The sequence below is a fragment of the Streptomyces sp. NPDC041124 genome (assembly GCF_055592385.1).
In genome coordinates, this window is the sequence record NZ_JBVIYR010000005.1 from 1 (window position 1) to 114,163 (window position 114,163).

95 protein-coding genes, 8 pseudogenes and 3 riboswitches (1 of these 106 cut by a window edge) are annotated in these 114,163 nt (G+C 71.5%); of the genes and pseudogenes, 55 read left to right on the forward strand and 48 right to left on the reverse strand.

Annotation, left to right across the window (positions count from 1 at the left end; genetic code table 11):
• Together ACZ6A9_RS14830 and ACZ6A9_RS14835 are read left to right on the forward strand one after the other, a co-directional pair.
• Positions 1-990, forward strand: a 990-nt coding sequence (locus ACZ6A9_RS14830) for a 3-hydroxyacyl-CoA dehydrogenase family protein (RefSeq protein ID WP_468984637.1), incomplete at its 5' end; no start/stop codon positions are given.
• A gap of 76 nt (positions 991-1,066) precedes the next feature.
• Positions 1,067-2,890, forward strand: a complete 1,824-nt coding sequence (locus ACZ6A9_RS14835) for an AMP-dependent synthetase/ligase (protein ID WP_468984639.1) — start codon at positions 1,067-1,069, stop codon at positions 2,888-2,890.
• Between the two features lie 67 nt (positions 2,891-2,957).
• Here ACZ6A9_RS14835 and ACZ6A9_RS14840 read toward each other — a convergent pair whose 3' ends face one another.
• Complete coding sequence (locus ACZ6A9_RS14840; RefSeq protein ID WP_468984642.1) at positions 2,958-4,097, reverse strand: acyl-CoA dehydrogenase family protein; 1,140 nt, start codon at positions 4,095-4,097, stop codon at positions 2,958-2,960.
• Positions 4,098-4,185: 88 nt separating this feature from the next.
• Here ACZ6A9_RS14840 and ACZ6A9_RS14845 point away from each other — a divergent pair, with 88 nt between their 5' ends.
• Entirely contained in the window at positions 4,186-4,812 is a 627-nt protein-coding gene (locus ACZ6A9_RS14845) for a TetR/AcrR family transcriptional regulator (RefSeq protein ID WP_468984644.1), read from the forward strand.
• Between the two features lie 56 nt (positions 4,813-4,868).
• On the opposite strand, the gene ACZ6A9_RS14850 is transcribed toward ACZ6A9_RS14845, so the two are convergent.
• Together ACZ6A9_RS14850 and ACZ6A9_RS14855 are read right to left on the reverse strand one after the other, a co-directional pair.
• Positions 4,869-6,365 (reverse strand): aldehyde dehydrogenase family protein, encoded by a 1,497-nt coding sequence (locus tag ACZ6A9_RS14850; RefSeq protein WP_468984647.1) that lies wholly within the window; start codon positions 6,363-6,365, stop codon positions 4,869-4,871.
• The gene (locus ACZ6A9_RS14855; RefSeq protein ID WP_468984649.1) at positions 6,362-7,255 is read right to left on the reverse strand and encodes an oxygenase MpaB family protein; all 894 of its coding nucleotides are present in this window, start codon (positions 7,253-7,255) and stop codon (positions 6,362-6,364) included. Before ACZ6A9_RS14855 ends, ACZ6A9_RS14850 begins: the two co-directional genes overlap by 4 nt.
• A gap of 211 nt (positions 7,256-7,466) precedes the next feature.
• Here ACZ6A9_RS14855 and ACZ6A9_RS14860 point away from each other — a divergent pair, with 211 nt between their 5' ends.
• Entirely contained in the window at positions 7,467-8,348 is an 882-nt protein-coding gene (locus tag ACZ6A9_RS14860) for an oxygenase MpaB family protein (RefSeq protein WP_468984652.1), read from the forward strand.
• Positions 8,349-8,430: 82 nt separating this feature from the next.
• Here ACZ6A9_RS14860 and ACZ6A9_RS14865 read toward each other — a convergent pair whose 3' ends face one another.
• From ACZ6A9_RS14865 to ACZ6A9_RS14875, 3 genes are all read right to left on the reverse strand, one after another.
• Positions 8,431-9,306 (reverse strand): pyridoxamine 5'-phosphate oxidase family protein, encoded by an 876-nt coding sequence (locus tag ACZ6A9_RS14865; RefSeq protein WP_468984654.1) that lies wholly within the window; start codon positions 9,304-9,306, stop codon positions 8,431-8,433.
• 81 nt (positions 9,307-9,387) lie between these two features.
• Complete coding sequence (locus ACZ6A9_RS14870) at positions 9,388-9,672, reverse strand: DUF1876 domain-containing protein (protein ID WP_468984657.1); 285 nt, start codon at positions 9,670-9,672, stop codon at positions 9,388-9,390.
• Positions 9,673-9,926: 254 nt separating this feature from the next.
• Positions 9,927-10,142, reverse strand: coding sequence for a lipopolysaccharide assembly protein LapA domain-containing protein (locus tag ACZ6A9_RS14875; protein WP_468984660.1), 216 nt, complete (start codon positions 10,140-10,142; stop codon positions 9,927-9,929).
• 169 nt (positions 10,143-10,311) lie between these two features.
• Here ACZ6A9_RS14875 and ACZ6A9_RS14880 point away from each other — a divergent pair, with 169 nt between their 5' ends.
• The 4 genes from ACZ6A9_RS14880 (at position 10,312) to ACZ6A9_RS14895 (ending at position 13,651) form a co-directional block, all read left to right on the forward strand.
• Positions 10,312-11,679, forward strand: a complete 1,368-nt coding sequence (locus ACZ6A9_RS14880; RefSeq protein ID WP_468984663.1) for a rhodanese-like domain-containing protein — start codon at positions 10,312-10,314, stop codon at positions 11,677-11,679.
• 46 nt (positions 11,680-11,725) lie between these two features.
• A complete protein-coding gene (locus ACZ6A9_RS14885; RefSeq protein ID WP_468984666.1) occupies positions 11,726-12,112 on the forward strand; it encodes a rhodanese-like domain-containing protein in 387 nt (128 codons plus the stop codon).
• A complete protein-coding gene (locus ACZ6A9_RS14890; protein ID WP_468984668.1) occupies positions 12,109-12,855 on the forward strand; it encodes a sulfite exporter TauE/SafE family protein in 747 nt (248 codons plus the stop codon). Before ACZ6A9_RS14885 ends, ACZ6A9_RS14890 begins: the two co-directional genes overlap by 4 nt.
• A gap of 208 nt (positions 12,856-13,063) precedes the next feature.
• Positions 13,064-13,651 carry a rhodanese-like domain-containing protein gene (locus ACZ6A9_RS14895; RefSeq protein ID WP_468984671.1) on the forward strand — a complete coding sequence of 196 codons (588 nt, stop codon included), beginning with the start codon at positions 13,064-13,066 and terminating at the stop codon, positions 13,649-13,651.
• A 78-nt stretch (positions 13,652-13,729) separates the two neighbouring features.
• On the opposite strand, the gene ACZ6A9_RS14900 is transcribed toward ACZ6A9_RS14895, so the two are convergent.
• The gene (locus ACZ6A9_RS14900; RefSeq protein ID WP_468984674.1) at positions 13,730-14,413 is read right to left on the reverse strand and encodes a DUF4389 domain-containing protein; all 684 of its coding nucleotides are present in this window, start codon (positions 14,411-14,413) and stop codon (positions 13,730-13,732) included.
• Positions 14,414-14,857: 444 nt separating this feature from the next.
• Between ACZ6A9_RS14900 and ACZ6A9_RS14905 the strand changes: the two genes are divergently transcribed.
• Together ACZ6A9_RS14905 and ACZ6A9_RS14910 are read left to right on the forward strand one after the other, a co-directional pair.
• Positions 14,858-15,355 carry a flavodoxin domain-containing protein gene (locus ACZ6A9_RS14905; protein WP_468984676.1) on the forward strand — a complete coding sequence of 166 codons (498 nt, stop codon included), beginning with the start codon at positions 14,858-14,860 and terminating at the stop codon, positions 15,353-15,355.
• Positions 15,356-15,525: 170 nt separating this feature from the next.
• On the forward strand, positions 15,526-16,425 hold the full coding sequence (locus tag ACZ6A9_RS14910; protein WP_468984678.1) for a universal stress protein: 900 nt from the start codon (positions 15,526-15,528) through the stop codon (positions 16,423-16,425).
• A gap of 301 nt (positions 16,426-16,726) precedes the next feature.
• Here the strand turns inward: ACZ6A9_RS14910 and ACZ6A9_RS14915 are convergent, their stop codons facing one another.
• Entirely contained in the window at positions 16,727-16,909 is a 183-nt protein-coding gene (locus tag ACZ6A9_RS14915) for a hypothetical protein (RefSeq protein WP_468984681.1), read from the reverse strand.
• 368 nt (positions 16,910-17,277) lie between these two features.
• Between ACZ6A9_RS14915 and ACZ6A9_RS14920 the strand changes: the two genes are divergently transcribed.
• The gene (locus ACZ6A9_RS14920; RefSeq protein WP_468984683.1) at positions 17,278-18,477 is read left to right on the forward strand and encodes an oxygenase MpaB family protein; all 1,200 of its coding nucleotides are present in this window, start codon (positions 17,278-17,280) and stop codon (positions 18,475-18,477) included.
• Positions 18,478-18,621: 144 nt separating this feature from the next.
• On the opposite strand, the gene ACZ6A9_RS14925 is transcribed toward ACZ6A9_RS14920, so the two are convergent.
• From ACZ6A9_RS14925 to ACZ6A9_RS14935, 3 genes are all read right to left on the reverse strand, one after another.
• Positions 18,622-19,818 carry a TetR/AcrR family transcriptional regulator gene (locus ACZ6A9_RS14925; protein WP_468984685.1) on the reverse strand — a complete coding sequence of 399 codons (1,197 nt, stop codon included), beginning with the start codon at positions 19,816-19,818 and terminating at the stop codon, positions 18,622-18,624.
• Between the two features lie 361 nt (positions 19,819-20,179).
• Complete coding sequence (locus ACZ6A9_RS14930; RefSeq protein WP_468984687.1) at positions 20,180-20,752, reverse strand: DUF6328 family protein; 573 nt, start codon at positions 20,750-20,752, stop codon at positions 20,180-20,182.
• A gap of 57 nt (positions 20,753-20,809) precedes the next feature.
• The gene (locus ACZ6A9_RS14935; protein ID WP_468984689.1) at positions 20,810-21,118 is read right to left on the reverse strand and encodes a hypothetical protein; all 309 of its coding nucleotides are present in this window, start codon (positions 21,116-21,118) and stop codon (positions 20,810-20,812) included.
• Positions 21,119-21,314: 196 nt separating this feature from the next.
• On the opposite strand from ACZ6A9_RS14935, the gene ACZ6A9_RS14940 reads away from it, so the two are divergent.
• The 4 genes from ACZ6A9_RS14940 (at position 21,315) to ACZ6A9_RS14955 (ending at position 25,497) form a co-directional block, all read left to right on the forward strand.
• Complete coding sequence (locus ACZ6A9_RS14940) at positions 21,315-22,733, forward strand: DEAD/DEAH box helicase (protein ID WP_468984691.1); 1,419 nt, start codon at positions 21,315-21,317, stop codon at positions 22,731-22,733.
• A 128-nt stretch (positions 22,734-22,861) separates the two neighbouring features.
• Positions 22,862-23,104: a DUF5302 domain-containing protein gene (locus tag ACZ6A9_RS14945; protein ID WP_468984693.1), complete on the forward strand. Its 243-nt coding sequence runs from the start codon at positions 22,862-22,864 to the stop codon at positions 23,102-23,104.
• 246 nt (positions 23,105-23,350) lie between these two features.
• Positions 23,351-24,394, forward strand: coding sequence for a DUF6215 domain-containing protein (locus ACZ6A9_RS14950; protein WP_468984696.1), 1,044 nt, complete (start codon positions 23,351-23,353; stop codon positions 24,392-24,394).
• Between the two features lie 143 nt (positions 24,395-24,537).
• Complete coding sequence (locus ACZ6A9_RS14955; RefSeq protein WP_468984698.1) at positions 24,538-25,497, forward strand: DUF5996 family protein; 960 nt, start codon at positions 24,538-24,540, stop codon at positions 25,495-25,497.
• A gap of 119 nt (positions 25,498-25,616) precedes the next feature.
• Here the strand turns inward: ACZ6A9_RS14955 and ACZ6A9_RS14960 are convergent, their stop codons facing one another.
• Positions 25,617-26,813, reverse strand: coding sequence for a YncE family protein (locus ACZ6A9_RS14960; protein ID WP_468984700.1), 1,197 nt, complete (start codon positions 26,811-26,813; stop codon positions 25,617-25,619).
• 86 nt (positions 26,814-26,899) lie between these two features.
• Between ACZ6A9_RS14960 and ACZ6A9_RS14965 the strand changes: the two genes are divergently transcribed.
• From ACZ6A9_RS14965 to ACZ6A9_RS15015, 11 genes are all read left to right on the forward strand, one after another.
• Positions 26,900-27,877 carry an ABC transporter substrate-binding protein gene (locus ACZ6A9_RS14965; protein ID WP_468984702.1) on the forward strand — a complete coding sequence of 326 codons (978 nt, stop codon included), beginning with the start codon at positions 26,900-26,902 and terminating at the stop codon, positions 27,875-27,877.
• Positions 27,878-27,969: 92 nt separating this feature from the next.
• Positions 27,970-29,115, forward strand: a complete 1,146-nt coding sequence (locus ACZ6A9_RS14970; RefSeq protein ID WP_468984705.1) for a FecCD family ABC transporter permease — start codon at positions 27,970-27,972, stop codon at positions 29,113-29,115.
• Positions 29,112-30,119 (forward strand): FecCD family ABC transporter permease, encoded by a 1,008-nt coding sequence (locus ACZ6A9_RS14975; protein WP_468984708.1) that lies wholly within the window; start codon positions 29,112-29,114, stop codon positions 30,117-30,119. The genes ACZ6A9_RS14970 and ACZ6A9_RS14975 overlap by 4 nt, the downstream gene beginning before the upstream one ends.
• A 52-nt stretch (positions 30,120-30,171) precedes the next feature.
• A complete protein-coding gene (locus ACZ6A9_RS14980) occupies positions 30,172-30,996 on the forward strand; it encodes an ABC transporter ATP-binding protein (protein WP_468984711.1) in 825 nt (274 codons plus the stop codon).
• Between the two features lie 58 nt (positions 30,997-31,054).
• Positions 31,055-31,168, forward strand: coding sequence for a streptamidine family RiPP (gene amiA, locus ACZ6A9_RS14985; RefSeq protein ID WP_241270818.1), 114 nt, complete (start codon positions 31,055-31,057; stop codon positions 31,166-31,168).
• 91 nt (positions 31,169-31,259) lie between these two features.
• Positions 31,260-32,114: a hypothetical protein gene (locus ACZ6A9_RS14990; protein WP_468984713.1), complete on the forward strand. Its 855-nt coding sequence runs from the start codon at positions 31,260-31,262 to the stop codon at positions 32,112-32,114.
• On the forward strand, positions 32,111-33,592 hold the full coding sequence (locus tag ACZ6A9_RS14995) for a CocE/NonD family hydrolase (RefSeq protein WP_468984715.1): 1,482 nt from the start codon (positions 32,111-32,113) through the stop codon (positions 33,590-33,592). The genes ACZ6A9_RS14990 and ACZ6A9_RS14995 overlap by 4 nt, the downstream gene beginning before the upstream one ends.
• A complete protein-coding gene (locus tag ACZ6A9_RS15000) occupies positions 33,589-34,968 on the forward strand; it encodes a YcaO-like family protein (RefSeq protein ID WP_468984718.1) in 1,380 nt (459 codons plus the stop codon). The genes ACZ6A9_RS14995 and ACZ6A9_RS15000 overlap by 4 nt, the downstream gene beginning before the upstream one ends.
• A gap of 5 nt (positions 34,969-34,973) precedes the next feature.
• On the forward strand, positions 34,974-36,131 hold the full coding sequence (locus ACZ6A9_RS15005; protein WP_468984721.1) for a SagB/ThcOx family dehydrogenase: 1,158 nt from the start codon (positions 34,974-34,976) through the stop codon (positions 36,129-36,131).
• Positions 36,128-37,867: an ABC transporter ATP-binding protein/permease gene (locus ACZ6A9_RS15010; protein ID WP_468984725.1), complete on the forward strand. Its 1,740-nt coding sequence runs from the start codon at positions 36,128-36,130 to the stop codon at positions 37,865-37,867. The genes ACZ6A9_RS15005 and ACZ6A9_RS15010 overlap by 4 nt, the downstream gene beginning before the upstream one ends.
• Positions 37,864-39,639, forward strand: a complete 1,776-nt coding sequence (locus ACZ6A9_RS15015) for an ABC transporter ATP-binding protein (protein WP_468984727.1) — start codon at positions 37,864-37,866, stop codon at positions 39,637-39,639. The genes ACZ6A9_RS15010 and ACZ6A9_RS15015 overlap by 4 nt, the downstream gene beginning before the upstream one ends.
• Before the next feature lie 142 nt (positions 39,640-39,781).
• Here ACZ6A9_RS15015 and rpsR read toward each other — a convergent pair whose 3' ends face one another.
• From rpsR to rpmG, 4 genes are read right to left on the reverse strand one after another with little or no spacing between them, the layout of a single operon-like run.
• Positions 39,782-40,018 carry a 30S ribosomal protein S18 gene (gene rpsR, locus ACZ6A9_RS15020; protein WP_468984730.1) on the reverse strand — a complete coding sequence of 79 codons (237 nt, stop codon included), beginning with the start codon at positions 40,016-40,018 and terminating at the stop codon, positions 39,782-39,784.
• Positions 40,019-40,070: 52 nt separating this feature from the next.
• Positions 40,071-41,231 carry a CobW family GTP-binding protein gene (locus ACZ6A9_RS15025; protein WP_468984732.1) on the reverse strand — a complete coding sequence of 387 codons (1,161 nt, stop codon included), beginning with the start codon at positions 41,229-41,231 and terminating at the stop codon, positions 40,071-40,073.
• Entirely contained in the window at positions 41,231-41,485 is a 255-nt protein-coding gene (locus ACZ6A9_RS15030) for a type B 50S ribosomal protein L31 (protein ID WP_468984735.1), read from the reverse strand. The genes ACZ6A9_RS15025 and ACZ6A9_RS15030 overlap by 1 nt, the downstream gene beginning before the upstream one ends.
• Before the next feature lie 47 nt (positions 41,486-41,532).
• Positions 41,533-41,697 (reverse strand): 50S ribosomal protein L33, encoded by a 165-nt coding sequence (gene rpmG, locus ACZ6A9_RS15035; RefSeq protein ID WP_030118432.1) that lies wholly within the window; start codon positions 41,695-41,697, stop codon positions 41,533-41,535.
• Positions 41,698-41,764: 67 nt separating this feature from the next.
• On the opposite strand from rpmG, the gene rpmB reads away from it, so the two are divergent.
• Together rpmB and rpsN are read left to right on the forward strand one after the other, a co-directional pair.
• A complete protein-coding gene (rpmB, locus tag ACZ6A9_RS15040) occupies positions 41,765-42,001 on the forward strand; it encodes a 50S ribosomal protein L28 (RefSeq protein WP_468984737.1) in 237 nt (78 codons plus the stop codon).
• Positions 42,001-42,306: a 30S ribosomal protein S14 gene (gene rpsN, locus ACZ6A9_RS15045; RefSeq protein WP_468984739.1), complete on the forward strand. Its 306-nt coding sequence runs from the start codon at positions 42,001-42,003 to the stop codon at positions 42,304-42,306. Before rpmB ends, rpsN begins: the two co-directional genes overlap by 1 nt.
• 156 nt (positions 42,307-42,462) lie before the next feature.
• Here the strand turns inward: rpsN and ACZ6A9_RS15050 are convergent, their stop codons facing one another.
• The 6 genes from ACZ6A9_RS15050 to ACZ6A9_RS15075 all read right to left on the reverse strand — a co-directional run bounded on the left by ACZ6A9_RS15050 (position 42,463) and on the right by ACZ6A9_RS15075 (position 50,819).
• Positions 42,463-44,634: an alpha-galactosidase gene (locus ACZ6A9_RS15050; protein ID WP_468984742.1), complete on the reverse strand. Its 2,172-nt coding sequence runs from the start codon at positions 44,632-44,634 to the stop codon at positions 42,463-42,465.
• The gene (locus ACZ6A9_RS15055) at positions 44,631-45,476 is read right to left on the reverse strand and encodes a DeoR/GlpR family DNA-binding transcription regulator (protein WP_468984744.1); all 846 of its coding nucleotides are present in this window, start codon (positions 45,474-45,476) and stop codon (positions 44,631-44,633) included. The genes ACZ6A9_RS15050 and ACZ6A9_RS15055 overlap by 4 nt, the downstream gene beginning before the upstream one ends.
• 4 nt (positions 45,477-45,480) lie before the next feature.
• Entirely contained in the window at positions 45,481-47,523 is a 2,043-nt protein-coding gene (locus ACZ6A9_RS15060; protein ID WP_468984746.1) for a beta-galactosidase, read from the reverse strand.
• Complete coding sequence (locus ACZ6A9_RS15065) at positions 47,520-48,431, reverse strand: carbohydrate ABC transporter permease (protein ID WP_468984749.1); 912 nt, start codon at positions 48,429-48,431, stop codon at positions 47,520-47,522. Before ACZ6A9_RS15065 ends, ACZ6A9_RS15060 begins: the two co-directional genes overlap by 4 nt.
• Positions 48,428-49,375, reverse strand: a complete 948-nt coding sequence (locus ACZ6A9_RS15070; RefSeq protein ID WP_468984751.1) for a carbohydrate ABC transporter permease — start codon at positions 49,373-49,375, stop codon at positions 48,428-48,430. The genes ACZ6A9_RS15065 and ACZ6A9_RS15070 overlap by 4 nt, the downstream gene beginning before the upstream one ends.
• A 79-nt stretch (positions 49,376-49,454) precedes the next feature.
• Positions 49,455-50,819: an ABC transporter substrate-binding protein gene (locus ACZ6A9_RS15075; protein ID WP_468984753.1), complete on the reverse strand. Its 1,365-nt coding sequence runs from the start codon at positions 50,817-50,819 to the stop codon at positions 49,455-49,457.
• A 695-nt stretch (positions 50,820-51,514) separates the two neighbouring features.
• On the opposite strand from ACZ6A9_RS15075, the gene ACZ6A9_RS15080 reads away from it, so the two are divergent.
• The 3 genes from ACZ6A9_RS15080 to ACZ6A9_RS15090 all read left to right on the forward strand — a co-directional run bounded on the left by ACZ6A9_RS15080 (position 51,515) and on the right by ACZ6A9_RS15090 (position 53,995).
• Positions 51,515-52,639, forward strand: coding sequence for an ABC transporter permease (locus ACZ6A9_RS15080; RefSeq protein ID WP_468984755.1), 1,125 nt, complete (start codon positions 51,515-51,517; stop codon positions 52,637-52,639).
• Positions 52,636-53,352 carry an ABC transporter ATP-binding protein gene (locus ACZ6A9_RS15085; RefSeq protein ID WP_468984757.1) on the forward strand — a complete coding sequence of 239 codons (717 nt, stop codon included), beginning with the start codon at positions 52,636-52,638 and terminating at the stop codon, positions 53,350-53,352. The genes ACZ6A9_RS15080 and ACZ6A9_RS15085 overlap by 4 nt, the downstream gene beginning before the upstream one ends.
• 61 nt (positions 53,353-53,413) lie before the next feature.
• The gene (locus ACZ6A9_RS15090) at positions 53,414-53,995 is read left to right on the forward strand and encodes a TetR/AcrR family transcriptional regulator (RefSeq protein ID WP_468984759.1); all 582 of its coding nucleotides are present in this window, start codon (positions 53,414-53,416) and stop codon (positions 53,993-53,995) included.
• Positions 53,996-54,068: 73 nt separating this feature from the next.
• Here ACZ6A9_RS15090 and ACZ6A9_RS15095 read toward each other — a convergent pair whose 3' ends face one another.
• Entirely contained in the window at positions 54,069-55,535 is a 1,467-nt protein-coding gene (locus ACZ6A9_RS15095) for a non-reducing end alpha-L-arabinofuranosidase family hydrolase (RefSeq protein ID WP_468984761.1), read from the reverse strand.
• Positions 55,536-56,113: 578 nt separating this feature from the next.
• Here ACZ6A9_RS15095 and ACZ6A9_RS15100 point away from each other — a divergent pair.
• Both ACZ6A9_RS15100 and ACZ6A9_RS15105 read left to right on the forward strand, forming a co-directional pair.
• On the forward strand, positions 56,114-57,550 hold the full coding sequence (locus tag ACZ6A9_RS15100) for an endo-1,4-beta-xylanase (RefSeq protein WP_468984763.1): 1,437 nt from the start codon (positions 56,114-56,116) through the stop codon (positions 57,548-57,550).
• Between the two features lie 424 nt (positions 57,551-57,974).
• Positions 57,975-59,510 carry a glycoside hydrolase family 43 protein gene (locus ACZ6A9_RS15105; protein WP_468984765.1) on the forward strand — a complete coding sequence of 512 codons (1,536 nt, stop codon included), beginning with the start codon at positions 57,975-57,977 and terminating at the stop codon, positions 59,508-59,510.
• Between the two features lie 573 nt (positions 59,511-60,083).
• Here the strand turns inward: ACZ6A9_RS15105 and ACZ6A9_RS15110 are convergent.
• The 7 genes and pseudogenes from ACZ6A9_RS15110 to ACZ6A9_RS15140 all read right to left on the reverse strand — a co-directional run.
• On the reverse strand, positions 60,084-61,979 hold the full coding sequence (locus ACZ6A9_RS15110) for an ABC transporter ATP-binding protein (RefSeq protein ID WP_468984768.1): 1,896 nt from the start codon (positions 61,977-61,979) through the stop codon (positions 60,084-60,086).
• Between the two features lie 1,364 nt (positions 61,980-63,343).
• The gene (locus ACZ6A9_RS15115) at positions 63,344-63,784 is read right to left on the reverse strand and encodes a hypothetical protein (protein ID WP_468984771.1); all 441 of its coding nucleotides are present in this window, start codon (positions 63,782-63,784) and stop codon (positions 63,344-63,346) included.
• A gap of 44 nt (positions 63,785-63,828) precedes the next feature.
• Positions 63,829-64,905, reverse strand: coding sequence for a hypothetical protein (locus tag ACZ6A9_RS15120; protein ID WP_468984774.1), 1,077 nt, complete (start codon positions 64,903-64,905; stop codon positions 63,829-63,831).
• The gene (locus ACZ6A9_RS15125) at positions 64,902-66,917 is read right to left on the reverse strand and encodes a hypothetical protein (protein ID WP_468984776.1); all 2,016 of its coding nucleotides are present in this window, start codon (positions 66,915-66,917) and stop codon (positions 64,902-64,904) included. The genes ACZ6A9_RS15120 and ACZ6A9_RS15125 overlap by 4 nt, the downstream gene beginning before the upstream one ends.
• Entirely contained in the window at positions 66,914-67,672 is a 759-nt protein-coding gene (locus tag ACZ6A9_RS15130; protein ID WP_468984778.1) for a toll/interleukin-1 receptor domain-containing protein, read from the reverse strand. Before ACZ6A9_RS15130 ends, ACZ6A9_RS15125 begins: the two co-directional genes overlap by 4 nt.
• A gap of 13 nt (positions 67,673-67,685) precedes the next feature.
• The gene (locus ACZ6A9_RS15135) at positions 67,686-68,978 is read right to left on the reverse strand and encodes a helix-turn-helix domain-containing protein (RefSeq protein WP_468984780.1); all 1,293 of its coding nucleotides are present in this window, start codon (positions 68,976-68,978) and stop codon (positions 67,686-67,688) included.
• A 175-nt stretch (positions 68,979-69,153) separates the two neighbouring features.
• Positions 69,154-69,354 (reverse strand): annotated as a pseudogene (locus tag ACZ6A9_RS15140) (IS5/IS1182 family transposase); the annotation flags it as partial.
• Positions 69,355-69,403: 49 nt separating this feature from the next.
• Here ACZ6A9_RS15140 and ACZ6A9_RS15145 point away from each other — a divergent pair.
• The 4 genes and pseudogenes from ACZ6A9_RS15145 to ACZ6A9_RS15160 all read left to right on the forward strand — a co-directional run bounded on the left by ACZ6A9_RS15145 (position 69,404) and on the right by ACZ6A9_RS15160 (position 72,673).
• On the forward strand, positions 69,404-69,532 hold the full coding sequence (locus tag ACZ6A9_RS15145) for a hypothetical protein (protein WP_468984783.1): 129 nt from the start codon (positions 69,404-69,406) through the stop codon (positions 69,530-69,532).
• A gap of 154 nt (positions 69,533-69,686) precedes the next feature.
• A complete protein-coding gene (locus tag ACZ6A9_RS15150; protein WP_468984785.1) occupies positions 69,687-70,049 on the forward strand; it encodes a hypothetical protein in 363 nt (120 codons plus the stop codon).
• A pseudogene (locus tag ACZ6A9_RS15155) lies at positions 70,046-70,654 on the forward strand (nucleotidyl transferase AbiEii/AbiGii toxin family protein); the annotation flags it as partial. The gene ACZ6A9_RS15150 and the pseudogene ACZ6A9_RS15155, both read left to right, overlap by 4 nt.
• A 1,392-nt stretch (positions 70,655-72,046) precedes the next feature.
• Positions 72,047-72,673, forward strand: a complete 627-nt coding sequence (locus ACZ6A9_RS15160) for a tyrosine-type recombinase/integrase (protein ID WP_468984788.1) — start codon at positions 72,047-72,049, stop codon at positions 72,671-72,673.
• A 502-nt stretch (positions 72,674-73,175) separates the two neighbouring features.
• Here the strand turns inward: ACZ6A9_RS15160 and ACZ6A9_RS15165 are convergent.
• From ACZ6A9_RS15165 to ACZ6A9_RS15195, 7 genes and pseudogenes are all read right to left on the reverse strand, one after another.
• Complete coding sequence (locus tag ACZ6A9_RS15165; RefSeq protein WP_387029600.1) at positions 73,176-73,961, reverse strand: ABC transporter ATP-binding protein; 786 nt, start codon at positions 73,959-73,961, stop codon at positions 73,176-73,178.
• Complete coding sequence (locus ACZ6A9_RS15170; protein WP_387029598.1) at positions 73,958-75,073, reverse strand: FecCD family ABC transporter permease; 1,116 nt, start codon at positions 75,071-75,073, stop codon at positions 73,958-73,960. Before ACZ6A9_RS15170 ends, ACZ6A9_RS15165 begins: the two co-directional genes overlap by 4 nt.
• Positions 75,070-76,020: an ABC transporter substrate-binding protein gene (locus ACZ6A9_RS15175; RefSeq protein ID WP_387029595.1), complete on the reverse strand. Its 951-nt coding sequence runs from the start codon at positions 76,018-76,020 to the stop codon at positions 75,070-75,072. The genes ACZ6A9_RS15170 and ACZ6A9_RS15175 overlap by 4 nt, the downstream gene beginning before the upstream one ends.
• Before the next feature lie 103 nt (positions 76,021-76,123).
• A riboswitch (cobalamin riboswitch) is annotated at positions 76,124-76,301 on the reverse strand.
• 427 nt (positions 76,302-76,728) lie between these two features.
• Positions 76,729-77,832, reverse strand: a pseudogene (locus ACZ6A9_RS15180) (MFS transporter); the annotation flags it as partial.
• Positions 77,825-79,056, reverse strand: a pseudogene (locus tag ACZ6A9_RS15185) (ATP-grasp domain-containing protein). The pseudogenes ACZ6A9_RS15180 and ACZ6A9_RS15185, both read right to left, overlap by 8 nt.
• Complete coding sequence (locus ACZ6A9_RS15190) at positions 79,053-80,075, reverse strand: cysteine synthase family protein (RefSeq protein ID WP_468984792.1); 1,023 nt, start codon at positions 80,073-80,075, stop codon at positions 79,053-79,055. The pseudogene ACZ6A9_RS15185 and the gene ACZ6A9_RS15190 overlap by 4 nt, the downstream one beginning before the upstream one ends.
• Positions 80,072-80,944 carry a GHMP family kinase ATP-binding protein gene (locus ACZ6A9_RS15195; RefSeq protein WP_468984794.1) on the reverse strand — a complete coding sequence of 291 codons (873 nt, stop codon included), beginning with the start codon at positions 80,942-80,944 and terminating at the stop codon, positions 80,072-80,074. Before ACZ6A9_RS15195 ends, ACZ6A9_RS15190 begins: the two co-directional genes overlap by 4 nt.
• A gap of 236 nt (positions 80,945-81,180) precedes the next feature.
• Positions 81,181-81,405: riboswitch (cobalamin riboswitch) on the reverse strand.
• Positions 81,406-81,614: 209 nt separating this feature from the next.
• Here ACZ6A9_RS15195 and ACZ6A9_RS15200 point away from each other — a divergent pair.
• From ACZ6A9_RS15200 to ACZ6A9_RS15210, 3 genes are all read left to right on the forward strand, one after another.
• On the forward strand, positions 81,615-82,595 hold the full coding sequence (locus ACZ6A9_RS15200) for a ferric reductase-like transmembrane domain-containing protein (protein ID WP_468984796.1): 981 nt from the start codon (positions 81,615-81,617) through the stop codon (positions 82,593-82,595).
• Positions 82,596-82,665: 70 nt separating this feature from the next.
• Positions 82,666-82,789: riboswitch (cobalamin riboswitch) on the forward strand.
• Between the two features lie 62 nt (positions 82,790-82,851).
• Positions 82,852-83,256: a (2Fe-2S) ferredoxin domain-containing protein gene (locus tag ACZ6A9_RS15205; protein ID WP_387029581.1), complete on the forward strand. Its 405-nt coding sequence runs from the start codon at positions 82,852-82,854 to the stop codon at positions 83,254-83,256.
• 36 nt (positions 83,257-83,292) lie between these two features.
• Complete coding sequence (locus ACZ6A9_RS15210; protein WP_468984799.1) at positions 83,293-83,742, forward strand: hypothetical protein; 450 nt, start codon at positions 83,293-83,295, stop codon at positions 83,740-83,742.
• Between the two features lie 68 nt (positions 83,743-83,810).
• Here the strand turns inward: ACZ6A9_RS15210 and metE are convergent.
• Positions 83,811-85,932: pseudogene (gene metE, locus ACZ6A9_RS15215) on the reverse strand (5-methyltetrahydropteroyltriglutamate--homocysteine S-methyltransferase); the annotation flags it as partial.
• Between metE and ACZ6A9_RS15220 the strand changes: the two are divergent.
• Complete coding sequence (locus tag ACZ6A9_RS15220; RefSeq protein WP_468985780.1) at positions 85,889-86,182, forward strand: hypothetical protein; 294 nt, start codon at positions 85,889-85,891, stop codon at positions 86,180-86,182. The pseudogene metE and the gene ACZ6A9_RS15220 sit on opposite strands and share 44 nt — an antisense overlap.
• 421 nt (positions 86,183-86,603) lie before the next feature.
• On the opposite strand, the gene ACZ6A9_RS15225 is transcribed toward ACZ6A9_RS15220, so the two are convergent.
• Positions 86,604-87,200 carry a TetR/AcrR family transcriptional regulator gene (locus tag ACZ6A9_RS15225; protein ID WP_133886499.1) on the reverse strand — a complete coding sequence of 199 codons (597 nt, stop codon included), beginning with the start codon at positions 87,198-87,200 and terminating at the stop codon, positions 86,604-86,606.
• Between the two features lie 153 nt (positions 87,201-87,353).
• Here ACZ6A9_RS15225 and ACZ6A9_RS15230 point away from each other — a divergent pair, with 153 nt between their 5' ends.
• Together ACZ6A9_RS15230 and ACZ6A9_RS15235 are read left to right on the forward strand one after the other, a co-directional pair.
• Positions 87,354-89,894, forward strand: coding sequence for an MMPL family transporter (locus tag ACZ6A9_RS15230; protein WP_468984802.1), 2,541 nt, complete (start codon positions 87,354-87,356; stop codon positions 89,892-89,894).
• 118 nt (positions 89,895-90,012) lie between these two features.
• Positions 90,013-90,309: an antibiotic biosynthesis monooxygenase family protein gene (locus ACZ6A9_RS15235; RefSeq protein ID WP_468984804.1), complete on the forward strand. Its 297-nt coding sequence runs from the start codon at positions 90,013-90,015 to the stop codon at positions 90,307-90,309.
• Positions 90,310-90,672: 363 nt separating this feature from the next.
• Here the strand turns inward: ACZ6A9_RS15235 and ACZ6A9_RS15240 are convergent, their stop codons facing one another.
• Positions 90,673-91,308 carry a response regulator gene (locus tag ACZ6A9_RS15240; protein ID WP_407111633.1) on the reverse strand — a complete coding sequence of 212 codons (636 nt, stop codon included), beginning with the start codon at positions 91,306-91,308 and terminating at the stop codon, positions 90,673-90,675.
• Complete coding sequence (locus ACZ6A9_RS15245) at positions 91,305-92,528, reverse strand: sensor histidine kinase (protein ID WP_468984806.1); 1,224 nt, start codon at positions 92,526-92,528, stop codon at positions 91,305-91,307. Before ACZ6A9_RS15245 ends, ACZ6A9_RS15240 begins: the two co-directional genes overlap by 4 nt.
• A 172-nt stretch (positions 92,529-92,700) precedes the next feature.
• Here ACZ6A9_RS15245 and ACZ6A9_RS15250 point away from each other — a divergent pair, with 172 nt between their 5' ends.
• The 6 genes and pseudogenes from ACZ6A9_RS15250 (at position 92,701) to ACZ6A9_RS15275 (ending at position 96,448) form a co-directional block, all read left to right on the forward strand.
• On the forward strand, positions 92,701-93,789 hold the full coding sequence (locus ACZ6A9_RS15250) for an ABC transporter permease (protein ID WP_451779191.1): 1,089 nt from the start codon (positions 92,701-92,703) through the stop codon (positions 93,787-93,789).
• Entirely contained in the window at positions 93,786-94,466 is a 681-nt protein-coding gene (locus ACZ6A9_RS15255) for an ABC transporter ATP-binding protein (RefSeq protein WP_387029564.1), read from the forward strand. Before ACZ6A9_RS15250 ends, ACZ6A9_RS15255 begins: the two co-directional genes overlap by 4 nt.
• A 136-nt stretch (positions 94,467-94,602) precedes the next feature.
• Positions 94,603-94,860, forward strand: a pseudogene (locus ACZ6A9_RS15260) (DUF2871 family protein); the annotation flags it as partial.
• 22 nt (positions 94,861-94,882) lie between these two features.
• On the forward strand, positions 94,883-95,074 hold the full coding sequence (locus ACZ6A9_RS15265) for a hypothetical protein (protein ID WP_468985732.1): 192 nt from the start codon (positions 94,883-94,885) through the stop codon (positions 95,072-95,074).
• 83 nt (positions 95,075-95,157) lie between these two features.
• A pseudogene (locus ACZ6A9_RS15270) lies at positions 95,158-95,421 on the forward strand (transposase); the annotation flags it as partial.
• A 274-nt stretch (positions 95,422-95,695) separates the two neighbouring features.
• Positions 95,696-96,448: a transposase gene (locus ACZ6A9_RS15275; RefSeq protein ID WP_468984809.1), complete on the forward strand. Its 753-nt coding sequence runs from the start codon at positions 95,696-95,698 to the stop codon at positions 96,446-96,448.
• Here the strand turns inward: ACZ6A9_RS15275 and ACZ6A9_RS15280 are convergent.
• Positions 96,432-99,026 carry a collagenase gene (locus ACZ6A9_RS15280; RefSeq protein ID WP_468984812.1) on the reverse strand — a complete coding sequence of 865 codons (2,595 nt, stop codon included), beginning with the start codon at positions 99,024-99,026 and terminating at the stop codon, positions 96,432-96,434. The two genes, ACZ6A9_RS15275 and ACZ6A9_RS15280, sit on opposite strands and share 17 nt — an antisense overlap.
• A gap of 370 nt (positions 99,027-99,396) precedes the next feature.
• On the opposite strand from ACZ6A9_RS15280, the pseudogene ACZ6A9_RS15285 reads away from it, so the two are divergent.
• The 6 genes and pseudogenes from ACZ6A9_RS15285 to ACZ6A9_RS15310 form a co-directional block, all read left to right on the forward strand.
• Positions 99,397-99,546: pseudogene (locus tag ACZ6A9_RS15285) on the forward strand (IS21 family transposase); the annotation flags it as partial.
• A gap of 613 nt (positions 99,547-100,159) precedes the next feature.
• Positions 100,160-101,545 (forward strand): aminopeptidase P family protein, encoded by a 1,386-nt coding sequence (locus tag ACZ6A9_RS15290; RefSeq protein ID WP_451776871.1) that lies wholly within the window; start codon positions 100,160-100,162, stop codon positions 101,543-101,545.
• Positions 101,546-101,821: 276 nt separating this feature from the next.
• On the forward strand, positions 101,822-103,006 hold the full coding sequence (locus ACZ6A9_RS15295) for a S1 family peptidase (RefSeq protein WP_468984814.1): 1,185 nt from the start codon (positions 101,822-101,824) through the stop codon (positions 103,004-103,006).
• A gap of 555 nt (positions 103,007-103,561) precedes the next feature.
• Complete coding sequence (locus ACZ6A9_RS15300) at positions 103,562-105,844, forward strand: collagenase (protein WP_407111639.1); 2,283 nt, start codon at positions 103,562-103,564, stop codon at positions 105,842-105,844.
• Positions 105,845-106,100: 256 nt separating this feature from the next.
• Complete coding sequence (locus tag ACZ6A9_RS15305; protein WP_468984817.1) at positions 106,101-107,546, forward strand: aldehyde dehydrogenase family protein; 1,446 nt, start codon at positions 106,101-106,103, stop codon at positions 107,544-107,546.
• 100 nt (positions 107,547-107,646) lie between these two features.
• Positions 107,647-108,363, forward strand: coding sequence for a GntR family transcriptional regulator (locus tag ACZ6A9_RS15310; RefSeq protein WP_387030271.1), 717 nt, complete (start codon positions 107,647-107,649; stop codon positions 108,361-108,363).
• A gap of 238 nt (positions 108,364-108,601) precedes the next feature.
• On the opposite strand, the gene ACZ6A9_RS15315 is transcribed toward ACZ6A9_RS15310, so the two are convergent.
• The 6 genes in view from ACZ6A9_RS15315 to ACZ6A9_RS15340 are tightly spaced (at most 5 nt apart) and all read right to left on the reverse strand, a layout consistent with a single transcriptional unit that may run on beyond the window.
• Entirely contained in the window at positions 108,602-109,531 is a 930-nt protein-coding gene (locus tag ACZ6A9_RS15315) for an ornithine cyclodeaminase family protein (RefSeq protein WP_387030268.1), read from the reverse strand.
• Positions 109,528-110,574 (reverse strand): proline racemase family protein, encoded by a 1,047-nt coding sequence (locus ACZ6A9_RS15320; RefSeq protein WP_407111641.1) that lies wholly within the window; start codon positions 110,572-110,574, stop codon positions 109,528-109,530. The genes ACZ6A9_RS15315 and ACZ6A9_RS15320 overlap by 4 nt, the downstream gene beginning before the upstream one ends.
• A gap of 5 nt (positions 110,575-110,579) precedes the next feature.
• Complete coding sequence (locus ACZ6A9_RS15325) at positions 110,580-111,293, reverse strand: ABC transporter ATP-binding protein (protein ID WP_387030264.1); 714 nt, start codon at positions 111,291-111,293, stop codon at positions 110,580-110,582.
• Entirely contained in the window at positions 111,290-112,129 is an 840-nt protein-coding gene (locus ACZ6A9_RS15330) for an ABC transporter ATP-binding protein (protein WP_468984821.1), read from the reverse strand. Before ACZ6A9_RS15330 ends, ACZ6A9_RS15325 begins: the two co-directional genes overlap by 4 nt.
• On the reverse strand, positions 112,126-113,229 hold the full coding sequence (locus tag ACZ6A9_RS15335) for a branched-chain amino acid ABC transporter permease (protein ID WP_376247766.1): 1,104 nt from the start codon (positions 113,227-113,229) through the stop codon (positions 112,126-112,128). The genes ACZ6A9_RS15330 and ACZ6A9_RS15335 overlap by 4 nt, the downstream gene beginning before the upstream one ends.
• On the reverse strand, positions 113,229-114,163 hold the 3' portion of the coding sequence (locus tag ACZ6A9_RS15340) for a branched-chain amino acid ABC transporter permease (RefSeq protein ID WP_468984823.1). 22 nt of this gene lie beyond the right edge of the window; 935 of the gene's 957 nt are visible here — the last part of the coding sequence; the start codon falls outside the window, past its right edge — the gene reads right to left on this strand; its stop codon occupies positions 113,229-113,231. Before ACZ6A9_RS15340 ends, ACZ6A9_RS15335 begins: the two co-directional genes overlap by 1 nt.

Consider the following 114,163-nt stretch of genomic DNA (forward strand, 5'->3'; position numbering starts at 1 on the left):
CTCGCCGGCTGCGACGCCGTCATCGAAGCCGTCTTCGAGGACACCTCCCTCAAGCACAAGGTGTTCCAGGAGATCCAGGACGTCGTCGACCCCGACGCGCTGCTGTGCTCCAACACCTCCACCCTGCCCATCACCGCCCTCGCCGAGGGCGTCGAGCGCCAGGGCGACTTCATCGGGCTGCACTTCTTCTCGCCCGTCGACAAGATGCCGCTGGTCGAGATCATCAAGGGCGAGCGCACCGGTGACGAGGCGCTGGCCCGCGCCTTCGACCTGGTCCGGCAGATCAACAAGACCCCGATCGTCGTCAACGACTCGCGCGGCTTCTTCACCTCCCGCGTCATCGGCCACTTCATCGACGAGGGCGTCGCCATGGTCGGCGAGGGCTACGACCCCGCCTCCGTCGAGCAGGCCGCCGCCCAGGCCGGCTACCCGGCCAAGGTGCTCTCCCTGATGGACGAACTCACCCTCACCCTCCCGCGCAAGATCCGCAACGAGACGAAGCGGGCCGTCGAGGAGGCCGGCGGCACCTGGACCGCCCACCCCGCCGAGGCGGTCATCGACCGGATGATCGACGAGTTCGGCCGTCCCGGGCGCAGCGGCGGCGCCGGCTTCTACGCGTACGACGAAGGCGGCCGCCGCACCCGCCTCTGGCCGGGACTGCGCGAGCACTTCGCCGACCCGGCCCTGCGGGAGGCCGACCTGATGGAACTCAAGGAGCGGATGCTCTTCGTCGAAGCCCTCGACTCCGTGCGCTGCCTGGAGGAGGGTGTCCTGGTCTCCGTGGCGGACGCCAACATCGGCTCGATCCTCGGCATCGGCTTCCCGGCCTGGACGGGCGGCGTCCTGCAGTACATCAACGGCTACGAGGACGGCCTGCCCGGATTCGTCGGCCGCGCGCGCGAACTCGCCGAACGCTACGGCGACCGCTTCACCCCGCCCCCGCTGCTGCTCCGCAAGGCCGAGCGCGGCGAGACCTTCACCGACGACTGACACACCCGCCCGGCCCCACGCCCCCACTCACGCGCCCCGCCACCCCCCGCTTCGCCCAGCCCGCCAGGAGGCCGTCATGACACCAGCCCCGCGCACCGACGGGGAACCAGCGACACCGTCCACGCTGCCGCTGCTCGTGGAACACAACGCCCGCACCCACCCGGACCTGCCGGCGCTGTCCTCGCGCACACCGGACGGCACGGGATGGACCACGCTCGACTGGGCGGGGGTCAAGGAGCACACCACCCTGCTCGCCGCCGGGTACGCGGCACTCGGCGTCGGTCGCGGCGACCACGTGCTGCTGATGATGGCCAACCGCTCCGAGCACTGGCTCTCCGACCTCGCCCTGGTCCGTCTCGGCGCCGTGCCCGTCAGCGTCTACGGCACCTCGGCACCCGAGCAGATCCGTCACATCGCCCGCAACTGCCGTGCCCCGCTCGCCGTCGTGGAGGGCGCCGCACAGGCCGAGGTGTGGGCGCCGCTGCTGGACGACGCGGACACCCCGCTGGCCCGGCTCGTCGTCGTGGAACCGGGCGAGGAAGGACCGCACCTGCCCTACGCGGCCCTGACCGGCGAGACCGTCCCGGATTCGTTCGAGAAGTCACTGGACACGGCCGGCCCCGACGACCCGCTCACCATCGTCTACACCTCGGGCACCACCGGCGAGCCCAAGGGCGTGGTCCTCACCCACCGTCAGGTGCTCGCCAACGCCGTCGCGCTCGACGCGGCCGTGGAACTGCCGCCGCACGTAGAGCACATCTGCTACCTGCCGTTCGCCCACATCGCGGAGCGCATGCTGGGCATCTACCTGCCCTGTCACCGCGCCTCGCACGTCTACCTGTGCGCGGACCCCACCACCGTCGCCCAGGCGGTGCGCGAAGTGCGGCCCCGGCAGTTCTTCGGCGTGCCGAGGATCTGGGAGAAACTGGCCGTCGCCGTGCGGGCCGGTCTCGACCTGCTGCCCGAGGAGCGGCGGCGGGGTGTGGACCAGGCCATGGAGGTGGCCCGCGAGCACGTCGGGTACCGGGAGCGGGGGGAGACCCCGCCGGCGGAACTGGCCGCGTCCTACGCCCGGTTGCGGGAGAAGGTGCTCCAGCCGGTGCTGGCCGCCGGCGGACTCGACCGGGTGACCTGGACCGCCAGCGCCTCCGCGCCCATGCCGCTCGACGTGGTGAGGTTCTGGTCCGGCCTCGGTGTCGTGATCATGGACGCGTGGGGCCTCACCGAGACGACCGGCGTGGCCACCACCAACAGCCCCCGCACCGGCTTCCGGCTCGGCTCGGTCGGCCGGCCCGTCTCCTCCGTCGAGGTCCGGATCGCCGAGGACGGCGAGATCCTGGTGCGCGGCGCCTCCGTCTTCTCCGGATACCTCCAGCAGGACGGCTCCGTACGGTCGGCGCTGGACGAGGACGGCTGGCTCGCCACGGGGGACATCGGCCGGATCGACGACGACGGCTATCTCTGGCTCACCGACCGCAAGAAGGAGATGATCATCACCTCGACCGGGAAGAACGTCTCCCCGGCGCTGGTCGAGAACACCCTCAAGGAACACCCCCTGATCGGGCAGGCGCTGGTGCACGGCGACAACCGGTCCTATCTGGTGGCCCTGCTGGTGCTCGATGCGGAGGCCGCGCCCGCCTGGGCCGCCGCCCGGGGCATCGACGCCGGGAGCGGCGACCTGGCGGCCCTGGCCGCCCACCCCGCCGTGCGCGAGGAGGTCGACCGCGCGGTCGCCGCGGCCAACACCCGGCTCAACCGGACCGAACAGGTCAAGCGCTACCGGCTGCTGGCCCGCGAGTGGGGACCGGCGACAGGTGAACTCACGCCCTCCCTGAAGATGCGCCGCCGCGTCATCCGCGACCGGCACGCCGCCGAACTGGCCGACCTGTACGCCGAGTAGCGGCACACCCCCTCGTACCGACGGCCGCACCGCGTCTCCCCGCGGGGCGGCCGTCGTCGTGCGGCTCCTACAGTCCGTAGCTGCGGCCGATGATGTCGCGCTGGATCTCGCTGGTTCCGCCGTAGACGGTGGAGACCACCGCGGACCGCAGGTGGCGCTCCATCCCGTACTCGGTGGCGTAGCCGTAACCGCCCATCATCTGCATGCACTCCAGGGCGACGCGCTTGGCCGTCTCGGTGGCCTTGAGCTTGGCCATCGACGCCTCGCGGGGGAACAGCCGTTCCGGTTCGGCGTCGCAGTCCGCGGCCACCTCGCGTACCAGCAGCCGGGTGCACTCGATCTCCGTCGCGAGGTCGGCCACCCGGTGCCGCAGCGCCTGGAAACTGCCCACGGGCCGTCCGAACTGCTCCCGTTCGCCGATGTAGGCGACCGCGTCGTCGAACGCCCTGCGCGCCAGGCCCAGCATGTTGGCGGCCAGGAACAGCCGCTCGTGGTTCAGCCCGGCCATCAACTGCCTCCAGCCCGCGTCCACTTCCCCCACCACCGCGTCGGCGGGGAGCCGGACGCCGGTGAAGAACACGTCGTTGACCTCCTTGCCGCCCATGGTCTCGATGCCGCGGATCTCGACGCCCGGGGTGTCCGCCGGCACATGGAACATGGTCAAACCCTTGTGCTTGTCGGCGCCCGTGCGGGCCACCAGCAGGATGCTGTCGGCGATGTGGGCGTTGGAGATCCAGGTCTTCTGGCCGTCGACCAGCCAGCCGCCGTCCGGCCGCCGCTCGGCGCGGCAGCGCAGCGCGCCCACGTCGGAACCGGCACCGGGCTCCGACATGGCGATGGCGAGCACGCTGCCGCGCGTCACACCGCCGAGCACCTCCCGCCGCTGCCGCTCGGAACCGAATCCCTCGTAGGCCTTGGCGGTGATGACCGTGGTGACGAAGCCGCCCGCGGGGACCATGCCGTAGGAGGTCTCCTCCAGGAACACGCACGCGTCGCCCAGGCCACCACCCGCGCCGCCGTACTCCTCCGGCAGGCACACCCCGAGCCAGCCCAGATCGGCGAGCATGCCGTAGATCTTCGGGTTGTGCGGCTCCCGGCCGTCCTGGGTCAGCGCGGCGCGCTGCTCCCGGGTCCCGCACTCGCGCCGGGCGAAGTCCCGGACGGCGGCGGCGAAGTCCGACTGTTCCGCGGTGAGGCGACTTCCCATGAGGGTCTCCGAACACGAGGGGATACAGGTGTATGGGTAATGTTTCACTGTTTCTCGGTGGAGGTGGGCCGGTACCGTGAAAGACACCATGAAGACTTCTGGAGACGAATCCCCGCTCGCCCGCGCCCTCGCGCGGCCGGAGACGGAGGAACGGCTGGCGCGGCAGATCCTCGACGCCGCCCTGGAGCAGTTCACGATCTTCGGCCTGCGCCGCTCGTCGGTGGACGACGTCGCCAAACGGGCCGGGGTGTCGCGGGTGACGGTGTACCGGCGCTTCCAGAACAAGGACGGCCTGGTCGAGGCGTGTCTGCTGCGCGAGGTCAGCCGCTTCTTCCGGGAGCTGGACGACGCCGTCGCCCCGCTGCCGACCATGCAGGACAGGGTCGTCGAGGGGTTCGTGGTCGCCCTGCGCCACACCAGGGCCCATCCGCTGTTCGGGGGCCTGCTGCGGGTGGAACCCGAGGTGGTCCTGCCGTACCTGACCGTCGGCGGCGGGCCCGCCCTCACCGTCACCACCGACTACCTGACGTCCCATCTGAGGCGGGCACGGCACAGCGAGGGCCGCCCGGACGCCGACCCGCGGCCGGTGGCGGAACTGATGGTGCGGGTCGCCGTCTCCTTCCTCCTCAACCCGGCCGGCTGCATCGAGCTCGACGACGAGGAGCAGTCCCGGGCCTTCGCCCGCCGCTACCTCGCCCCGCTGCTCGACGCCTGACCGGGACCACCGGGCCCGCACGGTGCCGCGCGGACCCGCCCGGCCGCCGGACTCGCTCAGCGCCGGGTGTGCAGCCACCGCATGAGCGCCACCGCGCGGGCCTTCGCCGCGGGCGGCGTGGTGAACGACGTCAGGTCGACCGGCGGAGCGAACCGCCGGACGGTGACCGACTGGGGCGCGGTGAACGCCCGCAGCCCCTCCGCACCGTGGATACGGCCGAACCCCGAGTCCCCCGATCCGCCGAACGGCAGGGCCGGAACGGCGGCGAAGCCCAGGACGGCGTTCACCGACACCGCTCCCGCGCGCAGCCGCGCCGCGATCGCCGCTCCGGCACGGCGGCTGCCGCAGAACACCGCGGCGCCCAGCGCGTAACGGGAGGCGTTGGCGCGGCGCACCGCCTCGTCGACGTCCGCCACGGCGTTGATCGCCACGGTCGGCCCGAAGGTCTCCTCGGTCATCGCGGGAGAGTCCTCCGGTACGTCGACCAGGACCACCGGCGCGACGAACGGTCCGTCCGGCTGTTCCACCGCACCCAGCGGGGCCCCCGCTCCGGCCGCCACGGCCGCATCGACGTGCCGGCGCACCACCTCGTCCTGGCCCGGCATCGTCATCGGGCCGTACGCGGCGTCCGGACCGCTCCCCGGCCGCAGCGCGCGGGCCCGCTCCACCACCCGCTCGACCAGCTCCGCGTGCACCGAGCGGACCGCGTAGACCCGCTCCACGCCCGCGCAGGTCTGGCCCGCGTTGCCGAGCGCGCCCCACACGATCGCGTCGGCGGCGGCGTCCAGGTCGGCGTCCGCGGTGACGAGGACGGCGTCCTTGCCGCCGCACTCGGCCAGGAACGGGGTGAGCGAGCGGGCGCATTCCTCCATCACCTTGCGCGCGGTCCCCGGCGAACCGGTGAAGGCGAGCTTGTCGACCCCGGACGCGGCCAGCGCGGCGCCCGTCTCCGCGGCACCGGTGACCACGGTGAACAGGCCCGCGAACCCGGGCACCGCCCGGTCGAAGAGCGCGGCGAGCAGCACCCCGGTACCGGGCGTGTACTCGGACGGTTTGAACACCACCGCGTTGCCTGCCGCCAGGGCGTACCCGATGGAGCCCATCGGCGTGTAGACCGGGTAGTTCCACGGGCCGATCACCCCGACCACGCCGAGCGGCCGGTGGACCACCGAAGCCGCCTGGTTCGCCGCGGGCAGCCCGGTACGCACCCGCCGCCGGCGCAGGATCCGCCCGGCGTTGCGCGCCGCCCAGGTCAAGTGCTCCAGGGTCAGCAGCAGTTCCAGCTCGGCGTCGCGCACGGGCTTGCCGGTCTCGGCCGAGACGGACCGGGCCACCTCGTCGAGCTCCTCCGCCAACGTCCGTTTCCAGGCGAGCAGATGGGCTCGCCGGCGGGCGGCCGGAAGCGCCGCCCAGCGCGCCCCGGCCGCCCGCCCCCGGGCGACCGCCTCCGTGACGTCCCGCGGTCCGTGGACCGGATGGGCGGCGATCACGCGGCCGGTGGCGGGCTCCCGGGTCGTGAACGTCGCCGTCTCCGGGTGGGTGGTGTCGGTCATCGTCCCTCCAGCGGTGAGGTCTCGTCGGCGAGCGGTTCCGTCGGCCTGCCGTACGCCCAGTGCGGGCCCAGGTCGTCCAGCGTCCAGCCGAACGGATAGCTACGGGGCCTGGGCCGGTACCCCCACCACGCGGGCCGGGCCGGCATGAGGCGCACCAGGGCGGCGCGGGCGCGCAGCGCACGGTGTGCTGCGGTGCGCACCCGGCGGGGCTGCGGGTCGAACCCCAGGGCCGCGAGCAGGGGTTCGTCGAGGAGCGCCAGCGTGAACCGTACGGCGAGCGGACGCAGCGGCCGCGGATACCAGGCGGCCATGACCCGCAACGTGGCCGCCGCCACCCGCCGGTTGGCGGGATCGTGGGCGAACATCTCCTGCTCGTAGGAGTTCAGGAGCCGTTCGAAGCCGGCGTAGTCGGCGGGCATGCCGGTGATGCCCATCATCGTGCCCATCCGCCGCCCCACCAGGGCGAGGCTCTCGGTCTCCTGCCAGGACAGGGGGCGCCAGCCGTAGCGGTCGATCCACCGCTTCGGCCCGACCACCGTGGTGGCCAGCACGTACAGGTAGTCCTCGTTCGGTATGCGGTAGCGGCCGTGGATCCGGTTCAGGTGCCGGGCAGTGGCCCGCCCGCGCGGCGAGTCCATGCCGTCGCGGACCATCTCGTGGGCGAACAGGAGGGTGTCGTCGTACCGCTTCTGTCCGGAGCGCTCGAACTCCTGGGTGCGGTCGAGCAGCCGGGAGATGCGGGGGACGCCGTAGTCGCGCAGGAACGCGGCGGAGACGCCCTGGAGGTAGTCCCAGGGGAACTCGTACCGGGTGAGCAGCGCGAAGATCTCCTCGTGGTCCTGTCGCGGATCCATGGTCCGGATGCGGCGGAGCCGGGTGTAGCGGCCCATCGGTACTGCCTCCTCATCGGGACGGGGTGCGCCGGCGGAGGTCCTGGCGGCGGACGGCGGGACCGGCTTGGCATCGCCACCGGAGCCGACGGACGATGGGGAGGGAGGGCACGCCGTTCCCCGCGGTCGTCGAGAGTCGAAGATACAAAAACTATTGACTTGTTTCACGAGGGCGTCAATAGTCCGGACGCGACGGAGAAACGGAGGCCCCATGACCGGCACGCCGCACCCGTCCGACGTCCCGGCACCCGGCCCGGGCACGGACCGTGACGAACCCGTCCCGTTCGCGCCGGGCGCCATCCTCTGGGACATCGCCGGTGACGTCCGGCTGCTGCTCTCCCTGCCCGCCGCCCTCGTCCTCCAGGTCGCCCACCCGGCGGTGGGGGCCGGCGTCGACGAGCACTCCGTGTTCCGCACCGACCCCTGGGGCCGGGCCACGCGCTCCCTGGACTCACTCCAACTCTGGGTCTACGGAGGGGAACAGGCACTGGAGGAGGGCCGCAGGCTCCGCAGGCTGCACCGGACCATCAGCGGCAGCGACACCCGGGGCCGCGCCTACCACGCGCTGACCCCGGCCCACTACGCCTGGGTGCACGCCACCGCCTACCCCGTCTTCCTGCGGGCGGCCCAGTACTTCTCCCGCCCGTTCGACGACTCCGGCGAACGCCGCCTCTACGACGAACTCCTCGTCCTCGGACGCATCCTGGGCATCCAGCGGCGCGACATGCCGGCGACGCCGGAGGAGTTCTGGCCCTACTTCGACACGATGATCCGGGACGAACTGGAGCGGACGGCGGTCGTCTCCGAACTGCTCGACCCGCGCAGGCCCGTCCCGCCGCCGGCGGGCGCGGGCCCGCTGCTGCGCCGCCTCTGGCCGGTGCTCCGCCCGCCCCTGGGCCGGCTGCACGTCTTCGTCACGACCGGACTGCTGCCACCCGCCGTCCGGGACCGCCTGGGCCTGGAGTGGACGGCACGTGACGAGCGCGGACTGCGCCGCTTCGGCGCCGTGGTCCGCACGGTGGTGCCGATGCTCCCCGAGCGTCTGCGCTACCTCCCCAGGGCGCGGGCGGCCCGCCGCGCCGCCCGCGCGTAACCACCGCTTCCGGGCCCGCGCGGCCCGCGTGCGAACCCCGCGGGCGAACCCCGCGGTCACGGCCCGCGGGAGGCATCCGCGGTCACTGCCCGGCCGGGATGATGCGACGCCCGGTGAGACGGGTGGGCAGGATCGACACCCACATGTCGCGCTCGCCCCCGGCCCACGGCGTGCTGTGGGCGCTCTCGTACAGGTGCCGTGCCTCTTCGGGCCCCGTGACGGCCCGTGCGGTGCCGACCGCCAGCACGCTCCAGCCCTGGCTCATGGCCTCGTCGAGCCGGTCGACCTCGAAGGCGACCTCCGATCCCACGGCGGCCGCCGGCACGGACCCGGGAGCGGTCCGGAAGGCGATCGAGTCGTCCACCACCTCGTAGTTGACCGGGACCACTGCGGGTCCCTCGGCCGTGGTGACCGAGACACGTCCGACACCGTGAGTGGAGAGCAGGGTGCGGCACTCGTCGGGCCCGAGGTCGCGCAGCCGCGGGTGCAGCAGCGCCATGCCCTGACCGGGCGGCAGGTCGGCACCGCCGCCCCGCAGCGCCCGGACGTTGGTGCGCAGTGCCCCGGCCAGCCGGATGAGAGTCCCCATGCTGGGGTCGGCGGGCTGCTCCTCCAGATAGGCGAGGTAGTCCGGTGCCATCCTGGCGCGCCGGGCCGTCTCCTCCCGGCTCAGGCCCTGGCGTTCACGCTCGGCCGCCAGGCGCCGTCCGATGTCACCGGGGTCGGGGGAGCCGGCGGGAGGCGGGGCGCCCGCGCCGGCCGCGGATTCGTGTCCGGGGCGCCTCAGGTGGGCATCGGGTCCGGGAAAGACGAGCGTCACGTCGTCCGTGTCCGACCAGCGCACGTCGTAGGGGGGTGTGCCGTCGTCGTGGTGCAGCCCGACGATCTCGCCGTCGCGCCGGGTGGCGCCGGTGGTCGGACTCTCGATGACGAGGTGGTCGCCGAGGTGGGCTCGCATGGTCGCCGCCTTTCTCCTTCTCTCAGCCGGTGACTGTCAGCCGGTGACCGTCAGCCGGTGATCTCGATGCGCGGTGAGCGGTCACATCGGCCATCCGACGGACCGACGGGAGCCGGGCCGCGTCGCGCCGATCCCGTCGGCGTCGCGCTCGGCGATGGCCACGAGTTGCCGGCCCAGGTCCTGCATGGCCCTGCCCGCGGCCAGTTCGTCGCCGATCTCCGGCACATCGGGGTCCGCCGGGTTGCGGTGCGCGGCTCCCCGCCCGGTCAGCACGGCGGTCCCGGTGTCGATCACCACGCGGGCCTTGGTGGTTCCCCCGTCCTCGAAGAGGTGGAGGCGAGTCTTCCATTCCAGTGTGTGCGACATGGCTGTCCTCCTCGGCTCGGGGCGGACGAGCGCCACCGACGGCGGGTCGACCGGCCCGCCGGCGGGTCCACCGGACCGGCGGCGGACCTCTCCGCGGCGCCGACGGCCGTTCCCTGCGGGCCGCCCCTCGTACTCACCATTCTGTGCGCGGAATCCGGGCACGGCGCGTCGGCCGGACCCGGACGTCCCCGCGGCCGGCGCCGAGCCGGGCCGGCCGGGGGGAGCCGAGGCGGGCGGCCGTCGCGCGGGAGGCCCTAACGGCGGGTCCGCCGGCGGGTGAGGAGCAGGCCGAGGGCCATGCCCGCGAGGAGGGTGACCGTGAGGACGCTCCACAGCGGGAGCGTGACGTCCGGGATCCACAGCCGGACGGTCACCGATTCCGTGTTGGCGGCGATGAACCAGATGGCCAGGCCGGCGAGCAGCAAGAAGCCGATGGTGCGCAGCCGGACGTCCCGCCCCTTGACCGTCACGGTCGGTGGACCGTACTCATGTGCGGTTTTCCGTGCCATAAGAGCCATCATCTGTCGTTCTCGCCGTGTGTGCGACTTGCGTAACGGTCGTGCAGATACCCCCTGGGGTAATTGTGCTACCGTCGAATATACCCCCAGGGGTAATGCTTCGACGGAAAGGAAGACACGCGTGTTCTTCATCGACACGATCGAGGTGTCGGGCCTCGGCAACCGAAGCTACCTGGCAGGCGGTGAGCGCACGGCCGTGGCGGTCGACCCGCCGCGGGACATCGACCGGGTGATCGCCGCGGCGGCCCGGCGCGGGGTGCGCGTCGCCTGCGTCGTCGAGACGCACGTCCACAACGACTACGTCACCGGCGGCCTCGAACTGGCCCGGGTCACCGGCGCGGACTACCTGGTCCCGGCCGGCGCGCGGGTCTCCTTCACGCGCGTCCCCGTGCACGACGGGGACCGCCGGGAGATCGACGGCGCCGCCGGACTCGCCCTGCGCGCGCTCGCCACACCCGGTCACACCCCGCACCACACCTCCTACGCGCTGGAGGAGAACGGCACCGCGGTCGCGGTGTTCACCGGCGGTTCGCTGCTGATCGGCACGGTGGGCCGGCCCGACCTGGTCGAACCGCGGCTGACCGAACGGCTCGCCCGCGCCCAGCACGCATCCGCGCGACGCCTGGCCGCCGAACTGCCCGACGCCGCCGCCGTGCTGCCCACGCACGGGTTCGGCAGTTTCTGCTCGTCCTCCCAGCAGGAGGGCGGCAGTACGACGATCGGCAAGGAGAAGGCGTCCAACGAGGCCCTCACGCGGGACGTGGACGCCTTCGTCGCGGACCTGCTGTCCGGCCTGGACGACGTCCCCGCCTACTACACGCACATGGCGCCGGCCAACGCCGCCGGACCCGCGCCCGTCGACCTCACCCCGCCCGCCGTCGCCGACGCCGACGAGATCGCCTCCCGGCTGGCGGCGGGGGAGTGGGTCGTGGACCTGCGCAACCGTGTCGCCTTCGCCGCGGGGCACGTGTCCGGGTCGTTCAACTTCGAGGCCGAGGGCCGGCTCGCCACCTATCTCGCCTGGCTGATCCCCTGGGGGAAGCCGGTCACCCTGCTCGCCGAGTCGCCCGGGCAGCTCGCCGACGCCCAGCGCGAACTGGTCCGCGTGGGAATCGACCGCCCGGCCGCCGCGGCCACCGGCGGGCCCGCCGACTGGCTGCGCGACGGTGAGCGTCCGGCCTCCTTCCGCCGCGCCACCTTCGCCGAACTCGCCGGCCGGTATCCGGGCGACGGCGTCGTCGTCCTCGACATCAGGCGGGACACGGAGCGCGCGGGCGGCCACGTCGACGGCTCGGTCCACATCCCGGTCCACACCCTGCACGACCGCGTCCACGAGATTCCCGACGGCCAGGTGTGGGTGCACTGCGGCAGCGGCCTGCGCGCCGCCATCGCCGCGTCCCTGCTGGACGCCGCGGGCCGCGACGTCGTCGCGGTGGACGACCCCTTCTCCGAGGCCGAGCGGGCGGGCCTCGTCGTCCGCACCCCCTGACCGGGGCGACGGAGTCACCTCGAGAAACGAGAAGCGAGAGAGCGACATGATCTTCCGACCGAGCCGGGGCGCCCCGGGGCGTGTGAACGTCCAGGAGGCCGCCGCACGCACGGGGCACGCCGCCGCGGCCACCGGGCAGACCGACGCCGTACTCCTCGACGTCCGTGAATCCTGGGAGTGGCAGGCGGGACACGCGCCGGGAGCCGTGCACCTGCCGCTGTCCGCGCTCGCCACCGGGGCGGGACTGCCCTCCGGCGCGCAGGGGCGGCCCCTGGTCGTGATCTGCCGCACGGGCAACCGCTCGCGCCGGGCCGCGGACCTCCTCGCTGCGCGCGGAGCCGAGGCTGTGGACGTGACCGGCGGCATGGAGGAGTGGGCCGCCGGCGGACTGCCGGTGGTGAACGCGCACGGCGGGAGCGGCAGCGTCGCGTGAGCGTTCTCGTCCTCGCCCTGACCGCCGGGGCCGTGACTGGCCTCGCGCTCGGTGCCCTCGGGGGCGGCGGCAGCGTCCTGGCCGTCCCCGCCCTGATCTACCTGCTCGGCTTCTCACCGGTCGACGCCACCACCGCGAGCCTGCTCGTCGTGGCCGTCACCTCACTGGCCGCGCTGTCGGCGCACGCCCGTGACGGACACGTCCGGCTGCGCACCGGGCTGCTCTTCGCGGCGGCCGGCATCGGCCCGGCCATGCTCGGTGCCGCCGTCGCGGGCCACCTGCCCGCCGCCGCCCTGACGGCGGCCTTCGCGGTACTGGCCGCGACCGCGGCATGGCGCATGCTCCGCACCCCACCGCCCGCCGGCCCCTCCGCGCCGGTACGGCCGGGCCGTGCGGCCGCCGCGGGGGCGGGGCTGGGCGGGGTCACCGGTGTCCTCGGTGTCGGCGGTGGCTTCCTCGCCGTACCGGCGCTGGTGAACGTGCTCGGTCTGCGCATGCGGGACGCGGTGGGCACCAGTCTGCTGGTCATCACCGTCAACTCGCTGGCCGCCCTGCTGCTGCGCGCCGGCACCCTCCAAGGGCTGGACTGGACCGCCGTCGGCCCCTTCGCCGGTGCGGCGATCCTCGGCGCGTGGGACGGGAAGCGGCTGGCCGCGAAGGTGTCCGGGCGCACACTCCGGCGGGCCTTCGCGGTGGCGCTGCTGGCCGTGGCCGGATTCATGCTGCTCGACGCGGTGGCGTGAGGATGCGCACCGCACCCTCGCCGCCGCCCGACGCCCCGCGGTCCCGGGCCAGGGACAGGACCAGTTTCTCCAGCCGGTTCAGCACGGACGTCAGTCCGCGCCCCCGAGCCGCAGATCCACGACCACTCCTCATGCTCTAAAATACCCCCAGGGGTACTGTGCGTCGCGATGCGGTACCCCGTCGACCACGAAGGATCACACCACCGCCATGACCAGCCCGCTCGCCCCGATCGTCCTCGACACCGGCCAGGCCGGAGACCGGCTCCACGAGTTCACCGTCATCGACGTGCGCCCGCCCGGCGAGTACGCCTCCGGGCACCTGCCCGGCGCCGTGAACATCCCGCTGGACCACGTCCGCCGGGCCCTGCCGGAGATCCGGCACGCCGCCCAGCGCGGTGACCTCCTCGTGGTCTGCGCCTCCGGCGCCCGCTCCGAGAAAGCCTGCTCGCTCCTCGCCGGTGAGGGCGTCCGCGCCGCCACGCTCGCCGGTGGCACCGGCGCGTGGGCGTCCGAGGGCCGGGACCTGCAGCGTCCCGCGGCCTGCGACACCCGGGCCGGCTGGAGCATGGAACGCCAGGTCCGCTTCACCGCCGGAACGGTGGTGCTCCTCGGTCTCGTGCTCGGTCTGCTCGTGCACCCGGCCTTCCAGCTGATCGCCGCGGGCATCGCGGCCGGCCTGGTCTTCTCCGCCGTCACCGACACCTGCGGCATGGCCGTGGTCCTCGGCAAGCTGCCCCACAACCGCCCCCGCGCGGCCACGCTCGACGCCGCGCTCGCCGCCCTGCGCGGCCGGTGAGGCGGACCGGGGGCCGGCAGTCGCCGGTCCCCGCGACCGGCAGCACACCGGGGACGGGGACCGGAGCGACGGCGGTCGTCAGGGCGACGCCTCCGGTTCCCGCCCGCCCTGGTCCAGCCGGAAGGGCGGGTACACGTCGGTGAGCAGGGCCGCGTAGGCGGCCACCCGCAGCACCCAGCGGTTCAGCCCGATCACCAGGTCGAACAGGCCGCGGGGGTAGTGGCCGGTGAACGCCAGGGCGATCCCGGCGAACAGGGCCAGCAGCCCGATGAGGCCACCCGCGAACCAGGCCTGACGGGTTCCGCCGAGGAAGAACGCCAGGATCAGGTAGTGCGGGACGGCCAGGAGCCACCACTTCACCAGCACCAGACCGCGGGACAGCTCACCGGGGTACACCAGCTCCCAGTGCGTCGGGTAGTCGGGGACGTCGGCGAGCGTGAACGGCGGATAGCGGTCGGTGCCCAGCGCACCGTACGCGTAGTAGGCCACACGCCAGTTCCACCGCAGCACACCGGTGTTGAAGTCGAACAGGGGCCGCGGGTAGCGGCCGGTGACGAGGATCGCGAAGAAGGCCACCACGCTCACTCCCGCGAACGCCACCCACAGGAAGAGCAGGACGACGTAGTGGGGGAGGGCGAGCAGCCACTTGACCAGCCACAGCCAGCGGGACAGCGGTGCGTCGAGCTCCGCGGTCAGCCGCGCGGGACGCGCAGGCGTCCCAGCGGGGGGCGGCACGGCGGTGGGCTCGGTGTACGTGCTCATGGGAACCGGTCCCTTCGGGCTCCGGTGACGATCACGAGCGGCTCAGCGGGTGGTCGTCGTGCGGTGTGCCGGCGCTACCGGCGCGGGGCCCGGACCGGCCGGACGGTGGGCGCGTCGGTCACGGTGGCCGAGTCGATTCGATGCCCTGATCCCAGTATCCGTGAAATCCCCGCTCGTGCAGGGGCGGAGCGGGCCACGGCAAGGGGCCGGTCGTCCCTGTGCCGAGCACCCCTCCCCCCGATACAGTGGTCCCGCGCCGGCCCCCGGACACCGTCCTCCCCCCGTGGGACGGTGCCGGGGGCCGGTCGCGTTCCGCCGCTGCGCGCGCGACTCACCCGGGCCGTCCGTCCCGCCGCCGCGGCGGCGGTTACAGTCGAACGAACGGGTGCCGTGCCGTGTGGCCGCCCACCGCGGCTGTGCGGGCGGTGAGAGGAGGCGGACGCCATGCCGAAGAACGTGCTGGTCGCCTACGGGACGACGAACGGTTCGACGGCGGAGATCGCCGAGACCGTCGCCGGAGTGCTGCGACGGGAGGGACTCACGGCCGAGGCGCGCGACGCCGGATCCGTCGGCGGCGCGGCGCCGTACGACGCGGTCGTGGTCGGGGGCGGACTGTACGCCGGTCACTGGCACCGGGACGCCCGCCGCTTCGTCCGCCGCCACGGCAGGGACCTGGCGGGCCGACCCCTGTGGCTGTTCAGCAGCGGACCGCTCGACCCCTCCGCGTCGGAACGGGACATCCCGCCCGTGCCCTGGGTGCGCAAGGCCGTGGCCCGGCTCGACGCCCGGGACCACGTCACCTTCGGCGGATGCCTGCGCGAGGGCGCCAGGGGCTGGGTCGCCCGGATGATCCTGCGGAACGGAAAGGGCGGCGACTTCCGTGACTTCGGCCGGATCGAGGAGTGGGCCGCGGGCATCGCCCACGAGCTGACGCGCGACTGACGGCGCACCGGCGCCGTCGAGGCGACCTGGCGGCTGCCGGTGCGCCGCCGCCGCACCGGCGGGCGGGCGCCCTGCGCGCGGAAGGCGGGAGCGGGAGCGACGATGTTCTGGGAGTCGCCGTTTTGCCGGCCGGTGACTCCGTGACCGCGCCGGTGCGTGAAGTGAGGTGGATGGCCGTGGCCCCTACTCCTCGACGGGAGCCAGTGATCACCGTCGGTCTCGACGGCTCGCCCGAGAGTCTCGCCGCCGCCCACTGGGCCGCTGCCGAGGCCGAGCGCCGCGACCTCGGGCTGCGCCTGCTGTACGCGTGGCCCGTGCTCGGGCCGGAACCCACCGAGGGCCCCTCGGACACTGACCAGGGCTACTGGGCGAAGCGCATGCTGCACAACGCCCACGCGGAGATCCGTACCCGCCATCCCGGTCTCACCGTCGTCGGCGACCTGGTCGAGGAAGAGGCCCCGCAGGCACTGCTGCACGCCGCCGCTGAGTCGGAGATCACCGTGCTCGGTTCGCAACGGACGGACCCCGTCGAGAGGTTCTTCCTGGGCGACGTCAGCATGTTCGTCGCCGCCCGGGCCGAGCGTACGGTGGTCCTGGTCCGTGCCCCCGTGGACGTGGCCGCCCCACCGGCCCCGCCGGACGAGGGTGGCGACGTGGTGGTGGCGCTCAAGCTGCACGGTCCGTGCGACGACCTGCTCGGCTTCGCGTTCGCCACGGCCGCCGCGCGCGGGGTTCCCCTGCGGGCCGTGCACGGCCGCGGCCTGCCCGTGAACGCCTATGTGCCGTGGGGCGTGGACCACGATGTCGCCGACACAACCGGGCGGAGCGCGAAGGCGGAACTGGATCAGGTGCTGCGTCCCTGGCGGGAGGCGTTTCAGGGGGTGGAGGTGGTCGACGGCATCAGCCTGGTGAGCCCGGCGAAGGCGGTCATCGGCGCCGCGCGGACGGCGGACCTGCTGATCGTCGGGCGGCGCCGGCAACGCCGGGCGCTCGCACCCCGTCTGGGCCCCGTCGCCCACGCCGCCCTCCACCACGCCCACTGCCCCGTGGCCGTGGTCCCCCACGACTGAACCGTCCGGCGGCGTCCGGGAGGACGGCGCCGCGTCGCGGGACGACGGTCACGCGGGCTCCCGCTGCCGTAGGGGGCGTACAGGTCGAGCAGGCGGACCCGCGTGGCTCGCCCTGGCTGCCGCGGGCTCGACCGCCACCTGGGCCGGATGGGCCCGGCTGCCGTTCGTCGCCCGCAACCGCCGGCTCCTCCGACCTCCTCCTCCCGCCCCGGGGACCGCCGCGACCGCGCGGTGGTCCCCGGGGCGCCGGCGCGTCCTCCGCCGGGCACCGGCCTTCCGGGCGTCCCCGGGAACCGGACGTTCACAGCCGCAGCGTGAACCACGTCGTCTTCCCCTCGCCGGTGGGGCGGAGTTCGGACACCAGGAGGCGCGCGTCGTGGGCCTTGTCGTGACAGCCCCAGGCGGCCAGGGCCTTGCTCAGGAACGCACGGCCCTCCGGCACCGAAGCGGCACGGGTGGGCAGGGTGGTCGTGGCGGAGGCCATCCGGGTGTCCGAGGGGCGCCCCCCACGAACCGCGCCCGGCCGGTGCCGCGGATCACCCGCACGTCAACCGGTTCGCGCCGCGCGGTCCGTGCGGCTGCGCAGCCGGTCCCGCGGCCGGTCGGCGAGGGCCCGGGCGCTCGCCTCACGGGCGTGTACGACGACGAGGTCGTCACCCACCTGGCCCGGCCACCCGTCGACGCTGACCCCGGCCGACCCTCCGTCACCACCATTGCCCACCGTGGGGAGCGCCGCTATGTTAATGAGAAATCACATCCGTGCGAAGGGATTCAGTGCGCGTCGGTCGCGCACATGTCGTGTCTGCGAGTGCACCTGAAAGCAACTGGCCCATCAGGGAAGCAGGTAAGTCAATGGAGAACCTCAGCAGGCGGAGGGCGCTGACGTTGGGTGTCGCGCTCGGCCTCGTAGGCGTGGCGAACCCGGGCGCGGCATCGGCGTCGACGGGATCGGGGACCAGGACCGCCGCGGGGACCGGCCCGGAGTGGATCTGGGACGACGCGGCGGACCCGCTGATGGCGTCGATGCTCGACGAGGGACACGTGCCGGCGATCAACACCGCCTGGGCGTCGTGGGTCAACAACGACGACCCGCTGCCCAGCGGCCTGCCGGCCGAATTCGCCGCGTACCTGGGACGGGTCAACCGGCTGCCCTCCTGGGCCGACCGGACCAAGCTGACCCGCGCCGCCGACTTCAACCGGCGCAGGGACACCTACCTCTTCATGCTGTACGGCCTCGGCAGCGGCATCATGAGCACCGTCATCCCGCGCGAGGCCAAGAGCGTCTACTGGTCCGCGGGCGGCGCCGACATGCAGGACCGCGCGGCCAAGACGTTCACGTTCGGCTACGACCTGTCCGAACTGGGAGCGTTCAAGCCGACGGGGCAGTTCGTCGTCACCGCGAACAAGACGCGCGTGGTGCACGCCGCGGTGCGTCACCTGCTGCCGCAGTCGCCGCACTGGAGGGCGGTCGCCGACGAGAGCGTCCCGATCAGCGCCGCCGACATCCTGGTCACCTTCCACAGCCTGGGCACCTACGTGCACCGGAAGCTGCTCGACTGGCGGATCCCGTACCCGGCCGCGGACCAGGAGGCGTTCCTGCACTCGTGGCAGGTCGCCGTCCACCTGCTCGGGGTGCCGTACGAGCACATCCCGCGGACCTGGGCGGAGGCCGAGAGGCAGTCGGCGCAGGTGCTCACCCCGATCCTCTCCCCGTCCACCGAGGGCATCCGGCTGGCCGAGGAACTGCTCGGTCTGACCGCACAGATCGACCTCGGCGTCACCCGCGGCTTCCTGAACGAGTTCGTGCGCTACGTCCTCAGCGACGAGGTCGGCGACTGGCTGGGACTGAAGCGCGACTACGCGTCGGCGGCCCTGGTGCGCACGGCATGGCCGGCGTACGTCCTGTTCCGTGAAGGGCTGTCGCCCGTCATGCCCGGCAGCTTCTACATGTTCGACCAGTTCGTGCGCGCCCTGGCCATGCTGTTCCTCAACAAGGGCTCCTCCGGCACCACCACCCCGATCACCATCCCCACCGGCAACAGGCCGTCCTGAGCCGCCTCGACCCGTGCGCGAGCCGTACCCGCCCCGCGGCAGCCGGGCCGGGGGCGGGCTTCGAGGCGGCGCACGGGATGCGGCGGAGGTCAGCGTCGGGAGCTTCAGGGGTCGGCGCGCCCGGGCGGCTGCCGGGACGGCCGTTCACAGGCCCAGCGCGCCCACGGCCAGAGCGGTCACGGCCTCACGGTGGGCGGGGCTGTCCTCCCACCGCACCCTGCGTCCCGCCTCGACCACCACGCCGAACCCCGCGTGGACAAGCACCCGGGCCTGGCGCGGGTCGAGTTCCGGACGGGCCAGCCGCAACTGCTGCTCCCAGACGGCGATGTACTCCCGCTGCGCGAGGACGACGGGACGCCGCGAGTCGGTCGGCAGACCGGCGAACTCCGCCTCGGCGACACTGTTGAGCTCGGTGTACTCGAAGCAGTAGGCCACGTGCGTCGCCGCCAGGGCGACGATGGCCTCGCGCGGTCCCGGCACCTCCCGCAGGTTCCGCTCCACCCCCTGGGTGAGCAGTCCCGCCGCCTGGAGGCACGCCGCCGCCAGGATGTCGGTCTTGCCGGGGTAGTGCCGGTACAGCGCGGACGGGGTCAGCCCCACCGCCTCCGCGATCTGTCCGTTCGTGACGTTGGCGAAGCCGTCCCGGGCGAACAGCGGGACCGAGGCCGCGAGGATCTCCGCGCGTCGCGTGCGCGGCACCGGCCGGGCGGGCAGGTCGACGGGGTGCGCCCCGGGCGGGCCCGCCGCCGGATCGGTCGCGGCGACGTCCAGCGCGGACGCCAGCAGCAGCTTCTCGGCCCGGCGCCCGGCGATGGAGGTGTGGTGCATCGTGATGGATCCGATCGCGCCGAGGGCGGCGGTGGCCCGCAGGCGCTCGCCGGGCAGGGGCCGCTCGCGCTGGACCGCCTCGTCGACCCGCTCGACGAGCCGGCCGAACTTCACCTTCAGACGCCTGCGGTCCTCACGGTCGAGGTACCGGGCCTCCCACCGGTACACGCCGCCCGACGCGCGGTGAGCGACGGTGACCCGGGTGAGGGCGGTGAGCACCTCCGCCAGGGGCGCCTCGGGCGGCACCTCGTCGAGCGCGGCGACCAGGCCGTCCACCATCACGTGGGCGCACGCGGCGAACAGGGCGTACTTGTTCGGGAAGTGCCGGTACAGAGCGGTCGCGGTGATGCCCACACCGGCGGCGACCTCCTCCATCGACGCCTTGTGGTAGCCGCGCTCGCTGAAGACCCGCCCGGCCGCGTCGAGGATGAGTTGCTTGCGGTTACGGGGCCGGGTGGCCGCGGCGCGATCGCCGGTCGCGGTCGAACGGGCGGACGGGGAGGCGGAGGCCATGCCGTCAGTCAATCACAGGCCGTCAGCACGCCGTCACGTCACCCGGCGCGGACCGCGGGGGACGTGACGGCGGGATCACCGCGTGAAGGTGAGCACCGGCTTGACGACGCCGCCGTCCCTCACGGCGGCCACGGCGGCCACGGCGGCGCCGATCTCCTCGAGAAGGGGAACGTGGTGACCAGCCCGTCCAGCGGGAGAGGCCCACGCCGGTACGGGCCGGCCGGTTCGGGGACGAAGCGGCCGGGATCGAAGTCCGCCTCGGGCACCCCGTGCACCCCGTACACGCGACGCGCGGTGGTCGTTCCGGTCGTTCGGGCGCACGACCACGGCCACCGCCCACCGACTCACCCGGCGGGGGCACTCAGGAACGCTGGGCGGCGGCGCCGCGGCGGGCGGCGCGGCGCCGAAGGCGCAGCGGCAGTACGTACCAGCACAGGCCGAACCACAGCATGACCGCGCCGACGAGTATCTCGGCGAGGACGCCGGGAATCACCACGCGCAGGATCAGCAGGAGCGTGCAGCCGATGGTCAGCGCCAGGAGGACCATGCCGCACATCATCAGGCGTCCGGCGGCTTCCACCACCTCGTCCTTCATCCGCTGGCCGGACAGGAAGCGGTGGATGGAGACCGGGGCTATGAGAGACCCTGTGGCCGACGCGCCGAGCACCACGGTGATGACGTAGACGACCCGGTCGAACGTCTCCAACTCCCGGAACAGCGGGGTGAAGGCCACGCTGAGCAGGAAGCCGAAGAGGATCTGCACGCCCGTCTGAGTGACCCGCGTCTCCTGGAGGATCTCGTTCCAGCGCCGGTTGACCCGCTCGCGCGCCGACTCGGGCGGTTCTCCACCGTGCCCCGGCCCGTGCTCGCGTTCATGCGCGCAACAGGTGGTGTCTTCCCCCGCCGCGCCCACCGACTGCTCCGTCATCGTCATGGCATCCTCCCCGGTCCAGGCAGACCGCTTGCCCCGTGAGGGCCACTTCCATGCAGGTCACGGACGTGGGTTCGTGCGGTGCCACCGTGGACGGGCGTCGCCGCCGCGGCGTCCCGCGACGGACGCGCAGCGACGGCACAGCCGCTGGACACGGTCCGCGGCGCCGCCGGATGCGGGAAGGACGTCCTGCCAGGGCACGTGGGGGAAGCGGACCAGTTGCGAGCGGCTCAGGGACAATCCGCACACCGTCTGGTTCAGGCCCGGCTCCCAGGCGTGCACCTCCCCTGACGGCAGCCGGCGGCGGCCCTCCTCCTCAGCCGTCCACTGTCCGCTCGCGGCCACTGCGTACCGCGTCGCCCGTGCCATGAGGTTCCACCTCCCGGTCGTCCGTGGTACCCGAACCGACGGGTACCACTCCGGGCGGTGACGGCGACCTCCGTGTTATCGTCATGCGTTTGCGTGGTCGTCGCGGTGGGCGATGGTGCGGTCCGGTTCCGCCTGGGTGGGGGCTGTTCACCCCTGCCGGGCCTTCCTCGGTACGTACTCCTGCGGAAGGCAGTCCATGAAGCACCCCGACCACTCCGGAACCGCTCACGGCGCTCCCGCCGAGCCCGGAGCCACGGCCCCGGCGCGGCCCCCGGCCGTCTCCTTCGCGGACCTGCGCCTGCCCGGGGAGGTCCTCCGGACACTGGGCGGACTCGGAGTCCGCGAGCCCTTCCCGATCCAGGCCGCCACAGTGCCCGATGCCCTCGGAGGGCGCGACATCCTGGGGCGCGGGCGCACCGGATCCGGGAAGACGCTCGCCTTCGGCCTGCCGCTGCTGACCCGCACGGCAGGGCGGCGCGCCGAACCGAAGCAGCCCCTCGCCCTGATCCTCGTGCCCACACGGGAACTGGCCCAGCAGGTCACCGAGGCGCTGACGCCCTACGCCGAGGCCCTGCGGCTGCGGATGGCCACGGTCGTCGGCGGTCTGTCGATGGGCCGGCAGGTCGCCGCGCTGCGCCAGGGAGCCGAGGTGGTCGTCGCCACCCCCGGACGCCTGCACGACCTGATCGAGCGCAACGCCTGCCGCCTGGGCCGGGTGCGGATCACGGTGCTCGACGAGGCCGACCAGATGTGCGACCTGGGATTCCTGCCGCAGGTCGTGGAGGTGCTCGACCGGGTGGCCCCCGACGGCCAGCGGATGCTGTTCTCGGCCACCCTGGACCGCGACGTCGACGAGTTGGTCCACCGCTACCTCCACGACCCGGTCGTCCACGCGGTCGAGGAGGCCGCGGGCACGGTCGCCGCGATGGAGCACCACGTCCTGGTCGTCCACGGCCCCGACCGCTACGCCGTCACCACGGAGATCGCCGCCCGCGACGGCCGCGTCCTGCTGTTCCTCGACACCAAGCACGCCGTCGACCAGCTCACCCGGCATCTGCGGGCCGGCGGCGTGCACGCCGCGGCCCTGCACAGCGGCAAGTCCCAGCCGCAGCGCACACGGACCCTGGCGCAGTTCAAGAACGGCCAGGTCACCGCACTGGTGGCGACCAACGTCGCCGCCCGTGGCCTGCATGTCGACGACCTCGATCTCGTGGTCAACGTCGACCCGCCCACCGACCCCAAGGACTACGTGCACCGAGCGGGCCGCACGGCCCGCGCCGGTGAGTCCGGCCGCGTGGTCACGCTCGTTCCGCCGGACCGGCGCCGCGAGACGAGCCGGATGCTGGCCGCGGCCGGCATCGAGCCGACCGTCACCAAGGTGCGCTCGGGCGAGGCAGAGCTGAGCCGGATCACCGGCGCCAGGGCTCCCTCCGGCGTGTCCCTCGACGGCGGGCCCGCCGTCCCCGGGCCCAAGAACACCAACGCCCCCTTCCGCGGCCTCGGAACGAGCAAGGGCACCCCCCGCGGCGCCGCCGGCGGCACCTCCCGCAAGGCCGGCGAAGCCCGCAAGCTCGCCGAGGCCCGCAAGGCCGCCCGCGTACGTCGCAGCGGCTGAGAAGCGTGGTGCCCCGACGCGAAATCGCGGGCGACGCGCCGCGACAGACGCGATGATGTCGGCGGTGCACCGCACCGCCCCCGGCATGACAAGCTGTGCCGGCCCACCCCCGAACCCAGGAGGTCACCATGACCGCAGAGCCCACACCCCCGGAAGGTTCGGAGCCGGCCTCCCCCGAGGCGTCCCCTCTGGCGCCGGACACCGACGGCAACTACGACCTCAAGCGCAAGTTCCGCGAAGCCCTGGCGCGCAAGCGCGGTGCGCAGGCGGAGGCGGCCGACGCCGCCGCCAACCCGAACGCCTCGAAGGTCCGTGCGGCACACGGTCCGGCCGGGCAGCAGCGGTCGTTCAGGCGCAAGAGCGGCGGCTGAGCCGCCGGTCCCGGAGAGCCGGCCGCTTGGCCGGCCCTCCGGGCGCCCGGTAGCGTCGCCCCGCAACACGCACCCCCGTTCGTACGTCGCGGGCGAGACCCGCCCGGCAGGCCATCGAGGAGTGCCACCCCCTCGGCTACTCGGTTCGAGGGCGTGACGAGCGCTCCTTTCATCACGGTTGAGTCCTGAGCCGGAACTATGGCTTCCGTCACAGCCAACGTGATCTTGTCCTGGTGTGATCGCCGAATGCTCGGTTTCCTCCTCCGTCTCCTGCCCTTCTGGGTGCGCGAGCCCCTGCTCATCGTCGTCGGGTCGGTGCTCGGCGTACGCATCATGTATCTCGCCTTCACCGAAAGGGCATGGGTGCCGGCCGCCCTCGGCCTGGCGTTCCTGGTGTTCACCGCGGTGCGTGTGCACACCGTGGTGCGGGCCCTGCGCTCCCGCCGGAACCCGGGCCCCGCGCCCTCCGCGGACGGGGCGGCGGCCGGCGCCGCTGCTCAGCCGCAACCGCAGCCCCCATCACAGCCGCAGCCGCAGGCGTCCGCGCCCGCGGTGCGGCGTCCCGCCCCTGCCGCACCGCGGAAGGAACCCAACGCCTGGGGCCAGGCCGTCGCGGCCGTGGCGGTGTTCGCGGTCATCGGAGCCGCCCTGTGGCTGGGCCCCCGGCTGCTGCCCTCCGAGGTCTCCGAGGACGCCGGCGCACCGCAGGCCGCCACGTGTTCGGGCGGGGAGGGCGAAGGACTGCCGAGCGCCTACCGCGCGACGGCCCGCGCCGTGACCGGCGACGAGCTGTGCACAGCGCTCAACAAGCCGGACCTGGCACGGCTCCTCGGAACCCCCGCGGAGACCGCGACCGCCGCGTCCGGCACCAGCAACACCGCTCCCCTGACCGGTGGGAAGGTCGCCCAGCCGGAGGCCCGGGTCCAGTTCGACACCTACACCGTGCACGTCTCGGCCACGTACAACGAGCTGTCGATCGCCCAGTACGTGAAACTGATGGAGTTCGGAGAGGAGACCGACGTCAAGACGCTCTCGGTTCTCGGCCGGCCCGCGGTCCTCTTCACGGATCACACCATGAGGATCGAGATCGACCTGGGCAGCGGCGGATCGGGCGGACCCGTCGAGCAGGGCCCCCGGGCGAGGAACCTCGCCGTGGCCCTCGACGGGCAGGACCGGGGCGGCTACTTCGACGTCACCGTGTGGAGCACCTCCGGAGCCTTCCCGGACGACAGCGTCCTCCTCGGCATCGCCGGGCGGATACTTCCGGCGATCCCCGCACGGACCGGGTGACGCCTGGGCCCAGCGTCCGCACCGCGCCGGCCCGTCGGCCCTCCGGGTACCACGGGGTGCCGTCCCGCGCCGGTGGTGTTCTGATGGTTGCCGAGGGCCCGCCCGGTCCACCAGGAGCGCTGGGCGGGAGGGGAAGGACGACCATGGAACTGTTCCCGGCGATCCCGCTGGCCGAATGGCGCGACACCAAGGAGACCCTCCACCGGTTCGCGCAGATCATCGGCAAGATCCGTCTCGCGGCCAGCGTGCAGCGCAACCACTGGTGGAACGTCCCGCTGCACCTCACGGGGCGCGGCACCACCACACGCCCCATGGGGCAGGTCGACGGCAATCCCCTCTTCGCGATCGACTTCGACTTCGTCGCCCACCGGCTGGTGATCTCGGTCCTGGACGGGCGGCAGGTCTCCTTCCCGCTCGTCGGCCAGTCCGTGGCCTCCTTCTACAGCGCGGTCATGGACTCGCTGGACGCCCTGGGAGTCCGGGTGCGGCTCGCCGTCCCCCGGCCCTTCGACCTCCCCGACTCCGCCCGGCCGTACGCCGAGGACACCGAGCACGCGGCCTACGATCCCGTACGGGCCAACCGCTACTGGCGGGTCCTCAGCCAGGTGGCGTCGGTCCTGGAGGAGTTCGCCGCGGACTACTCGGGCAAGGTCAGTCCGGTACACCACTTCTGGCACACCTTCGACATCGCCCACAGCCGGTTCTCCGTGCGCCACGTCGAACCGCCCCCGAAGGCCGACCCGGTGACCCGGGAGGCGTACTCCCGCGAGGTGATCAGTTTCGGCTTCTGGTTCGGCGACGACACCTACCCCGATCCCGCGTTCTACTCCTACACCGCCCCGGAACCGGACGGCCTGGCCGAGGAGACGCTCCGGCCCGAGGCGGCCGGCTGGCTCGACCGGGGCGGCAGCCACCTGGCGGTGCTCCCGTACGACGTGGTACGCACCGGGTCCGACCCGCGTTCCGACGTGCTCGCCTTCTACGAGAGCGCCTACCGGGCCGGCGCCCGACGCGCCGGGTGGGAGATCCAACGGATGGCGTGCCCGAGCGGAGTGACGGATCCGCACCACCGGGGCCACCTGTCCGGGGGCACGTCCGGCTGAGACCCGCGCCCACCTCCACGCGACCGCGTCGCCCGGCGGATCCGCCCGGCATCCTCGACCTCTGCACCTTCCGCCCCTCCCGCCGTGTCCGGGACGAACTCCACGACGCGTGACGAGGATCACCGCCCGACCGGATCACCGTCGGCGCCGTCGTCCCGGACCCGCAGGGCCAGGTGACCACCGTGATCCAGCGGTGTGCTCAGCCGTGGACGGGCCGCCTCGCAGCCGGTCTCCGCGTCGACGAGGTGCACCTCTCCGTGACCGCCCCGGCTGACGGCGATCCAGTCGGAGCCCGGTGAGGTGGCCACCGCCCGGCGTTGGACGCCCTCCCAAGGGGTGCCGCCGCGACGCGGAGCACCGTCCATGGCCGGCAGGGGGAGGCGGCGGACGACGTCGTCGGCGTCGAGGAGGAGCAGTTCGTCGCCGTCGGGGTGGACACGGGTGAAGGCGGTGTGGCGTCGGGCGAGGGCCAGCCGGAAGACGAGTCCGGGGCCGAGGTCCGTGAGGCGCGTGCGGCCTGTTCCCAGATCGTGGCGCCAGGCCTGGTTGGTCCACTCCGGCCAGCGCAGCGGGTCCGGGTCACCGCCGCGCAGCGTGGTCCACAGCGCCGGCCGCCGGGTGTCGAGCCGGAGGTACCAGCCCCGGGCGGGCGATCCCCAGGGAACGACCGCGCCGGCGGCGAGCGCGTCGCCCTGCCTCCGGGCCCGGTGCACCCCCTCGCTCGTGGCGGCGAACACCTGCTCCGAGCCCGGTGCCTGGGCGTCCCCGTGGCCGTCGTCCGGCAGCGGCAGGACCGCGTGAGGGGTGACCGGCGGGCAGCCGGGCGGGGCCGCGAGGAGGTCCGCGAACCGGTGGGCGGCCAGCGACCCGGGCTCCCGGTGCCGCAGGACGACCAGCGGGTCGGCGCCGCCCAGCACCGTCACCCCCGGTTCGCCGACACGCGTGCGTACCCGGGCGGCCTCACCGGTGGCCAGGTCGACGACCGTCAGCAGGTCCGACCACGGCTCGCCGTTCTTGCCGAGGCCGGTGGTGACGGCCAGCCGGCGGCCGGACGGGTCGCAGGCGAGGTGCTCGGCGGGCACGGCGACCGGGATCGCGTGTTCCACGAGTCTCCCGCCGAAGGGATCGAGCACCAGCAGTTCTCCGCGACGGTCGTCGACGCAGGCCGTCCGCCCTCCCGGCAGCGCCAGGAACCCGGCGTGCTCGGAGAGGTGACGGCCGGTGAGACGTCCGACGACGGCGCCGTCCGGCACGGTCAGTACATGGACCGTTCCGGCCACGTGGTCGGAGACGAGCAGGACGGGTGTGGCGGGCATGGGACCTCCGGAAACCGAATTGGTGAAAACGATTATCATGTATCTTCAGTGGCGTTCCCGGTACCTGAGAAGAAGCGAGGGCGTCGATGCTGCGCTCACCGTCGAGATTCGTCCGCAGTTGGATCGCCGCAGCGGCGGTGGGTTCCGTCCTGGCCGGCTGCGGCCCGGCCTCCGAAGAACCCACGAGTGACAAGGCCAGGCCCACGGCGAAGACGGAGGTGACCGTCGAACCCATCAAGGCCACGACGGAGTTGACCGACACGAACGGCGTCAAGGTCTCCCTGGAGAAGCAACCCGAGCGGATCGTCTGCCTGTTCGCCCTGTGCGACGACATCCTGACCGAACTGGGCATCGTGCCCGCGGCCACCAACAGCGCGTTGCTCGCCCACCCCGACTTCCTGGGCGAGGGGAAGGCCAAGGAGGTCGACGTCGTCCCCGGCGGATTCATCGCCCCCGAGGTGGAGGCGATCCTCTCCCACAAACCCGATCTCGTGATCGGTCTGGGGGACACCCACGGCAAGCTCGCCCCGGCGCTCAAGGGCGCTACCACGTTCTGGGCCATGCAACCCGAGACGTGGGAGGACGGCGTGGGATACCTGCGCGACGTCGCCGCGCTCACCGGCCGCACCGCCGAGGGGGAGAAGGCGGAGCGGACCTTCCGTACGAAGCTCGCCGGGGCCGAGAAGGCGCCGAGCGAGAAGACCGCGCTCATCATCTACGGCAGTGACGAGAACTTCGGCGTCGCGACGCCGGAAGGCGACGTGACCGCCAGCCTGTTCCCCAAGATCGCCGACTACCCGTGGAAGTCCCGCGGCGTGGAGGGCAGTTACAGCCTGGAGGAGATCCTCGCCCAGGACGTCGACGTGCTGTTCGTCGAGACGATGAGCTTCGGCGACGCGGACGGCAAACTGTCGGAGAAGCTGGCCGAGAACCCCCTCTGGGGCAAGATCCCGGCGGTGAGGAACGGTGACGTCCACGAGGTGGACGCGGAGGTGTGGGCCAAGGGCCGCGGCACCCGTTCGCTGGGCATCGTCCTCGACGAGGCCACGGCCGCGCTGCGGTGAGGACCTTCCCCTCGGTGCCCGCCGCGGCCGATCGGGCCGCGGCGGGCGGACGGCGTCCGGCAGGCGGTGCGCGCAGGTGGCAACCGCTCCTGGTGGTCGCGTTGCTGGCCGCCTCCGCGGTCTGCGCGCTCAGCCTCGGCACCCCCTACGTCCCTCCGCACCGGCTGGCCGCCGCCGTGATGGAGGGGGACACCACCCTCGCCGGGATCGTCGTGACCGAACTCCGCGTGCCCCGCGTGCTGCTGGCGTTCGTCGCCGGAGCCTGTCTGGGCGCGGCCGGACTGGTGCTCCAGGAGGCGCTGCGCAATCCCCTGGCCGTCCCGGAGATGCTGGGCGTGTCGTCCGGCGCCGCGCTCGGGGTGGCCGCGCCGCTGGTGCTGGCCCTCGCGCTGCCCGCCGCCGTCCAGCCCCTGCTGGCCATCGGCGGCGCCGCGCTCGGCGGCGGGCTGACGCTGCTCGTCGCGGGGCTCGGCCGCAGTCCGTCCGCCGTGCTGCTGACCGGCGCCGCGGTGGCGGCCGGGCTGCAGGCCGCGCTGCTCGTCCTGATGGTCATGGCCGACCAGCTCGACCTCCAGCTGATCTTCCGCTACCTGCTCGGTTCCCTGTCCGCCCGCACGTGGGACGACGTGACGGGGCTGTGGCCGTGGCTGCTCCTCGCGGTGCCCGCTCTCGTCCTGTGCGCGCCGGTGCTGGCGGTCATGCGGCTGGGCGACGAGGACGCGGAGGCACTGGGGGTGCGGGCCCACCGCGCCCGGCTGTCCGCGCTGGCCATCGCCGTGGTGCTGATCGCCCCGGTGACGGCGGTGTGCGGTCCCGTCGCATGGGTGGGGTTCCTCGCCCCGCACCTGAGCCGCTGGTTCGCTCCGGGAGCGGGGGCGGTGCGCTGGCTCCCGTGGTCCGCGGCCTGGGGCGCGGTCGTCGTGATGGCCGCCGACGTCCCGGCCAGGCTGGCGCTGGCGCCCGTGGAGACACCGGCCGGTGCCTGGACGGCCCTGCTGGGGGTGCCGGCCGGTGTCGCGCTGATGCGGTCCGGTGGCCGACGCCGGGCCGCCCGGCGTGCGCCCGCCACGGCGGGCGAGCCACTGCCCGGACCGCGGAGGACGGCATCCGGCGTGGCGGACGACGGGCCTCCGGCCCGGTCGCCGGACCACGCGCGTGCGGCCGGCCCCGCGCGCGGCGGGCCCGGTGGCGCACCCTCGCGCGCCGTTCGGACGACCGGAACGGAGGACGCACGATGACGCGGCGTTTCACGGCACTCGCGGCGCTGGCCGTGGTCTGCGCAGGCGCGGGACTGGTGGCCGGGCGCGGCATGTCGCCGGGCGTGGCCTGGGACGTCCTGGGCGGTGGCGGCGACGTGACGGAACGCCACATCCTGTTCCAACTGCGCCTGCCCCGGCTGCTGGTGGCCCTCTGCGCGGGCGCCTGCCTGGCCGTGGCCGGGCTGGTCCTGCAGTCCGCCCTGCGCAACCCCCTGGCCGGCCCGGAGGTGACGGGCGTGACCCCGGGTGCGGTGCTCGGCGCCGTCACCGCGACCGCCCTGGGCTTCGCCGGGTGGGACTCGCCCCTGGCCGTGGTCCTCGCCGCGTGCGCGGGCGGGTGTACCGGAGCGGCGCTGCTGTGGCTGCTCGCCGGGCGTGGGCGCGGTGATCCCGCGCAGACCGCCGTGCACGGGGTGCTGGTGTCGGCGGTGCTCGGCGGGCTCACCGCCATGGTGCTGCTGGTGGAGCCGGGGGAACTCGGCAGCGTGGTGCAGTGGCTGGTGGGCACCACGGAGGGCCGGGTGTGGGAGCACTGGCACCTGCTGTGGCCGTGGGCACTCTTCTGGGGCACTGCCGCCTGGCTGCTGGCGGGGCCGTTGACCCTGCTGCGCTGCGGGGACGACATCGCTCTCGCCGCCGGCCTCTCCGCCCGCCCGGCCCGGACCCTGGCCCTGCTGTGCGCGGTGGCGCTGACGGCGGGAGCGGTGGCCGCCGTCGGGGCGCTGGGTTTCGTCGGGCTGCTCGTGCCGCACCTGGCCGTGGCCGTCTTCGGCGCCGACCTGCGCAGGAGCCTTCCCGGCGCCGCCCTCACGGGCGCGGTGGTGGTGTGCGGGGCGGACGCGGTGGCGCAGTCGTCCTCGCGGCTGCTGGCGGCGGTGTTCGACTCGGACCGGCTCACGCTGCCGGTCGGGGCGCTCACCGCAGGTCTCGGCGCCGCGTTGCTGCTGGTCGTCGTGCGCCGCTCGCCGAACCGTGCGTTCTGACGCCGAACTGCCGAACTGCCGAACCGTCGCATTGTCGAATGGAGGACAGAGCATGACCGAGTCCGTGGGGATCCACGTCGAGGGGGTCCACTTCGGCTACCCCGGACGGCCCGTCCTGCGGGGCGTCGACCTGACCGTCCGGCCTGGCGAACTGACCGCGCTCATCGGCCTGAACGGCTGCGGCAAGTCGACCCTGCTGCGGCTGGCCGCCGGGCTGCTGCGGCCCGGCGAGGGGCGTGTGCTGCTCGGCGGGGACGACCTCGCCCGGCTCTCCAGACGCGCCACGGCACGCAGGGTGGCGCTGCTGCACCAGTCCGCGCCGGCCGTACCGGGCATGACGGTGGGTCACCTCGTCCGTCAGGGGCGGTACGCGGCGCGCGGCCCGCTGGGCATGCTGCGCGAGGGTGACGACGACCCCGTCGTGCGCCGGGCGCTGCGCGACGTCGGGGTGGAGGAGTGGGCCGGCCGTGACGTCGACGCGCTGTCCGGCGGTGAGCGGCAGCGTGTCCGGCTCGCGATGGCGCTCGCCCAGGACACCCGCGTCCTCCTGCTCGACGAGCCGACCACCTACTTGGACCTGCACCACCAGCTCGACGTGCTGCAGACCGTGGTCCGGCTGCGTGAGGAACGCGGGCTCACGGTGGTGATGGTGCTGCACGACCTGGCCCACGCCGCCCGGTTCGCTGAACGCGTCGTCGCCCTGCGCGACGGCCGGGTGGTGGCGGACGGGACGCCGGCGGAGGTCGTGACACCGCGCTTGCTGGCGGACGTGTTGAACGTGGCGGGCCGGGTCGGCCGGGACCCCGAGGGCGGCTGGCCGGTGTGTTACCCAGATCACCCCCTCCCAGCTATAGAATATGAAAACCAGATTCATTAGTGTCTGTGTCACGGCGCTCGACCGAACGCCGTATCTCCCTTCCACCGATGGAGAGTTCATGGACAACGAGCAGGTCTTCGCACCCATCGCCGACCCGGGCCAGCTGGCTCACGACTCCGCATCCCACTCCAACGCGCTCGTCGAGAACCCCTTCGAGGACACCGAGGAGTAAGCAGGGCCTCACCGCCCTCGACCGTGGGCCCGCCCGATGCCTTCCGGGCGGGCCCACACCCGTCCCAGGTCCCGTCGTCAGGAGGAACACCGTGTCCCGCAGCCGTCTCGCCCCCGGCGTCGAGGTCGTCGCCGTGCCCGGGCGGGGACTCGCCGTCCGCACCCCGGAAGGGGAGTTCTTCACCGTCAGGCCGGGGGGCGCGGACGAGGACGTCCTGCTCTCCCTGCTCACCGGCGGGAGCACGGCCCCGGTGGACGAAGAACTGGCCCGCGTGGTGCGGGCCTTCGAGGAGGCCGGCTATCTGACGGACGGCCCGCGGCACGCGCCGTGGCCCCCCGCCCGCCGGGACGTCCGCGTCCTCGGCGACCCGGTGCTGACCGCACCGCTCGCCGCGCACCTGGCCACCCTGGGCGCACGGCCGCGCACCACACCGGCGCCGACCGCGTCCGACGGATCACCCACGCGGATCGAGGACCTGCTCGACGGCAACCCCCACGCGGTCGTGTGGTGCCTGGACGGGCCGGTGCCGGACGGACGGTGGGACGCCGCCGACCGGTTGCCCGAGCACGGCGTCGCCTGGCTGCGCTGCCACCGCGAGGGCTGGCAGGCGTACGTCGAACCGCTCGCCGCCGCACCGGGAGACGTCACGTCGGCGCACGTCCGGTCCCGTCGGCTCGCCGCCACGCCCGCTCACCGCGAACTGGCCGCGTACTGGAGCGGACCGCGTACCTCCGGCGCACCGGCCGGGCTCTCCGGGCCGGCCGCCACGCTGCTCGCGGCGCTGGTCGCGGACGACCTCAGCCGGTGGGCCACCGACACCCCCGCTCCGGCCGGCCTCCCGGCGCGGCGCCGCCTGCGACGGGTGGACCTGCGCACGCTGACCGTCACCGAGCACCCCGTCCTCCCGGTGCCCCCCGTGGCACCGACGCCGAAGAGGGACGGATGACGGCGTTCAGCGCGACGGTGGGCGACCTGGCCACCGACGTCCACCTCCCGGCCGGTGACGGCCCCTTCCCCGCCGTCCTGGTGCGCACCCCCTACGACAGGACCCGGCACGGGGCCGAGGCGCGGGGCTGGGCCCGCCGCGGGTTCGCCGCCGTCGTCCAGGACGTGCGGGGCCGGTTCGCGTCGCCGGGGGAGTGGCACCCGTACGTGCACGAGGCCGCCGACGGAGCGGCGGCCGTCCGCTGGATCCGGCGGCAGACGTGGAGCGACGGCCTGCTGGTGGCCCACGGCGCCTCCTACGCGGCCCACTGCGCCCTCGTCCTCGCCCTCGACGTGCCCGAGGACGCCCGGCCCGACGCCGTCATCGCGGCCGTGCCCGCCCTCGGCCTCGCGGACACGGCGCGCGAGGCGTCCGGCGCGGAGCGGCTGCTGTCCCGGGCCGGATGGTGGGCCGCCCACGGTGACCGGCGGGACTCCGACGAGAGCGCGCTGGCGACCGCCCTCGCCGCCGACCCCCGACTCCTCACCCACCTGCCGCTCACCCGCCTCCCCGAACGGCTGGGCCGCGACCTGCCCTCCTGGACGGACCTGTGGCGGCACCGCGACCGCGGCCTCCTCGTGGCGCGGGCCGCGCGGGCCGCCGTGCCCCTGCTCGCCGTGGGCGGCCACCACGACCACTTCGCCGAGGACACGGTCGCCCTCTGGCGCGCCTGGGGCGGCCCCTCCGCCCGGCTGCTGCTGGGCCCCTGGCGGCACTCCCTCGTCACCGCACCCGGCCCCGGCGCCGGCCCCGCCCACCGGCTGGACCTCGGTCCGCTGTACGTGCGCTGGGCCCGCCGCGCCCTGACCGGTGAACTCGCCCCCGGCCGGCAGGGCGCCCAGGCTCTCGGCGGAGCCGACCTGTGGCTGCCCGCCGGCACCGAGGGCGCACCGCGCACACCCCCCGCACGACCGGTGCACGGCGCCGCCTTCACCGCCGACCCCCACCGGCCCGTCCGCTCCGACGACCTGACCGTCCCCACCGACGGTCCGCCCGACCGCTGCCTGCTGGTCACACCGCCCCTGCCGCGCCCGCTCGACGTGGTCGGCCCCGTGAGCGTGCACCTGCGGGCCACCGCCCACACCCCGGCCGCGGACTGGGCCGTCCGGCTCGCCGCACTCACGCCGGGAGGGGCCGCCGAGCGACTCGCCGTCGGCGTCGCCCGCCACGCCGGACCGGCCGGTCAGGAAACCGCGTTCACCCTCGGCCTGGGCCGGCTCGCACGCCGGCTGCCGGCCGGCACACGGCTGCGCCTGGAGATCGCCGGACACCACTTCCCGGCCCACGCCCGCAACCCCCACACCGGCGACGACCCCGTGACGGCCGGCCGGCTGCTCGCCTCCCGGCGCGAGGTGGACCCGGACAGCGTGGCGCTGACCCTGCCCGTCCTCCCCTCCCGCCCCACCCCCGTCGACCCCGCCGAGGAGATCCTGCGATGACGACGCTGCCCCTGGAAGCACTCGTCGACCCCGTCTGCGGCATCGTCCGCAAGGTCAAGCCCGTCGAACACCCCGCGGGCGCCCCGCCCCGCTACACCGCGCTCACCGCCGAGATCTCGGACGCCCGCAGGCACGGCCTGTGGCCCGCCGACCGGGTCTCCCTCGGCACGACCTTCGGCGACCCCGGGCAGGCCCGCGTCGCCGCGATAGCCGAGGGGATCGAACGGTACTGCGGCAACCGCGTCCCGCCCCCGGGCCATCCGGACGCCCCCGTCCGCGCCACCGCCGCCGAACTGGCCCGCAGGGGCCTGCGCCTGTACGGACCGGAAGACCTGCCCGCCTACGCCGACTGGCAGTACGCCCGCGAGAAGTACCCCTACCGCCCCCTCGGGCCCGACACCCCGGCCCTGTGGACACGCGGCACCGAACTGCTGCCCGACGGCACCGGCGCCGAGGTCTGGGCGCCCGTCTCCCTCACCCACCTCAACTGGCGCCAGGGCGACCTGCGGGAACTGCCCCGCACCCACCACCTCAACTACGCCGGCATCGCCACCGGGCAGGGCCTCGACGACGCCGTCGAGCGCGGCCTGCTGGAGATCGTCGAACGCGACGCCCTGGAACTGTGGTGGCACCTGGACGGCCCGGCCCGGGGCATCGACCCGGCGAGCGTGCCCGGCCTCGCCGACGACCTGGCCGGTTCCGCGCTCGACCTGCACATCGTCGAGATGCGCTCGGAGTTCGCCCCCTGCATGGCCGCCCTCGTCCACGACCCGCGCCTCGGCCTGTACGCCGCAGGGTTCGCCTGCAAGTACGACCCGGCCGAGGCCGCCCGCAAGGCCGTCCTCGAAGCCGTCCACACCTGGGTCTTCACCCAGGGCCTCACGGACGCCGACGGCTGGGTGTTCCAGGCCGTGGAGGCCGGGCTGCTGGCGCGCGGACTCTACCTCCAGCACCGGGCGGACGCCCGCTACCTCGACGTGTGCGGCGAGCGGTTCGAGCACGTGCGGGACCTGGGGGCGCACGTGCAGGTGTGGCTGGACGAACGGATGGCGGCCGAGGCCCGGCGCTTCACCGCGCCCGCCCTCGGGACCGTGTCCGTCGACGCCGTCGAGCACGGCAGCCGGGAGCGGCTGGAGACCACGCTGCGCGAGGGCGGACACCGTGTCATGACCTTCGACCTCACCACCGAGGACGTGGCCGAGACCTCACTGCGCGTCGCCCGGGTCCTCGTCTCCGGACTCCTGCCCAACGCCCCCGCCGCCTTCGGCTACTTCGGCTGCCCGCGCCTCGCCGAGGCCGCCGTGGCGCGCGGCTGGCGCACCACCCCGCCGAGCGGCCCGGAGGACTTCACACTGGCGCCTCCGCCCCACATGTGAGGGCCGTGGTGGAAGACATCCGCGCAGACCGCCCGGTGGACCTCGTCACCGCCCTCGCCCGCGCCCGCTCCCCGGAACCTCCCGGCCCCGACACGCCCGCCGGAAGCCCCGTCCGGCCCTGGCCGGGCCCGTCGCTTCCGATCCCGGAGGCCGGCCCGGCGAGCCTCGATCTGCGTTGCCTGCTCCGTCTGTCCCTGGCGGCCTCCGACCCCTCCGGACGCCTGCGGCCCACGCCCTCCGCGGGCGCGCTGCACCCCGTGGACACCGCACTGGTCGTGGGCGCCGGCTGCTCCCTGCCGCCCGGCCGCTACGGCTACGACCCGCTGCGCCACCGCGTCCACCACACCGGCCCGCCTCCCCGGGACACGCCGCCGGGCGTGACGGCCGAACTCGACGTCACCGCACGGCGCACGGTCTCCCACTACGGCCACCGGGCCTGGCCCCTTCTGCTGCTGGACACCGGGCACGCCGCGGCGGCGCTGGTCCTGGCGGCCCGCGCCCTGGGCACGGGCGAGCCCGAGGCACGGCTGGACGGACGCACCGGGACCCCGTTGGCCGTCGTGTGTGTCCCCCCGCCCGGAAGGGGGAGCCGGGTGCACCCGGCGGACAGCCCCGACGCCCCGGCCACCTCCGGGGACACACCCACCCCGGCCGAACTGCTGGAGCGCCGCAGCACCCCACCGCCGCTGCCGGGCGCACCCTCCCACGACGCCCTGCGGGCGGTCCTTGCCACCGCCGAACGGGCCGCGGCCGACGACCTGTTGCGCTGGTGCGCCGCGGTCGGCCCGCCACGGCCCGGCCTCATGGAACGGACACCGGACGGCACGGCCCTGCGGCGGTACGCGGCGGGCGAGGCCCGCCCGACCCTCGCGGCCTGGGCCGCGGGCCAGGCGTGGATCGCGAACGCGGGCGCCGTCCTGATCGCCCACGGCTGCCCCACGGACGCCGACACCACGCACGTGCGCCGCGCCCACCTGAGGGCCGGCTTCGCCGTCCACCTGGCCCACGTCACCGCCCGCCGCCACGGGCTGGCGGCCCGGCCCGTCGGCTCCTGGCAGCAGGCGGACCTGGGCGCCGCCCTCGGAGCCGCACCGGAACAGGACTGGGTCGTCCACGCACTGGCCCTCGGCACCCGCCACGCCGACGAGGAGAAACGAACGTGATCGTCCACCCCGAACTCCGCCGCGCCGCGGGGCGCGCACGACGCCCCCTGCTGGCGGCCACCCTCCTGCAGGGCGCCGTCACCCTCACCCACCTGGCCCAGGCCGCCCTGCTGGCCCTCACGCTCGCCGGCCTGGCCCGCGGCGACACCGGACGGCTCCCCTGGCTGCTGGCCGCGGTGCTCGCCGTCGTCGCCGTACGCGCCGCACTCACCGTGTGGCAGCGGCGCACCGCCACCCGCGCGGGAGCCCGGGTCAGGGTGGCCGTGCGGGACGAACTCCTGCTCCGCCTCGGCCGTCTGGGCCCCGCGCACCTCACCACCGCACGGGCCGGAGCCGTCCGCACCACACTCGTCGACGGCGTGGAGGGCGTCGACGCCTACGTCTCCCGCTACCTGCCCCAACTCCTGATCACCCTCACCGTGCCGCCCCTCGTCCTGACCGCCCTGGCCGCGGTCGCGCCCTGGGGCCTCCTCGGCCTGGTTCCCGCCCTGCTCCTCGCCCTGGCCGGGCCGCGCGCCTGGGACAGGCTCCTCGCCGCCCGCGGCAAGGAGCACTGGGACACCTACGAAGGGCTGGGCGCCGACTACCTGGAGGCCCTCCAGGGCATGCCCGCCCTGCGCGCCGCCGGCGCCGTCGGGCGCACCCGCGCACGCCTGGAGGAGCGCTCCGCGGCACTGCACCGGGCGACCGTCGCCAAACTGCGGGTGTCCCTGGTCGACACCGGCATCACCGACCTGGCCATCCAGGGCGGCACGGCCGCCGCGGCCCTCCTCGCGTGCTGGTCGGCCGTCACCGGTTCCACCACGGCGACCGGCACCTACCTGATGCTGCTGCTGGCCTCGGAGTGCTTCCGGCCGGTCCGCGACCTGGCCCGCGAGTGGCACGCCGGATACCTGGGCGCCTCGGCCGCCGACGGACTCGCGGCCCTGCGCACGGCCGAGCCGGCGGTCCCCGACTCCGGGACGGTCCCGGCGCACTGGCAGGCTCCGCCCGAACTGCGCTTCGAAGACGTCCGGTTCACCTACGACGGCGCACCGGACCCCGCCCTCGACTCAGTCTCCTTCACCGCGCCACCGGGACGGACGACCGCGATCGTCGGCCCGTCCGGCGCCGGCAAGTCCACGCTGCTGGCCCTGGTCCTGCGCCACCACGACCCGCAGCAGGGCCGGATCACCCTCGACGGGCGCCCCACGACCGAGTATGCGCTCGACTCCCTGCGACAGGGCGTCGCCGTCGTCTCCCAGGAGACGTACCTCTTCCACGCCACCATCGCCGACAACCTGCGCATGGCCCGGCCGGCCGCCACCGACGACGAGCTGACCCGGGCGGCGCGCGCCGCCGGTGTCCACGACGAGATCACCGCCCTCCCCGACGGCTACGCCACCGTCCTCGGCGAACGCGGCGCCACCCTCTCCGGCGGTCAGCGTCAGCGGCTCGCGCTCGCCCGGGCCCTGCTGGCCGATGCCCCGGTCCTCGTCCTGGACGAGGCCACCAGCTCGGTCGACGAACGCCGGGAGGCCGACATCGTCCGGGAGCTGACGAACGCCGCGAGCGGACGGACCGTCCTGGTGGTCGCCCACCGGCTCGCGGCCGTCCGGCACGCCGACCGCATCGTCGTCCTCGACCAGGGAGGGGTGGACGCCGTCGGCGAGCACCCTGACCTGGTCGAGGCCGGCGGTGTCTACACGCGGCTCGTCGAGGCCGGCCGCCACCACCGAGGAGAACGGGCCGCATGAGCACCACCACCGCTGTCACCACCACCGCGGTCACCGCCCCCGCCGACGCGGACGCACCCGCGCGAGGCGCACTGCGCGCCCTCCTCCCCGCCCTCGCCGCACACCGCGCCATGACGGCCCGCACCTGCGCCGCCGCGATCCTCGAACAGGGCTCCCTCGTCGCACTGCTGACTCTGGCCGCGCACACCGTGGGCGACGCCGTCATCGAGGGGCGCGCGCCGTCGGCCGACACCGTCACCGCGCTCGTCGCCCTCGTCCTGGTACGCGCCCTGATGACCTGGCGGGAGATGGACCTCTCGCACGACCTGGCCTACCGGGTGCTGGCCGCCCTGCGGGTACGCGTCTTCGACGGACTCGCCCGCAGCGCGCCCGCCCGGGTCGCGGGCCGCCGCAGCGGCGATCTCGCCGCCACCGCCATGGCCGACGTGGAGGCCCTGGAGTTCTTCTACGCCCACACCACCGCCCAACTGCTCGCCGCCGGTACGGTCCTCACCGGCGGTTCCGTGGTCCTCGCCACGGTCGAGCCGTGGCTGCTGGTGGCCGTGCTGCCGGTCGCGGCGCTGCTCGCCGCGGCGCCCTTCGCGGACGCACGGGCCCGCACGGCGCGCGGCGGCCGCACCCGGGCGGCCGTGGCCCGGCTGTCGGCCGACACGGTGGAGACCGTCGACGGGCTGCGCGAACTGCTCGCTTTCGGCGCCCTGACCGAACGCCGCCGCGAACTGGCGGATCGGGGGCGGCAGGTGGGAGCCGCCCAGCGCACCGAGGCGACCTGGGAGGCCGTCGCCGCGGCGGTCCGCGACGTCCTCATCGTGGCCGCGGCCCTCGGCGTGGTCGCCGCCGCCGCGCAGTCCGTGACCTCCGGACGGCTGCACGGCGCGTGGGTGCCGGCGGCGATGGCCCTGTCCCTGTCCGTCCTGGGCCCGGTCGCGGAATCGGCCCGCGCCCTCAGCCAGGCCGTGGCGCTGCGCGCCGCCGCCTCCCGCGTCGACGCGGCCGTCAAGGCCCCGGCTCTCGCCCCGCCGCCCACCGCACCACGCCCCCTGCCTCCCGGGCCGCTGGGCGTCCGCCTGCGTCAGGTGAGGTTCGACTACGGCGGCGGGACCGTGCTGGACGGCGTCGACCTCACCGTCCGCCCGGGCAGGACACTCGCCCTCGTCGGTGCCTCCGGCGCCGGCAAGTCGACCTGCGCCCACCTGATCGCGCGCTTCTGGGACCCGTCCGCCGGCGCGGTCCAGTTGCTGCCCGCCGACGGCGGACCCGTGGACGTGCGGGAGGTGGGCGACGCGGAACTGCGGCGTGCGGTGGTACTGGTGGGACAGGACACACCCCTCTTCCACGGCACCCTTGCCGAGAACCTGCGGCTCGGCGCGCCCGAGGCCGGCGACCGGGCGCTGGCCGAGGCGGCACGGCTGTGCGGCGTCGACCGGATCGCCCCGATGGACACCCTCGTCGGCGAACGGGGCGCCACGCTCTCGGGGGGCCAGCGGGCCCGCGTCGCCCTGGCCCGCGCACTGCTGGTCCGGCCGCGGGTCCTCGTCATGGACGAGTCCACCGCCCACCTGGACAACAGCGGCGACGCCGAACTCGCCACCGCGCTCCGGCAGGAGGGCCGCACGACGATCGTCATCGCACACCGTCCGGCGACGATGCGCCGAGCCGACCGCATCGCCGTTCTCGAGGCGGGCCGCATCGCGGAGGAGGGCACCTGGGAGGACCTCACGAGCCGCCCCGGCAGCGCCCTCAACCGCATCCTGGCCGCCACCTCCTTCTGAGCACGGCACGTCGCCCCAGGACCCGGACCGGCCGGTGGGGCCGGCAACCCTGCCGGAACCGGCGGCGGCACACACGGAGATGCACCCCTCCCGGGAGGGGTGCATCTCCTCGCGCCCGGCCGGGGGCGCGGCTGCGCCGGCCCTACCGGCCGGCGTACGGCAGCAGTGCCATCTCGCGGGCGTTCTTGACCGCTCTGGCGAGCTGCCGCTGCTGCTGGGCGGTGACGCGGGTGACCCGGCGGCTGCGGATCTTGCCGCGGTCGGAGACGAACTTCCTCAGCAGTTCGACGTCCTTGTAGTCGACGTAGGTGATGCCGGCCGCGTCCAGCGGGTTCGGGCGGGCCTTCAGCGGCTTGCGGGGGTCTTGGCGCGGGGCCATGGATGCTCCTTCTCCGGTGGGTGGGGTGCGGGGGTCGGGACCGGCGCGTGGCTCAGGTCCGGCCGGCGGGATCGAGCAGGGAGTCGAAGGCGGCCGGCAGACGCTTCCACGCCTCGGCTCCCGCGGCGTACTCGGCGTCGGTGAGCAGGCAGGAGTCGAGCAGCCGTGCGAGGCCGTCGCGGTCGAGTCCGGGCGAGGTGAAGACGAGGTGCTGGCAGCGGTCACCGTGCTCCGGGTGCCAGTCCAGCGCGGCCGCGGCCCGGCGTACGGGCGGGACCAGGTCCCAGGCGGCGTCGGGCAGGGAGGCCAGCCAGGGGCCGGCGCCCTCCACGCACAGGGCCCCGCCGGCGGCGTCCCAGGCGAGCAGGGTGTCGGGGCGGTCCGCGAGCCAGAACCGTCCGCGACTGCGGGCGGCCGCGCAGCAGAGGTCCTCCAGCGCCCGGTACAGGCGTTCCGGGTGGAACGGACGGTGGCGGCGCCAGACGAACGTGGTCACCCCGGCCTCGTCCGCGTCCTGGGGGAGCAGGGCACAGGCCGGGTGCTGTGCGGCGGCGGCCGCGTCCACGTCGAAGCCCGCGAAGGCCAGCCGGGCGAGTTCCGCGGAGCCGCTGTCCACCTGGCGTGCGGTGGGGTGGAGTTGGCGGAGGAGCGCGCGATCCTCGTCGTCGGCGTCCTCGCTCTCCACGACGGCGACGACGGGGGCGTACTCCAGTTGTCTGGCCCAGGTGTCGCCGACGGTGCGCTGGTCGGTCGCGGCAGCGGCGAGACCGACCTCCGCGAGGTCGTCGCCGTTGCCGAGGCAGGGCAGGACGAGGGCCGGGTCGACCGCCGTGATCACGTTGGTGAGACGGACCCTGCCCGCGCCGTGGGCCGCGACGACCTCGGCCATGGCCCTGGGCTCGACGGAGTCCCACAGCTCGACGACGGCGAGCCGGGTCAGGCCGCCGTCGGCCAGCCGCTCGAGTTCGGGCATCAGGTCCTCGCGCAGCGCACAGCAGGCGCAGTCGTTGACCAGCGGGGCGTCGCCGCGGGACAACTCGCCCGAGGCGTCGCGCACCTGGCGCAGGACGGTGCCCTCGGCAGCCGTCGACAGGTCGTGGTGGAGGACGACACTGCCGGGGACCGTCCGCAGCAGGCCGTCCACGACCGTCCGGCGGGCCTCGGAGTGCAGCCCGCCGACGATCAGCACCGGCAGAGGGGTCGCGTCCCGCATCAGACCGCTCCGCGCCGGCCGTAACGGCGTTCGAACCGCTCGACCCGCCCCGCGGTGTCCAGCACTCGGGCGGTGCCCGTGTAGAAGGGGTGGCTCACGTGCGAGATCTCGACGTCGACCACCGGGTAGGTCTCGCCGTCCTCCCAGTCGATCGTCCTGTCGCTGGTCATGGTGGAGCGGGTGAGGAAGGCGTAGTTCGCGGCCCGGTCACGGAAGACGACGGGACCGTACGCGGGGTGGATGCCAGGCTTCATGGCGGTGTTCCTTCGGATCGGGACGGGTCGGCGGCAGGGGACGGGGGTCAGCGTTCCTCCCGGAAGTCGACGTGGCGCCGGGCGACGGGGTCGAACTTGCGCAGCACCATGCGGTCGGGATCGTTGCGACGGTTCTTGCGGGTGACGTACGTGTAGCCGGTCCCCGCGGTGGAGCGGAGCTTGATGATCGGGCGTACCTCGTTGCGAGCCATGCGGCTACTATATGGGAATGATTTCCATTACCAACAACTCGACGACCGACGAAGGGTAGGTAGGACCTTGTCCGCCCACTGCCAACTGACCGGCGCCCAGCCGGGATTCGGCAACACCATCTCCCACTCGCACCGGCGCACATCGCGCCGCTTCGACCCCAACATCCAGCGCAAGCGCTACTGGCTGGCGAGCGAGGGCAGGCACGTCCGGCTGACGCTCAGCGCGAAGGCGATCAAGACCGTCGACACCATCGGCATCGAGGCCGCCGTGGCCCGCATCCGAGCACGGGGAGGGAAGGTCTGATGGCCAAGAGGAGCAAGATCGCGCAGAACGAGAAGCGCAAGGCGACCGTCGAGCGGTACGCGGCCCGGCGGGCGGAGCTGAAGGAGATCATCCGCCGGCCGTCCTCCACCGACGCCGAACGCCGGGCCGCGGTGGTGGAACTCCGGCGCCAGCCCCGCGACGCCAGTGCGACCCGGGTACGCAACCGCGACAGCGTGGACGGGCGGCCGCGGGGTCACCTGCGGAAGTTCGGTCTCTCCCGTGTCCGCCTGCGCGAGCAGGCCCACGCCGGCTTCCTCCCCGGGGTCACCAAGTCGTCCTGGTAGCCCGGCGCCGTCGCGGTGGCGGAGCTTCCGGCCGCGACGCACAGGAGTCGCGGCCGAAGCTGATGTCCTGACCACCGGTCAGGAAGACGGCCGCCGTGCTCGTGCGGGAGGGCCGGCAGGGCGTACCGGCCCTGCCGGCCCTCCCGCACGGACGCCTCAGGCCCGCGGTGCGATCCGCCGGACCTCGATCAGCGCGAGGCTCTCCGGATGGAGGGTCGGCGCCTGCACGCCGAGCACGGACAGGACACGGCCCGGCAGTTCGACGCCCTCCGGCGCCCACCAGGGAAGCGGACTGGTGACCGGCCCCCGGGTCGCGTCCCCCGGCGGCAGGGGCGTCACGGCGTAGCGCGCGTCCCGCGCCAGCCCGGGCAGGCGCACGCGGCCCGTCGGCATCTGCACGCTCGTGGCCTTCTGCACCACCGCGTACACCGCGTGGGACCGGTCCGGGGCCACGACGCCGTGCACGAGTACGGCGGGATCATGGGCGTCACCGTGGACCACGGTCCCCCCGTGCAGCAGCGGCCGGAGCCGCTTGTGCACCGCGATCCACTCGGCGAGCCTGCGGCGCTCGTCGGGCGTCGCCAGGGTGAGGTCCCACTCGATCCCCATGTGGCCGAAGAACGCGGTGCCGGCGCGGAAGTCCAGACCGTGCGTGCGGCCCGTGGTGTGCGCAGCGGGGGCGCCGACGTGCGCACCCATCAGCTCGGGCGGCAGCAACAGGCCCGTCCAGAGCTGGATCTGCTGCCGTTCCAGCGCGTCGATGCAGTCGCTCGTCCACACCCGGTCACTGCGTTCGAGGATGCCCAGGTCCACCCGGGCGCCGCCCGACGAGCAGGACTCGATCTCCAGCCCGGGGTGGCGCCGGCGCAGCTCGTCCATGAGCGCGTACACGGCGGTGGTCTGCGCGTGCACCCCGCCCACGCCGTGCCGGCCGCTGCCCGCGTCGATGAGGTCGCGGTTGTGGTCCCACTTGAGGTAGTCGACGGCGTACTCGCCGACCAGGGCGTCCAGCCGCTCGAGCACGTAGGCGTACGCCTCCGGCCTGCCCAGGTCGAGCACCTGCTGGTGCCGGGCCTGAGGCGGCATGCGCCCGGCCGCCGACAGGATCCACTCCGGGTGGGCCCGGGCCAGGTCCGAGTCGGGGTTGATCATCTCCGGCTCGACCCAGAGACCGAACTGCAGGCCGCGGGAGCGGACGTGCTCGACGAGCGGATGCAGCCCCTCCGGCCAGACCTCGGGGTCCACGTACCAGTCGCCCAGGCCCGCCCGGTCGTCGCGGCGACCGCGGAACCACCCGTCGTCCAGCACGAACCGCTCGGCTCCGACCTCCGCCGCCGCGTCCGCCAGGGCGGTCAGGGTACCGAGGTCCTGCCGGAAGTAGACGGCCTCCCAGGTGTTGAGGGTGACGGGACGCGCAGTGGCCGGGTGGTGGGGACGCTGCCGCAGGTACGTGTGGAAGCGCGCCGCCATGGCGTCCAGACCGTCACCGTACGAGCCCAGCAGCCACGGGGTCGTGTACGCGGCACCGGGCCCGAGGCGCATCTCACCCGGCAGCAGCAGCTCGCCACCGCCGAGGAGGCAGACCCCGGCGTTCGTCCGCTCGGCGAAGGTGCGGTGGTTGCCGCTCCACGCGACGTGCAGACTCCACACCTCGCCACCTCGGAAGCCGAAGCCCCGCTCACCCACCGCGTGCAGGAGGGTGGCGTCGACACCGGTACGTCCGCGCCGGTTCTCCCGCAGATGCGTGCCGAGGGTGAACTCGTGCCGCTGCGGCGATCGTTCCCGCAGGTGGCGACCGGTCAGGTCGAGCACTTCGGCCGCGTGGGCCGGCACCGGCAGGGCGAGCTGCAGCGCCTCCAGCGTGTACGGGCCTTCACCCTGGTTGGTGAGACGGGCACGCTGGCGGACCAGACCGGAGGGGGTCAGCTCCAGCTCCCACCGCAGGCCGAGCCCGGCCTGCTCGTCCGTGGCCTCGACCGTCAGCGAGCGGGGGCCCGGGAACCGCAGTTCCCGCACGGTGAAGGCGCAGGAGAAGTCGGCGCCCTCGCGGTGGCCGGACAGTCCCGGGGTGCCCAGCCAGCCGGCCGACTGCTCGGGCAGCACGCTCACGGGCACCTGGACGTCGGGAACGCTGGTGCCGAGCTCGGCGACGCTCGCCGTGGCGAGGGAGACGAGGTCGCCCCCACCGCCCGGTGTGTCCGCGTCCAGGTCTCCGAGGTCGGCTCCCCAGTGCAGTACCCGCGGGAGGCGGGGTCCCGAGCAGTCGAGGACCAGGCTCGTGCCGCCCGAACGGAAGTGGACCAGGTGGGAGGAACGGTCGGTGGTCACGTGCGGGCACCTTCGATCGGTCGGGGAGGGACGGGGGGTCGGGGGGAAGCGGCCCGCGGGGAGGAACGGGACGGCGTGACCACGGTCAGCTCACCGACACCGTGTTCCAGCACGTCACGGCCGTGTCCGTCGATGCCCGAGTCGGTGATGAGCGTGTCGGCCGCACCCAGCGGGGCGATGCTCGCCAAGCCGGTCGCGTTCCACTTGGTGTGGTCGGCCAGTACCACGGTGTGCCGGGCCGAGCGGCACATCGCCCGGTTCGTCTCCGCCTCCTGGGGGTTCGGCGTGCTGAAGCCGGTCCGCGCGTCCATGCCGTGCACCCCCATGAACAGCACGTCGACGTGGAGCGTGCGCAGAGCGGTGACCGCGACCGGCCCCACCAGCGCGTCGGAAGGAGTGCGCACCCCTCCGGTGAGCACCACCGTCTGCGTCCGCCGCCGGTGGGTGTGCAGGACCTGCGCCACCCGCACACTGTTGGTGACCACCGTGATGTCCGGGACGTCCAGGAGGAGCCGGGCGAGCGTCCACGTCGTCGTCCCGGCGGTCATGCCGATCGCCGAGCCCGGAGTGACCAGCCGGGCGGCCGCGACCGCGATGGCCTCCTTGGCCGCGACCTGACGGGACATCTTCTCCGCGAACGCCGGTTCCACGTCGCTGCCGTGGGCCGGCGCGACCGCACCGCCGTGGACCTTGTCGAGCCGGCCCCGGCGCGCGAGCGCCTCCAGGTCACGCCGGATCGTCATGTGGGACACGTCGAACCGCTCCGTCAGCGCGCTCACCCGGATCGAGCCGTGCTGCCGGACCAGCCGGGCGATGTCCTCCTGCCGTTGCCTGGCGAGCACGCCGTCACCCGTCCGCCGAGGGGGAGCCGGGCTCCCGGATCACCGCGACGTCGCCCGCGCGGACGACGACCTCGCCGTCGGCGGTGGCGCCGCTCAGCAGGTCGGTGCCCGCCGCCGGGACGGACACGTCGCGCGGGGAGTGGTTGATCAGGAACAGGTAGGTGGCGTCCGGGCCGCGCCTGCGGACCGCCTCGACGCCGGCCGGGACCTCGGCCGCGGCGGTGACCCCGGCCTCCCGGCAGACCCGGGCCAGCAGCGTGCGCAGCGCTTCCGCCTCCGGACGCGTCGCCACGTACCAGGACACACCGTCGCCGTGTCCGTGCCGCGTGACCGCCGGGTGCCCCGCCACCGGGCCGCCGGACGACGGGTCCGCCGCGAACGACAGGACCGTCTCGGCCCCGCGCGGCTCGACGAGTTCGCTCCAGACCGTCGCCCGTGAGCCGTCGGACAGCCGGACCGTCTCCGCCTCCCGGAGCGGGAAGAACTCGTCCACCCGGAGGCCGAGCATGTCCCGGTACGCCCCCGGATGACCGCCGAGGCGGACGTGGTCGTGCTCGTCCACCACACCGCTGAAGAATCCGACGGCCGCGTGCCCGCCGTCCGCGACGTACCCGCTCAGCGCCGCGGCGTCCGCGTCACTCGTCAGGCAGAGGCTGGGGACGAGGACCAGCCGGTACCCGGTCAGGTCGCTCCCGGGGTGCACCAGGTCGCAGGTCACGCCCAGCGACCACAGTGCCTCGTACCAGCCCCGGACCAGGTCGAGGTAGCGCAGGTCCTGCGAGGGGGTGGCGTCCATCTCGAGGGTCCACCAGGCGTTCCAGTCGAACAGCAGCGCCACGTCCGACACCACCCGGGTGCCACGGACCTCCGCCAGGGCCCTCAGGTCCCGGCCGAGAGCGGTGACCTCGCGCCAGGTCTTGGTGTCCGTGCCGCCGTGCGGGAGCATCGCGGAGTGCCACTTCTCGGCGCCGGCCTTCGACTGGCGCCACTGGAAGTACAGGACGCCGTCGGCGCCGCGCGCCACGTGCGCGAGGCTGTTGCGCCGCATCTGCCCCGGGGTCTTCGCGACGTTGCGCGGCTGCCAGTTGACCGCCGAGGTGGAGTGCTCCATCAGCAGCCAGGGAGCGCCGCCGCCCATGCCGCGCGCGAGGTCGGCGTCGAGGGACAGCCCGATGTGCGCCTCGGGGTCCGCGGCCGTCAGGTACTGGTCCACGGACACGAAGTCGCACGCCCCGGCGAGGGAGAACCCGTCGACCTTCTTCTCCAGGGTGACCAGGAGGTTGGTGGTCAGCGGCACACCGGGGGAGAGGCGGCGCACGATCTCCGCCTCGCGCCGGTGCAGTGCCAGCAGCGCGTCCGAGGAGAACCGCCAGTGGTCCAGCTGCTGGGTCGGGTTCGCCACGGCCGCGGTGGCGCGCGGCGGCATGACCTCCGCCCAGTCGCCGTAGCGCTGGCTCCAGAACGCCGTCCCCCACGCCTCGTTGAGGCCGTCGAGGTCGCCGTACCGCTCCCGCAGCCAGTCGCGGAAGGCCTCGGCACTGGTGTCGCAGAAGCAGTGCGCGTTGTGGTTGCCCCACTCGTTGTGCAGGTGCCACAGCACGAGCGCGGGGTGGTCGCGGTAGCGCTCCACGATCCGCTCGGTGAGGCGGCCGGCCGCCTCGGCGTACGCGGGGCTGCTCGGGCAGAACGTCTGCCGCGAGCCGTGGATCAGCCGGACGCCGTCGGCGGTCACCGGCAGCGCCTCGGGATGGCGCACCGAGAACCACGGCGGCGGGGACGCCGTGGCCGTCGCCAGGTCGACGGCGACGCCGTTCGCGTGCAGCAGGTCCATGACCTCGTCGAGCAGGCCGAACTCGTACGTCCCCGGGCGCGGTTCGAGCAGCGCCCAGGAGAAGACGCCGACGGTGACGAGGTTGACGCCGGCCTCACGCATGAGGCGGACGTCCTCCTCCCACACCTCGCGCGGCCACTGCTCCGGGTTGTAGTCCCCGCCGTAGGCGATGCCGCCGAGCCGGTCGGACAGCTGCTTGAGTGCGTTGTCGTTCACGACTTCACCGCTCCCGCCGCGAGGCCGGCCTTCCAGTAGCGCTGGAGCACCAGGAAGGTGATGACGATCGGGACGACCGAGACGAGCGACCCGGTGAGACTGAGGATCTGCAGCGACGGGTCGCGGCTGACCTGGGACTGCCAGGTGAACAGGCCCAGGGTGACCGGGTAGAGCCGGTCGTCCTGGAGCATCACCAGCGGCAGCAGGAAGTTGTTCCAGATGACCACGAACTGGAAGAGGAAGATCGTCACCATGGCGGGCGACATCAGCCTCACCGCCATGGTGAAGAAGGTCCGCAGTTCCCCGGAGCCGTCGATGCGGGCGGCCTCCAGGAGCTCGTCGGGCACGGAGGCGGCCGCGAAGATGCGCGAGAGGTAGACGCCGAACGGGCTGACGATGCTCGGCAGGAAGACCGCCCAGAAGGTGTTGGTGGCGCCCACCTTGGCGAAGAGCAGGAACAGCGGCAGCGCGAGCGCCGTCGCCGGGACCAGCACCCCGCCGAGCACGACGGAGAACAGGAACTCCCGCCCCCGGAAGCGGTACTTGGCCAGGGCGTAACCGGCCATGGCGGACAGGAGCGTGCCGACGGCCGCGCCCGCGCCCGCGTAGAGGAGGCTGTTGAGCAGCCAGGGCACGAAGACCCCATCCTGCTTGGCGAACAGTGCCCGAAGGTTGTCGATCAGGTGGAAGTCGGAGAACCACAGACCGAACGTGTCGACCAGGTCGCCCTGGCTCTTGGTGGCCGAGACGATCAGCCAGAACACCGGAAGCAGCATGTAGACGGCGATCACGGCCAGGAAGCCGGTGGCGACGGCCACCGACAGACGGCTCTCCCGTGGGCCGCGGGACGCCTTCTTCGAGGCCGGCGCGGGCGCGTGGGCACCCGCGGTGTCGGTGAGGAGGCTCATGACTCGGCCTTTCGACCCGTGAACTTGAGGAACCCGAACGACAGGACGAACGTGGCCAGGGCCAGCGTCACCGACATGGCGGCGGCCTCGCTGTAGTTGTCCGACGAGGCGAGCGAGTAGGCCGCCAGGTTCGGTGTGTAGGTGCTGGTGACGCTGGTGGAGATCGAGCGGAGCACCTGCGGTTCGGTGAACAGCTGCAGGGTCCCGATGATCGAGAAGACGCCGGTCAGCATGAGCGCCGGACGCAGGATGGGGATCTTGATGCGCCAGGCGATCTTCGCCTCGCTCGCCCCGTCCATGCGTGCCGCCTCGTAGATGTCGGCCGGGACGGCCTGCAGCGCGGCGTAGATGATCAGCATGTTGTACCCGGTGTAGGTCCAGGTCACGATGTTGCCGATGGACCAGAGCATCATCGACGAGCCGAGGAAGTCCGGTGCGGACCCGACCTCGTCCAGCAGCTCCACGACGGGCGACAGACGGGGGTCGTACAGGAACGCCCACATGAGCGCCGCGATCACACCGGGGATGCCGTACGGCACGAAGTAGGCGATGCGGAAGAAGCGCTTGAGGCGGGCCACCGTGGAGTCCAGCAGCAGCGCGAGCACCAGGGCCAGCAGCAGCATCACGGGGATCTGCACCAGGCCGAAGAGCAGCACCCGGCCGACGCTGGCGAGGAACTCGCTGTCGCCCAGCACTTCCCTGTACTGCTCGAAGCCGGCGAACACGGTCGTCTTGCGGCCGAAGGTGCCGCCGGTCCGCTCGGTCTTGAGCAGGCTCTGGTAGAAGGCGTAGCCGACCGGAACCAGGGTGAAAAGTACGAAGGGTATGAAGAACGGCAGGAGGAAGAAGGCGGGTGCCCAGTTCCGTCTGCGGCGCGGTGCGGTGGGGGCGGTGGTGGTCTTCGCTGGTGGCGCCGCTGTCGCGGCCGTCCGGTCGGCGGTCATGGCGTGGTCTCTTCCCAGGCTTCCTTGACGAGGGGGAGAGGACCGGCGGGCGTGGTGACGCGCCGCCGGTCCCCGTCACTTACTTGGCGACCTCGAGGGACTGCTTCTCCAGGGAGTCCACCGTCTTGGTGTCCGTCTGCGCGAGCGCGTCCTTGAGCGTTCCCTTGCCGCCCAGGGCGCCCGCGATGCCGTCGCCCATGAAGCGGTAGGTGTCCGTCATCGTCGGGCCGAAGGTCCAGTCCGTGGTGACGTTCTTGGAGGCGTCAGCGAAGACGTCGAAGATCTTCTGACCGCCGTAGAAGTCCACCGGCTGCTGCAGGGCCTCCAGGTCGAGCCCCTTGACGGCCGCGGGGTAGAGACCGCCCTCACGGTTGAGGATCTCCAGTGCCTTCGGGTCGGTGTTCAGCCACAGCGCGAACTTCGCGGCCTCGTAGGGGTGCTTGCTCTTGCCGAGCACCGCCGTCGTCGAGCCGCCCCAGTTGCCGGCCTTGTTCTCGCCCGCGGACCACTGCGGCATCGGCGCGACGCCCCACTTGCCGGAGGTCGACTTCGCGTTGTCGCGGATGGTGCTGTAGCCCCAGGCGGCGCTGACCCAGGTCGCGACCTCACCGTCGTTCCACGATTTGTAGAGCGCCGGGGAGAAGCCCTGCAGATCGGTCGCGACCAGCTTCTCGTCGATCATCTTCTGCCAGTAGTCCGCCACCTCGCCGGCGGCCGGGCTGTCGACGTCGACCTTCCACGCGTCGCCCTCCTGGCCGAACATGTTCGCGCCCTTCTGCCACAGCAGGCCGCTGAACCAGTTCGGGTCGGTCTGCGAGAAGTGCGTCATGTACGCCTTCGGGTCGGCCGCCTTCAGCTTCTTGGCCGCCTGGTAGTACTCCTCCCAGGTCGCCGGGACGGATATGCCGTGCTTCTCGAACAGGTCCTTGCGGTAGAAGAGGGCCATCGGTCCCGTGTCCTGGGGCACCGCCCAGACGCCGTCCTCGCCGCCGGAGCCGAAGGTCACCTGCGACCAGGTCCACTTGACGAAGTCGTCCTCGGCGTCCTTGACGCCCGCGCACGCGGCGATGTCGGTGAGGCCCTCCTGGAGGCGGAAGCTCGCCAGGGAGTCGTACTCGATCTGACCGAGGTCGGGAGCGTTGCCCGCCTTCAGGGCGTTCGACATGTTCTGGTAGGTGCCGGCGTTGCCGTTCGGGGTCGACTTGACGGAGACCTGGATGTCCGGGTTCTGGCGGTTCCACTCGGCCACCGCCTTCTCGACGCCGGGGATCCATGACCAGTACGTCAGCTTGACCTTGCCGTCGCTCTTCTCGCACGAGCCCTGACCGCCCGAGGCGCTGTCCCCGGAGTCGGAGCTTCCACATGCCGCCGTGGCGAGCAGGGGGAGAGCGGCAAGGGCCACCAGGGCCCGGCGGAGCGCGGGGCGTTGTGTCCGCAGTGACATGGCGTCTCCTCAGGTGCGTGCCGCTCTGCTACGTGTCTCGGAGCGGTCGGGTTGCGCACACATTGACTGTTAACGACTCGTAAAGTCAACACAGTCCATCGGGAGATCACGGAACCAAACATAAAACGTTATCGACGTGAGTGGGGTGGGGGGCAGTGGTCTCTACCAGCGAGGGTTGGCTTTGCCGATCACCGGACGGGATTGTCGAACGTTGTCAGAGAACGATTCAGTGAATGTGCATGCGCTAACCCGCCGGTCGCCGGATCTCCGGCGGGGATCCGGGAGGGGTGAGGGCGGGCGTCCTCGTCGCGCCCCGGCCCGGAGGCGCCGTCCGGCCGACCGGGCGGCCGAGTGCCCCTCCCGGGCGTCTCGGGACGCCGGCCGGGAGCCGTCGTTCCGCGTCAGGCCCGGCGGATGCGCTCGTGCATATCGGGGTCAGGGCGGAGTGGCCGCCCCGCGACCGCGATCGTGAACCCGGAAGCGGGCGGGGTGAACGCGTTCGGCCCGGCGCCGTGTCCTCCACGACCCGTGCGCGAGGCGGGCCGACAGGTCGGTGCGCGGCGCGCACGCCCTAGGTGCCGACAGGGGCGTCGGTAACATCCGATACGATGCCGACAGTCGTGTCGTCAAATGCGAGTAAAGGGCGCGCGCGTCCAGCCGTCGCTCCCTCGTCACCCTCACCGCTCGGAGATTCCGTGTTCCTTGCCCTACGCGATCTGCGCTTCGCCCGCGGCCGCTTCGCCCTGATGGGCGCCGTGGTAGCGCTCATCGCCGTCCTCGGCGTACTCCTCTCGGGACTCGCCTCAGGACTGGCCGACGCCGGCATATCCGGGCTGCGGGCGCTGCCCGTGACCCACATGGCCTTCGACGAGAAGGCGACCAGCGAACAGTTCTCCCGCTCCACCGTGGAGCAGGAGGACTGGCAGGCATGGGCCGCGGCCCCGGGTGTGAAGCGGGCGGAACCGTTCGGGAACACCCTGGCCAACGCCCAGGTCACCGAGGGCGCCGAGAAGGGCGAACAGGTCAACCTCGCCGTCTTCGGCATGGCGGCGGACTCACCCCTGGCCCCGAGCCCCGGCGAGGGAGAGAGCCTGACGGAGGGCGGCGGCATCGTCATCACCCGGGAGATCGCCGACCTCGGTGTGGAGATCGGGGACGTCCTGACCGCGGACAAGAGCGAGGTACGGCTGAAGGTGGTCGGCCTGGTCGACGAAACCATCTCCTACGGCCACATCGGCGTCGCCTACACCGACCTCGACACCTGGCGCCACCTGCACTACGGCCTGCCGGGTGACCTGCCCGAGGCCGCCGGCCGGCAGGCTACTGCCGTCGCCCTGACCCTGGAGGACGGTGCGGACGTCACCGCCGTCGAGAAGGCGACCGCCACCCGCGCCGACAGCAAGGAGACCACCTTCGGCGCGTCCCCCGGCTACACGGCCGAGTCGAGCACCATGGCCCTGATCAAGGGCTTCCTGTACGCCATCTCCGCCCTGGTCGTCGGTGCGTTCTTCACCGTCTGGACCGTGCAGCGCAAGCCCGAGATCGCCCTGCTGAAGGCGCTCGGCGCGCCCACCGGATACATCCTGCGCGACGCCCTCACCCAGGTCGTCGCCGTCCTCGTCGCCGCCACGGCCGTCGGTACCGCCGTCGGCCTGGCCCTGGGCAGCGCGATGATCGGCAAGGCCCCCTTCTCCCTCTCCGCCCCGGCCATCGCCACGTCCGCCGGCCTCCTCATCGGCCTCGGAACCGTGGGCGCCGTCGTCGCCGTCCGCCGCATCACCGCCGTCGACCCCCTCACCGCTCTGGGAGCCACCCGATGACCAGCACCTCCACCGATCACGGGGCCGCCTCGGACGCCGCGGGCTCCGACGGACTGCGCCTGCTCGACGTCACCCTCACCCTGGGGGACGGCGACACCGCCGTCACCGCCCTCGACCACGTCGGCCTCAGCGTCGCTCCCGGGGAGTTCGTCGCCGTCGTGGGCCCGTCCGGATCCGGCAAGTCCAGCCTCCTCGCCGTCGCCGGAGGCCTCCAGCGGCCCACCTCCGGCACGGTCCACATCGCCGGCACCGAGCTGACCGCCCTGTCGGACAAGGAACGCACCGCGGCGCGCCGCCGCCACATCGGTTTCGTCTTCCAGCAGTCGAATCTGCTGGCCTCCCTCACCGTCCGTGAACAGCTCCTGCTTCCCCTGCACATCGACGGACGCCTCGACGCGGCGGCCCGGACCCGGGCCGACGAACTCATCGAGGCGGTCGGACTCCCGCACCGCACGGCGTCCCGCCCGCACCAGCTGTCCGGAGGCGAACGCCAGCGCGCGGGCCTCGCCCGGGCCCTGATGACCTCACCCGCCGTCCTGCTGGTGGACGAGCCCACCTCGGCACTGGACCGGGTGCGTGCGGCGGAGGCGGTCCGGCTGATCGCCGAGCAGACCCACCAGCACGGTACGGCGACGGTCATGGTCACCCACGACACGGCGATAATGGACGCTGCCGACCGGGTGCACGAGATGGTCGACGGTCGACTGTCCTGACCGGGGCAGCGGGCCGGCGCCTCGCCCCCGGCCCCGTCTGCCACCCAGGAGTCCGCACCGCATGCCGAAGATCAACGCCTCCACCGTCGCCGAACATCGTGCTCAGCAGCGCGAGGCGCTGATCGGGGCGGCGATCGACATCCTGGTGAACGAGGGCGCCGCCGCCGTCACCCCGGCAGCGGTCGGCGCCCGCGCGGGTCTGGCGCGCTCCAGTGTGTACCAGTACTTCGACTCCTCGGCGGCCCTGCTGGCCACCATCACGGAGGAGGCGTTCCGGCGCTCCGACGAGGCACTCACCCGTGCCATGGCCGCCGCGAACGGCCCGGTGGAACGCGTCGAGGCGTTCTTCCGGGAAAGCCTCCGCCTCGGCGCCGAAGGGGCGCACCGGCCCGCCGCCGCCCTCATGAGCGCCGGTCTCCCCCCTGCCTGCCTGGAACGTCTGATGGAGCTCCACCTGGAGCAGGTCGAGCCGTTCCGGGCGGCCGTCCGGCAGCTCGGCGTCCCCGAGCCCGCGCTCACGGCGGATCTGATCGCCGGCATGCTGCACACGGCCCTTGCCGCCGTCGAGGGAGGTGCTCCGCTCGACACGGTCACCGAGCGCACGCTCATCCTGGTGCGCCGGTGCCTCGTTCCGCAGGGATGACGGCGGGGCGGGCCCGGCGGAACGCCGGGCCCGCCCCGCCGGCTCCCCCTCGGAGCGGGATCCCCGAGTGCCGTCAGCGCCGCAGGGTCAGCAGACCCGGACGGTAGGGCAGGAGGCCGTAGTCACCGCCGGAGTTGGGACTGCGTCCCTGGTAGAGCAACTGCAGGTTGCAGGGATCGACGGTCATGGTCTGATCGGCACTGGTGCGGATCAGTTCGCCGTGGCTGATGTCGTTGGTCCAGGTGGTTCCGCTGTTGGCCTTGCCGGCGAAGGGGTTGCTCTCGGTCGCGGCCTGGGGCGTCCAGGAGCCGTTCAGGCTCGTGGCCGTGAACGAGCGGAAGTACCGGCCCTGCGCGCCGATCGCCTCGACGATCATGAGGTAGCGGTTCTGGCCCTGCAGCTTGTAGACCTGCGGAGCTTCGAACAGGTTGTTCGTCGTGTCGCTCATGATCACTGTCGAGGTCGAGCCGAAGCTGCCCGGGAAGTTCCCGATCGGCATGGTGGCCCGGTAGATCTTGCCGTTGTCGCCGGCGAAGAACAGGTACATGTTCGTGCCGTCACCGATGAGGGTCTGGTCGATGGGTCCCGTGCCCGAGCCGGAGATGCTTCCGGAGAAGAGCACCTGCTCGGACGACCAGCCGTTGGGGTTGGTGGGGTCGGTCGACGTCCGGTAGGAGAAGGCGGTGCCGCCCCACTGGTAGGCGAGCACCCAGATGTTCTTCGGCGCGAAGTAGAAGAGCGTGGGTGCGACGGTGGAGTTGGACATCGCGTTCTGGCCGGCCGAGGCCATCTCCGACCAGTTGGTGAACAGGCCGAAGTTCATCGAACCCCACCGCGTTCCCGTGTCGTGCGTGGTGGCGTAGACGAGCTGCCTGCCGTTGTAGGGGGCGACGGTGAAGTCCTTGAGCGAGACCCACCCCTGCCTGGGCTGCGCCAGCGCGCCCGTCGACGTCCAGCGGTAGCTCGACGGAAGATCGCACGAACCCGGGGTGTCGGAGCCGACCTTGACGAGCCGCCACTGCTGGTTGGTGCCGCCCCAGTCGTCGTACTGGACGATGTTCGCGTTGTCGGCGGTGGAGGCGCCCTGCACCTCGAGGGCCTTGTCGCTGTGGCGCGAGATGAGCCGCACGTGGCCGTCCGGGCTGTCGGCGAGCCGCCACTGCTGGTTGGTGCCGTTCAGGTCGGACCACTGGACGATCGAGCCGCCGTTGGCGGTGGACCAGTTGTGGACGTCCAGTACCTTGCCCGAGTGGCGGGACTTGAGACGGTAGTAGCCGTCCCCGGAATCGACGAACTGCCACTGCTGCTGGTTCTGGTCGTTCCGCGTCCACTGGGTGATGCGGGCGCCGTCACCGGTCGCCAGGTTGTAGACGTCCAGGGCTTTGCCGCTGTTGCGGTTGACCAGCACGTACGAGGCGTTGGTGTCCACGGTCGCGGCCTCGGCGGGCTGCGCACCGAGGAACGCCGCCATCAGCAGCAGGGGCGCGAGGACGCCGAGTAAGCGTCTCGGGCTTACCGGGGAAGCGTGGCGAAGCCACATCGGGGGACCTCCTTGTAGGTGGGGGTGAGGTAGCGCCGACGGACGGTGGAGCGGCAACCGCCCCGGGGCTGGAGCGAGTTCGAATGTTTCGAAGTGATCCCGGCTCTGTGACGCCACAAGTTAAGGAGAGGGAGGCTTCCGGTCAAGGTCTGTGACCGGTCCGACCGTAACTCGGTTGCCTCACCTTGGGCTTACGGGCCCTGCGCAGGACGGGGCAGTCGCAGGTGGTGCGCGGTGCGCCGCATCGGCCGGAGTGCTCAGTCGCTGCACGGAAGGCGTCGAAACTTTCGAATGGGGAGCGGAAAGTTTTTCATCCGCGAGGGTTGACGAGTCATCGTCAACCCTCCACCATCCTGTTTGACGAACCGGCCGCGGTTCGAAATGTCGGACACGCTTGTCCCCGTGCAGACGGTGCCGCACCACAGAGCCGCACGCAGCCGCACGACGGATCCACGGACCACGGCACCTGCGTCACCCGGTGGCCGACCGGGCCGTCCAGACCGGGTGAGAGGCTGCCGGGGCCTCGAGACCGCGGTGCCCGGTGAATCCGTCATCCCCCTTACCCTGGAGGCACAGTCATGGGCTTTCATGCCCTACCCAGAGCCGCCGTCCGGCGGAAGTTCCGCGTTCTGCTGCCGACGCTCCTCGTCGGCGCCCTCGGCATGGCCGGCGCGCTGGTCGCGCCGCCGCCGTCGGCCCAGGCCGCCGAGAGCACGCTCGGGGCCGCGGCGGCGCAGAGCGGCCGCTACTTCGGCGTCGCCATCGCCGCGAACAGGCTGAGCGACTCCACGTACGCGACGATCGCGAACCGTGAGTTCAACTCGGTGACGGCCGAGAACGAGATGAAGATCGACGCCACCCAGCCGCAGCGCGGCCAGTTCAACTTCACCGCCGCCGACCGTGTCTACAACTGGGCGGTCCAGAACGGCAAGGAGGTGCGCGGTCACACCCTGGCCTGGCACTCCCAGCAGCCCGGCTGGATGCAGAGCCTCAGCGGCAGCGCGCTGCGCCAGGCGATGATCGACCACATCAACGGCGTGATGGCCCACTACAAGGGCAAGATCGCGCAGTGGGACGTCGTGAACGAGGCCTTCGCCGACGGCAGTTCCGGAGCCCGGCGCGACTCCAACCTGCAGCGCACCGGCAACGACTGGATCGAGGTCGCCTTCCGCGCCGCGCGCGCCGCCGACCCGTCCGCCAAGCTCTGCTACAACGACTACAACGTCGAGAACTGGACCTGGGCCAAGACCCAGGCCATGTACGCCATGGTGCGGGACTTCAAGCAGCGCGGCGTGCCGATCGACTGCGTCGGCTTCCAGTCGCACTTCAACAGCGGCAGCCCCTACAACGCCAACTTCCGCACCACCCTGCAGAACTTCGCCGCCCTCGGCGTCGACGTGGCCGTCACCGAGCTCGACATCCAGGGCGCGTCGTCCACGACCTACGCCAATGTGGTCAACGACTGCCTGGCCGTCTCGCGCTGCCTCGGCGTCACCGTCTGGGGTGTGCGCGACAGCGACTCCTGGCGGGCGGGGGACACACCGCTGCTGTTCAACAACGACGGCAGCAAGAAGCCCGCCTACACCGCGGTCCTCAACGCGCTCAACGGCGGCTCCACCACCCCGCCGCCCCCGGACGGTGCCACGCTCAAGGGCGTCGGTTCCGGCCGCTGCCTGGACGTCCCGAGCAGCAGCACCACCGACGGCACCCAGGTCCAGCTGTGGGACTGCCACAACGGCACCAACCAGCAGTGGACGCACACCGACGCCGGTGAACTCAGGGTCTACGGCAACAAGTGCCTGGACGCCGCCGGCACCGGCAACGGCGCCAAGGTCCAGATCTACAGCTGCTGGGGCGGCGACAACCAGAAGTGGCGCCTCAACTCCGACGGATCCATCGTCGGCGTCCAGTCCGGCCTCTGCCTCGACGCCGCCGGGAACGGCACCGCCAACGGCACGCTGATCCAGCTCTACTCCTGCTCGAACGGCAACAACCAGCGCTGGACCCGCGCCTGACCGGGCCCGCACCAGGACGACGCCGATGATCGCGAGGGTCGCCGCCGTGGCGGCGGCGGCCCTCGCGGCCCTCGCGGTCCGCGCGGCCCGGTGAGGCGTCACGAGGGTCCGGTGTCGCGATCCCCGAGTCCGACGCGTACCGCGATGCCCCGTGAAGACCGCCCGCCCTGCGGACCTGCGTGCGCGTCGACGGGTTCGAGTTCTTCGCCCGGCACCGTCTGCTGCGCCGGCTCGGCGGGCCTCGTGTCGGGGAGGTGCCCGACGCACCGTTCCGGGAGCGGTCCTGAGTTCCCCCGGGAGCCCGGCGCACCGCGCCGCCCCGGCGCCGCCCGCGCGGACGCCGGTGTGCGGTCCAACTGGCTTTTCCTCGCGTGTCCTAGACTCGCCGCACGGTGCCCGGCGGCTCGAGGGGGACGACGTTTCCGTGCAGGTGTACGACAACCCCGTGATCGGCGGGTTCCACCCCGATCCGAGCGTGTGCCGGGTCGGTGACGACTACTACCTGGTGTGCTCGAGCTTCGAGTACTTCCCCGGGCTGCCGCTCTTCCACAGCAGGGACCTCGTGCACTGGGAGCAGATCGGCAACGTGCTCGACCGGCCCGGGCAACTGCCGCTGCCCCTCCCCGGCGCCAAGGCCTCCGGAGGCCTCTACGCCCCCACGATCCGCCACCACGACGGCCGCTTCTGGGTCGTCAACACCAACATCGACGGCGGCGGCAACTTCCTCGTCTCGGCCGATCGGCCCGAGGGGCCGTGGAGCGACCCGGTGTGGATCGGCCTGTCCGGCATCGACCCCGACCTGGCGTGGGAGGACGACGGCACCTGCTGGTGCGCCTTCTCCGGCCCCGAAGGGGGCATCAACATGGCCAGGATCGACCCCGTCGAGGGCGAGGTGTTGGAGGGGCCCTTCGCCACGTGGTCGGGCAGCGGTCTCAAGTACCCCGAGGCGCCGCACCTCTACCGCATCGGCGACTGGTGGTACCTGCTGATCGCGGAAGGCGGCACGGAACGCGGCCACAGCGTGTCCGTAGCCCGCAGCCGCTCGCCGCGCGGCCCCTGGGAGGGCGCGCCCGGCAACCCCCTGCTGTCCCACAGCGGTACCGCCCGCACCATCCAGAACACCGGCCACGCCGACCTGGTGGAGGCTCCCGACGGAAGCTGGTGGATGGTGCTGCTCGGCGTCCGCCCCCGCGGCTTCACACCCGACGTGCACGTACTCGGCCGCGAGACCTTCCTGACCCCTGTGGAGTGGGACGAGGAGGGCTGGCCCGTCGTCGCCCCCGTTCCCGAGCGCCACGCGGCTCCGGGAGGAGCCTGGTGTCCCGTTCCGGCTCCGCCCGCCCGCGACGACTTCGACGGGCCCGCTCTGGCTCCGCACTGGATCTCGCCGTTCGCCCGCCCGGAGGGCTCCTGGTCGCTCACCGAGCGCCCAGGCCTACTGGTCCTCCACGCGACCGGCCCCACTCTGGACAGCCCCGGATACACCTTCGTCGGCCGCCGCCAGCAGCACCACGACTGCCGCGTCACCGCCCTGATCGACCCGGGCACGGGACGCGGCGGTCTCTGCGTGCGCCTGGACGAGGCCCACCACTACGAGGTGGAGGCCGGGGGCGGGGAGGTCGCCGTCGTCGCCCGGATCGGGCCGCTGCGCCAGACCGTGGCCCGCCGGCCGGCCCCGCCCGGGCCGCTGCCCCTCACCGTGACGATCCGGACGTCCGACCTCGTGCCCGCGTCGCCCGCACTCACCGACGGCGGGACCACGGGCCCCGACACCATCGCCTTCTGGCTCGGCGACCCCGACGCTCCGGACGCCCGGCCGCTCGCCGAACTGGACGGCCGCTACCTGTCCACCGAGGTCGCCTGCGGCTTCACCGGCCGTGTGCTCGGCATGTACGCCACCGAGGGCACGGTCGCCTTCGACTGGTTCGAGTACGTCCCGTCCCCGGCGCCGCCCGTGTGAGCCCGGAGTACGGGCGGGTGGCGGGTGCCCCGAGACGCCCCTCCACGGAGTGGGGTGCCGCGCCGGCCGCGACTTCCGTACGGACACTGGCCTTCGAGCCGCGTGACCCGGGCTTTCACCACTACCCCGACAGGTCGTGGACCCGTTCCCTACCAGCAGCTACGAGTGCCTGTCGGAGGGTCCCTACGCCCCGACGGCGGACGTCGCGGGCTGGCTCGCCGCCGCTTGAGGTAGGCAGCCGCGTCCCCGGCCTGCGGGTCAGTACCGCTAGGGCGGGCGGCCCCGGCTCGTCGTACTCCGCCCGACGGGCGGCGGTTCGCTTGACTGTCGCCCACGGCCGGCTCGCTGCGTATCTCCCTTGAACGCAACGGCGGACCGGACGGCTGTGCGGTGGCGGCCCGTCGCCCACCCGCCACGCGATCGCGCCGCGCCCACGGACGGCACCTCGGCGACGGCCCTCGCGGACCCCGGCCGACGGGCTCCGCGACCACGCCGACCGCTCAGCGCCCCGTCACGACGACATCGCACTGCTCCCCGTCCGGCCGCAGGGGCAGTGGCGCCCGGCGCAGGGGTTCACCGGCCTGCTTCCTCGGCTGTGGCAGTGCCCGGCTGGTAGCCGCTGGCCTGCAGGGTGAACATGGCGGCGTAGTCGCCGCCGCTGGCCATGAGTTCGTCGTGGGATCCGGATTCGACGATGCGGCCGCTGTCGAAGACGAGGATGCGGTCGCAGTCGACGACGCTGGCGAGCCGGTGGGAGATCAGCACCGTGATCTGGTCGGCCCGCAGCCGGCCGCGCAGAACCGCTTCGTACACGGCGTGCTCGGACGGCGGGTCCATGCTCGCCGTCGGCTCGTCCAGGAGAAGCAGCGGTGCCGCCTGGTACAGGCCCCGGGCGACGGCGATCTTCGCCCACTGCCCGCCGGAAAGCTGTTGCCCGCCCTTGAACCGCTTGGACAGCAGAGTCTCCCACTGAGCGGGAAGGGTGGCGATGACCCTGTCGGCTCCCGCAGCCTGCGTGGCGGCCATGGCTCGCTGGGGTTCGGCCTCGGTGAGCGTGCCGGTGCCGGCGGTGATGTTCGACAGAGCGCTGAAGGGGAACCGCACCGGGTTCTGCAGCACACAGGCGACCTGCCGGTGCACCGACTGGGCGTCCATCCCGCGTACGTCGATGCCGTCCCAGCTCACGCTGCCCCGCTGCGGTTCGTACAGGCCGGCCAGCACCTTGGCGCAGGTCGACTTCCCCGAACCGTTGAGGCCGACGAACGCCACCGTCTCCCCGGCGCGGAGTGTGAAGGAGACCCCGTCGAGTGCCGGCGTGTCCTTGCCGGGGTAGGTGAAGTGGACGTCCTGGACGGTGATCTCCTTCACCTGCCCCGGCGCCCGCACATCGGCCGTACGGGGCAGGAGACGGCGACTGCGCTCCTGGACGGCGAGCAGGTCGTCGACCCACAGGGCGTGCTCGTAGACGAGGTGGGCGAACTCGATGAGCTGGGTGAGGGAGGACCGTCCGGACTGGATGGCCAGGACGGCACCGGCTCCGGCGGCGAGGGGAAGCCACCCGGCGATCAGCATGGCGGCCAGCGCGGCGTACGTGACTCCGGTGCCGACCCCGCCCACTGCTCGGCCTGCGAGGTTGATCAGAGCCGAATTCACGCCGAGGCGGGTGTCCTCATCGGCGATCCTGACGGTCAGGCGGCGGTGTTCCCGGAGCAGGGCGTCCTGGGCCGTGTCGGAGCGCAGCTCCGCGGCCGCGTCCACGTCGAGCAGCAGCCAGGAGAACACGCGAACGCGGCGTTGCAGCGCGTTCCATCGCTTGAAGGAGTGGAAGCGGGCCCGAGCGCTGTGCACGGCGGCCGCCCCCACCGGCAAGACGGACAGCAACAACAGCGGCAGCAGCGCGGGGTGGAGGATGCTCAGGACGCCGGCGGTGCCGATGAGTCCGAGGGCCGCGGAGGCCAGGGAGACGACCTGCCCGACGATCATCCGGGCGTAGAAGAGCCCGCGGTCGTTGGCACGGTGCACCTCGTCGTGCCAGTCGGCGTCCTCCACGGCCTCCAGCCGTACGTGCGCTGTGAGACGCAGGAACTCGCATTCGAGCGCGATGCGGATCTTGGGCGTGACGCGCGCCTGGGCCACCGAGACGGCGGCCTCCAGCAGGGCGCGGGCGGCGAGAAAGCCGGCGACGAGGAGGATCTGTGGGATGGCGGCGCGTACGCGATCGGGCGTGGGCCCCTGGGCGAACAGGTGCTGGAGCACTCCGACCGAGGCGATCAGCCCGAAGGCCGCCATGGCGGCCGAGGCCAGCTGGCAGACGACGGCCGTGAGGGTGGACGCGCGGTCCGCCTGCCAGGCGAGCCGCCCGATCAGGGCGGTGATCCTGGGCAGACGGGCGAGGACTTGGCGCACCGTGGCACTGGCGGCGGCGCCGTCGTGGACGGACCAGTACGCCTCTTCCATCGCCTCGGTCATGTCGCCGTCCTCCGGCCCGGCGGGCACAGTCGTCGGCGGCAAGGGCAGGGGGGCGGACCGCGGCCCTGGAACGCTGGTGGGCCCCGCATCGCTGAGCTCGCTCATGCCGCCCACCTCGTGCCCGGTCGTGCCGAGCGGTGCGTACGGCGGAGGGAGGCTTGAGCGAGGGGGGCAGCGGAGTACTGCCCCGTGCACTGGACCCTCGCCGGCGGCGGAAGAGAAACTCTGCCGCCCTGGTCGAACTCGCGTGTGCCTGCTGTGCTCAACTGCGGTCCTCCAACCCTGTTCTGTGGGCCTTGTACGACGACATCGAGTTCAACGAGGTGGACCCCGATATCGAACACGCGTGTTTGAGCCGTTGCCGGAACCCCGAGGTGGAGCGCTCGACGCCGCATGTAGGACCCACGGATCCTTGCCCGGCCCGGACGCCCACCGATCGACCGGTGGCCGACACGCCGGTGTTGGGTACGCGCGTGACGCTTGGGTTTTCGGGCCCCCACGCCCAAGGCTCGTGGTGTGCATCGACGACGATCTCGACGACGTTGTGGTCCAGGACGGCACCGACGTCCTGAAGCTGCGTGTACGCGTCGGCGGGCAGGCGCTCCGCGCACTCCGCGACTCGATCGGTGCCGGTGAGGTGTTCTCCGGTGCGCACGCACTCGATGCCCAGCTCGTGGACATGCGAGCACCCTGTTTCAGGCGGAATGACGAGGTACCTCGGCCCCCCTGCCCGCCAGCCGACCCAGCCTCAAACACCGTCGCTCAGCCGCCCAGCAACCACAAGTGAAACGGCGAGGCTAACCGTTGGCCTCCGACACGGTCATGCGCCTTGGGCATGACGTAGAGGGGGAAATGACGAGGAAGCGTTCGATCGTGTGGTGGAGAAACGTGCTGGTCGGCTCTCCCGTCCCGCTCTCGCACTCGCCTGCGAGCCGTGATCCGATTACCCCCCGAGCAGGCTCAATGCTGCTGACCTGCCTGATGAGGCGTCAGGCAAGTCAGCACCCACTCAGCATCGGTCCCGAACGGTTCCTCGCGCGTGCGCCTAGTCGGTGGCTTCGCGACACCTGGCTGGCGCAGAAATGCGCATGCGGGAGACCTGGTCAACGCACGATTTTCCTGGAGGTCTTCGAGTCGAAGACATGTCGAAACAGTGAACAACGCCCTTGACCTGCACGAAGCAGGCAGGGAGCCGTCTTACAGGAGTCCTGAATGCTGCGTACTCTGTTCAGGTCCATGATGCAGCATTTGGGTGTTTTTGCAGGTCAGAGCCGTGATCGTGGCCTCCAGGTCAGCATCGGGCCGGACGGTGTCCGGCTTGCTGACCTGCACCGCGGCAGGGGGCCTGCTGCCCTGCCCTGCGACTATTCCCGGCGCGGGGACGGATCCGGCGGGAAGGCCAGGCCGGTGACGTTGCCGGCCTGGACGATCGGGCCGTGCTGGGTGCCGCCGGAGACGGTGTTGTGCACCGTTGCTGGGCGGCCCGCTGCGGCCGCCAGTCGGCGCAGCGACGCCCCGAGAGCACTCAGTTCCTCGCCGGTGAGCGCCCCGGCTTCCACCAGCCCGCAGAGACGAGTCTGCCACTCGGCCGCGATGCCGGACGCGGCGCGCCCGTCCGCCGCGGTGCCCGTGAGGAGCAGCCGCGCACGCGCGTCGTCCAGGCCGGTGATCGCGACGGTGTCCGCGCCCGCACGTGCCAGGAACCGGCCCACCAGCGCGCGGGCGTGAGTCCAGGAATCGGTGACCATGAGGGAGACCAGGGTGGTGGCCCCCGATGCCGCCATCGCGGCCAGTTCTGCGTCCATCGCGTCCTCCTGGATACGCAGGGATGAAATCTTCCGGTCGACGGTCAGACCGTGTCGGTCGGCGGCCCTGGGTCGGACGCCGGTTCCGCTCCGGTCTCGGGAGCGGGAGGTCTCGGCGGATCGAATCGGCGTAGGAGGTCCTCCGCTGTCTCGTGGCGGTTGTGCTGCTCGACGAGCTGCGAGAACTGTCGGGCCAGCATCGCCCGCCGGTCGTCGTCCTCCGCGAAGCCCATAGCTTCGAAGAACCCCGACAGGTGGTCTGCAGCCGAGGGCTCACGGGCTGGGAGATCGGCGGACTCCGTGCCGATGTCCGGCGTCCGGGGTCCTCCTGGCCGGTTCGGCAGCATCTCGAGCAGGCGCTCGGGGATGTCGGCGTCGTTGGCAGCGGAGGTCAGCTGCGCCAGCAAGGGGAGATCGGCCACGGTCTTGGCCACGTGCTCGTCGTTCCTGGTGAGCCACCACACGACGGCGCTGCCGGTGTCCTTGAGGGCGTCCTCGCCCAGATACCGGCGCTTGCTCTGCTCGTACTTGCGCTGGTGCTCCCAGACCGCCTCGTCCTTACGCACGCCGGCGAGCCGATCCAGACGCTCCTGGTCCTCGTCGGGCAACGTGAGGTTGATGTCCTCCGCCATCGCCCGGAGGTGGCCCGTGGAATCCGGGCACATACGGCTGAGGGCGCCACCGAGTTCGTGCTGAAGGAGCGAGGCGTGGCCGGGTTCCCGCTTCTCGGCAATCGCGCGGACCCGGCTGAGGACCGCGTCGACGGCGAGGCCGGCCGGGTTGACGACCGTGCCGCGCCCCGGACCGTCGGCGAAGCACCACCGTACGGTCGCTGAGAAGACGAAGTGGTAGTCGTCCCAGAGGCTGGGGAGCGCGACTTGGTTGACGCGGTACTCAGTTCGCTCCACCGGGGCAGCCGTGAGCTGCTCCTCGAAGCTGACCGGCACCGGGCCGCGGCGCTGCGAGGCCACCCGGAAGGTCACCGCGGGCAGCACGAGAAGAAGCGCGGCCAGCGCTGGCCAGGTCCAGCCGGGCCATCGCTGCACCAGGCCGACGATGGTCAGCAGCAGGCCGCACATAACAGTGAGGAACACGGTCGTCGTCTTGCGTGCGGTCGTCATGATCGCCCCCTTCTGGCCGATGCCGACGGGGCGGCAGGACCGAGGTTCTGTGCCACGCCGATTTTGTGGAGCAACAGATCGGTCGTCTCGGTGGAGTGGGCGCCGGCGCCCGGAGAAGTGAACTCCGCCTGACGTGCGGACGCGTACAACGCGGCGAACGCCGCGCCCCGGTCCTCCCCGCATCGGTCGGCGGCAGCGACCAGCAGGTCGAGGAGGACCTCCCCCCGGTCACCGGCGCCCTCTGCCGCCCAGTGCAGCCAGCTCTGTATCTCTGCCCGTGGTGCCACGCGTCGGCCTTCCGGCCGCGACACCGCGTGGGTCAGCACGGCACGCCAGCACGCGATCAGCGAGCGTCGTACCCCGTCCTCGTCGACCAGGGCGCGAGTGGTGACGGAGCGGTCCGTGAGCGGCTCCGGATCGCTGACGCGCAGAAAGATGGCCAGGTCGGTCGGTGCGAGGTCGCCGTGGGCCAGCCGGTCGAGCAGCCTTCGGCGTAGCCGTCGGCTGCCGGCCACCAGGTGGCACAGGGCCTGCAGCGCATGGGCCGTGCCGCGCTCACGCCGGGCGAGATGGTGCAGCCGGATCAGGGCGTGATCCGGATGGTCCAGCGCGAGGACGTCGGCGCAGACCTGGACCAGCACCTGGGCGAACTCACCGGTCAGTTGGCGGTACGCGCACCACTGGTAGATCCGCTCGCGGAAGTCCCTGCCATGGGCGGGGTCCGCGAGACCGCAGGTGAGCGCCTGGACCGCGGCCTCCGACCGGGCTCTGCCCGCTCCCTGTGCGCTCCACCGATCGGCGAGCGCGGCGAGCGCGTCGGGCCGCCCGGTTCGCAGATACTCACCCGCCAGCCGGGCCACCAGGCCGTCGCGGACGTCCGGCACGAGATGCGGGTCGCTCGACTCGACGACCCGCGCGGCCCACGCGCCGAGGTGCGGCCGCAGGTCGGGCATGTGGTCCCAGAAGTGGGCGCGGACGGCGGAGTCGTAGTCCAGCTCGGTGAACCGCACGCGACCGTCCGGCCCGGGGCGGGCCGAGATTTCCGACAGCCGCTGGGCGAGGTCCTTGCGCTGGAGGAGCGGAGTCTCCTCCTCGGGGGCCCCGACCGTGCTCAGCAGAAGTGCGGCCGCCCGGTGGACGACGTCGGCGTGCGCGCCGTGGAGCATGGACACGGCGACCATCAGGGCGCGTTGGGAGGCATCAGGCAAACCGGCGACGCGGTCGGCGACTTCGGCGCGGCGCCCGGCGCGCGCACGTTTCGCGGCCGCGCACCACTCGGGGAATCCCTCGCCGGGCCCGGCCGTTTCGCGGGCACGGCGTATCCGGTCGGCGAAGTCGGCGATCCCCCGCATGGGTTTGCGTTCGCTCAGGAACTCGTCGACAGTGACGTCGTTCCGGAGAAACTGCTCGCACGGCACGCCGTGGGCGCGCAGGTGTCGTCTGAGAACCTCCATGGGGAAAGCTGGCGGTCCGATCTCGACACGGAAGTGCTGCAGGTCGGGATCGAGAGCCCCTTCGTGCGGCATGACGACGACGAGATGGGCCCGCCGCTCGCGCACCGTCTGGCGCAGGGAGGGAAGGCCGCCCCGGGCCGCATGCCACAAACCGGCCTCCGCGGTGGACAGGTCGAGCAGCAGCCGGTCGCCCGGGTCGACGAAAGCCGGGTCGTACAGCGGCAGCTCGTCCCGCTCGGCGGGCAGGAGCTCGCGGAAGGCACCGCCGGGACGGTGGTGTTCGCGCAACAGTACGCGAGCCGTGGCCGAGCGACCGCTGCCGGGAGCACCGTCGAGGATGACGGTGCCCGTCTCCTCGAGCGTGTCGCGTGCCCTTCCCATGTTGACCGGAGCGACTAACACCCTTCGGATCCAGCGCAGTTGATCATGGGGAAGCTGCCGGAAGACCGGCTTTCGGGGTTCGTCGGCAGCGGAGCCGAGGTTGACGTAGACGTGGCCGTCGCCCGTGTGCGTGACGCCCCGCGTGCTCTCGACCCGGGTGGTGTTTTCTGTGCTCACCGTCGGTCGTCCTGGGGCCGCTCCGGCTCCCCGAACCGCTGGTGGACGTCCCCGTGGTGGTCGCCCTCGGTGTACGTCGTCCCGGTGCCCGAGATGTAGCGGTCGCCCGACACATGGCGTGAGTTGTTGTAGATGCTGCCGCTGCCCGTGTGGACCGTGCCGTGGGAGTTCTTCACGATCGTGCCGCCGACGTCACCGCTGAAGTCGCCCGCTTGGACGGACGTTCCACTCACGTCCCCGATCGAGTTGTGCACGCTGGTCGACGTCGGCGACGGCTCGCCGGGCTCGATCAGGTCCCGCAGCTCGGGCACCAGCTCGGCGACCAGATCGCCGATACGCCGGACGCCGGCCTCGGTGTCGTGGGTGCTGTCGAACGGTACGGACTGCAGATCGGCGAGCCGCGCCAGCTCGGGGGGCATGGCCGCTTTGTTCAGCCGGTCGGTCTTGCGGCCGTCCAGCACGGGAACGACGATGAGCCCGCACTCGAACGCGGCCTCGATCTCCTTGCGCACCCAGTCGTCGGGATCTTGCAACCGACTGCGGAAGTTCGCCCAGTCCGGTCCTATGACGGCCAGCAGCACGCAGCTGTGGCGTAACGCGGTCAGGAGAACCTCGGGGTAGGCCTCCCCTGGGGTGATGGACCTGGACGCGCGGAAGACGCGGTCCTGGCCGAAGCGACGTGACAGCTCCTGGTCGAGGAGGGCCGCGGTCCGCTCGCCGTCGCCGGTGCGGTAGTTGACGAACACGTGGGGCATGCCAGTGACTCCTTCAGATGGTGGAGGGGCGCGACAACGTGCCGAGTCGCGGTCCCAGCCGGCGTACGGAGGAATGGTTCGCGTGGCGCGCCAGGGCGCGGGCGAGCCGTCTCAGGTCGGTCGTGACCGTGGCGGAACCCACGGCCTCCACTCCGTCGAGCAGGGGCGCCGCCAGGTTGCAGGCGTGGTCGATCTCGCCGGCCGACGCGTAGGCGAGTGCGCGGCGGACGCCGTACCTGACCTGGGTGCGAACCGCGTCCTCGCCGACCAGGGCGAGTTGTCGGTCCAGTTCCTCGCTCGCCTCCCGCGGCTGTCCGAGATCGACCAGGCACCAGCCGGTGACCATGCCGACCGGATCGGGAAGGTGCATGGTGCCGATCACCGGCTGGTCGGTCTCTTCGTCCTGGAGAGAAAGAAGCGCACGTGCGCGGTCCAGCGCGTCCAGACAAGCCCGGCGGTCACCCGCCAGGGCGTGGCCCTGGGCTTCGCGCTGTGCAGCGAGCCCGCGTATCCGCGGGGGCAGGGCCCTGCTCTGCGCGCGACGGGCCAGAGCGACTGTCTGCTCGGCGTCGTCCCGGTACAGCGTGACCAGGGCCCGGCGGACCAGCGCGTAACCCGCCAGTGCCCGGTCGCCGCCGGCGGCCGCCAGATCGACCGCGCGCTGCGTCCACCACAGAGCCGCCCGCTCGTCCCCGGTCTCCTGCACCAGCCAGCCGACGTATTCGGCGTACCGGGACCCAAGGGCCAGCAGGTGGCGACGGGTGCCGCTGTCACAGTGGGCGGACAGTTCCCGCAGGGTGTGGGTCTGTGCGATCAGAACGGGTAGGAGCAGACCGGGCGCCACCGTCTGGCCGAGTCTGCGGTAGTGGGTGAACAGCGAGCGGGAGGCTTCCACCATGTCCGCGCCCGCGGCTGGCGAGGCCGGGCCCGCGCTGTCGGACCGCCACGCCATCAGCGAAGCGGCACCGGCGCCTATGGCATCCCGTCGACTTAAGGGCTGGAAGGTGTTCGGGCCGTCCGGCGACAACTGCATGATCCAGTCCTCCTCGTGGACAAAGCCCGGCGCCGGATCGACGGGCGGGTTGGTGGTCTCTGGTGCGAGCAGGGACAGCAGGGCTCCGCCGGCCCCGAGGGCGGCGTCACACAGGCGGGCGAGATCACGGCTGGGGGCCTTCAGGCCCCGCTCCACCTTGCTCAACTGCGCCTTGCTGTAGTGCACGGAGCCGGACAGGGCGGTGAGGCTGAGCCCTGCCTCCAGACGCCGCTTCCTCAACTCCTCGCCGAACCCGGTGGACGGCTGTGGCACGGAAACCTCCAACCCCTCCCGCCATCGGCCGAGTCGGCGCTGCACGTAGCGTGCGGCAGTCTGGCCGGGGCGGACAAGACGATCGATGCTGTTTCCCGTTTCCTTCTCCGACATGGGAATGCGACATGCGCGGCAGGGAGGACCGGAGAAACGGACTATCTGGAAGTCGTGCCGAAAGGGAGGCGATCGTGCGCTCGACCACCCACCGGATGACGTCCAGGCCACTGCCGTGGTCCTCGCCACGCTCGGCGATCACCGGTGTGATGCCGAGAGCCCGCACAAGACGGCGGTACTTGTCATGGCCGCAGCCGCGGTCCGCGAGCAGGGCATCAGGCCGTCGGCGCGGGCGGCCGACCGGTCCCGCTACCTGCGGGATGTCCTGACCGTCGCCCGCCGGGTGCCCTCTCGTCCACTGCGCCGGCGCCATGGGCCTCCTCGGGACCGTCGTCATTCCCGACGCCGAGAAGGAAGCCGCAGCCGACTCCACCGCGGCGGTCTTCCTCGTGACCTGCTGTGCCACGAACACCCGCGCCCGCGAGCGGGGCTGGTCCTAGGTCGGCAGGGCAGCTGGTTGCTACGCCACCTGGGGTTGTACGGGTAGGCCATGATGAGCGTCCGAGAAAGGGGCGGGCGGCGCCCGACCCGTACATACGGCAGGGGCGCTCCGTTGCCGCCCTGCCGCCGCCTCCCGGCAGCGATACTGGATGCATGGACGCGACGATCACCGCCCCCCGCGCCGCGGTGCTGCGGGACCGCTACCGCAGCCGACTGCCCGAGCGCTTGCAGAAGCTGGCCGGCCCCGTCGAGGGCGAAGTGGACCTGCCGCTCCACATCGTCTGGTCCGGGCGGACCAGCTACAGCCTGGACCGTCCGAAGTCCCGCATGACGCTCTACCGGACCGTCCTCGCCGAAGGACAGAGTGCGGACCTGGTGGCCCTCCTGCACCACCGGCTGCTCGCCGAGCAGTGGCCCGTGCTGCGGCGTTTGATCAGTCCCTACATCCGCGAGGTCTGGGAGGACGCCTTCCCCGAGCTGCTCCGCACCGCTCCGGCCGACACGACCGCCGCGTGAAGCTCCCTCCGCTCCACGAGCGTCTCCTCGCCGACATTCTCGACCTCGGCTCCCCCTACCCTCTGGTCCTCACTGGCGGGTACGCCGTGCAGGCCCACGGCCTGGTCGAACGCTTCAGCCGCGATCTCGACGTCGCCACCGAGAACCCCGCTCCGATGCAGGAGATCGTCGCCTCACTCACAGCAGGCCTCAGCGCGCGCGGATGGCGGACCACGCACGTCCAGACCGATCCGCTCAGCGGCCGGTTCCTCGTCATCGATTCGGACACCGGCGAGGAGTGCGAGGTCGACGTCCTCAAGGAGGCGTTCTGGGCTCCGCCTGCCCAGACCCCCTACGGGCCCGTTCTTTCCCTCGACGACGTGATCGGCACCAAGGTCCGTGCCCTCGCCGACCGCGGCACCGTCCGCGACCTCATCGACGTCCAGGCCGCCTCCCGCCACCGCTCCACCGCCGACCTCGAATCCCTGGGCCGCCGTCGCGCCCACGACGAGTTCAGCCTCGAAGACCTCCGGGACCGGCTCATCGGCGCGGACTGGTACGAGGACGAGGACTACACCGCGTACGGGCTCACCCCCCGGCAGATCGAGGAGCTCAAGGCGTGGGCGAGGAGATCGAGGACGAAGACTTCTGGCGGCGTATCCAGCCGCTTGTGGACATCAAGCCGCTGCTCGACAGCGGCATCACGGACACCGAGAACCTGCAACACCTCATGCGTAGCGCTGTCGGTGTCTGGAAGGCCCATGTCTGCATGGTCGTCGAAGGGCGTGGTGCGGGCGGTGGTTGGCGCTGGACGGTGGACCGAGGACGACTGGCCCTGCGAGGTCCGGATTTCGTCGCGTACATCGCCGGCAGCCGCAAGGACCTGGAGTTTCCTGAGGAGCGTGAGGTTCCGTTGCTGGCGGAGGTACGTGAGCGGGCGAACAGGCACGGCATCACGCTCACGTCGATTCGCATGATGACACCGAACCGGAGTATCGGATATGACTCGCCCGGCGAAGATGTCACCAACGACCCGCAGTTGGACGGCATCAGCGCGGCACTGGGGCAGGAGGAGGGAGTCGTGGAGGCCCTGGCCGTGACACCCGGAGGGTACGCCCTGAGGTGTAACTTCTCCACGCAGACGGCCGGCCCGCCAGGCGCTCGGGCGTTGCTCATCTACGCCGATCTCTTGGGGACGGCGCTCCGCCTCCTGCGACCTTTCGGTGAGGGGGACGGGGTCGTGCTGCGTAGCCTCCTGGGTGGGGGCCCGGTGCCACCGGTGCAGTGGTCGCAGCCGACCCTGCCGGAGGCGTGAGCAGAGGGCGGCTGCGAGACCGACTTCCGACAGTTGGTGGTCCGCCTTCCGGGGCACGCCCATGCATCGCAGGTGAGCCGTCCGTCTGCATGACGAACTGCACCGAAGTCCTCGACTGAGCCACAAGAACCCGGGCGAGGCACGCTTCCGCAGGCGTGTGCCCTTGTCGAGGAGCAGGAGTGGGGCGTAGCAGACCGCATGTCCGACCAGCGCCGTTGGCCTACCCTGAACTCTTGGGAGGGCAGGGGATTGCGGGCGATACTTCTCAGCGCTGAAGTTCCTTATCGATCTGCCTGACATGCCGTCAGAGAAGTCGGCATTCAGTCAGCATCGGTCCCCGCCCATTCCAAGGCGATCGTCTCCACAGGCGCCGATATGGCGCGAAACCCCAGGTGGGAAGCCTTCCACTCCGACTGGAGCGATGTTCCTCACAAACATCGAACGGGGGTGTCGGTGTAAGGTCGAGGTCGCCCTTGACCTGCAGAAAGCAGGCAGGGAGCCGTCTTCCAGGAGTCAGACATGCTGCGCACCATGTTCAAGTCCAAGATCTAGCATTTGGGTTTTTACGCAGGTCAGAGCTCTGATCGCCGTCTCCGGGTCAGCAAAAGGTCAGCATCGGGCCGGACGGTGTCCGGCTTGCTGACCTGCGCCTACGGCAGGGGCCTCCTGCGCCGCTCATCGCCCTGCTCGGAAGGCTTGATACGTGGCTCGACAGCTTGCTCGTGGGATGGGGTCCTTCTTCAAGGAGTGCGGTTGTTCCAGGCCGACCCGTTGCCCACACCCGTACACGATTCGGTTCCGGGACGCTCTCGGCAAGCAACGTGAAGAAGCCGGCTACGACACGCAGGACGACGCGATCGAGCGTCTCACTCAGATCTACGCGGAGAAGAAGACCACGGCACCGTCCGTCGCCGAGGTTCGCCGCGAACTCGCTCAGCAGACGATCACGGAATACGCGAAGCAGTGGCGGCCTCGGCAGCGCAAGATGACGGAGTACTCGACGGGATGGCACGTGGACAGCTCCATCAACGTGCACATCATTCCTCGTCTCGGGTCGCGGAAACTGAACTCGGTTACGCCCATCGTGGTCGAGCGCTTCCTGGACGAGTTGGAGACGGACGGGGTGGGGCGCGGAAACCAGGTGAACATCTTCCGCGTCCTCAAGGCGATCCTCCGGGACGCATATGGCAAGGGCGCTATGGCGGACGACCCTGTGAAGGGCGTCCAGGAACCGGAATACGTCCGCGAAAAGGTGGTCATCCCGCCCCTCACCTACGTGAAGAAGGCCGGACAGCCGCTGACGAAGATCTCGCGCTTGAGATCGTCATGATGGTGGGCTGCGGCTTGCGAAACGGGGAAGCCCGGGCAGTGAACATCAACAACGTTGTGGCGGACGACGTCTACCGGGTGCATGAGCAGATCCACTCCAACACCCACCGGCCGGCGAAGCTGGAGTACCGCAAGGTGGGGGAGTCGGCGTAGTTGGTGACAGGCGCGTGAGAGCGCCTGTGATAGTGGCATTCCACGAGAAGCCCCGCAGGTGCGGCCCGGCGAGGCTTTGGGAGGGTGGGTTTCTGCGTCTGTCATGGGCATCGTTGCATTCGAGTTCTCCACTTTCGAGTACCCGGAGCACCGACGCGGCGACGACACGACCTTTATGACCGGTGCGGGGTGCGCCGCGCGGAACTCTTCGCGCTCGACCAGAGCATGCCCTTGGCCCCCGCAAAGCCCAGCACCCATTTGGGAACCTCGGTGCCCTGGAGGTGTCGGCCACGCTCCCTGTTCCGTCCCAGGCGGCGCGGATGGGCATGGGGCAGGACCGGGTGGGCCTTTCAGCTGCGTAGCTCTTCGGGGAGGAACGTCACCTGCGGGGCACCTGTGCGCGGATGGACGGCGACTTCCGCCGCCACTCCGTAGACCTCGGCCAGGAGTTGGGGGGTGAGGATCTCGGCGGGCAGTCCGGAGGCGGTGACCTCACCGTCGTGCAGGACGTAGAGGCGATCGCAGTAGTAGGCGGCCAGGTTGAGGTCGTGCAGGGCGAGCAGCACGGTGGTGGGCAGGCGGCGCAGGGTGCCGAGCACGGACAATTGGTGCCGGATGTCGAGGTGGTTGGTGGGTTCGTCGAGGACGAGGAGGGTGGGCTGCTGGGCGAGTGCGCGCGCGATGAGGACGCGCTGGCGCTCGCCGCCGGAGAGCCGGTCGAAGGGGCGGTCGGCCAGGTGCACCGCGTCCACCGCCAGGAGTGCGGAGTCGATGAGTTCGGCGTCCTCGGCGGTGTCGCCGGCGAGGAGCCGTTTGTGCGGGGTGCGGCCCATGGCGACGACCTCGCGGACGGCGAGGTCGAAGTCGGCGGCCGAGTCCTGGACCACCGCCGCCACGGTGCGGGCCAGTTGCCGCACCGGCAGCGACCAGGCGTCACCTCCGTCGACCCGGACCTGGCCGGTGTCGGGGCGCAGGACCCGGTAGACGGTGCGCAGGAGGCTGGACTTGCCGCTGCCGTTGGGACCGACGAGCCCGATGGTCTCGCCCGGGCGGGCGGTCAGGGAGACGTCGCGTACCAGGTGGCGGGCTCCGGCGGTGAGCGTGACGCCGTCGACGTTCAGTTCGGTCGCGGTCATGCCACTCCTCGGTCGGTGCCACGCCGGGCGTCCCGGCGCATCAGCCACAGGAAGAACGGCCCGCCGCACAGGGCCGTGAGGACGCCGACGGGTATCTCCATCGGTGCGGCGATCGTCCGTGCGGCGATGTCGGCCCAGATGAGGAAGACCGCTCCGCCGAGTGCCGCCGTCGGCAGGACCCGGCGGTGGTCGCCGCCGACGAACAGGCGCACGATGTGGGGCATCATCAGGCCGACGAAGCCGATCGGTCCGGCCGCCGCGACCAGCACGCCCGTGACGAGGGAGAGCAGGACGAACAGCCGGGCGCGGAACCGGGCCACGTCCAGCCCCATCGTGGTCGCCGCCTCCTCGCCGGCCAGCAGCAGGTTGAGGTTGCGGGCCTGCGCCATGAGGACGCCGACACCGAGCAGCAGGGCCGTGCTCGGCAGCCACAGCGTGCCCCAGTTGACGCCGCCGAGGCCGCCGAGGGTCCAGGCGAGGACCGCGCGGGCCTCGTTGCCCCGGTCGGTGGTGAGCAGCAGCAGATCGAGGACCGCGGTGAGTACCGCGGCGATCGCGACCCCGGACAGCACGAGCCGCGATGAGGTGATGCGTCCGCCGGTGCGGGCGGTGGCGTACACGAGCAGAAGCGCGCCCAGGGCGCCCGCGAAGGCGGCCACCGACAGGGAGAGGGGCCCGAAGAGGGTGACCCCGAACACGATCACGGAGACCGCGCCGAGGGACGCACCGGAGGAGACGCCGAGCAGGTAGGGCTCGGCGAGCGGGTTGCGCACCAGGGCCTGCAGCGCGGTGCCGATCACCGCCAGGCCGGCGCCGGTGACAGCGCCGAGCAGCACCCGCGGCGCCCGCACGTCCACCACGATGGTCTCCCGGGCCCGTGACCAGTCCGGCTCCTGCCAGTCGGCGCCCAGTGCGTGCGTCACGATGCCCCACACCTGGCCGGACGGCACCTGGACGGAGCCGATCGCGAGGCCCGCCGTGGCGGAGACCATGAGCAGGGCGGTGAGCACGAGCAGTGTGACGGCCAACCGTGTACGGCCCGCCCCTGGCTTGTCGGTCTTCCGCCGTTGAGCCGTCCGCTCAGTGGACGTGTCGGTGACGGCCTGGGTCACCGAAAACTCTCGGGGTGCAGTCCGCGGGCCAGGTCCTCGACCGCGTAGGCCGAGCGGATGCCGACCAAGGTGGCGGTCAGCGGCAGGACGACGAACCGCTTGTTCCTGACGGCGGGTACGTCGGCGAGCGCGGGCTGGGAGAGCAGGAACTCCTTCTTCTCCTCCACGCTTCCGGCGCCGGCGTAGTCGTAGATGGCGATGACTTCCGGTTTGCGCTCGACGACCTGCTCCCAGGAGACGTCGCCGAAGACGTCGTCGAGGTCGGCGAAGACGTTCTTGCCGCCGGCCAGCCGGATCAGCTCGGTGCCCAGGCTCTTGCCGCCCGCGGTGAACGCGTTCTTGTCACCGCTGTCGTAGACGAAGACGGGCACCTCGGGCTCGCCCTCGACCTTGCCGGTGGCCTTGCCGACGCGGCCTTCGAGGTCCGCGACCAGCTTGTCGGCCCGGTCCGGGACACCGAAGACCTTGCCGATGGTGCGGATCTCGTCGTAGGTGTCCCTCATCGTCACCCGCTTCTTGCCGCAGTACTCGCGGTTGAGGTGGGTGTCGATGCCGGCGTCGGCGAACGCCTTGCGGGAGCGGCCCTCGTTGTCGGCGAAGGCGCTGCCGTAGCCGCCGTAGACGAAGTCGGGTTCGGCGTCCAGGACCTTCTCGAACGACGGTTCCTTCTTCGCCAGTTCGGGGATCGCCTCGTAGTCCTTCTTCAGCTCGGGCAGGACGGCTGAGTCGGGGAAGGCCGTGCCGGCCATGCGGTCCTTCAGGCCGAGGGCGAGCATGAGCTCCGCCGGGTGCTGGTGGATGGTGACCACCCGCGACGGCGGCCTTTCGTACGTCGTCTTCACGCCGCAGTTGTCGACGGTGACCGGGAAGCCCGCGGGCACGGCCGCGGTGGCCTTCGCGTCCCCGCCGCCCTCGTCGGACGAACCGCAGCCGGCGGCCAGCAACATGGACGAAAGAGCCACGGCAGCGGCCGCGGCACGAAGGAACCCGCGCGTGCGGGCAGGGGTGAGCAAAGGGGACACGTAAAGCCTCCTGGAGTCCGCGCTCCTCGGATCGGGCCCGCGACGGACCAGTGTCCTGACTCCCGGATCGACGTTCCCTCCGCCTTCCCGCGCGGTGCGCAGTGGCATGTCGAAGGGGCGCTCCCCGGTCACAGTGGCGGGACCGTGCCGGATTCGCACCGGCTTCCTGTCTCCCGTCGCGGCGATGACCAGGTGATCCTATGTTCCTCCGAGTTGACGGCAAAAGGGCGTGCGGACCCGGCCGCACGCCCCGCGCCCCCTCACGCTTCGCGGACCGCCCGGAGGACGAGCCGCTCGGCACTCTCGTCGTAGGGGCGCCCGTCGAACCCGCCGAAGACCTCCACGCGGCCGAACCCCGCCTCCTCGGCCATCCGCCGCAGCTCCACCGCGCTGTACACGAACCACGTCAAGGTGGCCCGCGTCACCCGCTCGCCCCGGACCAGCACCCACTCGCTGCGCAGCCGCGCCCACTCGTCCAGCACGGTGTCGGTCTGCACCATCAGGTCGTCGCCCCGCCGCACCACCTTGGGTGGGGTGACCCTGCGGGCCAGAAGTACCTTCCCGGCGAGATCCAGGACGAGCGTGCCGCCGGGAGCCAGGCAGGTGTGCATGGTGCGCAGCACGCGCGCGTTGGGGAAGCAGCAGACACTGGGCGGCTGCCAGCAGCCAGAACCAACCGGTGTGTCCGGCCCGTTCGCCGAGGCCGTACAACTGCCCGCCCAGCACGCCGCTCGCGCAGGCGCCCAGGCCCGCGACCAGCCGCTGCCGGCCGAAGACCACGGCGTCGGAGCGAGGGCTGCGGCGCAGTGCCTCCAGGTCGTTCTTGAGGAACAGCACGATGTCGCCCAGGGTGATCAGCGCCCCGCCCGCCAGCAGTGCCGTCCGGGTACCGGCCGCCAGCACGGCCAGGCCCGTCGCCAGGCCCGTGAAGCCGACCGCGAGGGCGAGGGCGTGCGGCATGCGCAGGATCAGGCCGGACGCGAGTGGCTGGACGACGATGACCAGCGTGAAGCAGAGCAGCAGCACCACGCTGTAGAACGCGCTGGAGGCGCGCTCGACGGCGTACACCGCCAGGAAGTGCTGGAAGTGGAAGTAGAGGTAGAACGCCAGGGCGTTGGCGACGAAGGGCAGGAGCGCCACGCCGGCTAAGAGACCCGAGGGGACCGTTTCCCTTGATCCGGCGGGGTCTTCCCCTTCTGTCCCGGGCAGCCGCGCATGTCCCACCGTGACCGTGAGAAACAGCGCCGTGACGGCCGCGAACAGCCAGCCGGGCGACGACAGGACGAACGGCCCGGCGATCAACGGGCCCACGGCCATGCCTGCGTTGAGTGCCGCGTTGCCCGCCGACAGGAACGCCGGGCGGCGCTCGTCGTCGACCCCGTGCACCAGGTACGCCTTGTTCGCGGGCAGGTAGAGCGCGGCACCGCAGCACGTCAGGAAACGGGCGGTGCGTACGACGAGTGCCCACAGCATCGTGCGGCGCAGCCCGATCCGGTCCGCGAGGGCTCCGCCGACGATGCCGCCGGAGAACTGCACGAGCGATGCCACGGCCAGGACGACGCCGACCGTGCCGAGCCCCATCCCGAGCCGTTCGTGCAGGAACACCGACATGAACGGCAGGACCATGAAGCTGCCGAGCGGAATGAGGAACGAGCTGAGCAGGAGGAACCGCAGCGGGCCGGTGAGCGGGAACAGCGAGTCCCGCAGGCCCGGTCCCCGGGTGGTGCGCTCACCCACCGGGCGCCTCCCGGCCGGCCGGGTCGGTGAGTACCCGCAGGGCGCCCGCGGCGGCCACCGCGCGGTGGGTGGCGAGTTCGGCGATCTCCGCCTCGGCGTACACGATGCCCGCGTAGCCGCGGCTGTCGTCCAGGTGCTCGATGAGGTCGCCGGTCTGCTTAACCGGGTACGAGGCGGGCGTTCCCGGCATGTTGTCGAGCCGGTCGAGCCCGGCGACCCCGGTGAACACGCCGGGTGCGGCCGGATAGCCCAGAACGAAGGCGACGGCCGGACCACCGGGCAGGTCCGCGTCCATGAGCCGGGGGCGGCGGCTGAGCGCGGCCTCGCGTACACGTTGACGCCGAGCGCCCGGCACATGCCCTCCCCGACCAGGGCGCCCCCGATCCGGGGATCGACCTCCACCACCTCCGGGCCGTCGGCGGTCAGCACGAACTCCACGTGTGCGAACCGGTCGGTGTAGCCGATGGCGGCGAGCATCCGGTCGAGCCAGCGCTCCAGCGATGTCCGCTGCGGGCCCGGGAAGGCGACGGGGAAGGCGGTGATCTCCTCCCGGAAGTGCGGCTCCGGTGACATGAGTCGACTGGAGACGCCCAGCAGCCGGGTGCGGCCGTCCCAGGTGAGCGTCTCGGCGCTGTACACCGGCCCGCTGAAATAGGGCTCGGCGAACAACCGCCCCTTCAGGTCCCGACCGGACGCCTCGGCCAGCGCCGCGTCGAGTTCGCCTTCGTCACGGACCAGCCACACGTTCTGGCTCCCGGTGCCCGCCGTGTCCTTGAGCACGAGCGGCGGTCCCATCTCCTTGAGCAGCAGCCCGCGCGCCTCGCGGTCCGGCTCGGCGTTTTCGACGGCCCGTCCGCGCGTGAGACCCACCTCGTGCAGCCGGTTGCGTACCGCGGCCTTGTCCCGGGTCAGCCGCAGGACGGCTGAATCGAGACCGGGCAGGCCGAGGCGTTCGGTGAGGGCAGCGCCGGCCAGGGTCCAGGTGTCGGTGGAACTGATCAGGCCGCGCAGTCCCAGGGTGCGCCGGAGCAGATCGGCGGTTCGTTCCACGTCGAAGGTGTCGGTCACGACGACGTCGAGGGCACCGTCGGGCAGCCGGTCCAGTTCGTAGGCGTAGTAGGCGGGGTCCCGGGTCAGCAGCAGCAGGCGCTCGCCGAGCCGGTCGGCGGCACGGACCAGACGGCCGAGGCCGAAGGTCAGTGACTCCAGGCAGGCCACGGTCATGCCGCCCGCTCCTTCCAGTGGGCCGGGCAGGGAGTGCGCTGCCACGTCATCCTCGACCAGGGCATGGTCATCTCCTCCGGACTGCGGACCTCGAGGGGTTTCAGCGCGGCCGGATCCAGGGCCTCGGCGTGCCGGGCGAACACGCGCTCCACGTAGCGGTGTCCGGTATCGGCCCCTATCACCAGGTGCAGTCGGTCGAGGTGGCGACGGGCCTCGTACGTCGCCGTCAGATAGCCGGCACCGGTGGACAGCCCGGCGAACACCGCGTGCTCGCGCAGCAGGGCGACGGCGCCGGACATGGCGTGGGTGAAGTCCAGCCAGTGCACGGTGTCGTAGAGATGGTGGCGGACGTTGTCGAAGACGATCGACGAGCCGATGCCGGCGATGATCGCCTCGGGATCGTGGTGGTCCTGGCTGCCGAAGGTGACGCTGCCGAAGGGCTGGACGCCGACCAGACGCACCGAGGGGTCGGTAACACGCAGGTGTTCCACGATGCCGCCGGTCGAGGCTCCGGAACCCACCCCGCCGACGACGGTCAGCGGCACGGCCGGGAACTCCGCCGCGATCCGGTCGGCGACCTCTTGGTAGCCGAGGTAGTGGACGTCGTCGTGGTACTGGCGCATCCAGTGGTGGCCGGGACGCCCGGCGAGTATCTCGCGCACCCGCCGCACCCTCAGTTCCTGGTCGAGCTTCAGGTTCCGCGACGGTCTGACCTGTTCCACCGTGGCGCCGAGGATCTCCAGTTGGGCGAGGGTGGTGGCGTCGACGGTGGTGGACGCGACGATGTGGCACCGCATGCCGTACCGGTGGCAGGCCAGTGCGAGGGCGTAGGCGTAGATGCCCCTGGAGCTGTCGATCAGGGTCTGGCCCGGACGGACCGTGCCTCGCTCCAGCAGATGACGGACGGCGGCCAGGGCCGAGTAGATCTTCATCGACTCGAACCGCAGCAGGACCAGGCCATCGGTGAGCCGGACGAGGTCCGGGACTTTCAGGGCGTCGGCGATGTGGGGGTGGATCACCCGTAGCCTCCTTGGGCGAAGGTGCACTGGTGGCCGAGCGAGTGGAAGAACGCGGAGAGTTCGGACTTGACCTCGGCTCGCGGGCGTGAGGCGAAGAGATAGCCGGCCAGGCAGCCGGTGTGGGCGACGAAGACGCCGTCGGCGCCGAACCGCTCACGGTGGGCGTGCAGGCTGCCGAAGGTCGCCTTGGGCAGCACCTCCTGAGACAACGCGGCGCTGGTCGTCGCGGCACGGGCGACGGCGGCCGGGTCTCCCGAGTCGAAGCCCTTCACCAGATCGGTCAGGCACCGTCGGTACTCCTCGCCGCGGCGCCTGTAGTGGTCCAGCAGCAGGGGAGTGACGGCGGCGGTGTCCACCGTGCCGGGTTCCGTGACGAAGGCGGTGTGGAAGCCGAGGCCCGGGCCCAGTCGCCGCACCACCCGGTGCCGCCCGCTGAGGTACAGGGCGAACTCGTCGAGGAAGACGCTGTCGGCGCGCTCGATGCCGGCCAGGACGCCGAGGACCACGTCCGTGTCGTACGGCAGGGAGAAGACGCGGAACAGACAGCGCAGCGTCGCCACGATGTCCGCCGTGGAACTGGCCATCCCCACGCCCACCGGCAGTTCGGAGCGGGTGTGCCAGTCGCCCGGTGGCAGGGTGAGGCCGTAGTGGTCGAGGAAGAGCCGCGCCGCTGCCACCGACTTCTCCCCGAGGGGCGGGGCATGTGGCTGAGGACCGGCCGCCGTCCTCGGTGTGAAGTACACCCAGGAGTGACGGTCCACGGGAAAGGACACCACCGCGATCTCAGGGTCGGTGCCCGCACGCAACGGGCCCTGGTACAGCTCGCCCAGAGTGCCGTGGCAGACACCGGACACCGTGCCGCCGGACACGTCAGGTTCCCGGAGGACGCCCGCGGCGGGTCCGAGTGTCGTCGGCCCCGGTCCGTCGGACGGCACGTGGACCCGGGGTCGGTACGGCCGACGCGAACCGGCTGGGTTCCGCACACCGTCCTCCTCCGTACCGGGCCTTGAACACCGAGAGGGAAGGAGGCGCGGCCATACGCACGACGTACGACCACCCATACCGCCGACCCAGTCCACGAGGTCACGTGCACAGCCCGCGCGGGACGCGGGCGCAGTGGCAGGTCTTCGGACTCGCGGGCACGTCCTCACCGTTCGAGGACACCTACCGGCCGTCTCTTCCCCGGCCCTGACGCGGGCCCAGTGACATCGACGGCTTTCGTTCCCACTTACCGCTGCGGGACAGTCCCGGATTCGCACCGGGTTCTCTCTTGCGTCGCACCACCGGACGTCCGGGCGGACGGGAGGCGCGAACCGACTGCGTGTATCAGCGCAGAGGCGCTCGTATTCCTGCGACAGTGGGGCTTCGGCGGTTGTCTTGAATGTGGAGGGGAGGCAGAAACCAGGTGTGCCCCGCGCAGTTCTCGTGGCGGCTCTGGCCGGACAACACCTCTGGGGATCACTCCCTCATCAGCCAGACTTGTTGCCTCACGCCACATGCGCACCGCTGCTGCGATGGCCCGTGCCCGGGAGGCCCCTGATGACATCGGACACGAGGCCGGACGAAGACGGGGCAGCAGTCCCGCCCGGAAGGCAACGGCTTCCCGGCGACCGCGTCGCCCTGCGCGGCGACCTGCGGGCCGCCCTGCCCGACGCCACCGCGGCGGTGGTGGTCACCGTGCTCGTGTTCGCCCTCCTGTGGGCGCGCATGGAATCGGGTGCTTCGGACACCGTCGCGGTCATGCCGTTCATGGACGACCCCGGCACCTACTGGATGTACCTGCTCAGCCAGGCGTTCGGATGGTCGGGACTGCTGTGGGCCTGGGGCACGGTCATGCTCGGTCTGCTCCTGTCGGGACCGCGCCCCGCCCGGCTGCCGGTCTCCCGGCAGGTACTGGAGCGCTGGCACCGCACCACCAGCCTGACGACCATGGCCCTGATGTTCGCGCACGCGCTGATGTTCGCGGCCGAACTCGTACGCTACGAGACGAAGGTGGACTGGGCGGAACGGCTGTGGGTGGCCTTCGCCGACAGCTTCGTTCCCGGCTGGTACGACTCCGGCACCGGCGAGATCGCCATCCCGCTCGGACAGGGGGCCCTCTACCTGGCGGTTCCGCTGGGGCTGCTGTTCTACGTCCGGCACCGCATTGGCGCGAACACCTGGCGGCGGCTGCACCGGTTCGTGATCGTCGTGTACGTGCTGAGCGTGTGGCACACGCTGCTGTACGGGACCAACGTCTGGTACGGGGAGTGGCTGCGCACCGTGCTGTGGCTGCTGCAACTGCCGGTCGCGGTGCTGCTGTTGCTTCGTCTGCTGAGACCGGCCCGGCGGGCGGAACGGCTGGGCCCCCCGAGCGGGGGCGCGGGCCGGCCGGGTTGGTGGCTGCGGGCGGCGGGACGGGTCGCCGTCGGGGCCGTCGTCGTCGGGCTCGTCGTCGTGGTGGTGTCCGGCCGTGACGGCGGACGGGACCGTCCGACCCATCCGCCCGCGACGGCCCCGCACGCCCAGGAGACGGACTGACGGCCGGCACCGGGCGGGCCGGACGGTGTACCGGGTGGGAGGATGAGCGGCGACAGGGCGACGGCGGAACGAGGAAGCCGGTGTGAATCCGGCGCGGTCCCGCCACTGTGATCGGCGAGCGAGTTCCGACAGGCCACTGCCCGGCAACGGGTGGGAAGGGCGGGACGAGCATCGACCCGAGAGCCAGGAGACTCACGCGGTCGCCTCCTCGACGGACCACCGGGGCGGATCTCCCCGGAGAGAGGGACGGCACCGCATGCCCGCAACACCGACCGGACCAACGACTGACGACGAGAGGCCCGCGACGGCCACCGGCCCCGTGCCGTGCCGCATCGTCGTGTGCCGCGACTGCTGCTGCGGCAGCCCCAAGGTGACCAGCGTCGACCACGCGGCCCAGACCGAACGCCTGCGTGCCGCAGCACCGGTACGCGTCTCCGACTGCCTCGACGTCTGCGAACACGCCAACGTCATCGTCGTACAGCCCTCCGCGGAGGGCAGGGCCGCAGGCGCCCGGCCCGTCTGGCTCGGACTGGTCAACGACCCGGACGCGACCGAGGACATCGCCGCCTGGGCCCGCGCCGGTGGACCGGGCGTCGCACCCCGTCCGGACATCCTCGACCTGTACGCCATCACGCCGCCACGACGGCGTACGGCCCCCTGACCGTACGGACGAAGAGCCGGAAGGAGGACGAGAACCGTGCACGACGCCCGTGCCTCAACCGCGTCCGTCACCGTCGCCCTGCACGACGTGGCGGGCCTCGGCGGCTTCTTCGCCCTGCAGGCCGGCGGACGGACGACTGCCGGCATCCGATCGCCCGCTCCTACAGGGCGGGTTTCACCGATCTCGCCGAAGCCGTCGCACGCCGCCACCGCACTCCGGAGCCGTGCGTCGACGTCTCCACCGCCCAGCTCGGGCACGCCGCCCGTTCTCTGGTCACCGGCCCTGGCCTGCGTCGTCCTGCACGGAATCGTCCCCGACCTGGAGGGACCGCAGCGGGCCGACGACGGGCCGGCCCTCCGGGTGCCCCGCCCGGCCGGCTGGTACGCCGACCGGCTCGACGACGGCCCCGCCCGCGCCCTGTACCAGCAGGTGACACGTCACCTGTCGGCACTGGCCGGCGGCGTACGCCGCCAAGCCCTGCGATGAGGTGCACCCGTTTCGGGCTGTGCCGCTCACCGGGTCGGAAGCCGTGCGCCCGGCCCGGTGAGCCCGGGTCAGAAGTGGGACAGCTCGTCACGGATGGTGCGGGCGGCGGCCACCAGGTGTTCGAGTGAGACCCGGGTCTCGGGCCAGGCGCGGGTCTTCAAACCGCAGTCGGGGTTGACCCAGAGCCGTTCGGCGGGGATGGCCTTGAGGCCGGTGCGCAGGAGTTCCGCGGTCTCGTCGGTGCTCGGGACGCGCGGGGAATGGATGTCGTACACGCCGGGCCCGGCCTCGCGCGGACAGCCGTGGGCGGCGAGTTCGCGGGCGACCCGCATGTGGGAGCGGGCGGCCTCGAGGCTGATGACGTCGGCGTCGAGGGCGTCGATGGCCTGGACGATGTCGCCGAACTCGGCCTAGCACATATGGGTGTGGATCTGGGTGTCCGGGCGGACGCCGGCCGTGGTGAGCCGGAAGGCTTCCGTGGCCCAGGTGAGGTATCCGGCCCGGTCGGCGGTGCGCAGTGGCAGTGTCTCGCGCAGGGCCGGCTCGTCCACCTGGATGACCGGGGTTCCTGCGGCCTCCAGGTCGCTCACCTCGTCGCGCAGGGCGAGGGCGACCTGCCGGGCGGTGTCGCCGAGCGGCTGGTCGTCGCGGACGAACGACCAGGCGAGCATGGTGACCGGACCGGTGAGCATGCCCTTGACCGGCTTCTCGGTGAGCGACTGAGCGTACGTCGTCCAGCGCACGGTCATCGGTCCGGGGCGGGAGATGTCGCCGGCCAGGATCGGCGGGCGGACGTAGCGGGTGCCGTAGGACTGGACCCAGCCGTGCCGGGTGGCCAGGCACCCCGTCAGCTGCTCGGCGAAGTACTGGACCATGTCGTTGCGTTCGGGTTCGCCGTGGACGAGGACGTCGATCCCGGTCTTCTCCTGGAAGGAGATCACCGTCTGGATCTCCGCCCGGATCCGCTCCTCGTAGCCGGCCGTGTCGAGGCGCCCGGCGTGCAGGTCGGCGCGGGCGGCGCGCAGTTCGCCGGTCTGCGGGAAGGAGCCGATGGTCGTGGTCGGCAGCAGCGGCAGCCGGAGGTGGGTGCGTTGGGCGGCGCTGCGCTCCGCGTACGGCTGGGAACGGCGCGCGTCGGCCTCGGTGACCGCGGAGGCGCGGGCGCGGACGGCCGGATCGCGGGTGACGGGGGAGTGGGCACGGGAGGCGAGGTCGGCGCGGTTCGCCGGCAGGTCGGCGGTGATGGCGTCGGCGTCCCGGGCGAGACCCCTGGCGAGGGTGAGACCTCGGCGGTCTTCTGTTGCGCGAAGGGCAGCCAGCGCAGGATCTGCGGTTCGATGTCCCGCTCGGCGGCCGTGTTCAGGGGGACATGTAGCAGGGAGCAGGAGGCGGACACGTCGACGCGGTCGGCCAGGCCCAGCAGCGTACCCAGCGTGGTCAGGGAGCCGGCGAGGTCGTTGACCCAGACGTTGCGGCCGTTGACGACACCGGCGACCAGCCGCTTGCCGGGCAGCCCGCCGACGGCGGCCAGCGCGTCCAGGTTGGCGGCCGCCGACTCGGTGAAGTCCAGGGCGAGACCGTCGACCGGTGCCTTGGCCAGCACCGGCAGCGCATCGCCGAGCCGATCGAAGTACGAGGCGACCAGCAGTTTCGGACGTCGGCGAGGGCGTCCAGGTCGCGGTAGGCACGTTCGGCGGCGTTCAGGTCGGCCGGGGTGCGGTCCTGGACCAGGGCGGGTTCGTCGAGCTGCACCCACTCGGCGCCGACGGCGCGCAGGTCGGCGAGGACCTCGGCGTCCACGGGTAGCAGCCGGTCCAGCAGGGTCGGCGGCTCGAAGCCGGCCGGCACACCTGGGCCCGGCTTGGCGAGCAGGAGATAGGTGACGGGGCCGACGAGTACCGGCCGGGCGGTGAGGCCCTGGGCGAGGGCTTCCTTCAGCTCGGCGACTTGCTTGGCGGAGTTCGCCGTGAAGACGGTGCCGGGGCCCAGTTCGGGGACCAGATAGTGATAGTTGGTGTCGAGCCACTTGGTCATCTCCAGCGGCGAGACCTCCTGGGTGCCGCGGGCCATGGCGAAGTAGCCTTCGATCGCGTCGGCGTCGACGGCGGCGCGGTGCCGCTCGGGGATCGCGCCGACCATGACGGTGGTGTCGAGGACGTGGTCGTGGTACGAGAAGTCGCCGGTCGGCACCTACGTCGCCCGCCGCACCGCCGCGGGCAAGACGAAACGGGAGATCATCCGATGCCTCAAGCGCTACGTCATCCGCGAGGTCTACCACCTGCTCCAGCCCGCCCCGCGGGCGGCCTCCGCAGCGAGTGACAACGGCGTCGGTGGCGGGGTGCCCGGCCGCCACGGCCGGCCCGGGCCCCGATCCGCTGGGGTCGGCACCCGCAGCGCCTTCTTCAGCCGGGGCACCATGGTGAAGCGGTGGGTGGGGTAGACGGAGGCGACCGCGCCGGAGCGCGAGCGGCACGGCGAGCCGGGCTGGGCGTCGTACTTCGGACAGGTGTGCTGTTCGACGTCGTTGATGTCCGACCGGTCGGTTTGGGAAGGCGGTCGAGGGTCCGTCATGGGCCCGGATTTTCGCGCAATGCAAGTCTCAGAAGGGGGTCCGTCCCGCTTTTGAGTGAGAACGGATTCTGTGAACGAATCCGGGATCGGCGAGGCTCCGGCAGCCCGTGATTGATCTTGCTCGCGCAAAGGACCGTTTGTGAGAGTGGAGTTCGTGCGTGCAGCCCATGGTTTTAGCTCGCATGTGAGCCACCAGCGGTCTGCGTCACGGTCCGGGGCGGCTCAAGATCGGGCTCGTTCTGCCGGGGCTTCGCTGTCGACGGGCCTGCGAGCCGCCTGGGCGGGGTGCGTCACGGGTGATGTGGCAAGTCGTCATCCGCGAGCAGTCGACGCGTCGCTCCGGCCGCGAAGTCGGACACGGTCGTCAGATCGTCGCCTTGGTCGATTCTGCGGATGCACGCATCGACGACTGCTTGGACCACCGCCACGGTCAGCTCTGGCTGTGGCAGCCCCAGTTCGCGCACGACCCGGGCGAGCGCCTCATGTAGCGAGATGTGCAGATTCCTCACCCGCTCCCGCGCCGACGGGGAGAGCGAGTCGCGCGAGAGCGCGGCCCGCCAGCCGTGGGTGCCGCGAGCCGCCTGTTCGAGGTTGGCCCTGACGTAGGCGGCAGCCTGGGCGGCGGGTGTGGTCTCGGCCGCGATGGCCTGCTCCACTGCGTCGATCCAGGCGGGGAATTCGCGGGTGACGACGAGTTCGAGCAGGTCGTCGATGGAGTTGAAGTAGCGGTAGATGCTGTTGCGGGCGATCCCGGCTCGCGCGGCAACCGCTCCGGCCGTGAGGGCTTCGGCACCACCCTCTTCCAGGAGCTCCTCGGCCGCGTCGATCAGCTGCGCGAGCCGCTGCGCCCGGTGCTCCCGGACGCTGCCGGCTTCAATCTTGGGCATTTTCTCCGCTTCACCTCGGACGCTGTGCCGTCTCCCGCCAACCTACCCCCACGCCCGAGAGGCCGAGGGGGCGTGTTAGCTTGACGCAACTTAGAGACACCCTGTCGCTAAGTTCTGTCCGTGCTTCCTGCTGAAGGCTGCCCGATGCAACCGATGAACTCCCCCGCTCTGCTGCGATGTCTCCTGGGATCGAAGAAGCGCGCCGCCGTGGTGGTGGCCTTCTGGGTCCTGATCGCGGGCCTCCTCGCCGGGGTCGCCCCGGCCCTGGAATCCGTCGAGGACAACGCCTCCGCCAACCTGCCGCCCGCCGCCTCGGACTCCATGAAGGCCCGTGATCTCGTCCGCGCCCAGCTTCCGGGCCAGGACGCGACGCCGGCGATCATCGTGGTCCGCGGCAAGGGCACCGACGCCGCGAAGAGCGCCACGCAATCGGTCGCCGCCATCACCTCGGCCCTTTCCGGAACCAGCCGACCCGACCATGTCGTGAGCGTGGTCTCCACGGTGACCGCTCCCGACGCCGCGGCCGAGTTGGTCTCGCAGGACCGCGGTGCTCAGCTGGTCATCGTGCCCATGGAGGGAAGCCCCTCGGACGAGTCCTTCCAGAACGCGGTCGACGAGGTGCGTGCCCTCGCGTCCGACCGGGCCGGGCCCGCCGACGTCGCGGTGACCGGCCCCGCCGGGATCGCCACCGACACCGTGAAGGTCTTCAGCGGCGGTGACAAAGTCCTGCTGCTGGCCACCGTCGTGCTCGTCCTGATCATCCTGCTGGCGATCTACCGCTCGCCCCTGATGGCGCTCGTGCCGCTTCTTGCCGTGGGCGTGGCTATGCGCGTGGCGGAGACGCTCGGCGCGATTCTCGCGGACGCCGGAGTCATCACGGTCAGCTCCCAGACCGCCTCGATCATGACCGTGCTGCTGTTCGGGGTGGGCACGGACTACGCGCTGATCATCACCGCCCGCTACCGCGAGACCCTGCTCGACGAGCCAGACCGCGCCCGCGCGATGCAGGCCGCCGTGCGCCGCACCGCCGAGTCCGTCCTCGCCAGCGCCTCGACCATCGTGCTCGCCATGTTTGCCCTGCTCGTGGCCGTCTCCCCGGCACTTCACGGCTTCGGACCGTACCTCGCTCTGGGCGTGGCCGTCATGGCGCTGGTGGCGTTCACCTTGATCCCCGCCCTGGTCCTCCTGCTGGGCAAGGGCGTGTTCTGGCCCGGGGGCGTGGACAAGGCCGCCGAACGCAGTCGCGGCGCAGGCGTCTGGCACCGCATCGCCGCCCTGGTCGCACGGGCCCCCGTCAGGGTGGCCTCGGCCGTGATCGCACTCCTGGTGGTGCTGAGCGCGGGACTGCTCGGCTACCAGGAGAGCTTCAACACCCTCAGCGGCTTCCGCGCCGCCACCGAGTCGGAGCACGGGCAGCACCTCATCCAGGAGGAATTCGGGCCCGGCGAGATCGCTCCCAGTACCGTCGTTGTTCATTCCCAGGACAACCTGCGCTCCGGCCCCGCACCCGCCGACATCGCCACCGCACTCACCGACACCGATCACGTCAGCCGTGTCGCAGACCCCCGCATGGGCAAGGACGGCAAGACCGTCTTCTACGACGTCGTCCTCGACCTCGACCCCTACAGCTCGAAGGCACTCGACGCGATCGGTCCCCTCAAGCAGGCCACACAATCCGCGGCCCAGGCCGCCGGAGTGCAGGACGCAACGGTGCTCATCGGCGGCGAGACCGCGCAGAACGCCGACATCCGCTCCGCCCTCGACCGCGACACGACCTTCATCGTGCTCCTGGTCCTGGCCATCGTCACCGCGGTCCTCGTCCTGCTGCTCCGCTCGCTCCTTGCCTCGCTCTACCTGGTCGCGACCCTGATCCTGTCGTTCCTGGCCACCCTGGGCGCCACCACCTTCTTCACCGTGACCGTCCTCGGTGACGACGGCATCGGCAACCGCGTCACCGCGTACATCTTCGTCTTCCTCGTCGCGCTCGGCGTCGACTACAACATCTTCATCATGAGCCGGTTCAAGCAGGAACTGCGCACCCAGCCCCCGGCGAAGGCGATCACCGCCGCCCTGACACGCACCGGCGGCGTCATCTCCTCCGCGGGCCTCATCCTCGCGGCGACCTTCGCCGTCCTGATGACCCAGCCGATCCGCGAACTGTTCCAGTTCGGCTTCGCCATGGCCTTCGGTATCCTGCTGGACACCTTCCTCATCCGCCCCCTCCTGGTCCCCGCCATCGTCCGCCTGCTCGGCGACCGCGCCCTGTGGCCCGCACGCCCAGGCACCCCGACGCCTTCCACGCCCACCTCCGAACCGCCTTCCGCCGACGTCCCGGCCGCACGGGCCACCGAAACCGGCTCCAGCCGTCTGCTGCGCGCGTTCACCTGGATCGCGGTCATCGAAGCGTGCACGTGGGCAGGCCTGCTGGCCGGGATGTACCTCAAGTACATCCCCGAAACCACCGAACTCGGCGTACGGATCTTCGGCACCCTCCACGGCGCCGCCTTCATCGTCTACGTAGCCCTGACCATCCTGGTCGCGATCCGGCTGAAGTGGCGACTGGGCCGGACCACGATCTTCGCCCTGCTGGCCGCCGTACCCCCGTTCATGACTGTCGCGTTCGAAATCTGGGCCCGCCGCACAGGCAGGCTCCCTCAGCCGACCGCGGCCCCGAGCCCAACTCCAGCCCAGTAACCGCACCCCACAGAGAGACTCGATCGGACACGCGGTGCACATCATCGCCATCGTCGTGCGAGCCCCGGCCGGGCGGGACAGCCACCGACATCACGCCAACAACCGAAAGAAGACAGGAATGACCACCGCCGTCACCGAGTTCACCGTCGCCGCGCCCGCCCAGGGCGCGTTCGAGGCCAACTTCACCGCCGGCATGCGCACCACCCTTAACGACGTGCCGGGGCTGCGCAACGCACGACTGCTGCGTCCCCGCAAGGGCTCACACGGCTACCTGGCCGTCCTCGACTTCGAGGACGACGCCGCGTTCACCGCCTACACCTCGGCGGAGGCGTTCCGCGCCGCGCACGCCGACCCCACCCACTCGCTCGCCGACGACAACCGCGTCACGGTCTTCGAAGCGGTCACGCAAGTCTGACATTTCCGGTCCTGCGGGGGCCGGAACAGCTCGCGCGGCCGAGCCGCGCGGGATGACGCAGACGGTGCCTCCTGACCGCGCTGCGGCAGCGGTGACCGCCGAGTCGAGCAAGGGCGGTCCCTCGGAGTCACGGGCAGTGACTCCGAGGGACCGCCCTCACCTGTACGGGGAGGCAGGCCAGGTACAGGGACCGGGCATTCTGGCCCGCAGCGGGGCCAGGCCGTGGTGGGATTCGAGCCCTGCTCGAACGGGCCGTGGAGGTTCACAGGGGTCCAGAGCAGCTGGCACCAAGCCCAACCAGCACCACAACTCCAGAGACCGCCGAAGTCGTGGAGAACGGGCACTTCGCCCACCACATACTGGTCAGCGGCGGATGAGCCCGAGGTCGGTGGCGGTGGCCACAGCGGCGGTGCGCGAGTCGGTTCCGAGTTTGGCGTAGATGCGGGCCAGGTGGGATTTGACGGTGCCTTCGGTGAGGTGGAGCCGCTGGCCGATCGTCTGGTTGGACAAGCCCTCGGCGACCAGTGAGAGGACTTCGGTCTCACGTCGGGTCAGGTTGGTGGCGGGGGCGCGGAGCCGGTTCATGAGCCGGTCGGCGACGGCGGGGGCGAGGGTGGTCCGGCCGGTGAAGGCGGTGCGGACCGCGGAGGCCAGGTCTTCGGGTGGGGCATCTTTGAGGAGGTAGCCGGTGGCGCCGGCCTCGATGGCGGGCAGGGTGTCGGCGTCGGAGTCGTAGGTGGTGACGATCAGCACGCGGGGGGCTCCCGGACGGGCGGTGATCTGTGCGGTGGCCTCGGCGCCGCCCATTCCCTTGCCGAACTGAAGATCCATCAGAACGACGTCGATGTCGCCCTGGGCGGCGCGGGCGACCGCGTCCTCGGCGGTGGCGGCCTCGGCGACGACGGTGAGACCGGGTTCCGTCTCCAGAACAGCGCGCAGCCCGGCGCGTACCACCGGGTGGTCGTCGGCCAGGAGCAGGCGGATGGGGTGGTCGGTCACCGGTGGTCCTCGATCTCTGTGTCGGCGGGGGCGGGCAGGGGGAGCTGGGCGGCCAGGGCGGTGCCGCGTCCGGGGGCGGATTCGACGGTGAGGCTGCCACCGAGAGCGTGCATGCGGGCGCGCATGGCGACCAGGCCGAAGCCGCCGCTGCCGGGGTCGGCAGCCGGTACCCGGCCGGGGTCGAAGCCGGTGCCGTCGTCGACGACGTCGAGGGCGACATGATCGCCGAGGTGGCTGAGGGTGACCTCGACACGGGTGGCGCCGGCGTGGCGGACGGTGTTGGCGAGGGCGGATTGGGCGACGCGCAGCAGGGCGACCTCGTGTGTGGTGGGCAGCGGCAGGGGGTTACCGGTGAGGTGGAAGCGTGCGGTGACGGGGTGCCGGGCGGAAGTGGTGGCGCACAAGCGCTCCAGGGCGCCCGCCAGGGTGGAGTCCTCCAGGGCGGGCGGCGTGAGTGCGGCGACGAAGCGGCGGGCTTCGGCGAGGTTGTCCACGGCGGCCTGGCGTGCCTGGTCCACGTAGCGGGCAGCGGGGCTTTCCTCGGCGCCGGGCAGGGCGCGTTCGGCGGCGCGCAGGAACAGCTGGATGCTGGACAGGCCCTGGGCGAGGGTGTCGTGGATCTCGCGGGCCAGGCGTTCGCGTTCGGCCAGTACACCGGCGGTGTGCTGGGCACGGGCCAGGTCGGCGCGGGTGGCGGTGAGTTCCACAATCAGGCGACGGCGCTGTTCGCTCTCCCGGAACAGTGCCTGGTATCCCCACACCACCGCGACGGCGACCGCGGCTCCCAGGGCCGGGCCGATCGCCATGGCGAGGCTGAAAGAGCCCTGATGGGTTGCGAAGCCGGTGATCGCCGCGAGGGTGGTCGTGGCCACGGCGGCCAGACCGGCGCGGCGCGGCAGCAGGTGGAGCTGGAGGAAGAACAGCGGGAAGGCGACCCAGACGGCGTCGGCGGACAGGGCCAGCAGCGCCAGCCAGCAGGCACCCACGGCGGCCAGCCACACTGCGGCGGCCCGCGGGGAGCGGCGGATGCGCGGCAGGGCCGGCCCGGCCGCGTACGCCGCGGCGCACACCGCGGCCCCGGCGACGGTCATCGCGGCGTGCGGCTCGCTATCGGCCACGGCCCGGCCCGCCGCCAGGACCAGGAGCGCGACGATCAGCAGGTGCAGACACCAGGCCAGTGCACGGGTGGTCGGGGTCAGGGAGGGAGCGGTGGTGTTCACAGTCCCTCCAGCCTAAGGACGCACACCCCAACGCGGCCTCCATCGAAAGTTACAACTCGCGCGCCGTCCTTCGATCCGCCAAGTGCTGTCAGGAGCCAGATGTGTGCGCGAGGGCTGACGGCAATGGTGGAGGCATACCTCGTCCGCAGCCAGAAAGAGGCAGGCCAAAGCCGTGTTCGTCGCCTGGAGAGACCTGAAGTTCGCCAAGGGGCGGTTCGCCCTGATGGGGACCGTCATCGTGCTCATCACCCTGCTGGTCGGCCTGCTGTCCGGACTGACTGCCGGGCTGGGACAGCAGAACATCTCCGCCATCACCGGCCTGCCGGCCGACAGGATCGCCTTCCAGGCGCCCAGCGGCGGCCAGGACGTGTCCTACTCCAACTCCACCGTCACCGCCAAGCAGTGGCAGCAGTGGGCCAAGACGCCCGGCGTGGAAAGTGCCGAACCGCTGGGCATCACCACCACCAAGGCCACCGCCGGCGACAGGAGCACCGGGGTATCCGCCTTCGGCATCCAGCCCGGCTCCCGCCTCGCCCCGGACAGCGACAAGATCAACGGTAAGTCAGTGGTGCTGTCCACCACGGCCGCCGACGACCTCGGACTCAAGGCGGGGGACGCCTTCACCCTGGCCGGTAACCAGCTGACCGTAGCCGCCGTCAAGGGCGACGCCTCCTTCAGCCACACCCCAGTGATCTGGACCAGCCTCGATGTCTGGCAGAAGACCGCACCCCCCACCACCGGCGGTGACGGCCCGACAGCGACCGTGATCGCCCTGAACACCACCTCTAACACCGATCTGGCAGCCACCGACCAGGCCGTCGGCACCAAGACGCTCTCCAAGGACGACTCACTCTCCGCGATCGGCTCCTACACCTCCGAGAACGGCTCCCTGCAGCTGATGCGCGGCTTCCTGTTCGCCATCTCCGCCCTCGTCATCGGCGCCTTCTTCACCGTGTGGACCATCCAGCGCAGCGGCGACGTCGCCGTCCTCAAGGCGCTGGGCGCCTCCACGGCCAACCTCCTCAAGGACGCACTCGGCCAGGCCGTCGTCCTACTCGCCGGCGGCACCCTGCTCGGCACCGGCCTCGCCGCAGGTCTCGGGGCGCTCGTCTCCGGCAGCGCCGTCCCCTTCCTCCTCACCCCCACAACCGTCCTGCTCCCGGCCGCCGTGATGATCCTCCTCGGCCTCCTCGGCGCGGGCCTGTCCATCCGCCGCATCACCTCCGTCGACCCGCTGACCGCCCTGGGGAGCGCCCGATGAGCCTCAACCTGACCGACATCACTCTCACCTATCCCGACGGCGACAGCCGACTGACCGCCCTCGACAACGTCACGCTCGACGTCCCCAAGGGCAGCCTCGCGGCCGCGATCGGCCCCTCGGGCTCCGGCAAGTCCAGCCTCCTTGCCGTCGCCGCCACCCTCATCACCCCCGACACCGGCACCGTCACCATCGACGGCCTTCCCACCACCGGTATGAGCCGCGGCGAGCTCACCGATCTGCGCCGCCACAAGATCGGCATGGTCTTCCAGCAACCCAACCTGCTGCCCTCCCTCACCGCCGCCGAACAGCTCCAGGTCATGGCCCAGCTCAACGGCCGCTCACCGGCCAAGGCCCGCACCCGCGCCCTCGACCTGCTCGACGCGGTCGGCCTGGCCGACCTTGCGGGCCGCCGCCCGCACCAGCTTTCCGGCGGCCAGCGCCAGCGTGTCAACATCGCCCGCGCCCTCATGAACAAACCCACCGTCCTCCTCGTCGACGAACCCACCAGCGCCCTCGACCACGAACGCGGCGCCGCGATCATCGACCTGATCACCCGCCTCACCCACCAGCAGGCCACCGCCACCGTCCTGGTCACCCACGACCGCACCCACCTCACCGCCGTCGACCGGATAGCCGAAGTCCACGACGGCCGCCTGCTCCACCCCGCCCAGAGCTGAAACATGCCGGGTGGCCCGGCATGCCGCCTCGCCGGCGCCACCACACACCCGGCCCTCTCTCCAACACCCGCCCGCTCCCATCCGCACCGGCTACGGACAGAACGGCCCCCCACCGCCAGAAGGAGCGCATCCCCTCATGAGGAAGCTCTACTACTCCGCCGTTCTCTGCACCGTCCTCGGCCCGGCCACCGGCCTCTACTACCGGGAGCTGACCAAGGCCAACGACTTCACCGGACCGACTCAGCTGGCCGTGGTCCACACCCACCTGCTCACCCTCGGCACGTTGGTCTTCCTGATCACCATTGCCCTGGGGAAGACCCTGCACCTGACCCGCGGCCGGTTCTTCTCCGCGTTCTTCTGGACCTACCACGCCGGACTCATCCTCACCACCGGCCTCATGACCGTCCAACGGCACCATTACCGTGCTCGGCAAGGACACCAGCCCCGCGATCTCCGGAATCGCCGACATGGGCCACATCCTCCTCACCGTCGCACTGGTCTTCTTCTTCGTCTGCCTGCACCACCGCCTGCGCCTCGACCTCACAGGCACGACACGGACCGAGACCGATGAGCAGACTGAGGTTCCCCCTGTCGACCGGACAGCTTGATACTGGGACGGATGGTCCCGGAGGGAGCAGTCACAGGTAGTGAGTGGCAAGAGCAACATGAGTAAGCGGTATACACGGCCGAGTTCAAGCGGGACGCGGTCGCCTTGGTGTTGTCCTCGGAGAAGACGGTCACCGAGGTCGCGAGGAATCTGGGCGTGAGCCCGGAAGGGCTGCGCGGGTGGGTGAAGCAGGCGAAGGTCGACCGGAGTGAGGGACCTGCCGGGGCTTTGACCACTGCGGAACGTGAGGAGCTGGTCCGGCTGCGGCGGAAGGTTCGCGAGCAGGAGGCCACGATCGAGGTTCTGGGAAAAGCGACCGTCTTCTTCGCTCAGGACAAGATGAGGTAGATACCGTGGCACGGTGTCGTTTCATCGGTGACGAGAAGGCATCGGAGGGTAATCCTGCAGGTCACAGCGTTGCGTTTTTGTGTCGTGTGCTGGGAGTGCCCCGTTCCACCTACTACGCGCACAGGGCACCACAGCTGGCCCGGACGATGCGGGAGCGAGCCGAGGAGGCGCTGGTGGGCGAGATCCGGGTGCTTCACGCCGGATCTCGCGGTGCCTACGGGGGCTCCGCGGATCCACGCCGCCCTGCGGCGTGGCCGGGCGGGTGGTGAACTCCATGAAAATCGATCGACTGATGCGCAAGCACTGGATCGTCGGGATCACCCGCCGCCGGCGGCGGGGCCTGACCTGGCAGGCGAAGCGAGCGGTGTTCGCGCTCGACCTGATCGGCCGGGACTTCACCGCGCCCCAGCCCGGGATGCGGTTCGTCGGCGACATGACTGAACTTAGCACGCTGGAAGGGAAGTTGTATCTGGCGATCTGTATCGATCTCGCGACGCGGGAGGTGGTCGGCTGGGCGATGGCCGACCACCACCGCGCCGAGCTGCCCGTAGCCGCCCTGCGGATGACGGTCGGGCGTGGCGGCCTGGAGCAGGGTTGCGTCATGCATACGGATCGCGGCAGCGAGTACACGAGTGAGCGGACCGGCTCCGCAGATCGGGCTCGCCAAGTCCTACCCGGGCTTTTCACCCATGGGTCCGGTGCTGGTGACGCCCGAAGAGTTCGCCGACCCCGACGATCTGGCGATCGACTGCTCGCCCCCGGCTCGGTCTGGCAGGTGATCGGCATCGGCAAGGCGAACATACGCGTCGCCGCGGTGGCCATGGTCATGGGCGGGAACGCGCGTACCGGACTGGAAGGCGCGCAATACACGGAATACACGGTGCTCATCCCGAGTGCGGCCGGGTACTCCAGTGCTTGCGTCGCTTCAGTCGCTGTTGCCCTGCGGGCCCGGAGCGGGGGGAGCCGCTCCGGGCCAGCAGGTGGATCGGTCGTTCTCGAGGTGCGGTCTGTCAGTAGCTGGTGGTGACTGTGACGCCGGAGAAGCCGTCCACGGCGTGCAGGCTGATGTAGTTGGCGCCGGCCTGCGGGTTGTTGACCGTCAGGGTATGGCTGTTGCCGGTGCCCGTGGCGCGTTGCGTGTAGCTGGTGGTGCCGGCCCAGCCGGTGTTGCTGTAGTACAGGTCCGCGTCACCGGTGCCGCCGGAGGTGGTGATCTTGAGCTGGGTCGTGCCGGCCGGTACGTAGAGGTACAGGTAGGCGTAGTTCCCGGTGGTGGCCGACTGGTTGCTCCGCCGGCAGTTCTGGCCCAGCTCCCGGGTGTCGGTGCCGGTACACTCGGTGATGCCACCGCCGCTGCCGACCGTGACGGCCCGGGTGGCGGTGGTAGTGGCGCCCTTGTCGTCGGTGACGGTCAGTTTCACCGTGTAGGTGCCGGCGGTGCTGTACGTCTTGCTGGGATTGGTGGCGGTGGAGGTGGTGCCGTCCCCGAAGTCCCAGGACCGCGATGCGATGGTGCCGTCGGAGTCGGTGGACTGGTCGGTGAAGGTGACCTTCAGGTCCTGTATCACGGTGGTGAACGCGGCGGTGGGAGCCTGATTGCCGGGCGGGTTGGTCCCTCCACCGCAGCCGCCGGCCGCGCAGCCGGCCAGCCAGGTGTACCAGTCGTTGTTGTAGCGGGTGCCGATCGTGCTGGTCAGGTAGGTGCGGGCGGCGTTCCAGTTGCCGGCGCGGTAGTAACCGAGCACCTTGTCCATGTCGGCGCGGTGGTTCTCGAGCATGTACCGCACGGCCAGGTAGCCCCAGCGGTAGACACGGGTGGTGTCATGGCTGTACGTGGTGTCGAACAGCGTGCTCAGGGCGTACGTACGTTTGCCGGCCTCGGTCATCGCCGCCGTGTACGGGACTCCGCGGTAGGAGTAGGAGACGTACTCGGCGAAACCCTCGATCCACCAGATGGTCGGGGTGGTGATGTTGGCGCTGAAATCGCCGTACATGTCGAAGCGACCGTCGAGGTAATGGGTGTACTCGTGGTTCAGGTTCCAGATCTGGAAGTCCGGGCGCAGCCACTCTGCCTCGTAGGCGATGAAACGCGGCTGGTTGCCAGCAGCGGTCGGGTCACCCTCCAGGTACATGCCGCCGTTGTTGGTGTCGATCCCGTACATCGCACCGGCGTACGTCTGGTAGTCGGTGCTGGAGTCGTACACCACGACTTCGATCGCGTTGTTGTTGTCGCCCGCGACCGGCCCGTTGTCCCGGGCTATGTTGTGGAAATAGGCGTCCTGGCTGCGCAAGCTGTTGCAGCTGGAGGACAGTTCGCCCGCAGTCATCTGCTGGGCCAGGATGCGGATGCTGGAACTGCAGGTGTAATTGACCCGCAGCACCTCGCTCTTCAGGCGAGCCTGAAGGTCACAGGTGTTGTAGTAGGAGCAGTTGGCCTTGTCGTAGTAGTCCGTCATCTCCGCGACGCCCACCCACAGCGGGGCGGTGCGGCCGGTGATCGCGCTCTGGTTCAGCAGACCGGCGGCCAGGGGACGAACCTTGCTACGCAGACTCGTGTGCTGCAGGAACCGGCCCAGTTCGCGTCCGGCGTTGGAGGTCAGGTACGACTGGTCGGTGCCCAGGAGCGCGATGTGACCGGAGGCGAAGTTGTGCAGGGCATCGATCACACTGGGGTCCGCCTGGACGGTACTGACGAACTCCGGCACTTGGTGGCCCCGAAAGGTCACCGTGTAGACGTTGTTGACGGCGTTCAGCATCCACCAGGAGGCATTCCAGGAGGAGTTGTAGTCCGCCAGCAGACGCTTGACGACGTACAGGTAGCGGGCGTTCTCCTCGGAGCTGTCGATCAGGGTGACTGCTTCGGCCAGGGTCTCGCCGTTGGCGTCGGTGACGTCCCGGGAGCGGGGACTGGCGAAGAACGCGTCGAGGCCGGAGCGGATGGCAGTCTTCAGCGTGCTGCCGTAGGCGCCCACCGTACTGGCGTTGTAGTAGTGGACGTAGTAGCCGGCGCGCAGGTAGAGCACGAGCTGCGGCATACCGGTGCTGGAGTTGCCCGGGTAGGACGCCGAACCGTCGCGCACGGCGTACGCGACGGTGGCCATCTGCGCTTCACGGAAGGCGTAGTAGGCGTCGTTGCCCGATAGATTGAACAGCGTGTTGACGCAGTCGGTTGTGGACGTCTTGATCTGCTGGACCAGGGCGCTGCCGGTACGGGAGGTGAAGTCGGAGACGTTGCACGCGGCGGCCGCAGCGCCGGTCTTCTTCCCGGCGGCACCCTTGGCTGCCGTGTCGATCGACTTGGAGGGGACCGGCGGCTTGCCGTGCTCCGCGTACGACTTCTTGAGTACGTCCTTGCTCGCCGCCAGCGGCGGGAGCGCGGAAACCTTCTGACGTCCCTTGGCGACGTGCTCGGTTTCCGCGGTGGTCGACTGGGACGCGGGCGGAGGATCCGTGTGCTTCCCGTTCGCGGCCGCGGCCTGTGCGACGGGCACCGGGCTTCCGCTCCGGGCGCTGGCCGGCTGCGCCAGCAGGCCGGCGCCCATGGTGATGGTCAGGGCCAGCGGCAGCGCCGCGCCCAGACTTCGCCGGACGAGTGACTTTCTCACTACGCCTCCCGTGAGGGTTTGAGCCACGCGGTGCGTGGCCTGGGGGGATGAGGAGGTACCGGATTGGACCACGCCGTCGATCACATGGGGCACGACTGATGCGCGATTGGCATGACCACAACCTGTGAGATGTACCATTGCACAGGTCACATGACGCACGGAAGGCATCCGGGTGAATCCAGGGTTGCCAATCGATCCATGGATGCCGGGACTTCATGCGCGGCAGGAGGAGGCATGCGGCCTCTGAGTAGCGGATGTTGAGAGTGCGGACGGGACTTGTGGGCGTCGGGCTGACGGGGTGCCGGGTGGTCGGCGACGCCGGTAATCCGTCGGTTTCATCGGGCCGAAGCCGCCGGAAGGGTCGGCGGGCGCGCCGACGGGCTCGATCGTGGACGTTGTCGAGCCGCGGATTCGTGAACTGCTCGAACAGTGGCCGGAGATGCCGTCGGCGGTGATCGCCGGGCGCAGCCAGTGCCCGGCGATCAGGCCGGGCCGCCGACCCGGAAGGCCGGACCCGGCGGTGATCCGCCGTGAGCAGCCCGCGACCATCACCAGCACCGGCGGCCGTCCCGCCTGGCCGAGGCCGAGCGGGAGCCGGCGGACAGAGGCGCAGGTCCCACTGGCCGCCCCGCCCGGACCCCCGGGCACGGCCGGGCCGCGGTCCGGGTCGATGCCAAACCGCGGGTGCGCGTCCGGGGCAACGAAGGAGCCGCTGGCTTCTGGAGGCCCTCAACTGACCGATGTTTGCCGGTCCGCCGGGCGGCAGGGCCCGGGCTCGACGGCGATGAGGGCGTGGGGTTCGCAGGGCGGGGCCGTGGTGATCATGGCGCGCTTGTGCATGCCGAAGAACATGGCGGGACCACCAACCGACTCGGTGCGGCGTCGACACGGCCCTCGAAATGGCCGGCGGCCACGATCGCACCTGCGGCGGTCGGCGAGAGGTAACCCGTTACATAGTAATGTGACATTTTATAAGCTCCCGTTACCGGGCTGTCTCGTGCCCGGAGCGACCAGTTCCGCGCCCTCTTGCCCCTGACCGACCACCGAAGGAGCGCTCTGTGCCCCCTTATGCCACTGCCCGCCCGCATACCGGTAGTCATGACCTGCCCGTTTCCGCAGCACTGGACTCGTTCATGAGCACCGGCTGGGCGCCCTCCCCGCTCCCCGTGGACACCCGGGTACCCGGCTGCACCACTCTGCCGGCCCGCCGAGACCGGCTCTCGGCCCGCTTCCCCGGTGAACGGCTCGTCGTGCCTTCCGGTGTCCTCAAGGTCCGTTCCAACGACACGGACCACCGTTTCCGCCCGCACAGCGCCTACGCCTGGCTGACCGGCCTGACCGGCGAGGACCAGCCCGGCCATGTTCTGGTCCTCGAACCGACGGGGCCCGAGGGCCATGAGGCGGTGCTCTATGTCCGCCCCCGCTCGCCGCGCGACAGCAGCGGCTTCTACCGCGACCGCCGCTACGGCGAGTTCTGGGTGGGCCGCCGGCCCGACCTGGACGAAACGGCGTCGCTCACCGGCCTGCGCTGCGTGCACCTGGACGAGCTGCCCGAGTTGTTCACCGGCCCGCGTCCACCGACCCGCCTGGTGACCGGCGTCGATCCGGCGCTGGATGATCTGGTGGCCCGGGAGAGCCGTTCTCCGGCCGGAGACTCCGGGCTGGAGACCGCGCTGTCGGAGCTCCGGCTCGTCAAGGATTCCTGGGAAATCGGCCAGCTCCAACTGGCCGTCCATCACACCACGGTGGGCTTCGACGATGTGGTGCGGGCCTTGCCGCGGGCCCTGCGGCACCCCCGTGGCGAACGCTGGATCGAGGGTGTGTTCAATCTGCGTGCACGGGCCGAAGGCAGCGGAACCGGGTACGAGACGATCGCCGCATCCGGCGCCCACGCCTGCGTCCTGCACTGGATCCGCAACGACGGCGCACTCGACCCCTCTCAGCTCCTGTTGCTGGACGCAGGTGTGGAGACCGACACGCTCTACACGGCCGACATCACCCGCACCCTCCCACTGTCCGGACGCTTCTCCGCCGCCCAGCGCGATGTCTACGAACTGGTCCTGGCCGCCCAGGACGCCGCCATCGCCGTCCTGCGGCCCGGCGCCCGGTTCCGCGACTTCCACCAGGAGGCGATGCGCGTCATAGCCGAGGGCCTGCACGAGTGGGGCATCCTGCGCATACCCCCTGAGAAGGCGCTCGCCGAGGACAGCGGTCTGTACCGCCGCTACACGCTCTGCAGCAGCGGGCACATGCTCGGCATCGACGTCCACGACTGCGCACAGGCACGCGCGGAGGCCTATCTGGACGGGGTACTGGAGGAGGGCCACGTCCTCACCGTCGAGCCCGGCCTCTATCTCCAGCCCGACGACGAGACGCTGCCGCTGGAACTGCGTGGCATGGGTGTCCGTATCGAGGACGACCTGCTGATCACCTCGGACGGCGCGAAACTCCTTTCGGACGCCTTGCCCCGTAACGCCACCGACGTGGAGGAGTGGATGGCCCGGCTGCTGGAGCACTGACCGGTCGCCGTAACGGAAGAGACGGCCCTCGGTGCCCCGAGGGCCGCCGACTCGCAGCTTCCTCCCCTCCGCCCGCGCTTCGCTGACCGGCCCTCCCTCAGAGGGTTGCGGTGTGACATGTCACCCGCCATATTGTTCCCTGTCATGTCCCCGACGCCGGGCGTTTCATGGCCGCGTCGAGCGAGGCGCCCCTGCCGTCCGGCGTTCGCTCCACTTACAGGGAGGTGCTCCATGCACGGTGTTCCATTACGGCTGTCAGGGCCGATAGCGGCGGCGGTGACCGCTCTGATCGCCACACTCCTTCTCGCGCCGACGGTTTCGGCCAGGGAAGACGTCCCGGCCCGGCCGGGCCCGAACGCGCAGGAGAAGGCCGCGGTGGCCCAACTGGTCGAGGACTATGGCGTCTCGGCAGCGGAAGGCGAGCGTCGCATCGCGCGACAGGACGACCAGGCCGCTCTGGCCACCGAATTGCGCGAGAGGCTGGGAGCGCGCTTCGGTGGAGCGTGGGTGGACCACGAGCGAGGGGGGAAACTGAGGGTCGCGGTGACCGAGAAGTCCTCGGCATCGGTCGTGAGCACCCTGGCATCCGGAAAGACCGCGGTCGAGGCCGTGCTGGTCGAACGCGGCATGGACGAGTTGCGGAAGATGTCGGACGCGCTGGCCAAGCGGATCACCAAGGCGAACAAGGGGGCGCGACACGGCCTGCAGTCCGCGGTGGTGACCGAGAAGAACGTACTGCGGCTGGACGTTCCGCGAGGAAGGAAGCTGACGGACGAGCAGCGGAGCGTCGTGCGCTGGGCCGAGCAGAAGTTCGGGGACGCGCTGGTCGTCGACAGCTACCGGCACGCGTCCCGGCCGGTGTACTGCGGCGGCCAGTACTCGTGCGACCCGCCGCTGCGCTCGGGACTGGCCATCTACGGCGGCAACACCCGTTGCACCAGTGCCTTCATGGCCTATGACAGCTACGGCTACTACATGATGACCGCCGGGCACTGCACCGAGGCCGCCTCCTATTGGGAGGTACCGACCTACAGCTACGGCTACCAGGGCGTGGGAAGCACGGCGGACTACCACTTCGGCTACTACGGCGACTATGCCATCGTGCGGATCAGCGACACCGCCTTCTGGCAGCCGCGAGGCTGGGTCTACACCACTCAGCCCATCCGGAGCTGGGACTACGACTATGTGGGTCAGTACGTCTGCAAGCAGGGCTCCACCACCGGCTACACCTGCGGGCAGATCACCGACGTCAACGCCACCGTCCACTACCCCGGACGCACCCTGACCGGCATGACCTGGAGCACGGCGTGCGTGGCACCAGGAGACAGCGGCAGCGGTGTCTACAACGGATCCACCGCCCACGGCATCCTCAGCGGTGGTCCCAACAGCGGATGCGGCATGATCCATGAGCCGATCAGCCGGGCCCTGTCATCCCTGGGAGTCAGCCTGCTGGCCGGCTGACCGAGAAGGCGCTGTCGCACGAGAAGCGGAACATGTGACGGCGCGCCCGGCCGAAGAGCCGGGCAGGCGTGGATGACCCTGCGTCCCGCCCACCTATCCGCGCATATGCAATGTCACCTGTCGCATTGTGTATCGCGCTGCCGGTGGCCCGGAGCAGTCCCCTCCGGGATTCCTCCGGGCCACCGGGTCCCATCCGGCCGTGTCTTCCGCACGGCCGCTCTCCTCAGGAGGCAGTGCGTGAAAAGAAGACTCCAGCGACCACGTTCCGTGAGACTGAGCGGGCTGATATTGACCCTGTGCCTCGGGACAGGGTTGCTCGCCGCTCCGGGTTACGCCGCTCCGGTTCCCGCCGTCCAGGAGGCGACCGGACAGCATGCCCGCGAGGATGTGCCGCCGCCCCAGGCGTCGCTGCAAGGAGGCTCTGGAGAAGATCCTGAGCACGTACGCGGCGAGCCACTGAAGGTCGAGGAGCGGGCGCCGCTTCCGTCGACCGCGGATGCGCTGCGGCGGGACTACGACGACCCGGCCTCCCCCGCACCCCTTCGGAGGCCGTCCATGCGAGCACTCCCGGAGGAAGCCGGGGGCAAGGGGAAGGCGCCCGCTGCCGCGGACTGCCGCCCCGAGGCCTTCACCAGCCGTTCGGGGCACGCCCTGGTCCAGCGGATCAAGGCGTCCACGACCGACTGCGTCAACACGCTGTTCGACCTCACCGGGAGCGACGCACACCGGGCCTTCCGCGAGGACCGGATGACGAGTGTCGCCTACGCACTGCGGGACGGCTCCGCGTCCTACCCGGGCGACAGCAGCACCGGCATGACCCAGCTCCTGCTCTACCTGCGCGCCGGCTACTACGCACACTGGCACGACGAGGCCACCGAGGGTGCCTACGGCCCGAAGCTGCGCACCGCCGTCCGTGCCGGTCTCGACGCGTTCTTCGCCAGTCCCCGTTCCCGGGACGTCACCGACGCCAACGGCGAGACCCTGGCCGAAGCAGTCACCCTGATCGACAGCTCCGAGGAGAACGCCCGCTACCTGTACGTCGTCAAGCGTCTGCTGGCGGACTACAACTCCTCCTGGAACTCCTCCCGGTGGATGCTGAACGCCGTCAACAACGTCTACACCGTTCTCTTCCGCGGCCATCGGACACCGGACTTCGCCGTCGCGGTGTCCTCCGACCGGAGCATCCTTCGGGCCCTGTACGACTTCGCCTCCTCGCACAGGAACCTCCTCGGCACCGACCGGAGCCATCTCGCCTCCAATGCCGGGCGCGAGCTCGCCCGGTTCCTGCAGCACGCCTCGTTGCAGAAGACGGTCCGGCCGCAGGTGGCCGCGCTCCTGGGCAAGAGCTCCCTCAAGGGCGCCACCGCTCCGCTATGGGTCGGCATCGCCGAAATGACCAACAGCTACGACAAGACCCGGTGCGGCTACTACGGCACCTGCGACCTCCAGCAGCGCCTGGCGAGCAGCGTACTGGTGATCAACCACACCTGCAGCGCCAGCCTCCGCATCCGCGCCCAGGAGATGACCTCGACGCAACTGGCGTCCACCTGCCGCAGCCTGGCCGACCAGGATGCCTACTTCCACAGCATCGCCAAGGACAACGGGCCTGTCGCAGGTGACCGCAACACCAGCCTGGAAGTGGTCGTCTACAACAGCAGCACCGACTACCAGACCTACGCCGGTGCCGACTGGGGCATCAACACCAACAACGGCGGCATGTACCTCGAGGGGAACCCCTCCGCGGCCGGCAACCAGGCCAGGTTCATCGCCTACGAGGCCGAGTGGGTACGCCCGGACTTCGAGATCTGGAACCTCAACCACGAGTACACGCACTACCTCGACGGCCGCTTCAACATGTACGGCGACTTCAATGCCAATGTATCGACTCCCACTATCTGGTGGATCGAGGGTTTCGCCGAGTACGTGTCCTACTCCTACCGCAACCTGCGCTACGACGCGGCCATCACCGAAGCCGGCAGGCGCACCTATGCGCTGAGTACGCTGTTCGACACCACCTACAGTCACGACAGCACACGCGTGTACCGGTGGGGTTACCTCGCCGTGCGCTACATGCTCCAGTCCCATCGCGCCGAGATGGACACCGTCCTGGGGTACTACCGTGCCGGTAGCTGGAACACTGCCCGCGCGTACCTCACCGGGAGCATCGGCACACGCCACGACAGCGACTGGTACAACTGGCTGGCACGGTGCGCAGCCGGCGACTGCGGGGGTTCCACCACTCCGCCGGGCAACCGGGCTCCCACTGCGGCGTTCGCGGTGTCCGTCAGTGGTCTGACGGCCAACTTCACCGACCGCTCGACGGACTCCGACGGGACCATCGCCTCCCGTTCGTGGAGCTTCGGGGACGGAACCACCTCCACCGCGGCCAACCCGGCCAAGACGTACACGGCACCGGGCACCTACACCGTGACGCTGAAGGTCACCGACGACAAGGGCGCGACCAGCACCGCGACCCAGAGCATCGCCGTCGGCGGCGCGGACGCCACTCCTGAGTGCACGGGCGGCGACACCCGGGAACTCGGCCGCAACTGCAAGCGAAGCAACCTGTCCGCGACCGCGGGGAACTACGCCTACCTCTACGTCTACATCCCCTCCGGCGTCCAGCAGTTGAAGATCACCTCGTCCGGGGGCACCGGCAACGCCGACCTCTACTACAACAGCAGCACCTGGGCGACCACCTCCGGCTACACCAGCAGGTCCACAGGCGCAGGCAACAGCGAGACACTCACCATCACCAATCCGCCCGTCGGCTGGAACTACATCAGCCTGGCTGCCGCGGCGGACTTCTCCGGAACGACGGTCAAGACCGAGTACTGAGCCCTGATCCACCGCCGACCGCCGGGGCGGGCGCGATCCTCGCGCCCGCCCCGGCTTCTCCCTTTTCTTCCTGATGGAGGATTCGAGCCTCCCCACCCAGTGAGACATGTGACATATTACTGTGGTGCTCGTGAGGTGCTTCGCGGCGGCATCGCCATCAGCCCGAGGTGTGTCGGTACGGCGCCCCCTGCACCCGCTGCGACCGATGTCGGCCCGAACAGACGGCCCCTGTGCCCGTCAAGAGGCCCCCTGCGTCATGACTTCATCCCGGAAGGCCCCTCCTGTGAACATCCACCCCGGCCCGACGGCCGACAGCGTGGTGATCTCCCGCAACCCCGCCGACCCCGGTGACGTGCTCGTCGAGCTGTACGGCTGCACCCCCGACACCGCCGCTCGAGCCGTGCAGCGGGCCGCCCGCGCCCAGGCCGCATGGCTCGCCGCCGGTGCGGCCGAGCGGTCTGTGGCCCTGCGCCGGGCCGGAGACGCTTTGGAGACCGCGTACGAAGAACTGACCGGGCTCCTGGTCCGAGAAGTCGGCAAGCCGCTCACCGAGGCCCGCGAGGAACTCACCCGCGCCGTGGCGATCTGGCGCTATTACGCCCAGCTACCTCAGGACGTTCCCGGAGCGGTGCGCGAGCCGACGTCCGGACCAGGGCTCCTGCTCACTCGCCGGCGTCCGCACGGCGTCGCCGGATTGATCACCCCATGGCAGTTCCCATTGGCCGCGCCGTCCTGGAACGCGGCTCCGGCCCTCGCGGCCGGCAATACCGTGGTCCTCAAACCCGCACCGGAGGCCACCGCGTGCGCCCTGCGCCTGGCGGAGATCCTCGGGCGAGCCCTCCCCGCGGACGTCCTGCAGCTCGCCCCCGGAGGCGTCGAAGTCGGAGCCACCCTGGCCGGCCTGGCCGATGTGGTCTCCTTCACCGGATCTCGCGCCGTCGGTACTGCGATGGTACGCGCCGCGGCGTCCCGTGGCGTGCCCGTCCAGGCGGACATGAGTGGTTACAACACGGCCGTGGTCCTCCCGGATGCCGACGTGGTACGCGCCGCCGCCGACATAGCCGTCGCGATCGCCGGCTGTGCGGGCCAGAAGCGCACCGCCACCAAGAGGGTGATCGCCGTGGACAGTGTCCTGCCGAAGCTGCGCGAGGCGTTGAGACAGGCTCTGCGGGCTCTGCCCGCCCGTGATCCGAACGCGACCGACTCGGTGTGCGGCCCCGTCATCTCCGAAATGGCCCGTGACCGTGTCGTCCACGTCACGGACAGCGCTCTCGCCTCGGGAGCGGACCTGCTGGCGGGGAATGCCCGGGGTGGCCGGAGAGAGGCGCCGGGCTGGTATGTCGACCCCGTGCTGCTCGAGAATGTGCCCGGACACCATGACCTGAACCGCCGTGAGATCCACGGCCCCGTCGCGGTGTTGTCAGGGGCGTCGGACTTCGACGAGGCGATCCGGGTCGCGGGCAGCGGCCGCCGCGGCGTGGTGTCCTCACTGCATACGAGCGATCTGGAGAAGGCGCTTTCGGCGGTGGACCGCCTGAACACGGCGATGGTGCGGGTGAACGCACCGACCACCGGCACCGAGTTTCTGCTCCCCTTCGAGCGGGAGAAGGACGCCCGCAGAGTGCGGGAGAAGGAGCGCGCCACGACGGATTTCTACACTTCCACCCGAACGGTGTCCCTACTGCCCACCGCGTCGGCCTGAGCTCGTCACAACGAGGGAGCCCGGTCGCACGGGCGGGGCGCGTGGATGCCGCACAACGTGACATTGTATAGTGGGGCAACAAATCCACGGAGGGGAATCCATGAGCGAGCTGAAGCCCCGCACACTCATCTCGGTACAGAAGCACCTGCGTGACCAGGTCGCCAACGCCCTCCGCGCGGCGCTGATCGCGGGCGACCTGAAGCCCGGGGTCATCTACTCCGCACCCACCCTCGCCGCCGAGTACGGCGTCTCCGCGACGCCCGTACGCGAGGCCATGCTTGACCTGGCGCGCGAAGGTCTGGTCGAGGCCGTACGCAACAAAGGCTTCCGCGTCACCGAACTGTCCGAGCGCGACCTGGACGAGTACACCGAGATCCGTTCCCTCATCGAGATCCCGACCGTCGGCAGGGTCACCCGGTCGGCCTCGCGGGAAGAGCTGGAGGCTCTGCGCCCCGTGGCCGAGGACATCGTGGCCGCCGCACGCGCCGGCGACCTCATCGGCTACCTGGAGTCGGACCGCCGCTTCCATCTCGGCCTACTCGGCCTCGCCGGCAACTCCCGCCTCGTCGAGACCGTGGCCGACTTGCGCAAACGCTCCCGGCTCTACGGCCTGACCGAGCTCGCGGAAGCCGGGGCGCTGGTGGCCTCCGCGCAGGAACACACCGCACTGCTCGACCTCATGCTGGCCGGGGACTCCGCGGCGGCCGAGGAACACATGCGCCATCACCTTGCGCACGTCCGGACCCTGTGGGCGGCGCGGAACCAGGAGAAGGCAGGGGAGCGCACCTCCTCGGTGCGGAAGCTGGGCACCCGCTGATCCCATCGCCACCGGCCGGCCACGGCTGACGGGGGACGGAGTGATCGGTCGGAGCATCCGTCAGGCCCTCGACCGCCCGGCACGACACGGCCTTCTCCCGAGGAGGGCCGTGCGGAGACTGCCGGTGCGAGAGCCACCGGCAGTCGGGCGGTCCTCGCCCGTTTCTTGCCCACCGGCCAGGGAGCTCGACTTCACGGCGGAACGGCCATCGGACGGGCCGCCCTCCGCCCTTCTCCGCTCAGGCCTGCTGCCTCCGCCGGTATGCCGCGACGGCGACGACCAGGTCCTCCCACGCCATGCCGCTCGTCTTCACGACCATGGGGCGATCGGCGCGGACGGCTGCTCCCGAGCCGAGCAGTTCGGCCATGGTCACCAGTGAGCCCGGAGCGAGCCTGCCCTCCCGGACCGCCAGAACGACATCGCCGGCCTCACGCAGAGCGACGTCCCGGCTCTCGACGACCACCGTCGCCCGCCCCATGAGCACGCCGTCGAGCTCGCGCGCCGACGGCTCATGGGAGCCGACGGCCAGCACGATCGCGGAGTCGCGCACGAGGTGCCCGCTGAGGACCGGAGCGCGGGCGGAGGTCGCCGCGACGACGACGTCCGCGCGGCGAACGGCTTCGGCGACTGCCGTGTCCTCCGCCACCAGACGGCGGTTCGCCCACACCGGGGACAGGCCGCCGCGACGCGTGACCACCGTCACATCGGTGACCGGCGCGTGCGCCCGGATCGTACGGACGTGTCCCTCGCCCTGCGGACCCGCGCCGAAGACCACGAGCCGCAGCCCGCCGATGGAGGAGTCCGCGAGAGCGCGCAGCCGGTCCAGACAGGCTGCGACCGAGACGGCAGGGGTGCGCAAGGTGGTCAGTGCGACCCCGTCCAGGAGGGCGCGGAGGGTCAGTGTCCCGCTGTCGTGCAGGAGATAGGTCGCGTTGATCCGTGGCAGGCCGCGTGCGGTGTTCCCAGGAGCGACCGTCGCGACCTTCACCCCGAACCAGCCGCCGGCCTCCGACGGCATGAGCAGGCCCTGGCCGTTGGACAGCGGAACGATGGCGCGGGGCACGTCGTCATCCGGATCGAACCCAGCCGTCAGTGCGTCACGGACCGCCGCGACGGCGGCGACCGGACCGAGCGCTAGGACGTCCTCGGCGTCGAGAACCGCGCTCACCGCAGCACGAACCCGGGAAGGAGCGCGTCACGGGGATCGACGGTGAACCGGCACGTGCCGATCGCGTGAGCCGTGCCCGTCACCGCCGTGACGGCCGCCGGGATTCCGTGTGCTGTCGTCTGCTTCGCGATCCGGGCGCGGAACACGGAACCCACCACGGACTCGTGCAGCAACTCGTCACCGGGGAGCAGTTCTCCGGCGTCGGCGAGGAGCGCGACCCTGGCCGATGTGCCGGATCCGCACGGGGACCGGTCGACCTCACCATCGGCGAACACCGTGATGTTGCGCTGGTGCAGTTGCCGGCTGCCGTCGGCCCGGAGCGCCGGAGGGCGGACCTCCTCGGTGAAGACCGTTCCGTAGACGCCGGACAGCCTGGCATCGCCCGGATGCTCGGCGGCGCGGGCGGCGTTGAGGGCGTTGCGGATCTCGCGTCCCACCGCGATGAGTTCCGTGGCATTCTCCGGCTGGACCCGCAGGCCGACCGCCTCCGCCGGCAGCACGGCGTACATCGCGCCGCCGAAGGCGATGTCCGCGGCGACCGTTCCGCGCGAGGTCGCCACGTCGACTCCGCGGGCGTGGACGTGGCCGGCGACGTTCGTGAACGTCACGTCCTCGACCAGGCCCCCGCTGGTGCGGACACTCGCCGTGACCCGCCCCGAGGGCACGTCGATCACGACGTCGGTGACACCGTCGTCGGGGGCCGGGACCCGGCCCGAGACCACTGCCCAGGCCCCGAGGGCCATCGTGCCGTGACCGCACGCGGTGGAGAATCCGTCCTTGTGCCAGAAGAGGACGCCCAGATGGGCTCCGGCGTCGTCCGGGGGCACCAGGAAGCCGCCGTACATGTCCGCGTGGCCGCGGGGCTCGCTGCACAGCAGTGCCCGCATCCACTGCGCTTCGTCGCTCGCCATCGCGACGACCCGGCGCTCGGCGACGGTGAGCCCGTCACCGGTCACCGCGGCGGGTCCGTCCGGCACGATCCGGAACGGTTCACCGCCGGTGTGCCAGTCGATCGTCCCGATCGGCTCCGTCGCTCTCGTCACTTCCGTCACGCTCCCAGATATGCCTCGACGACCTGCGGGTCGGCGCGGAGTTCGGCGGCCGATCCGGTCACCGACACCCGGCCGGATTCCATGACACAGCCACGGTGGGCGACCTTCAGCGCGGCCCTCGCGTTCTGCTCGATGAGCAGCACCGCGGTGCCCGCCCGGTTGATCGACACGATGGCGTCCATGACCTGGGCCACGATCAGCGGCGCCAGTCCCATCGACGGCTCGTCCAGCATGATCAGCCGGGGCCCGGCGACCATCGCCCGGCCGATCGCGAGCATCTGCTGCTCACCGCCGGACAGCGTTCCGCCCTGCTGGTCACGCCGTTCGGCCATGCGCGGGAACAGGGCGTAGACCTGGTCGATCCGCTTGTCGATCGACGTGCTGTCGCGCACGGTGTAGCCGCCGAGCTGGAGGTTCTCGTGCACCGTCAGCCGTGAGAAGATCCGTCGTCCCTCGGGGACGTGCACGATTCCGCGCTCGACGATCGACCAGGGCGTCGCCCTCGTGATGTCCTCCCCGAACGCCGTGACGGTCCCGGCCCGGGGCCGCACGAGGCCGGAGACCGCCGAGACGGACGTGGACTTCCCCGCGCCGTTGTTGCCCAGCAGAGCGACGATCTCGTTCTCGCGGACGGTGAGGTCGAGGCCCCTGAGGGCTTCCACCTTGCCGTAGGCGACTTGGAGTCCCTTGATGTCGAGGACGGTGTTCACCGTTCCACCTCCGTCGAGCCGCCCGGGCCCGTTTCGGCCGCGATGCGTTCCGCCTCCGCGTGAGCCTCCTCGTCCTCCGCTCCGAGGTAGGCCTCGATGACCGCCGGGTCCGACCGGATCTCCGCCGGCGTGCCGTCGGCGATCTCCCTGCCGTGGCTCAGTACGACGATCCGTTCGGACACCTTCATGACCAGCCCCATGTCGTGCTCGATCAGGACCACCGCGATCCCGAGGCCGGCGATGCGCCGCATGAGGTCGAGCAGGCGTGCCTTCTCTCCGTGGTTGAGCCCGGCAGCCGGCTCGTCGAGCAGCAGCATCCGGGGCTCACGCGCCAGCGCCCGCGCGATCTCGACGCGCCGCTGCTCTCCGTAGGGAAGGTTGCGGATCCGCGCGGTCCGGTCGTACCGCATGCCGACGAAGTCGAGCCACTTGTGCGCCTCGTCGGTGGCGGCGTCCTCGCCTCGCCGGTAGCGCGGGGTGTGCAGCATCGCGTCGAGGAAGTTCTGCTTGATGCGGACGTGCATGCCTGCTCGCACGTTGTCCAGCACTGTCAGGTCGCCGAAGAGCCGGAGGTTCTGGAACGTCCGCGCGATTCCGCTCGCGGCGATCCGGGCCGGCCGTTTTCCGGTGATGTCGATGCCGTGGAACGTCACGGAGCCGGCGGACGGTTTGTAGAAGCCCGTGATGCAGTTGAAAGCACTGGTCTTGCCGGCACCGTTCGGACCGATGACCGAGAGCACCTCTCCCTCATGGACGGAGAACGTCAGGCCGTCGACTGCACGCACCCCGCCGAACGAGACCGCCATGTCCTTCACGTCGAGGAGCACCTCGTTCACGACACACCTCCCTGTGCGCGGCGCCCGCGTCGCCTTCCCGGCTCGCCCGTACGGGCCGGCAGCAGCCCCTGCGGGCGGAACACCATGGCGACGATCAACAGCAGGCCGAAGATGAGATAGCGCCAGTTCTCTGCGCCGCGCAGCAGTTCGGGCAGCAGCGAGATCGCAAGAGCTCCGACGACCACACCCGGCGTGGAGCCCATACCACCGAGGACGACGGCCATCAGGATGAGCGCCGACCACAGGAAGTTGAAGCTCGGCGGAGAGATCGCCGTCTGGTGTGCCGCGAACAGTACGCCCGCGATGCCGCCGAAGACCGCGCCGGCGATGTAGGCCGCGAACTTCACCCTGTAGGTGTGGATGCCCATCGCCTCGGCGGCGTCCTCGTCCTCGCGGACGAACCGCCACGCCCTGCCGATCCGGCCGCGTCCCAGCCGGCTCGAGAACAGCACCGCGGCACACACGACGACCGTGGTGACCCAGTAGAGCGTGATGTCGGCACGCAGGCCGACATCACCGAAACCCGGGATGCCGTACAACCCGTTCGGGCCGCCGGTGAAATCGAGGTTGTTCGCCGTGATGCGGATGATCTCCCCGAACCCGAGGGTGACGATGGCCAGGTAGTCACTGCGCAGCCGGAGCGTGGGCCCGCCGATGACGAGCCCGCCGACGACCGCGGCGACCACGACCACGGGGACGGTCGCGATCATCGGCCACCCGAAGGCCGTGGCCAGCAGTCCCGAGGTGTACGCGCCGATCGCGAAGAACGCCGCGTACCCGAGGTCGAGCAGCCCGCAGAAGCCGACCACGATGTTCAGCCCGACCGCAAGCAGAACGAAGATGAGCGCGTCCACGGCGATCCGGATGACATAGGTGCCGGAGTTGAGATACGGCAGCGCCAGCGCGGCGACGGCCACGCCAAGGGCGAGCCATTTGCTCGCCAGGAAGTCCGACACCGCCTCCGCGGCCACCGCGCGGCCCGGTTTCGGGGTTCCGGCCCCCTGGCCGGCGAGCGCGACGTTCGCGGGTGCGCGCTCCTCCACGACGGCGGCATACACCGAGGCTTCCGCGTCGGCACGCGGGGTGGGTTCGTCGTTCATCACACACGCTCCGTGACACGCTCGCCGAGCAGCCCTGTCGGGCGCACGGTCAGGAAGAGGATGAGGAAGCCGAACGCGAAGACATCGCGCCATTCACTGCCGAGGTAGGCGACTCCGAACGACTCCAGCAGGCCGAGCACGATCGCGCCGAGAACGGCTCCGCGCAGGTTGCCGATACCGCCGATGACGGCCGCGGTGAACGCCTTGAGCCCGATGATGAAGCCCATCAGGAAGTCGATCTTCCCGTAGTACGCGCCGGCCATGACCCCTGCCGCACCGGCCAGGGCCGACCCGAGGAAGAACGTCCGCGAGATGACCCGGTCGACGTTGACCCCCATGAGCAGGCACGCTTTTGGATCCTGGGAGACGGCTCGCATCGCGCGGCCCGTCCGGCTCTTTCGGACCAGAGTGTCAAGAGCGATCATGAGTGTGATCGCGATCGCCGTCATCGCAAGCTGCGCCTGGGTGATCTGCGCGCCGGCGATGTTCAGCGTGCCGCCCCGGACCTCGATCTGGTACACCTCCGGGGTCGGGCCGAAGGCGACCGCGATGCCGTACTCGAGCGCGAAACTCGCGCCGACGGCGGTGATGAGAACGGACAGCCTCGGCGCGCTCCTCAACGGCCGGTAGGCCACCCGTTCCATGACCATGCCGAAGGTACCGGTCGCGATCATCGCGACGATCATGATGGCGACGAGCGCGACGAGTCCGCCGCCGAGTGCACCGGCACTGACACTGAGCATGGTGAAGCCGGCGAACGCCCCGAGCATGTACAGGTCGCCGTGGGCGAAGTTGAGCAGCTTGATGATCCCGTAGACCATCGAATAGCCGAGCGCGACCAGGGCGTAGAACGAGCCGACGAACAGGCCGCTGAGGACGAGTTGCAAGTGGTTCATACGTGTTTCCCGGTACGTGAGGGGAAGCAGCGACGCGT

Bases quoted from the DNA above. Each gene is read 5' to 3' on its own strand.
- ACZ6A9_RS14835 (WP_468984639.1), top strand. From the start codon at position 1,067: ATGACACCAGCCCCGCGCACCGACGGGGAACCAGCGACACCGTCCACG.
- ACZ6A9_RS14840 (WP_468984642.1), bottom strand. From the start codon at position 4,097: ATGGGAAGTCGCCTCACCGCGGAACAGTCGGACTTCGCCGCCGCCGTC.
- ACZ6A9_RS14845 (WP_468984644.1), top strand. From the start codon at position 4,186: ATGAAGACTTCTGGAGACGAATCCCCGCTCGCCCGCGCCCTCGCGCGG.
- ACZ6A9_RS14850 (WP_468984647.1), bottom strand. From the start codon at position 6,365: ATGACCGACACCACCCACCCGGAGACGGCGACGTTCACGACCCGGGAG.
- ACZ6A9_RS14855 (WP_468984649.1), bottom strand. From the start codon at position 7,255: ATGGGCCGCTACACCCGGCTCCGCCGCATCCGGACCATGGATCCGCGA.
- ACZ6A9_RS14860 (WP_468984652.1), top strand. From the start codon at position 7,467: ATGACCGGCACGCCGCACCCGTCCGACGTCCCGGCACCCGGCCCGGGC.
- ACZ6A9_RS14865 (WP_468984654.1), bottom strand. From the start codon at position 9,306: ATGCGAGCCCACCTCGGCGACCACCTCGTCATCGAGAGTCCGACCACC.
- ACZ6A9_RS14870 (WP_468984657.1), bottom strand. From the start codon at position 9,672: ATGTCGCACACACTGGAATGGAAGACTCGCCTCCACCTCTTCGAGGAC.
- ACZ6A9_RS14885 (WP_468984666.1), top strand. From the start codon at position 11,726: ATGATCTTCCGACCGAGCCGGGGCGCCCCGGGGCGTGTGAACGTCCAG.
- ACZ6A9_RS14895 (WP_468984671.1), top strand. From the start codon at position 13,064: ATGACCAGCCCGCTCGCCCCGATCGTCCTCGACACCGGCCAGGCCGGA.
- ACZ6A9_RS14900 (WP_468984674.1), bottom strand. From the start codon at position 14,413: ATGAGCACGTACACCGAGCCCACCGCCGTGCCGCCCCCCGCTGGGACG.
- ACZ6A9_RS14905 (WP_468984676.1), top strand. From the start codon at position 14,858: ATGCCGAAGAACGTGCTGGTCGCCTACGGGACGACGAACGGTTCGACG.
- ACZ6A9_RS14910 (WP_468984678.1), top strand. From the start codon at position 15,526: ATGGCCGTGGCCCCTACTCCTCGACGGGAGCCAGTGATCACCGTCGGT.
- ACZ6A9_RS14915 (WP_468984681.1), bottom strand. From the start codon at position 16,909: ATGGCCTCCGCCACGACCACCCTGCCCACCCGTGCCGCTTCGGTGCCG.
- ACZ6A9_RS14920 (WP_468984683.1), top strand. From the start codon at position 17,278: ATGGAGAACCTCAGCAGGCGGAGGGCGCTGACGTTGGGTGTCGCGCTC.
- ACZ6A9_RS14925 (WP_468984685.1), bottom strand. From the start codon at position 19,818: ATGGCCTCCGCCTCCCCGTCCGCCCGTTCGACCGCGACCGGCGATCGC.
- ACZ6A9_RS14930 (WP_468984687.1), bottom strand. From the start codon at position 20,752: ATGACGATGACGGAGCAGTCGGTGGGCGCGGCGGGGGAAGACACCACC.
- ACZ6A9_RS14935 (WP_468984689.1), bottom strand. From the start codon at position 21,118: ATGGCACGGGCGACGCGGTACGCAGTGGCCGCGAGCGGACAGTGGACG.
- ACZ6A9_RS14940 (WP_468984691.1), top strand. From the start codon at position 21,315: ATGAAGCACCCCGACCACTCCGGAACCGCTCACGGCGCTCCCGCCGAG.
- ACZ6A9_RS14945 (WP_468984693.1), top strand. From the start codon at position 22,862: ATGACCGCAGAGCCCACACCCCCGGAAGGTTCGGAGCCGGCCTCCCCC.
- ACZ6A9_RS14950 (WP_468984696.1), top strand. From the start codon at position 23,351: ATGCTCGGTTTCCTCCTCCGTCTCCTGCCCTTCTGGGTGCGCGAGCCC.
- ACZ6A9_RS14955 (WP_468984698.1), top strand. From the start codon at position 24,538: ATGGAACTGTTCCCGGCGATCCCGCTGGCCGAATGGCGCGACACCAAG.
- ACZ6A9_RS14960 (WP_468984700.1), bottom strand. From the start codon at position 26,813: ATGCCCGCCACACCCGTCCTGCTCGTCTCCGACCACGTGGCCGGAACG.
- ACZ6A9_RS14965 (WP_468984702.1), top strand. From the start codon at position 26,900: ATGCTGCGCTCACCGTCGAGATTCGTCCGCAGTTGGATCGCCGCAGCG.
- ACZ6A9_RS14975 (WP_468984708.1), top strand. From the start codon at position 29,112: ATGACGCGGCGTTTCACGGCACTCGCGGCGCTGGCCGTGGTCTGCGCA.
- ACZ6A9_RS14980 (WP_468984711.1), top strand. From the start codon at position 30,172: ATGACCGAGTCCGTGGGGATCCACGTCGAGGGGGTCCACTTCGGCTAC.
- amiA (WP_241270818.1), top strand. From the start codon at position 31,055: ATGGACAACGAGCAGGTCTTCGCACCCATCGCCGACCCGGGCCAGCTG.
- ACZ6A9_RS14995 (WP_468984715.1), top strand. From the start codon at position 32,111: ATGACGGCGTTCAGCGCGACGGTGGGCGACCTGGCCACCGACGTCCAC.
- ACZ6A9_RS15000 (WP_468984718.1), top strand. From the start codon at position 33,589: ATGACGACGCTGCCCCTGGAAGCACTCGTCGACCCCGTCTGCGGCATC.
- ACZ6A9_RS15015 (WP_468984727.1), top strand. From the start codon at position 37,864: ATGAGCACCACCACCGCTGTCACCACCACCGCGGTCACCGCCCCCGCC.
- rpsR (WP_468984730.1), bottom strand. From the start codon at position 40,018: ATGGCCCCGCGCCAAGACCCCCGCAAGCCGCTGAAGGCCCGCCCGAAC.
- ACZ6A9_RS15025 (WP_468984732.1), bottom strand. From the start codon at position 41,231: ATGCGGGACGCGACCCCTCTGCCGGTGCTGATCGTCGGCGGGCTGCAC.
- ACZ6A9_RS15030 (WP_468984735.1), bottom strand. From the start codon at position 41,485: ATGAAGCCTGGCATCCACCCCGCGTACGGTCCCGTCGTCTTCCGTGAC.
- rpmG (WP_030118432.1), bottom strand. From the start codon at position 41,697: ATGGCTCGCAACGAGGTACGCCCGATCATCAAGCTCCGCTCCACCGCG.
- rpsN (WP_468984739.1), top strand. From the start codon at position 42,001: ATGGCCAAGAGGAGCAAGATCGCGCAGAACGAGAAGCGCAAGGCGACC.
- ACZ6A9_RS15065 (WP_468984749.1), bottom strand. From the start codon at position 48,431: ATGAGCCTCCTCACCGACACCGCGGGTGCCCACGCGCCCGCGCCGGCC.
- ACZ6A9_RS15070 (WP_468984751.1), bottom strand. From the start codon at position 49,375: ATGACCGCCGACCGGACGGCCGCGACAGCGGCGCCACCAGCGAAGACC.
- ACZ6A9_RS15075 (WP_468984753.1), bottom strand. From the start codon at position 50,819: ATGTCACTGCGGACACAACGCCCCGCGCTCCGCCGGGCCCTGGTGGCC.
- ACZ6A9_RS15085 (WP_468984757.1), top strand. From the start codon at position 52,636: ATGACCAGCACCTCCACCGATCACGGGGCCGCCTCGGACGCCGCGGGC.
- ACZ6A9_RS15090 (WP_468984759.1), top strand. From the start codon at position 53,414: ATGCCGAAGATCAACGCCTCCACCGTCGCCGAACATCGTGCTCAGCAG.
- ACZ6A9_RS15095 (WP_468984761.1), bottom strand. From the start codon at position 55,535: ATGTGGCTTCGCCACGCTTCCCCGGTAAGCCCGAGACGCTTACTCGGC.
- ACZ6A9_RS15100 (WP_468984763.1), top strand. From the start codon at position 56,114: ATGGGCTTTCATGCCCTACCCAGAGCCGCCGTCCGGCGGAAGTTCCGC.
- ACZ6A9_RS15110 (WP_468984768.1), bottom strand. From the start codon at position 61,979: ATGACCGAGGCGATGGAAGAGGCGTACTGGTCCGTCCACGACGGCGCC.
- ACZ6A9_RS15115 (WP_468984771.1), bottom strand. From the start codon at position 63,784: ATGGACGCAGAACTGGCCGCGATGGCGGCATCGGGGGCCACCACCCTG.
- ACZ6A9_RS15120 (WP_468984774.1), bottom strand. From the start codon at position 64,905: ATGACGACCGCACGCAAGACGACGACCGTGTTCCTCACTGTTATGTGC.
- ACZ6A9_RS15130 (WP_468984778.1), bottom strand. From the start codon at position 67,672: ATGCCCCACGTGTTCGTCAACTACCGCACCGGCGACGGCGAGCGGACC.
- ACZ6A9_RS15145 (WP_468984783.1), top strand. From the start codon at position 69,404: ATGGGCCTCCTCGGGACCGTCGTCATTCCCGACGCCGAGAAGGAAGCC.
- ACZ6A9_RS15150 (WP_468984785.1), top strand. From the start codon at position 69,687: ATGGACGCGACGATCACCGCCCCCCGCGCCGCGGTGCTGCGGGACCGC.
- ACZ6A9_RS15165 (WP_387029600.1), bottom strand. From the start codon at position 73,961: ATGACCGCGACCGAACTGAACGTCGACGGCGTCACGCTCACCGCCGGA.
- ACZ6A9_RS15175 (WP_387029595.1), bottom strand. From the start codon at position 76,020: ATGTTGCTGGCCGCCGGCTGCGGTTCGTCCGACGAGGGCGGCGGGGAC.
- ACZ6A9_RS15200 (WP_468984796.1), top strand. From the start codon at position 81,615: ATGACATCGGACACGAGGCCGGACGAAGACGGGGCAGCAGTCCCGCCC.
- ACZ6A9_RS15205 (WP_387029581.1), top strand. From the start codon at position 82,852: ATGCCCGCAACACCGACCGGACCAACGACTGACGACGAGAGGCCCGCG.
- ACZ6A9_RS15225 (WP_133886499.1), bottom strand. From the start codon at position 87,200: ATGCCCAAGATTGAAGCCGGCAGCGTCCGGGAGCACCGGGCGCAGCGG.
- ACZ6A9_RS15230 (WP_468984802.1), top strand. From the start codon at position 87,354: ATGAACTCCCCCGCTCTGCTGCGATGTCTCCTGGGATCGAAGAAGCGC.
- ACZ6A9_RS15235 (WP_468984804.1), top strand. From the start codon at position 90,013: ATGACCACCGCCGTCACCGAGTTCACCGTCGCCGCGCCCGCCCAGGGC.
- ACZ6A9_RS15255 (WP_387029564.1), top strand. From the start codon at position 93,786: ATGAGCCTCAACCTGACCGACATCACTCTCACCTATCCCGACGGCGAC.
- ACZ6A9_RS15275 (WP_468984809.1), top strand. From the start codon at position 95,696: ATGAAAATCGATCGACTGATGCGCAAGCACTGGATCGTCGGGATCACC.
- ACZ6A9_RS15290 (WP_451776871.1), top strand. From the start codon at position 100,160: ATGAGCACCGGCTGGGCGCCCTCCCCGCTCCCCGTGGACACCCGGGTA.
- ACZ6A9_RS15300 (WP_407111639.1), top strand. From the start codon at position 103,562: ATGCGAGCACTCCCGGAGGAAGCCGGGGGCAAGGGGAAGGCGCCCGCT.
- ACZ6A9_RS15305 (WP_468984817.1), top strand. From the start codon at position 106,101: ATGACTTCATCCCGGAAGGCCCCTCCTGTGAACATCCACCCCGGCCCG.
- ACZ6A9_RS15310 (WP_387030271.1), top strand. From the start codon at position 107,647: ATGAGCGAGCTGAAGCCCCGCACACTCATCTCGGTACAGAAGCACCTG.
- ACZ6A9_RS15335 (WP_376247766.1), bottom strand. From the start codon at position 113,229: ATGAACGACGAACCCACCCCGCGTGCCGACGCGGAAGCCTCGGTGTAT.